At 67.2% G+C, this 97,548-nt stretch carries 82 protein-coding genes and 9 pseudogenes (1 of these 91 only partly in view); 51 read left to right on the top strand and 40 right to left on the bottom strand.

Annotated elements, in window-relative coordinates; all coding sequences use genetic code 11:
* Positions 1–864 carry the 3' portion of a chromate efflux transporter gene (gene chrA, locus ABZV93_RS18150; protein ID WP_354937129.1) on the top strand. The gene continues 495 nt to the left of window position 1, outside the view, so only the last 864 of its 1,359 coding nucleotides appear in the window; its start codon lies beyond the left edge, outside the window; its stop codon occupies positions 862–864.
* Between the two features lie 68 nt (positions 865–932).
* Complete coding sequence (locus ABZV93_RS18155) at positions 933–1,139, top strand: hypothetical protein (protein WP_354937132.1); 207 nt, start codon at positions 933–935, stop codon at positions 1,137–1,139.
* Between the two features lie 104 nt (positions 1,140–1,243).
* Here ABZV93_RS18155 and ABZV93_RS18160 read toward each other — a convergent pair whose 3' ends face one another.
* Positions 1,244–1,921: a hypothetical protein gene (locus tag ABZV93_RS18160; protein WP_354937135.1), complete on the bottom strand. Its 678-nt coding sequence runs from the start codon at positions 1,919–1,921 to the stop codon at positions 1,244–1,246.
* A gap of 348 nt (positions 1,922–2,269) precedes the next feature.
* Here ABZV93_RS18160 and ABZV93_RS18165 point away from each other — a divergent pair, with 348 nt between their 5' ends.
* Positions 2,270–3,511 carry a CapA family protein gene (locus ABZV93_RS18165; RefSeq protein WP_354937138.1) on the top strand — a complete coding sequence of 414 codons (1,242 nt, stop codon included), beginning with the start codon at positions 2,270–2,272 and terminating at the stop codon, positions 3,509–3,511.
* Positions 3,512–3,707: 196 nt separating this feature from the next.
* On the opposite strand, the gene ABZV93_RS18170 is transcribed toward ABZV93_RS18165, so the two are convergent.
* Positions 3,708–3,836, bottom strand: a complete 129-nt coding sequence (locus ABZV93_RS18170; RefSeq protein WP_354937140.1) for a hypothetical protein — start codon at positions 3,834–3,836, stop codon at positions 3,708–3,710.
* 477 nt (positions 3,837–4,313) lie between these two features.
* Between ABZV93_RS18170 and ABZV93_RS18175 the strand changes: the two genes are divergently transcribed.
* From ABZV93_RS18175 to ABZV93_RS18210, 8 genes are all read left to right on the top strand, one after another.
* On the top strand, positions 4,314–4,847 hold the full coding sequence (locus tag ABZV93_RS18175; RefSeq protein WP_354937143.1) for a hypothetical protein: 534 nt from the start codon (positions 4,314–4,316) through the stop codon (positions 4,845–4,847).
* Positions 4,848–5,279: 432 nt separating this feature from the next.
* Positions 5,280–5,651: an HAD hydrolase-like protein gene (locus tag ABZV93_RS18180; protein ID WP_354937146.1), complete on the top strand. Its 372-nt coding sequence runs from the start codon at positions 5,280–5,282 to the stop codon at positions 5,649–5,651.
* 374 nt (positions 5,652–6,025) lie between these two features.
* Positions 6,026–6,979 (top strand): nucleoside hydrolase, encoded by a 954-nt coding sequence (locus tag ABZV93_RS18185; RefSeq protein WP_354937149.1) that lies wholly within the window; start codon positions 6,026–6,028, stop codon positions 6,977–6,979.
* Complete coding sequence (locus tag ABZV93_RS18190) at positions 6,979–8,310, top strand: sugar ABC transporter substrate-binding protein (protein WP_354937152.1); 1,332 nt, start codon at positions 6,979–6,981, stop codon at positions 8,308–8,310. The genes ABZV93_RS18185 and ABZV93_RS18190 overlap by 1 nt, the downstream gene beginning before the upstream one ends.
* A gap of 30 nt (positions 8,311–8,340) precedes the next feature.
* Positions 8,341–9,237, top strand: a complete 897-nt coding sequence (locus ABZV93_RS18195; RefSeq protein ID WP_354937366.1) for a sugar ABC transporter permease — start codon at positions 8,341–8,343, stop codon at positions 9,235–9,237.
* Between the two features lie 98 nt (positions 9,238–9,335).
* The gene (locus tag ABZV93_RS18200; RefSeq protein ID WP_354937155.1) at positions 9,336–10,136 is read left to right on the top strand and encodes a carbohydrate ABC transporter permease; all 801 of its coding nucleotides are present in this window, start codon (positions 9,336–9,338) and stop codon (positions 10,134–10,136) included.
* A 1-nt stretch (position 10,137) separates the two neighbouring features.
* Entirely contained in the window at positions 10,138–11,007 is an 870-nt protein-coding gene (locus ABZV93_RS18205; protein WP_354937158.1) for a ribokinase, read from the top strand.
* 42 nt (positions 11,008–11,049) lie between these two features.
* Positions 11,050–12,045 carry a LacI family DNA-binding transcriptional regulator gene (locus tag ABZV93_RS18210; RefSeq protein WP_354937161.1) on the top strand — a complete coding sequence of 332 codons (996 nt, stop codon included), beginning with the start codon at positions 11,050–11,052 and terminating at the stop codon, positions 12,043–12,045.
* Positions 12,046–12,493: 448 nt separating this feature from the next.
* Here ABZV93_RS18210 and ABZV93_RS18215 read toward each other — a convergent pair whose 3' ends face one another.
* On the bottom strand, positions 12,494–13,087 hold the full coding sequence (locus tag ABZV93_RS18215; RefSeq protein ID WP_354937164.1) for a hypothetical protein: 594 nt from the start codon (positions 13,085–13,087) through the stop codon (positions 12,494–12,496).
* 238 nt (positions 13,088–13,325) lie between these two features.
* On the opposite strand from ABZV93_RS18215, the gene ABZV93_RS18220 reads away from it, so the two are divergent.
* A complete protein-coding gene (locus tag ABZV93_RS18220) occupies positions 13,326–13,691 on the top strand; it encodes a hypothetical protein (protein ID WP_354937369.1) in 366 nt (121 codons plus the stop codon).
* Here ABZV93_RS18220 and ABZV93_RS18225 read toward each other — a convergent pair.
* Positions 13,691–13,866 (bottom strand): annotated as a pseudogene (locus ABZV93_RS18225) (integrase core domain-containing protein); the annotation flags it as partial. The gene ABZV93_RS18220 and the pseudogene ABZV93_RS18225 overlap by 1 nt on opposite strands.
* Positions 13,867–14,367: 501 nt before the next feature.
* Here ABZV93_RS18225 and ABZV93_RS18230 point away from each other — a divergent pair.
* On the top strand, positions 14,368–15,288 hold the full coding sequence (locus ABZV93_RS18230) for an NADP-dependent oxidoreductase (protein WP_354937167.1): 921 nt from the start codon (positions 14,368–14,370) through the stop codon (positions 15,286–15,288).
* Between the two features lie 111 nt (positions 15,289–15,399).
* Here the strand turns inward: ABZV93_RS18230 and ABZV93_RS18235 are convergent, their stop codons facing one another.
* Positions 15,400–16,155 (bottom strand): SDR family oxidoreductase, encoded by a 756-nt coding sequence (locus tag ABZV93_RS18235; RefSeq protein ID WP_354937170.1) that lies wholly within the window; start codon positions 16,153–16,155, stop codon positions 15,400–15,402.
* A 415-nt stretch (positions 16,156–16,570) separates the two neighbouring features.
* On the opposite strand from ABZV93_RS18235, the gene ABZV93_RS18240 reads away from it, so the two are divergent.
* Positions 16,571–17,548 (top strand): DUF5996 family protein, encoded by a 978-nt coding sequence (locus ABZV93_RS18240; protein ID WP_354937173.1) that lies wholly within the window; start codon positions 16,571–16,573, stop codon positions 17,546–17,548.
* A gap of 185 nt (positions 17,549–17,733) precedes the next feature.
* Complete coding sequence (locus ABZV93_RS18245; RefSeq protein WP_354937176.1) at positions 17,734–18,372, top strand: HD domain-containing protein; 639 nt, start codon at positions 17,734–17,736, stop codon at positions 18,370–18,372.
* Positions 18,373–18,492: 120 nt separating this feature from the next.
* Here ABZV93_RS18245 and ABZV93_RS18250 read toward each other — a convergent pair whose 3' ends face one another.
* On the bottom strand, positions 18,493–18,723 hold the full coding sequence (locus tag ABZV93_RS18250; RefSeq protein WP_354937179.1) for an alpha/beta hydrolase: 231 nt from the start codon (positions 18,721–18,723) through the stop codon (positions 18,493–18,495).
* A gap of 498 nt (positions 18,724–19,221) precedes the next feature.
* On the opposite strand from ABZV93_RS18250, the gene ABZV93_RS18255 reads away from it, so the two are divergent.
* From ABZV93_RS18255 to ABZV93_RS18265, 3 genes are all read left to right on the top strand, one after another.
* Positions 19,222–20,433, top strand: a complete 1,212-nt coding sequence (locus tag ABZV93_RS18255) for a GAF domain-containing sensor histidine kinase (protein ID WP_354937182.1) — start codon at positions 19,222–19,224, stop codon at positions 20,431–20,433.
* 514 nt (positions 20,434–20,947) lie between these two features.
* Positions 20,948–21,406, top strand: a complete 459-nt coding sequence (locus tag ABZV93_RS18260; protein ID WP_354937185.1) for a cupin domain-containing protein — start codon at positions 20,948–20,950, stop codon at positions 21,404–21,406.
* A 14-nt stretch (positions 21,407–21,420) separates the two neighbouring features.
* Positions 21,421–22,761: an NAD(P)/FAD-dependent oxidoreductase gene (locus ABZV93_RS18265; RefSeq protein WP_354937187.1), complete on the top strand. Its 1,341-nt coding sequence runs from the start codon at positions 21,421–21,423 to the stop codon at positions 22,759–22,761.
* 700 nt (positions 22,762–23,461) lie between these two features.
* Here the strand turns inward: ABZV93_RS18265 and ABZV93_RS18270 are convergent.
* From ABZV93_RS18270 to ABZV93_RS18300, 7 genes and pseudogenes are all read right to left on the bottom strand, one after another.
* A complete protein-coding gene (locus ABZV93_RS18270) occupies positions 23,462–23,644 on the bottom strand; it encodes a hypothetical protein (protein WP_354937375.1) in 183 nt (60 codons plus the stop codon).
* Between the two features lie 71 nt (positions 23,645–23,715).
* A pseudogene (locus tag ABZV93_RS18275) lies at positions 23,716–23,856 on the bottom strand (ABC transporter ATP-binding protein); the annotation flags it as partial.
* On the bottom strand, positions 23,853–24,194 hold the full coding sequence (locus ABZV93_RS18280) for an oligopeptide/dipeptide ABC transporter ATP-binding protein (RefSeq protein WP_354937190.1): 342 nt from the start codon (positions 24,192–24,194) through the stop codon (positions 23,853–23,855). The pseudogene ABZV93_RS18275 and the gene ABZV93_RS18280, both read right to left, overlap by 4 nt.
* A 57-nt stretch (positions 24,195–24,251) precedes the next feature.
* The gene (locus ABZV93_RS18285; protein ID WP_354937193.1) at positions 24,252–25,460 is read right to left on the bottom strand and encodes an ABC transporter permease; all 1,209 of its coding nucleotides are present in this window, start codon (positions 25,458–25,460) and stop codon (positions 24,252–24,254) included.
* Positions 25,457–26,245: an ABC transporter ATP-binding protein gene (locus ABZV93_RS18290; protein ID WP_354937196.1), complete on the bottom strand. Its 789-nt coding sequence runs from the start codon at positions 26,243–26,245 to the stop codon at positions 25,457–25,459. The genes ABZV93_RS18285 and ABZV93_RS18290 overlap by 4 nt, the downstream gene beginning before the upstream one ends.
* The gene (locus ABZV93_RS18295; protein WP_354937199.1) at positions 26,242–27,462 is read right to left on the bottom strand and encodes a peptidoglycan-binding protein; all 1,221 of its coding nucleotides are present in this window, start codon (positions 27,460–27,462) and stop codon (positions 26,242–26,244) included. Before ABZV93_RS18295 ends, ABZV93_RS18290 begins: the two co-directional genes overlap by 4 nt.
* The gene (locus tag ABZV93_RS18300) at positions 27,459–27,854 is read right to left on the bottom strand and encodes a hypothetical protein (protein ID WP_354937201.1); all 396 of its coding nucleotides are present in this window, start codon (positions 27,852–27,854) and stop codon (positions 27,459–27,461) included. Before ABZV93_RS18300 ends, ABZV93_RS18295 begins: the two co-directional genes overlap by 4 nt.
* A gap of 656 nt (positions 27,855–28,510) precedes the next feature.
* Between ABZV93_RS18300 and ABZV93_RS18305 the strand changes: the two genes are divergently transcribed.
* Positions 28,511–29,164: a response regulator transcription factor gene (locus ABZV93_RS18305; RefSeq protein WP_354937202.1), complete on the top strand. Its 654-nt coding sequence runs from the start codon at positions 28,511–28,513 to the stop codon at positions 29,162–29,164.
* Positions 29,165–29,189: 25 nt separating this feature from the next.
* Positions 29,190–30,581 (top strand): ATP-binding protein, encoded by a 1,392-nt coding sequence (locus ABZV93_RS18310; RefSeq protein ID WP_354937204.1) that lies wholly within the window; start codon positions 29,190–29,192, stop codon positions 30,579–30,581.
* Between the two features lie 64 nt (positions 30,582–30,645).
* Here the strand turns inward: ABZV93_RS18310 and ABZV93_RS18315 are convergent, their stop codons facing one another.
* From ABZV93_RS18315 to ABZV93_RS18335, 5 genes are all read right to left on the bottom strand, one after another.
* On the bottom strand, positions 30,646–31,695 hold the full coding sequence (locus tag ABZV93_RS18315; RefSeq protein ID WP_354937206.1) for an AI-2E family transporter: 1,050 nt from the start codon (positions 31,693–31,695) through the stop codon (positions 30,646–30,648).
* A 380-nt stretch (positions 31,696–32,075) separates the two neighbouring features.
* Complete coding sequence (locus ABZV93_RS18320; protein WP_354937209.1) at positions 32,076–33,059, bottom strand: sulfate ABC transporter ATP-binding protein; 984 nt, start codon at positions 33,057–33,059, stop codon at positions 32,076–32,078.
* Positions 33,056–33,892, bottom strand: coding sequence for a sulfate ABC transporter permease subunit (locus tag ABZV93_RS18325; RefSeq protein ID WP_354937212.1), 837 nt, complete (start codon positions 33,890–33,892; stop codon positions 33,056–33,058). Before ABZV93_RS18325 ends, ABZV93_RS18320 begins: the two co-directional genes overlap by 4 nt.
* Entirely contained in the window at positions 33,885–34,778 is an 894-nt protein-coding gene (cysT, locus tag ABZV93_RS18330) for a sulfate ABC transporter permease subunit CysT (RefSeq protein WP_354937215.1), read from the bottom strand. The genes ABZV93_RS18325 and cysT overlap by 8 nt, the downstream gene beginning before the upstream one ends.
* A 4-nt stretch (positions 34,779–34,782) precedes the next feature.
* Entirely contained in the window at positions 34,783–35,817 is a 1,035-nt protein-coding gene (locus tag ABZV93_RS18335; protein ID WP_354937218.1) for a sulfate ABC transporter substrate-binding protein, read from the bottom strand.
* A gap of 269 nt (positions 35,818–36,086) precedes the next feature.
* Here ABZV93_RS18335 and ABZV93_RS18340 point away from each other — a divergent pair.
* Both ABZV93_RS18340 and ABZV93_RS18345 read left to right on the top strand, forming a co-directional pair.
* Positions 36,087–36,500 (top strand): annotated as a pseudogene (locus tag ABZV93_RS18340) (FAD/NAD(P)-binding protein); the annotation flags it as partial.
* Between the two features lie 366 nt (positions 36,501–36,866).
* Positions 36,867–37,436 carry a hypothetical protein gene (locus tag ABZV93_RS18345; RefSeq protein ID WP_354937378.1) on the top strand — a complete coding sequence of 190 codons (570 nt, stop codon included), beginning with the start codon at positions 36,867–36,869 and terminating at the stop codon, positions 37,434–37,436.
* A 77-nt stretch (positions 37,437–37,513) separates the two neighbouring features.
* On the opposite strand, the gene ABZV93_RS18350 is transcribed toward ABZV93_RS18345, so the two are convergent.
* Positions 37,514–38,026 (bottom strand): cysteine dioxygenase family protein, encoded by a 513-nt coding sequence (locus ABZV93_RS18350; protein ID WP_354937221.1) that lies wholly within the window; start codon positions 38,024–38,026, stop codon positions 37,514–37,516.
* A 265-nt stretch (positions 38,027–38,291) separates the two neighbouring features.
* Positions 38,292–39,404 (bottom strand): LLM class flavin-dependent oxidoreductase, encoded by a 1,113-nt coding sequence (locus ABZV93_RS18355; protein WP_354937224.1) that lies wholly within the window; start codon positions 39,402–39,404, stop codon positions 38,292–38,294.
* Between the two features lie 498 nt (positions 39,405–39,902).
* Here ABZV93_RS18355 and ABZV93_RS18360 point away from each other — a divergent pair, with 498 nt between their 5' ends.
* From ABZV93_RS18360 to ABZV93_RS18375, 4 genes are read left to right on the top strand one after another with little or no spacing between them, the layout of a single operon-like run.
* The gene (locus ABZV93_RS18360; RefSeq protein ID WP_354937227.1) at positions 39,903–41,585 is read left to right on the top strand and encodes an ABC transporter substrate-binding protein; all 1,683 of its coding nucleotides are present in this window, start codon (positions 39,903–39,905) and stop codon (positions 41,583–41,585) included.
* A gap of 30 nt (positions 41,586–41,615) precedes the next feature.
* Positions 41,616–42,566 carry an ABC transporter permease gene (locus tag ABZV93_RS18365; protein WP_354937230.1) on the top strand — a complete coding sequence of 317 codons (951 nt, stop codon included), beginning with the start codon at positions 41,616–41,618 and terminating at the stop codon, positions 42,564–42,566.
* 11 nt (positions 42,567–42,577) lie between these two features.
* The gene (locus ABZV93_RS18370) at positions 42,578–43,480 is read left to right on the top strand and encodes an ABC transporter permease (RefSeq protein WP_354937233.1); all 903 of its coding nucleotides are present in this window, start codon (positions 42,578–42,580) and stop codon (positions 43,478–43,480) included.
* Between the two features lie 17 nt (positions 43,481–43,497).
* Entirely contained in the window at positions 43,498–45,261 is a 1,764-nt protein-coding gene (locus tag ABZV93_RS18375) for an ABC transporter ATP-binding protein (protein ID WP_354937236.1), read from the top strand.
* Positions 45,262–45,360: 99 nt separating this feature from the next.
* Here ABZV93_RS18375 and ABZV93_RS18380 read toward each other — a convergent pair whose 3' ends face one another.
* Entirely contained in the window at positions 45,361–47,334 is a 1,974-nt protein-coding gene (locus tag ABZV93_RS18380) for an FAD/NAD(P)-binding protein (RefSeq protein WP_354937239.1), read from the bottom strand.
* A gap of 314 nt (positions 47,335–47,648) precedes the next feature.
* Between ABZV93_RS18380 and ABZV93_RS18385 the strand changes: the two genes are divergently transcribed.
* The 4 genes from ABZV93_RS18385 to ABZV93_RS18400 all read left to right on the top strand — a co-directional run bounded on the left by ABZV93_RS18385 (position 47,649) and on the right by ABZV93_RS18400 (position 52,955).
* A complete protein-coding gene (locus tag ABZV93_RS18385) occupies positions 47,649–48,866 on the top strand; it encodes an LLM class flavin-dependent oxidoreductase (protein WP_354937242.1) in 1,218 nt (405 codons plus the stop codon).
* Positions 48,863–50,260 carry an NtaA/DmoA family FMN-dependent monooxygenase gene (locus tag ABZV93_RS18390; protein WP_354937245.1) on the top strand — a complete coding sequence of 466 codons (1,398 nt, stop codon included), beginning with the start codon at positions 48,863–48,865 and terminating at the stop codon, positions 50,258–50,260. Before ABZV93_RS18385 ends, ABZV93_RS18390 begins: the two co-directional genes overlap by 4 nt.
* Before the next feature lie 199 nt (positions 50,261–50,459).
* Entirely contained in the window at positions 50,460–50,984 is a 525-nt protein-coding gene (locus tag ABZV93_RS18395) for a flavin reductase family protein (RefSeq protein WP_354937248.1), read from the top strand.
* Between the two features lie 354 nt (positions 50,985–51,338).
* Positions 51,339–52,955 carry an NAD(P)/FAD-dependent oxidoreductase gene (locus ABZV93_RS18400; protein WP_354937251.1) on the top strand — a complete coding sequence of 539 codons (1,617 nt, stop codon included), beginning with the start codon at positions 51,339–51,341 and terminating at the stop codon, positions 52,953–52,955.
* A gap of 235 nt (positions 52,956–53,190) precedes the next feature.
* Here ABZV93_RS18400 and ABZV93_RS18405 read toward each other — a convergent pair whose 3' ends face one another.
* Positions 53,191–54,420, bottom strand: a complete 1,230-nt coding sequence (locus ABZV93_RS18405) for a GAF domain-containing sensor histidine kinase (protein ID WP_354937254.1) — start codon at positions 54,418–54,420, stop codon at positions 53,191–53,193.
* A 641-nt stretch (positions 54,421–55,061) separates the two neighbouring features.
* Between ABZV93_RS18405 and nhaA the strand changes: the two genes are divergently transcribed.
* Positions 55,062–56,948 carry a Na+/H+ antiporter NhaA gene (gene nhaA, locus ABZV93_RS18410; RefSeq protein ID WP_354937257.1) on the top strand — a complete coding sequence of 629 codons (1,887 nt, stop codon included), beginning with the start codon at positions 55,062–55,064 and terminating at the stop codon, positions 56,946–56,948.
* Between the two features lie 493 nt (positions 56,949–57,441).
* Here nhaA and ABZV93_RS18415 read toward each other — a convergent pair whose 3' ends face one another.
* Positions 57,442–58,419: a GlxA family transcriptional regulator gene (locus tag ABZV93_RS18415; RefSeq protein WP_354937260.1), complete on the bottom strand. Its 978-nt coding sequence runs from the start codon at positions 58,417–58,419 to the stop codon at positions 57,442–57,444.
* 394 nt (positions 58,420–58,813) lie between these two features.
* Here ABZV93_RS18415 and ABZV93_RS18420 point away from each other — a divergent pair, with 394 nt between their 5' ends.
* Both ABZV93_RS18420 and ABZV93_RS18425 read left to right on the top strand, forming a co-directional pair.
* Positions 58,814–59,452: an HD domain-containing protein gene (locus tag ABZV93_RS18420; RefSeq protein ID WP_354937263.1), complete on the top strand. Its 639-nt coding sequence runs from the start codon at positions 58,814–58,816 to the stop codon at positions 59,450–59,452.
* 419 nt (positions 59,453–59,871) lie between these two features.
* Positions 59,872–60,330, top strand: coding sequence for a carboxymuconolactone decarboxylase family protein (locus tag ABZV93_RS18425; RefSeq protein ID WP_354937266.1), 459 nt, complete (start codon positions 59,872–59,874; stop codon positions 60,328–60,330).
* A 179-nt stretch (positions 60,331–60,509) separates the two neighbouring features.
* On the opposite strand, the pseudogene ABZV93_RS18430 reads toward ABZV93_RS18425, so the two are convergent.
* The 3 genes and pseudogenes from ABZV93_RS18430 to ABZV93_RS18440 form a co-directional block, all read right to left on the bottom strand.
* Positions 60,510–60,731, bottom strand: a pseudogene (locus ABZV93_RS18430) (YbaB/EbfC family nucleoid-associated protein); the annotation flags it as partial.
* Between the two features lie 28 nt (positions 60,732–60,759).
* A complete protein-coding gene (locus ABZV93_RS18435; protein ID WP_354937269.1) occupies positions 60,760–60,975 on the bottom strand; it encodes a hypothetical protein in 216 nt (71 codons plus the stop codon).
* Positions 60,976–61,172: 197 nt separating this feature from the next.
* Positions 61,173–61,517, bottom strand: coding sequence for a YciI family protein (locus tag ABZV93_RS18440; protein WP_354937272.1), 345 nt, complete (start codon positions 61,515–61,517; stop codon positions 61,173–61,175).
* A 98-nt stretch (positions 61,518–61,615) separates the two neighbouring features.
* Here ABZV93_RS18440 and ABZV93_RS18445 point away from each other — a divergent pair.
* A pseudogene (locus ABZV93_RS18445) lies at positions 61,616–61,842 on the top strand (IS1380 family transposase); the annotation flags it as partial.
* A gap of 160 nt (positions 61,843–62,002) precedes the next feature.
* Here ABZV93_RS18445 and ABZV93_RS18450 read toward each other — a convergent pair.
* Positions 62,003–62,668, bottom strand: a complete 666-nt coding sequence (locus ABZV93_RS18450) for a nitroreductase (protein ID WP_354937274.1) — start codon at positions 62,666–62,668, stop codon at positions 62,003–62,005.
* A 721-nt stretch (positions 62,669–63,389) separates the two neighbouring features.
* Between ABZV93_RS18450 and ABZV93_RS18455 the strand changes: the two genes are divergently transcribed.
* From ABZV93_RS18455 to ABZV93_RS18465, 3 genes are all read left to right on the top strand, one after another.
* Positions 63,390–65,198, top strand: coding sequence for a hypothetical protein (locus ABZV93_RS18455; protein ID WP_354937277.1), 1,809 nt, complete (start codon positions 63,390–63,392; stop codon positions 65,196–65,198).
* A gap of 141 nt (positions 65,199–65,339) precedes the next feature.
* Positions 65,340–65,681 (top strand): VOC family protein, encoded by a 342-nt coding sequence (locus tag ABZV93_RS18460; RefSeq protein ID WP_354937280.1) that lies wholly within the window; start codon positions 65,340–65,342, stop codon positions 65,679–65,681.
* Between the two features lie 24 nt (positions 65,682–65,705).
* Positions 65,706–66,392, top strand: a complete 687-nt coding sequence (locus ABZV93_RS18465; RefSeq protein ID WP_354937283.1) for a GNAT family protein — start codon at positions 65,706–65,708, stop codon at positions 66,390–66,392.
* A gap of 379 nt (positions 66,393–66,771) precedes the next feature.
* Here the strand turns inward: ABZV93_RS18465 and ABZV93_RS18470 are convergent, their stop codons facing one another.
* A complete protein-coding gene (locus ABZV93_RS18470) occupies positions 66,772–68,616 on the bottom strand; it encodes an ABC transporter substrate-binding protein (RefSeq protein WP_354937286.1) in 1,845 nt (614 codons plus the stop codon).
* 337 nt (positions 68,617–68,953) lie between these two features.
* On the opposite strand from ABZV93_RS18470, the pseudogene ABZV93_RS18475 reads away from it, so the two are divergent.
* Positions 68,954–69,094, top strand: a pseudogene (locus tag ABZV93_RS18475) (IS3 family transposase); the annotation flags it as partial.
* A 630-nt stretch (positions 69,095–69,724) separates the two neighbouring features.
* A complete protein-coding gene (locus tag ABZV93_RS18480) occupies positions 69,725–70,156 on the top strand; it encodes a hypothetical protein (protein ID WP_354937289.1) in 432 nt (143 codons plus the stop codon).
* 425 nt (positions 70,157–70,581) lie between these two features.
* On the opposite strand, the gene ABZV93_RS18485 is transcribed toward ABZV93_RS18480, so the two are convergent.
* From ABZV93_RS18485 to ABZV93_RS18500, 4 genes are all read right to left on the bottom strand, one after another.
* On the bottom strand, positions 70,582–71,529 hold the full coding sequence (locus ABZV93_RS18485) for a HAMP domain-containing sensor histidine kinase (RefSeq protein ID WP_354937292.1): 948 nt from the start codon (positions 71,527–71,529) through the stop codon (positions 70,582–70,584).
* A 557-nt stretch (positions 71,530–72,086) separates the two neighbouring features.
* Entirely contained in the window at positions 72,087–73,022 is a 936-nt protein-coding gene (prs, locus tag ABZV93_RS18490) for a ribose-phosphate diphosphokinase (protein ID WP_354937295.1), read from the bottom strand.
* Between the two features lie 144 nt (positions 73,023–73,166).
* On the bottom strand, positions 73,167–74,045 hold the full coding sequence (locus ABZV93_RS18495) for a universal stress protein (protein ID WP_354937298.1): 879 nt from the start codon (positions 74,043–74,045) through the stop codon (positions 73,167–73,169).
* 226 nt (positions 74,046–74,271) lie between these two features.
* Positions 74,272–74,556: a CBS domain-containing protein gene (locus ABZV93_RS18500; protein WP_354937301.1), complete on the bottom strand. Its 285-nt coding sequence runs from the start codon at positions 74,554–74,556 to the stop codon at positions 74,272–74,274.
* 202 nt (positions 74,557–74,758) lie between these two features.
* Between ABZV93_RS18500 and ABZV93_RS18505 the strand changes: the two genes are divergently transcribed.
* Both ABZV93_RS18505 and ABZV93_RS18510 read left to right on the top strand, forming a co-directional pair.
* A complete protein-coding gene (locus ABZV93_RS18505; protein ID WP_354937303.1) occupies positions 74,759–76,093 on the top strand; it encodes a nicotinate phosphoribosyltransferase in 1,335 nt (444 codons plus the stop codon).
* Positions 76,094–76,196: 103 nt separating this feature from the next.
* Positions 76,197–76,832, top strand: coding sequence for a protein-L-isoaspartate(D-aspartate) O-methyltransferase (locus ABZV93_RS18510; protein WP_354937306.1), 636 nt, complete (start codon positions 76,197–76,199; stop codon positions 76,830–76,832).
* A 220-nt stretch (positions 76,833–77,052) separates the two neighbouring features.
* Here the strand turns inward: ABZV93_RS18510 and ABZV93_RS18515 are convergent, their stop codons facing one another.
* Positions 77,053–78,195 carry a hypothetical protein gene (locus ABZV93_RS18515; RefSeq protein WP_354937309.1) on the bottom strand — a complete coding sequence of 381 codons (1,143 nt, stop codon included), beginning with the start codon at positions 78,193–78,195 and terminating at the stop codon, positions 77,053–77,055.
* Positions 78,196–78,349: 154 nt separating this feature from the next.
* The gene (locus ABZV93_RS18520) at positions 78,350–79,972 is read right to left on the bottom strand and encodes an MFS transporter (protein WP_354937312.1); all 1,623 of its coding nucleotides are present in this window, start codon (positions 79,970–79,972) and stop codon (positions 78,350–78,352) included.
* Positions 79,973–80,193: 221 nt separating this feature from the next.
* Between ABZV93_RS18520 and ABZV93_RS18525 the strand changes: the two genes are divergently transcribed.
* Positions 80,194–81,564, top strand: a complete 1,371-nt coding sequence (locus ABZV93_RS18525) for a hypothetical protein (protein ID WP_354937315.1) — start codon at positions 80,194–80,196, stop codon at positions 81,562–81,564.
* Positions 81,565–81,652: 88 nt separating this feature from the next.
* Here ABZV93_RS18525 and ABZV93_RS18530 read toward each other — a convergent pair whose 3' ends face one another.
* Positions 81,653–81,808, bottom strand: a complete 156-nt coding sequence (locus ABZV93_RS18530) for an SHOCT domain-containing protein (protein ID WP_354937317.1) — start codon at positions 81,806–81,808, stop codon at positions 81,653–81,655.
* A gap of 292 nt (positions 81,809–82,100) precedes the next feature.
* Positions 82,101–82,361 carry a hypothetical protein gene (locus ABZV93_RS18535; RefSeq protein ID WP_354937320.1) on the bottom strand — a complete coding sequence of 87 codons (261 nt, stop codon included), beginning with the start codon at positions 82,359–82,361 and terminating at the stop codon, positions 82,101–82,103.
* Between the two features lie 959 nt (positions 82,362–83,320).
* Here ABZV93_RS18535 and ABZV93_RS18540 point away from each other — a divergent pair.
* Positions 83,321–85,018: a GAF domain-containing protein gene (locus ABZV93_RS18540; protein WP_354937372.1), complete on the top strand. Its 1,698-nt coding sequence runs from the start codon at positions 83,321–83,323 to the stop codon at positions 85,016–85,018.
* A gap of 88 nt (positions 85,019–85,106) precedes the next feature.
* Positions 85,107–86,015 carry a hypothetical protein gene (locus ABZV93_RS18545; protein WP_354937323.1) on the top strand — a complete coding sequence of 303 codons (909 nt, stop codon included), beginning with the start codon at positions 85,107–85,109 and terminating at the stop codon, positions 86,013–86,015.
* Between the two features lie 4 nt (positions 86,016–86,019).
* Here the strand turns inward: ABZV93_RS18545 and ABZV93_RS18550 are convergent, their stop codons facing one another.
* Together ABZV93_RS18550 and ABZV93_RS18555 are read right to left on the bottom strand one after the other, a co-directional pair.
* A complete protein-coding gene (locus ABZV93_RS18550; protein WP_354937326.1) occupies positions 86,020–86,259 on the bottom strand; it encodes a hypothetical protein in 240 nt (79 codons plus the stop codon).
* A 285-nt stretch (positions 86,260–86,544) separates the two neighbouring features.
* A complete protein-coding gene (locus ABZV93_RS18555) occupies positions 86,545–88,122 on the bottom strand; it encodes an alpha/beta fold hydrolase (RefSeq protein ID WP_354937329.1) in 1,578 nt (525 codons plus the stop codon).
* 368 nt (positions 88,123–88,490) lie between these two features.
* On the opposite strand from ABZV93_RS18555, the gene ABZV93_RS18560 reads away from it, so the two are divergent.
* The 3 genes and pseudogenes from ABZV93_RS18560 to ABZV93_RS18570 form a co-directional block, all read left to right on the top strand.
* Positions 88,491–89,876 carry a sensor histidine kinase gene (locus tag ABZV93_RS18560; RefSeq protein WP_354937332.1) on the top strand — a complete coding sequence of 462 codons (1,386 nt, stop codon included), beginning with the start codon at positions 88,491–88,493 and terminating at the stop codon, positions 89,874–89,876.
* Complete coding sequence (locus tag ABZV93_RS18565; RefSeq protein ID WP_354937335.1) at positions 89,873–90,538, top strand: response regulator transcription factor; 666 nt, start codon at positions 89,873–89,875, stop codon at positions 90,536–90,538. Before ABZV93_RS18560 ends, ABZV93_RS18565 begins: the two co-directional genes overlap by 4 nt.
* Positions 90,539–90,679: 141 nt before the next feature.
* Positions 90,680–91,176 (top strand): annotated as a pseudogene (locus ABZV93_RS18570) (transposase); the annotation flags it as partial.
* An 86-nt stretch (positions 91,177–91,262) separates the two neighbouring features.
* Here the strand turns inward: ABZV93_RS18570 and ABZV93_RS18575 are convergent.
* Both ABZV93_RS18575 and ABZV93_RS18580 read right to left on the bottom strand, forming a co-directional pair.
* Positions 91,263–92,123, bottom strand: a complete 861-nt coding sequence (locus tag ABZV93_RS18575) for a glycosyl hydrolase family 98 C-terminal domain-containing protein (protein ID WP_354937338.1) — start codon at positions 92,121–92,123, stop codon at positions 91,263–91,265.
* Positions 92,092–92,385, bottom strand: a pseudogene (locus ABZV93_RS18580) (transposase); the annotation flags it as partial. The gene ABZV93_RS18575 and the pseudogene ABZV93_RS18580, both read right to left, overlap by 32 nt.
* A gap of 277 nt (positions 92,386–92,662) precedes the next feature.
* Between ABZV93_RS18580 and ABZV93_RS18585 the strand changes: the two are divergent.
* The 4 genes and pseudogenes from ABZV93_RS18585 (at position 92,663) to ABZV93_RS18600 (ending at position 97,489) form a co-directional block, all read left to right on the top strand.
* Positions 92,663–94,105 (top strand): protein kinase, encoded by a 1,443-nt coding sequence (locus ABZV93_RS18585; protein ID WP_354937341.1) that lies wholly within the window; start codon positions 92,663–92,665, stop codon positions 94,103–94,105.
* A 1,379-nt stretch (positions 94,106–95,484) separates the two neighbouring features.
* A pseudogene (locus ABZV93_RS18590) lies at positions 95,485–95,697 on the top strand (IS3 family transposase); the annotation flags it as partial.
* A 308-nt stretch (positions 95,698–96,005) separates the two neighbouring features.
* Positions 96,006–96,203 (top strand): hypothetical protein, encoded by a 198-nt coding sequence (locus tag ABZV93_RS18595; RefSeq protein ID WP_354937344.1) that lies wholly within the window; start codon positions 96,006–96,008, stop codon positions 96,201–96,203.
* 866 nt (positions 96,204–97,069) lie between these two features.
* Complete coding sequence (locus ABZV93_RS18600) at positions 97,070–97,489, top strand: hypothetical protein (RefSeq protein ID WP_354937347.1); 420 nt, start codon at positions 97,070–97,072, stop codon at positions 97,487–97,489.
* The last annotated feature ends 59 nt before the right edge of the window (positions 97,490–97,548 follow it).

The following is a 97,548-nucleotide window of genomic DNA, read 5'->3' on the forward strand; positions in this document are numbered from 1 at the left end:
CCCTTCCCGATCGTGGTGCTCGCCGCAGGCATCCTCGGCTGGGTGATCGGCCGTGTGCGCCCGCAGATCATGGCCAAGCCTGCACAAGCGAAGCAGGATGACCGGCCGGAGCCGCTGATCTCCGACGACGCCCTGCACCACGCCGCACCCACCTTGCGCCGCGCGGGCATCATCCTCGCTATCGGCATCCCCCTGTGGCTGGGCCCGGTCGCCCTCGCCTTCGCACTGACCGGCGCCGACTCGGTGTCCACCCAGCAAGGACTGTTCTTCTCCGGCACCGCCCTGGTCACCTTCGGCGGCGCCTACGCCGTACTTTCCTACGTCGCACAGAAGGCAGTCGAGACCTACCACTGGCTGGCACCGGGGGAGATGGTGCGTGGTCTTGCCCTGGCCGAGACCACACCCGGCCCACTGATCATGGTGGTGCAGTTCGTCGCGTTCCTCGGCGCCTTCCGCGACCCCGGCACCCTCAACCCTTGGGCCGCCGCCGTCGTCGCATCGTTGCTGACCACGTGGGTCACCTTTGTGCCGTGTTTCTTGTTCATCTTCGTCGGCGCGCCCTACGTCGAACGCCTGCGCGGCAACAGGTCCCTGTCCGCCGCACTCACCGGCATCACCGCCGCCGTCGTCGGCGTCATCGCCAACCTGGCCATCTACTTCGCCACCGCGACCCTGTTCGCCAGCTCACACCCCTACGACTGGGGACCGCTGCACCTGAACCTGCCTGTCGTCACAACCCTGAAGCCCGTCGCACTGGTCATCGGCGCCATCGCGATGGTCCTCACCTTCAAGCTCAGATGGCCGGTGTTACGCACCCTTGGCGTCTGCGCGCTGCTCGGACTCGCCGCCGGATTCGTCCTCTGAGTCACATCGGTTTCCAGCGGTCCGCTGCCCGTGTCGTTTGATGTCAGACACGAACGGCACGGTCAGTGGTGCGGCGCCCGGCACATCGCCCGCGCACCTACCCGAGCTGGGGCTACATGGTGGAGAAGGGCGCCACCACCACCTGGGAGACCGGTGGCGGGATCGGTGTCCTGCATGGCTTCCGCTCGCTGTTCCTCCAGAACGAGCATGGTCAGATCCGGAGGCGCACTCGATCGCCGCGGGCCTGGACTATCCAGGGGTGGGGCCGGAGCTGACCGGGGAACTTCACGTCGCACAGCCGGTGGCTGGAAGGATCAGCGACGGACCTCCGCCGCCTGGAGGGTCGGTTGGACGGCAGAGGTCCGCTCGGCTGTGGGGTTCAGGACGTCCAGTGGTTCGACAGTGCGGACCGGTTTCCGGCGGCGTCGACGGCGCGGATGAAGCCGCTCTCGTTGTAGACGCTTTGACCCATGGGCACGTCGTAGGAGCTCAGGCCGTTGTCGTAGACGATGTCGTATTGCAGGTCCGTCTGCGGGGTGACGTCGTCGGTGGACTTGTCCCAGTAGAGGTTGAACGAGATGATGTTGGGGTCGTACACGACGTGGGCGTTCGTCGGCGTGCTCGGCGGCGTCGTGTCCGCGGTTCGCGGAAGCGTGATCCGTATTGGCTGGCTCGGTGCCGAGGTCTGCGGGTTGGGGTCGATGGTGGGGATCTCCTTGTAGACCACTGTCAGCTCGTGGGTCATGCCGGACTTGAGTCGCTTCATGGTGACCCCGGTCCTGGCGCCGAAGCACTCGCCGGTGCCGTTGTCGGAAACGATGATGGCGTAGGAGTGCTGCTCGTAGTTGGGCGGCTCGTCCCAGGCCAGGGTGATGGTGTTGCCGGACTGGCTGGCGAGGCGGACCGTTAGCGGCGGCAGCGTCACGTCGCCGGCAGTGTTCACCGAGCTCGCCGTGCTGGCATGCGGCGCCCGCGCGGTACCGAGTATCCCGATTCCACCGACGAGGGCGGCACCGGTCGTGGCGAGGAATCCTCTGCGGTCGTACGTGGAACGCATGACTCTCCCATCGTGGATGAAATATGACTATTCATCCACGGCCCGTCCGCGGATCGGGTTCACCGAATGGCCGAAAGCTGGCAGGCACGTCGATCCTCACCGGAGAAGGGATTACGACGACGCGCGCGCGGTGTGTGGGTCCGGGGCACCTTCTGTTTCCGAAAGTTCAACGCCAGTTGGTTGATCCTGCGCGACCAGCTCCCACGCGGTGGCACGGGCAGGCGGCGCTGGTCAGGGCCCGTTCGGCCCGGCGGCGCCGTTCGCAGCCCGGGGTAGAAGGATTGCGGACGTTCGAGGTTGTCAGTGCTGCCTTGGGACCGATCGAACGAGTGCGGCTAGCGTGGACACATGAGTGCACCGAGTGTGCGATTGTCCCTGTGCGGTGACGTGATGCTCGGTCGTGGCGTTGATCAAATCCTTCCGCACCCTGGCGACGCGGCGCTGCGGGAGGCCTTCGTGCGAGATGCCCTGGCATACGTCGAATTGGCAGAAGCGGTGAACGGTCGGATTGCTCGCCCAGTTGACTTCTGCTGGCCGTGGGGAGACGTGCTGCACCTGCTTGACGGGTTCGAGCCGAGCGTGCGAGTCGTGAACGTAGAGACGAGCATCACGCGAAGCGCGGCTTTCGCTCCGCGCAAGGCGGTGCATTATCGGGTCAACCCGCTGAACGTTCCTTGCTTGAGCGCAGCCAGACCCGACGTCTGCACTTTGGCGAACAACCACGTGCTGGACTTCGGATACCCAGGGCTTGAGGAAACTCTTCGGACGCTGGCCGGCGCGGGGCTGCGGGCGGTGGGGGCGGGCAAGAATGCGCACGAGGCCCGCCAACCCGCGATCGTTCCGCTCAGTGGCGGGGGGCGAGCAGTGATCCTCTCGGTTGGTATGGCGTCCAGCGGCATTCCGGAGGCTTGGGTTGCATCTGAACAGCAGCCCGGCGTCGATTTTCTGGCCGAGCCGTCGCAGATGGCCGCGGCCGACGTTACCGACCGGGTTCACGTGGTGAAGCGCGCCGGCGACATCGCGGTCGTCTCGATTCACTGGGGATCCAACTGGGGCTACGACATAGCTGACGATCAGGTCAGCTTCGCGCATGCACTGATCGACGGAGGTGTCGACGTGGTGCACGGGCATTCCTCGCACCATCCCCGTCCCGTCGAAGTGTATGAGGGAAAACTGATCCTCTACGGTTGCGGGGACTTCGTCGACGACTACGAAGGCATCACCGGTTACGAGGAGTTCCGCGATGACCTGCGGCTGCTGTTCCTCGTTTCCTTGGACCCAAGGACCGGGGAGTTGGCCGACATGAGGATGGCGCCGCTGCAGGCCCGGCAGATGCGCCTCTGGCACGCGTCGGGGGAAGATTCCCGGTGGCTACGGTCCACGCTGGACCGGGTCAGTCGCCGCTTTGGTTCACGAATCGACCTCGAGCCGGACGGCATGCTCATTCTGCGGCGAAGGAGACCCCCGACAAGCAACTGTCGTACCACACCTCCCGCAACGACGATCCCAACTGCGAGTGCGAAGTACTGCCCAGCAGAACGCCTCCGGCCCAGGGCCCGACACGCATGCCGAGTCTCGCAGCGCCGCTAGCCCGTCTGGCGGATGCGGGAAGACGAAGTTCCGCAGGTCAGAGCGGGTACGAGTGGATGTGCAAGGTCGGGCGGTGTCCGGATCGGCTCGGGAATCGCGCGGAGTCGGAATCCGCTCGCGGATCACGCGCCGTTCCCCGCTGATCCTGTCAGTTGCCTCCCCGATGCCCGGCGGGACGAGTCGCCGGCCAAGACTGCTACGTCAGTGCCGTGGTCACCTCGAGCGCCAGGATGGTGACCACCTTCGAGGACAGTCCCTGACCCTCGAAGGGACCAGAGCCAACCGCCGCGCCGTACACCGCCATCAGCACACTTGGGGCGGACACCGAGCGCGACCAGCGCGATCAGGTCACGCTGCCTGCCCCAGACGAGCAGATTCAGCAGGTTTCCGGCATAGCCGAAAATACAGAAGCTGATTCCCAATCCCGCCAGGAGTAGTGTCTGTACGCTTCTTCGGAAAGGGAACCGTTCTCGGTATTGCGGGAGCATCAAACCGCCATACGGTGAACCGCGCCCTAAGCTTCGTAAGGACCCGCGAAACCTGCGTCTGTCCGCACGGCGAAGTTCGGGCAGAGTCCGTCCTGTGCCGAGAAATCCCCTACTTTCAGCAGTCGCGCCACTCCGATTAACGAGACTTCAGGTTGTACGGCGAAATCAACAGCACAGCCTAGGATTCCCGAGTGCTTGATTCCCATGGTTCACCGCCATTTGGATTTTCGATTGTCTGTCCATCGCCGGGGCAGTTTCCAGGCGTCAGCGGATGCTGAGAGAAAAACCCCACTCACAAAGGAGTGACGCAAGGCATGTCGAAAAAGCATCTCGGTAGGCTCGCCGCCGGCGCAGCGTTCGCGAGCGCGACACTGCTGGTAGCTGCTCCAGGAATCGCGTCCGCGAGCGTTGCGCCCACTGGCAACGTGGCGACCTGGGGCGGCCAGTGCATCAAGGGCGACCATGGCAAGAAGGACCAGTGGTTCATGGGCGAGCACGGTAAGAAGGACCAGTGGTCCAAGGGTGAGCACGGCAAGAAGGACGAGTGGTCCAAGGGTGAGCACGGCAAGAAGGACGAGTGGTCCAAGGGTGAGCACGGCAAGAAGGACCAGTGGTCCAAGGGTGAGCACGGCAAGAAGGACGAGTGGTCCAAGGGCGAGCACGGCAAGAAGGACCAGTGGATCAGAGGTGACCACTGCGCGACGCCGCGCGGTTGGGTCGACGGTGGTGACGGGGGTTCGTCGGGCGCCAACCCAGGACTCGCGGCCGGCGGCGCGGGTGCGCTGGCGGCGGCTGCCTTCGGCGGCATGTTCCTCGTGAGGCGACGTCGTACCGGCACGCTCGCCTGACACAGTGACGACTGAGATCGGCGGCCGCCGCGGACGACCGCGGCGGCCGCCGATCGACATTGCGGTCAGCCGGACCCTGAGCGGGGCGAGCTGCCTGGTCCCGCACCAACGCATGCCAGTCTCGAATCCGCCGGTGCCATCAACACCGACTGGATCCCCGCTATTGACGACCCCGCCTGGGCTCCGCATTTGGCTGACCTCGCCCATCCCGCAGACACCGCCACGCTCACATCGCCCGACGAGGCGGTCGAGGAGGCACCGCAGTGAGGTCGGGGACTGTCCATTTACGTCCGCCCGCCCCCGTCGACGGCAGGTCGGACCTCCCGAGGCATCCTGGGGCCACGACCAGAACAGCCATCTGGAGGGGACTGCCGCGGTGGGTGGGACGGCGCGGGCGACGACACGGCACCGACGGCGCCGACCAACCTGCACGTGGTGAGCAACACCGCTGACGGAATCGAACTGGCCTGGGACCCGTCCAAGGATCGGTCCGACGTGAACTATCTCGTTGACACTCGTGCCTCGGATCGATCCGAGGCACGAGTGTGCGCGGCGGGCAACTCACGTCCGCGCCGGTCTTCCACATGGCGGGGCTTCGACGTATTCGACACCCTTGCCACTGGCGAGGAGGTGGCGGCCCACAAGCCAGATCCGGAGGTCTACCTGCTCGCGCTCGACCGGTTCGGTGTGGACGGCGACTCGGCGATCGCCGTGGAGGACAAACTCGCGGCCGAGGTATCTCAGCCGATGAGGCTGATCCGACGAAGACGGCGACGATCTCGAGGATCACGGCTCCGAGAGTGAGCGCCCAGAATGCGCCGCCGAACGTCTTGCCGAAGCCGAGGGTGGAGCCGAGAAGGGACTGGCTCAGCGCTGAGGTCTGGCCGAAGCGTTGCACGGCGACCGACCACCAGGAGTAGCGGGCAGCCTCCGGAACGTGAGTGACGGCGAAGTCGTCAACACCGACGTGTCCACCAGAACAGCACTGATTGCGGCTTCCCTGCCCACAAGTCCCCAGTAGGCCGGCCAGCTAGCGGCGAGGACTCTCACCGACGCATCTCCGAGCGGATCGGCTGCCGTCAGTGGCCCCCTCCCGTATCCGAGGTAACAGGTTGACTGTGCATGGGGTGTGTGTGAACATGTCGCCCACTGCGTGTCAACTCGTGTTGAGGAGCAAGATGGAGCAAATCATCCTCGATGTGGACCTCGCGATGGGTGCTCCGGGGAGTGACATCGACGACGGCTTTGCGCTGGCGCTGGCGCTTGCGGATCCGTCGATCGACGTTCGCCTCGTGACGACGGTCAACGGCAATACGGACGTGGCGACCGCCACCGCCCTCACGCTGGAGCTGCTCCATCGGCTTGGCAGGAGCGACATCCCGGTTCACCGCGGAGCCCAGCGGCCGTTGATCCGGCCGCAGGCGCGGCAGGGGAGTGTGCCCGACGGTATCCCGGTGCGGGAGCCGCAGCCCACGCCTGCCGCCCAGGCCATGGTCGAACTCGTCCGTGCCAACCCCGGCCAGGTCACGGTCGTCGCCGTGGGTCCGCTCACCAACGTTGCGCTGGCGATGCGGCTGGACTCGTCCTTCGCGGCCAACCTCAAGCAGCTGGTGATCATGGGCGGCGTCTTCGACAACCACACTCACCGCGCGACGATGCCGGGCGAGTTCAACATCTGGAACGACCCAGAGGCCGCGCACATCGTGCTGACCTCGGAAGTCACCGCGAAGTGGGTGGGGCTGGACGTCACCCTCAAAGTTCGCGTCAGCATGGAGCAGGCCAAGGAGATGGAGGCCAGTGACCGGCCGTTCGTGTCTTTCGCCGGCAAGTACACCGCGGCCTGGATCGACCACATCAACACACGCGGGCGTGGTGAGGACGACTCCTGCGCGATGCACGACCCGCTCGCCGTCGCAGCGGTCACCCACCCGGAGTTCCTGACCTGGGCACCCGCGTACGTGCAGGTAGAGACGGGTGACCGCATGCGCGGCGCGATGGTCACCGACTACCTGGAAAGTGACTGGGCCCCGGACGAGCGTCACGCGCCACTGTCCGCGAACGCCCTGGTGGCGAGGGCTGTGGACGCCCAGGCCTTCAACGAGTTCTTCCTCACCCGAATCAAGGAGCTGTAATGAAGGGCACAGCGTTCCGGCTGACTGTCGTCGGAGCGGTGGCCGCTCTGGCGATCACCGCGTGTGGCGGCGGCGGTGGAGACACCAAGGCCAGCCCGACGTCGGGGGAGTGGACGCTCCCCGGCAAGGACCCCAAGGCGACCCTGAACGTCGTGGGCATCCTCGACCCGAAGGCCGACGGCATGAACAAGGTGGTCGCCGCATTCGAGAAGGACCACCCCAACATCAAGGTCACGTATCAGTACGTGCCCTTCGACAACCTGAACAGCGTCCTGGACTCGAGGATCACGTCGAAGACCGGCAACCCTGACGTCTTCTGGGTGGACCAGCCCAGAGTTCCGGCACTGGCCACACGCGGCTACCTCGAGGATTTGACGAAGCAGTTCAAGGGGCGGACGGGCAACCTCCAACCAGCAACCGTGAAGAACAGTTCGTTCAACGGGAAGCTGTGGTCGCTTCCGATCGCCAACTCGACCCAGGTCCTCTTCTACAACAAGGACCTGCTGACAAAAGCAGGTGTCAAGGCACCGTCGGTCGAACCCACGCAGCGGATCACCTGGCAACAGTTGAAGACCGACGCGCAGTCCGTCCAGAAGAAGGGCGGCGCACAGAACGGCCTACTCTTCGGCCAGCCCAACCGCTACTACCAGTTGGAGCCGCTGCCTGTGTCGGCCGGCGGCGGTATCGGCGCCAAGGGCAAGGGCAACCTGACGCCGGCAGTAACCAACGCCGGCTGGGTCAAGGCGATGACCTACTACCGGACGTTGTTCGCCGACAAGGTGACACCGCGCGGGATCGCTCCCGAGCAGATCGACTCCACGTTCCTCGCCGGCAAGTCCGCCTACCTGGTCGAGGGCAACTGGATGGTCGGCAAGCTCGCCGACTCAAAGCTGAACTGGGGAGCTGCGCTCAACCCGGTGTGGGAGGGCGGCAAGCCGGCCACGCCCAACGGCTCATGGTCAGTGGGGATGAACCCGTTCTCCAAGCACAAGGACGCCGCCGCGATCTTCATGAAGTGGCTGGCAGTCGACGGTGAGAGCGGATATGCAAAGTACCGCGCGTACGCCGAGCTCCCCGCCAACAAGGCTGGCCTGAAGTCTTACCTTGCGAGCGAGGGGTTCACCGGCACTGCGGGCGGGAAGCAGGCCGCCCAGGTGGTCGACTACGAGACGAAGCACACCTCTGTGGGACGGGTGTCGACGGTCGGCTACATCGAGTTCGAGGACATCATCGGCCGAGCCTTCTCCGACATCGCCAACGGCGCCGATCCGAAGAGCGCGCTGGAATCGGCACAGACACAGCTCACGAAGGCCTGGCAGCAATACAAGTAGCACCTGTGGAAGGGATGGGTCGCTGTGCAGATGTCCCGTACGGCCCGAACGTCGCCACGACGAAAGGATGCCGTCACCGCACTGGCGTTCCTGGCGCCGGCACTGGTGGCGATCGGTCTCCTGCGAATCGTCCCGTTCGTCGGCGCCGCGTGGTCGACGCTGTACGAACGGGTCGGCGTGGGGCTGCTCGCGGAGCAGAAGTTCGCCGGCCTGCACAACTACGCCACGCTGTTCAGCGACCCGCTCTTCCGCGGCACTCTGGTCCGGACGGTCGTCTTCAACCTGGTGATCAACCCGGTCCAGATCGCGCTGGCGATGTGCGTCGCACTGCTGATGACGCGCGCGGTTCCGCTGCGAGGCCTTTGGCGGACCGCGGTGTTCATCCCGTGCACCATCCCGTTGGTGGGGTCCTCGATCGCGTGGGGTGTCGCGCTGCGCGGTGATGGTCCCGTCAACGGGATCTTGCGCGCGATCGGTGTCGGTTCACAACCGTTCTTCACCTCGCCGCAACAGGCGCTCGCCAGCATCATGCTGGTCGCCTCCTGGGTCGGGATCGGCTACTGGATGCTCTTCCTCATTGGTGGGCTGAACGACGTGAGCGCTGAACTCTACGAGGCAGCAAGCATGGACGGGGCGAACGCCTGGCGGACCTTCTGGTCGATCACCCTTCCGTCGATGCGACGGCCGTTGTTGTTCGTCCTGGTCGCCGACACGGTCGCCAATTTCGTTCTCTTCGTCCCTGTCCAGCTGCTCACCAACGGTGGCCCGCAGGAGTCCACGACGCTGCTCATGTTCGACGCGTACCGCCGCACCTATACATACTCGCAACCGAACCTGGGGGCGACCTCCACGTTGGTACTCACCGTGATCATGCTGGCGATCGTGGCAGTGCAGTTCCGCCTGCTCAGGGACGAGGACGCACAATGACGGCGACCACAGTCGAACGCCGCTCGGCTGGCACCGAACCTGCACGTGAGCGGCCGCAGGCTCGGCCTCAACGGCTACTGCTGACCGCACTCCTCACGGTGCTCGCCGCGCTGACCGCACTGGCGTTCATCTTGCCCGCCCTGTGGATGCTGCTCGGCTCGCTGCGCCCCGGCAACCAGGTGATCGAAAGCGTCAGCCCACTCGGCTGGCACACACTCATCCCCACGAGCTGGACACTCGACAACTACGTGGCGCTGTTCGGCGAGCTGCGCTTCGGCCGGAGTATGGCCAACTCCCTGTTCGTCGCGTTCGCCTCGGTGCTATTGGGCCTGGTCATCTCGGTGCCGGCGGCGTACGCGCTGAGCGTGCTCCGGTTCCGAGGACGGGAAGTCGTCTTCGCGTTCCTCGTCGTGGGCTTCATGATTCCCTTCGAGGCCATCGCAATCCCGCTGGCGCAGCTGTTCACCAACTGGAACCTCGACAACAGCTATCTCGGTCTGATCCTGCCGGGCATCGGGAACGGTCTGGCCATCTTCAACCTGCGCCAGTCGTTTCGTGGGGTGCCGCCCTCGCTCCGTGAGGCGGCATTCATCGACGGCGCCTCCGACCTGCGCATCATGCTCCGGATCTATGTGCCACTGAACGTCACGACCTTGATCAACTCAGCGCTACTGATCTTCCTCGCACAGTGGTCGTCCTACCTGTGGCCCCTACTCCTGATCTCCAACGAGGACACCCAGGTCGCCTCGATTGCCATCGCCAGGACCTACACCGACACCCAGGTGAACTTCGGCCAGATGTTCGGCGGCGCACTGCTGATCAGCGTGGTCCCGGCGGTGTTGCTTCTCTTCCTGCAGCGCTTCTTCGCACGCTCGATCGCCACCTCGGGGGAGAAGTAGGTTGGGCGCCATCGCGGTGGTCGGATCTGTCAACCAGGACCTGCACCTGAGAGTGGAGTCCCTGCCGAGTCCCGGCGAGACGGTTCTCGCCGAGACGGTGGTCACCGGTACGGGCGGGAAGGGTGCCAACCAGGCGGTTGCCGTCGTAGCGTCCGGCGGTGCCGGCTACCTGGTCGGTGCCGTCGGTGACGACGCCGCCGGTGCCGCCGCACTGGAGGCTCTGCGTACCCACGCTGTGCATCTCGATGCGGTCCACCGCCTATCGGATACACCCACAGGCACCGCCGTGGTGACGGTGGACGCCTGCGGCCAGAACAACATAGTCGTCGCGGCGGGCGCGAACGCGTTGCTCACGCCGGAGCAGGTCACGTGCGCGCTGAACAACCTTCCCGACGTCACCACCGTGCTGGCTCAATGTGAGGTGAGCCCGGAGGCCGTCGCGGCGGCAGCCGCTCACGCCAGTTCCGCCGGCGCGCGGTTCGTTCTGAACCTCGCGCCGTACCGCACGATCGGCGCGTCGATCCTGAAACAGTGTGACCCCCTGGTAGTCAACGAGGTCGAGGCAACCGCACTCGGACGGGATCTGGGCCTTGCGGTCGACAATATGGAGGCGTTGTCACTTGAGCTTGCGAAGCGGTGCCCATCAGTCGTGATCACCCTCGGTCCGGGCGGTGCGCTGCTGGCTCAGGGCGCTACCAGAGTGTTGATCTCCGCACCTGCCGTCCACGTGGTGGACACGACCGGTGCAGGCGATGCGTTCGTGGGTGCGCTGGCGGCACAGTTGGCCGAATCAGGCGACCTCGAACACGCCTGTCGCGCCGGTGTTGCCGCCGGCTCCCGGGCGGTGCAGCATCATGGTGCACTGCCATGACCGACGGCAGTTGGACGCTCGGTACGAAGGAGACGGTGTGAGATGCCCGTCACCCGCGCGGATGTAGCCAGGCGGGCGGGGGTTTCTCCCGCTCTGGTGAGTTATGTACTCAACTCGGGGCCACGGCCGGTGTCCGCCGAGAATCGCCGGCGGGTGCTTCAGGCCATCGAGGAACTGGGCTACCGCCCCAACCGCATCGCACGAGCCCTGCGGGAGAACCGCACCCATTCGATCGCGATGCTCGTGCCCGATTACGTCAACCCGCACTTTGCTGAGCTTGCCCAGGCCGTCGAGGACGAAGCGTTCGCCAACGACTACGTTCTGTTGATCGGGACGGCCAACAACGAGGTCATGCGCGAACGAAGCTATCTCCGGTCGTTCGTGGACCGCCAGGTAGACGGGCTACTGCTGATCTCAGCGGCCTCATCGCCAGACATCGCACAGATCTCGGAGGCGAGGATCCCGGTAGTCCTCCTGGACCGGGCGCCGAAGGATTCAGGCTTCTCCACCGTTGTGATCGACAACAAACGCGCCTCCCGTGAAGCGGTCGAACACTTGCTGGGGCACGGCCGCCGCGCTCCCGCGTACATCGGTGGCCCCCGGGAGCTGACAGCAGTGGCCGAGCGGGACGCCGGTTGGCGGGAGGCGCTCGAAGCTGCGGAAGATACCGGCCTTCCGCCGCAGGTCCACACCGCCTTCTCGCCCAGGGGCGGCTATGAGGCAATGAAGACGCTCCTGCTCTCGCCAGAGGTCATCGACTCTGTGTTCGTTGCGAGCGATGCACAAGCAATCGGCGCCCTGCGGGCCTGTTCTGAACTGGGCTGTCGAGTACCAGACGACATCGCACTTGTGGCGTTCGACGGAACGCAGGCCGGCGTCTACACCAACCCCAGCCTGACCAGCGTCGTGCAAGGGATCGAGGACATCGCACGAGTAGCCATCGCTGAACTCCTGCAGCGGATCGGGCAACACGACAGCCCCGCTCGCCACCGGGTTGTGGAAGCGCGCCTCCGCATCGGTGGCACCTGCGGCTGCTGACGGGTTGCTGGGGCGGATGCCGAAGCTATCGGCAAGCTCTGCGCACCGCGGGTATCTGCAGGCACGCGGAGTGGGACGTCGAAGGCGGCTGGGGCGCATGTCCCGGACGACTTGTCCGTCGTGGCGATCCACGACATCTGGTTCGCCGCACGGATCTTCCCGCCGCCGACCGTCGTCCGGCTGCTGCTGGAGCAGATGGGGGAGCGCGTGCACGTTTTCCATGACGACGGTGAGCGATCGTCGTGTGAGCCTGGCGCGACGTGCCGCAGCAGTTCGACCAGGCGGAGGATTGAGTCGCTCGGTCCCAGCTGCCTGGCTCCGCCTGCGCCGAGTCTTGAGGCGAAAGGCCGGCGAGCAGTGACGTGGGGCGTGGCTCCGCGATCTTCGACCCTTGACCGCTCCACTCGGGCCTTCAGTCCGGCCGGTTGCGAGGCGGATGGAGCGAAGGTCAGGGTGATCCGTCGATGATGTGGTAGACCTCTTCGATCACGGGCTCCGTTCGTGCCACCTCGGTGAGCCCGAGATCGACCGCGATAAGAGCGAGTTGGTCGAAGTAGGCCCGGAGTGCTTCTTCGCCTTCCCAGACGGAGATGGTGCGGAGTTCGTCGTCCTCGCGGTAGCAGACGTGGTAGAGGCGCTCAGCCGGTGCGCCGAGCCCTGCTTCGTCGAGGGAGTTGGCGATCTCGTCGCACTGTCCGGCGGTCATCCCCGGTGGATCGAACTTGACCAAGAACCGTCTGGGTCCTTTAGCGGCTGTTCGTTTGGAGTGGATGATGGTGTGTACGTCGTGGACGTCGGGTTCCTGCAGCACGATCCCCACGTCCTTGAGGGCTGGGACGAGTGCTTCGGCGAATTCCTGGAATTGACCCGGGCCCATTGTGGGTGGTGAGTCCCAGACGTCGACAATCTTCATCCGGTCCTTGGGCCCGTAGGCGACGTGGTAAAGGCGTCCCGGGGGAGAGCCCGCGCCGGCCTCCTCCAGTATCAGGAGGAGGTGGTCGTAGCTGTCGACACTGTGGGTGGACAGTTCGAACTTGAACAAGAGTGCCATCCTGCAACTGCCCTCCCAAAGACCCCCGGGCGCTGAACTGGTCGTTTTGGGAGGTTCTGCCGACCAGCGGTACGCGAGACACGTCTTCTTCAATAGTCGCACCGTGACGCCGTCGAGGGGACAACGAGCCGGGCTTGCAGACAGTCCGTCTCATTCGTCCGTGTTCGCAGCCGCCGTTCACGCAGGAACGACCGGCCTCAGCCCGCGCCCGGAGGATGGGCGCACAGTCATGAACGGCTTGGGAACTGGGCCGTCCCCGAGTGCCGTCATCTGGCTGCGGGACGTGATCCGTTCCAACCCAGCGACGTTCCGGAAGGTCGGGCCGGGCGAGGCCGCGTCCAACCGGCTGTCGGCGGTGTTCGAGCGACCGACCGGGCCTGGGACGTCGCGATCGAGGTCTGGTGTCGTGGCTCGCGCACTCGATCGTGTCCGCCGTGAGCGGCTTCGGCGGCCGCTGTCAGGTCTGGGCTGGGGGTCGAGGACGAGCAGGCCGCCCTGGCGTACCAATGCATGGTTGTCGTCGAGCAGGGTGCGGGTCGGCGCGACGTCGGCAGTCTTCATTCGGGCCTGCGACGGCACAGCATCAGAAGTTTGAGGGGTCTGGTAGTCGAGGGGGGAGTGCAGCCGTCGCCGGTTGTAGAACGCTTCGATGTGGTCGGCGACGGCGAAGCGGGCACGGGAGCGCGGGTGGGGAACGTCTGCCGGTAGTACATCTCGTTCGTCAGGGCTGCGAAGAACGATTCCGCGGCTGCGTTGTCCCAGCATTATCCGGCTAATAGGTGCGACACCGACGTCGCGGCATCGCAGGACCAAAGGCCCATATTTAGGCCACCGGTCGTTATCCGTAGCCCGGCGGCCGTGGCACCGGTTTTCGGTGCAGGAGAGCGCGACCGTAACCAGGTGGCCTCATGTCCGTCGTCGACAGCGTGCGTACTGCGGCATGACCAGGACGACCGGGGAGATCGGAGCGAACACCAGCACCTGGGCGCGGATTCTCGGAGCGGTCGAGGTGGACCGTACATTCGGCCCCACCGCCGACTGCCATGATCCCCTCCTGGCTTCGTGACTGCAGGGCAACCGTGGTGATTGTTGAGGTGTCTCGGCGTCGGGGCTGCACCAGTCAGGTGCTCGGGAGACCATCGGTGGGTTTGGAGAGGCACCAACTGACCGGACGGCTGTACTGCGTTGTGGGTTCAGCCGACGACGAACCGCGATGAGTCGTATGTAAGAACGTATGCGCGCTCAAGCGTTCTTCTCCAGAAGGGACATTCATGCGAGCCATCACTATCCGAGACCGCGAAGCCGGTCCCGCCGGGCTGTCCCTGACGGAGATGCCTTACCCCCACGCAGCCGAGAATGACGTCATCGTGCGGGTGCACGCCGCGGGTTTCACCCCCGGAGAGCTGGACTGGCCGGCCACGTGGACCGATCGTGCGGGCCGGGATCGGACGCCAAGCGTGCCCGGACACGAGTTGTCGGGTGTCGTCGAGGAACTGGGGTTCGGCACGACCGGTCTGAGTGTCGGCCAGCGGGTGTTCGGCATGGCCGATTGGGCCCGCAACGGTTCGCTCGCCGAATACTCCGCTGTCGAAGCCCGCAACCTCGCGCCGCTGCCGGCGGACGTCGACCATACTCGCGCTGCCGCGCTGCCGATCTCCGGACTTACCGCCTGGCAGGGCCTGTTCGACCACGGCCGCCTGGCAACGGGCCAGACCGTCATGATCAACGGCGCAGGAGGCGGCGTCGGGTCGATTGCGGTACAGCTCGCCCGCGAGGCGGGCGCCCGGGTCATCGGCACCGGCCGGGCCGCCGACCGCGACCAGGTGCTTGCGCTGGGCGCCGAAACGTTCCTGGACCTGCAGGCGGAGAAGCTGGAGGACGTTGCCGATGTCGACGTTGTGTTCGATGTGATCGGCGGAGACATTCTCGACCGATCCGCCACCGTGGTACGGGCCGGGGGGACGCTTGTCAGCATCACCATGCCGCCCAGGAGTCAGCTCAAGGACGGGCGGGCGGTCTTCTTCGTGGTCGAGCCCGACCGGGTGCGGCTTTCCGAGCTCGTCACGCGGCTGAGGGAGGGTAGGCTCACACCGCTTGTCGGCTCGGTAAGGCCGCTCGAGGAAGCCGCCGCCGCGTTCGCCCCCGGCACGCGTACCCAGGGCAAGACGATCATCCGCGTCACGGAAGACTGAACAGGAGTCCACCCTCGCACCGAGACGCCATTTTCAGTGGTGAGCTCGATGTCGCTGGCCGGTGACTTGCTCGGCGAGTGGACTTCGCTGGGTTGGTGCGGGTCCACGGGGTCAGATGATGCCGCCGTTGACGTAGAACACCTGGCCGTTGACCCAGCGGCCCGGACCGGCAAGGTACGCGACCGCCTCGGCGATGTCCTCCGGAGTACCGAGGCGTTCCAGCGGAGGCGCCTTGGCCAGGTTCTCGATGGTGGCCTGGTCCTTGCCCTTCAGGAAGAGACCGGTCGCGGTCGGCCCGGGCGCGACAGCGTTCACAGTGATGTCCCGGCCGCGCAACTCGCGGGCGAGGATCAGGGTGATCGCGTCCACCGCACCCTTGGAAGCCGCGTACGGCGCGTACCCAGGCATGGCGAGCTTCTTCACACTGGTGGAGAAGTTGACGATCGCCCCGCCCGACCTGAGTCTGCGAGCGGCCTGCTGGTCGACCACGAACGTGCCGCGGATGTTCGTGCGGTGCATGCGGTCCAACGCTGCCAGGTCGAAGTCCGCGACCGGGCCGAGCAGCATGATCCCGGCGGTGTTGACGAGTACGTCGATGCCACCGAACGCCTCCTCCACCGCGCCGAACGCCGTCGCCATCGCCTCCTCGTCGGCCACGTCGCCGGGGACGGCCATCGCCTGACCGCGCTCCCGGGTGATGGCGTCAACGACCTCCTCCGCACGGGCGCGGTTGCCGACGTAGTGCACCGCGACGGCCATGCCGTCGGCGGCCAGCCGCTTCGAGACCGCCTGACCGATGCCGCCGGAGCCGCCGGTCACGAGGGCGACGCGAATTGGCTTCTCCGGCGGTGTTCCCGGCTCGGTCATGGAGTTCCCGTTCCCCCGCCGGCCGCGTTCATGCCGGGGAACGGAATCCTCGCGCGTCGGGCGGTCGTGGACCGAGCCGTCGGTGTGAGCGGGCCGCCGGCCGGAACCGCCCCCGGGCGGCAGGCGCCGATCTCCCGCCGTCACCGAGATCATCGGGTGTGCGGGTGTGCGCGTGTGCGGCCACCAGGTCGAACGCGATCGGTGCGAGGTGACAACACCGATCACCGTCCACAGAAGGCGAACGCCTTCTAGGGCTGACGTCGGCCGCAGGCGTTCGCTACCTGTGTGACTATGCCGAGCAGCCAGGCGTCGGCAAGGAGTAGCGGGCCACCTGTGAAGTACTGGCAACACGACCGGGCCAGGACGGGACCCCTGGTCGAGGGCGTGATGGATCGGCGCGGGTGACGCTTGACAGATGACAACACACGGGATTCGACCTACGCAGGAGTGGCCGCGGCTGTTGCTGTCGGGCTGGACCGCCACCCGGGACACACTGCACATGTGGACACAAGTCGTCGGCAAGATCCGCCTGGCGCACGCGCCGCTGGTCAACCACTGGTGGCAGGTGCCGCTGTATGTCAGTCCGCGAGGCCTGACCACCTCCGCGATCCCCTACCTTGATCGCTCGTTCGACATGGAGTTCGACTTCCTCGACCAGCGACTGCGCATACGGGACAGCGCCGGAGGGAGCCGCCAGGTCAGTTTGGAACCCAAGTCCGTAGCCGACTTCCACGCCCAGACCCTGAACGCCCTCGACGAACTGGGCATCCACACCACGATTCAGCCGCACCCAAACGAGGTGGAACCCGCGATCCCATTCGCCCAGGACACCCGCCACGCCTCCTACGACGGAGAGGCGGCCCGGTTGTTCTGGCGCCAGTTACTCCAGGTCGACCGAGTGCTGCACGAGTTCCGTTCGTACTTCACGGGGAAGGTGAGTCCGGTCCACTTCTTCTGGGGAAGCTTCGACCTTGCCTGTACCCGCTTTTCAGGGCGTCCGGCACCGACATACCATGGCAGCGCGCCGAACGTCGGCGACTGGGTGATGGCCGAGGCCTATTCACAGGAACTAAGCAGCTGTGGGTTCTGGCCCGGTGGAAGCGCCGAGGGGACCTTCTACTCATACGCCTATCCGGAGCCCGACGGCTTCACGCGGTCCCCGGTCTCGCCGTCCGAGGCCTTCTACGGCAAGGATCTCGGCGAGTTCCTCCTTCCGTACGAGGTCGTGCGCCTGGCCGACGATCCCGACGCCACGCTCATGGACTTCCTGCAGACCACCTACGCGGCCGCTGCAGACCGCGGCAGCTGGAGCCGAGCCGCGCTGGAGATCGATCCCTCGCGATGGGCCCGGTCGCGACTCCTGGCAGAGCAGACACCTCGAGCACGAGGTTGATCAGGCGCGGACGCCTCACGGCGCGCCAGGCACGACGGTCAAGTGGCACCATCCGCAGACGCCGCCAAGACAAGACCCTGCTCGTCGTCCGAGCTGACCGGTAGGTGATTCCGTGGACCACAGCCAGCACAGCCCTGACACGCAGGGAAGACGATCGTCCAGCGCGACATAGGGGGTAGACGACAATGACAAGTACGACCCTCGACGACCTCGTGGTGTCGCCGGAGTCCGCGGTATCAGCCGCCGCATTGGAAATGGCAACCGCCTACTTCTCGTCCACTATGCTCAACCACTCCCTACGCGTCTACGTGTGGGCAGCGGCCCACGGCACGTCGCAGAACATTCACTTCGACCCGGAACTGCTGTTCGTGGCGTCGCTGTTCCACGACATTGGCCTGGTGCCCGAGTTCGACAGCCACGCCGTCTCCTTCGAGGAGGCCGGCGGTCAGGTGGCGCGGGTGTTCGCGGCCGGCGCCGGATGGCCCGCGGAGCGCCGCGAACGCCTGCCGGAACTGATCAGCCGGCACGTACTAGGAGACCGCGTGGACCTGTCCATGGATCCCGAGGGGCACCTCCTGGCGCGAGCGGCCGGCGTGGAAATCACCGGCAGACACGCGGACGACTTCTCTCCCGGGTTCAAAGCCGAGGTGCTGCAACGGTATCCCCGGCTCAGCTTCATCGAGGAGTTCCTGGCCCTCTCCCACGAGCAGGCTCAGCGCAAACCGGACAGCCCGCCCGCAACCTGGATACGGACCAACCTCGATGCGAGGATGGCGGACAACCCGCTGGACGAGACCCCACTCCGGCTGCCGGCCGGAGACTGAGCCCGGACCGATCAGCAAATATCGAACGTCGTGGCGGCGTCTGCGGAACGTCGATCACGCAGGCTGTCCCCGCGCGCCGAGAGCGAAGGTGTGGCCCCCTGGGGTGGCATGCGAGGAGTATCACGCATCTAGCTCGACCTCGCAGATCGGATGGACACGCTGATGTTCAGCAGCTTCCCCGATCACCGGAGCTTGAGGATTGATCGAGTTGTCCCCTGTGGCCACGAGTCCCCGGGCCGGTAGGCAATGGGCCGCCACGTAGACGAGGCCCACGACGTTCTCGGCCATGCCGGCCACAGTGATCACCGCACCGCCGTAGGAGTGGCCGACCAGTACGACGGGGCCCCCCAAGCTGTCGGAAAATCGCTGGCGACACGGACGTCAGCGAAACCGTGCGACCGGATCTACCACGCGGGCTACCGGTAGCTTCCGGTGGGGCGGTGGACGTGGAGCGCTACCATGCCCGCGAAGATCCCAGCTAAGGCATTTAGGCCGTTTTCGACCCCGGGTAGACCAAATGCCCGCTGGCTGGGACTAAGAGACAGATAGGTATCGGTCCTGACCATCCATGGGCCGCCACCTGCGGACTTCCAACGCGGTTACCAGTCTGCAATCTTCGCGATTCGACGAAGTCTCCTACACGGTAAATGGGCGCCTAACAGCAGGCTGGACAGCGCTGGGCTGGAGATCCTCTCATCGAGAGAGTGCATTTCCTGCTGGGGAAGAAGTCGGTCGGCCGGCTTGTGACGACCGCGACGTTGGCGGGGGTTGCCCTGTGCATCAGAGGTGAGCAATGCTGAATTGCCGCATAGTAGTGATCAATGACGTTCGCCTGCGGAGGTTGATACGTTGACTAAGTTGCTGCACAGTTCAATAAAAATACCCACATCTGGCGACCAAGCGCTCCATCGTCGTGAGGCGTGGCTGCAGGCGACCGTGGAGATCACGTCGGCGATGCTGGCAGGCACCAGCACGGATGAATTGTGGCCCCTCATCGCGAGCAGGGCCCGCGCGGCCTCAAACTCTGACATCGCCCTGGTCATGTTGCCCACCGGCGATCCGAACTGGCTGATGATTGTTGCCGCGGCCGGCGAGGGCGCCGACACTTTACTGGGCCAGCGGCTGCCTCTGGATCGTTCGATCACTGGACTGACCTTTGCCACGGGCGAACCACAGCTCTGGAACGACTGGGCCGAACACCCCAGCATCTACCCTCCGGCGCGCCCATGGGTGGCCTCCTTCGGTCCGGGCATGGGCGTGCCGATGGGGGACCCCGAGGGAGCCCAGTTGGGCACGTTCAACGTCGGCAAGCGTCGGGGCCGGCCCAACTTCGACGACCTGGACGTGGCAATGCTCAGTTCGTTCGCCTCGCAGGCCGTGCTGGCCAAGCAGCAGGAAGAACACCGCACCCAGGCCGAAGGTCTGCGCCTGCTGGAAGAGCGCGACCGGATCGCCCGCGACATGCACGACCACGTCCTCCAGGAACTCTTCGTCACCGGAATCAGGCTGCAGAGCATGGCCGCTGCCGCAGACGCCGAACCCCGCGCGCGGCTGCGGCAGCGGCTGCTGGAGACGGTGGCCACGCTCGATGACGTCATCGGCCAGATCCGTATGACGATCTTCGGGCTTCGCCCCTCCCCGGTGCCGTACCAGCAGTCCGGTGATGGCGTGCGGCAACGAGTGTTGAACGTCGTTCACGACGCCACCCCTTCGCTCGGGTACGCGCCGTCGATCCACTTCACCGGCCCGATCGAACTGGTCGACGACGGCATCACCGGTGATCTCATTGCGGTCGTCCGCGAAGCACTGTCCAACGCCGCGCGGCACGCCCACGCCACCCAGGTCAGCGTCGACGTCACCGTCAACGGCAGCGGCCTGACCGTCCGTGTCTGCGACAACGGGCGCGGCATCGGCGACACGACCCGCCGCAGCGGCCTGCGCAACCTCCGTGTCCGCGCCGAACGCCACCACGGCACCTTCACCATCCACAGCCCCGGCGAGGGCGCCGCCCTTACCTGGAACGTCCCTCTTCCTTCCGAAGGGGCTGGGTACCCGGCTTGACGCCCCAAGCACCCGTCTTGGTTGGCCTCGGACGGGATGTGGCCTGATCTGGCGGCGGCGTAGGTAGACCAGGTTGGCCTTTCCTGCATCGGCGCCGACACCTGACCGACCGGCACTTCGTGCGCACCCGGCACCGTATGCGTGTGATCCCCTGCCCTGGCTGATGCGGACACGGAGTCGGCAACCTGAACGGTCTGCCAGACCCGCGGTCAGGATGGCCGAACACGACCGGTGTCAAGCATCAACTGCTCTGAGCCGGACCGGCCAGGGCACGTCGTGGGCGGCCGAGGCGGTGTCTTCGCAGGTCAGGTGGTGTGCCAGAGATGGCGTGTCCATTCCATGGATGGACGTTTGGCCCCACCACCGGCTGCCATGATCCCCTCCTGGCTTCGTGGCTCCGCAGCCAGCGTGGTGGGTAGTGCCGTGTCGGTGTCGGGCGCCGCACGTATGGCTGCGGGCGTGGGCTGCGGGCCGGGCCAGGAGCGCGGGGAGCAGGAGACCAGCCATGATCGGAATGAGGGTCGTCGCCGCCGGTGTGCTGGCCGTTGTCACGCTGACCGGAGTCGCGGCCTGCTCCACGTCGGACCAGACCGCCAACGCGAAGATGCCGACTGCCGCCGTGGCATCCAAGCGGCCAACGGAAACCCTCAAGCCTCTGCTCCAGCAGAACCTGCCGAATGTGAAGGGCAAGACATTCACCTCGGCGATCGTCGCCTTCCCGCCCAATGCACGTGCGAAGCCGCACCGGCATGGCGAGGCGTTCGTCTACGCCTACGTGCTCGAAGGCACCGTGCGCAGCGAACTCGCCGGCAAGCCCGTGAAGACCTACCGCGAAGGCGAGAACTGGGTAGAGCCGCCGGGCGCCCACCACGTCCTCACCGAGAACACCAGCCGGACCGAACCGGCCAAGCTCCTGGTTGTCTTCGTCTCCAACACCGGGGACAAGCTCAAGGTCGACGACCCGGGCTCGTAAGAGGGGGAGGCACGGTGAGTGAGCAGTTCGACGCGATCGTGGTCGGAATGGGGCCGGGCGGGGAGACCGTCGCGCAGACGTTGATGCACGCAGGCAGGCGTGTCGCGGTCGTGGAGAAGGAGCTCATCGGCGGCGAGTGCCCGTACTGGGCCTGCATGCCGTCCAAAACGCTGCTGCGGCCGGTGGAGGCCCGAGCGGAGACCTCCCGGGTGGCGGGTGCCTCCACACCTGCTCTCGACTGGACGATGATCCGGGACTATCGAGACGTCATCGTCGGCCATCTCGACGACAGCCCTCGAGTCGCGGCTTACCGCAACGACGGCGCCAGGGTCGTCAAGGGAGAGGGAAAGCTTGCCGGTCCGGGAGAGCTCAGCGTGAACGGCGACCGGCTGCAGGCGAGGGACATCATCCTCAGCACCGGGTCTCGGCAGGCCTGGCCACGGATCGACGGACTGGAAGAGGTCCCGGTCTGGACCAACCGGGAAGCCACGAACCTGACCGACATTCCCGCCCGGGTACTTCTCATCGGCGGTAGCGCGGTCGGGATCGAGCTCGCGACCTTCCTATCTCGGATGGGTAGCTCGGTCACCATGCTCGAGCGTGGGCCACGGCTGCTCATGCGGGAGGTTCCCGAACTGAGCGAGCGTGCACTGTCCGTGCTCGGTGGGGTGGATGTCCGCCTCGACTGCAGAGCCCAGGCGGTCCGCCGCGAGGGGACAGACACGGTGGCCGAGCTCGACGACGGCACGAGCGTGCGCGTCGATGTGGTCGTACTCGCCAGCGGACGAATCCCGAACTCCGATCTCGACCTGAAGACCGTGGACGTGAGCACCGGCCCGCATGGTGAGGTACCGACCGACGACCACTGCCGGGTCACCGACGGACTGTGGGCGGTCGGAGACCTGACCGGTGTCGCGATGTTCACACATACCGCGATGTACCAGGGTCGTGTCGTCGCCGACAACCTCCTTGGCAGACCGCGTACAGCGAACTACCTCGGCATTCCTCGAGTCGTCTTCTCCGAACCCGAGATCGCTGCTGTCGGTCTCACCGCGGACGCCGCTCGCAGGCAGGGCATCGACGTCGCGACCTCGCAGGTTGAACTGCCCGAGGTGATCCATCGACCCGAGACGTACGAGACGAAGCCACGTGGCACTCTCGGCCTCGTCGCCGACCGCCGGCGGAGGACTCTCGTCGGAGCGTGGGCGATCGCTCCCCAGGTCGGGGAGTGGATCCACACTGGCGCCCTGGCTATTCGTGCGCAACTTCCTGTTGACATCCTCGTTGACGACATAGCCCAGTTCCCGACCTTCAACGAGGCCTACTACGCAGCTGCGAGTGCCCTGCGCCTGTGACTGCCTGGAGCCACCGGAAGTACGTGCTGCCGGTGGAGACTCCACCTTTGGTTTCCGACACGACCGATCCCGTCGCCGTCTATGGTCAGCTGGCGACTGCTCGGCGGGCCGGTAGGGTTGTGAAGTACAGCTGAACGAGGTCCCTCGCGGGGGAGGGTTGCGGTGTCCAGTTTGGAATCGAAGAGTTTCAGCACACCGGATGAGACCCGGAGGTTCGCCGACAAGGGGGCCGCTGAGATGGTGGTGCTCGCCGGTGACACCGTCTTCAAGGACCGGTTCGAGCCGGGATGGCGTTGGTCTGAGCACGTCCGTCCGCTCGCTGGAACCGACACCTGTCAGTCTCCGCACCTGTTGTATGTCGTTTCGGGACGAATGCACTTCTTGATGGACGGTGGCACCGAAGGCGAGGTGGGCCCCAACGAGGTCGCACGGATCGAGCCAGGTCACGACGCCTGGGTGGTTGGGGACGACGCGTGCGTTCTCGTCGACTTCGGGGCCAGCGCTACGTATGCGCTGCCCGCTCAGAGAACGGCAGGCGCGAAAGCATAGACGTCGGTCTTACAGGCCCGCCTCTTCCAGTCGGGCAAGGAGTCCGTTCTTGCGCGCGTGTTGGGGGCGTAGTCGCCGGTCGACCGTACGGTAGTCCTCCCACTCCCGTCGATGACGGCGCCGCCGAGGAGGCGGTAGAAGTCCTCGGCGGCTAGCGGCGTACGGGATCCTCTTCGGCCGCCGACATGACATCACGTCGGCGGCTGCGTGCCCACCAAAGGTAACCGGCGCCGAGAGCGATGGTGCCCGCACTGGTGAGGCAGGCCAGGTCGTCAACGACCAAGCTGGCCGGTGACAGCTCGCCCAGGCGGGCCACCAGCGCAAGTCCCAGCATGACGTCGCGGCCTTCGAAGCGACCTGTCCGCGGGTGGGTGGCTCTTCGCCGATCGCCAGGCGGCCGAGGGTGGTCTTTCCACCCCCCGACTCACCGACCACCGCCAGCACGTCGTTGTGCTCCAGTGACAAGCTCACCTTGTCAAGGACGGGTCGGTCGCCGGCAGTGGTGGGGTACCAGTGGCTCACCGCGTCGACGTCGAGCAGGCTCATCGGGTAGTCCCCTCGAGGAGGTTCTCGTTGACCACATGGCAGGCGACGGCGTGACCCGAGCGGTCCGCCACGAGCGGAGGCTTGGCCTCTCGGCAGATCGGCATCGCGAGGGGGCACCGCGGCGCGAACCTACATCCGCGGGGGAGCTCGGCGGGGTTGGGAACCTGCCCGGCGATCGGGCGTACGTCCGGGCCTCGCGCGAGCACGCTTGGAATCGCCGAGATCAGCGCACTGACGTAGGGGTGCCGCCGAGGGTCGGTGAAGATTTCGTCGACGGTCCCGGCCTCGACCAGCCGACCGGCATACATCACCGCCACGCGGTCGGCGAGTTCAGCCACCACGGCCAGCGTCAAGGCGCCATTGCTTTCTGGCTGGGCGGTCACCATGCCTCCGTGTCAGAGTGTCCACAGTGCAGCAGTGGGTGACATCCGCGCGGCGCGCAGGGCGGGCAACAGTCCAGCGATGGCGCCGATGAGGATGGTCGCCGCCAGGCCGCCGGCCCAGGCGATGGTGGGAACGACGACCGCCCAGTCCTTCGTGGTGGCGTAGATGACGGTCGCGGCGGTCCCGATCCCCACACCAGCCGTACCACCGAGGAAGGACAGGAGCATCGCCTCGGCGAGGAACTGGACACGAATGTGGCCCCGGGTGGCGCCGAGGGCTCGGCGTAGTCCGATCTCAGGCCGCCGTTCGAGGACGGAGATGACCATGGTGTTGGCCACGCCGACCGCGCCGACCAGCAGAGCGACGGCGCCCAGCCCGAGGAACAGGGAGTTGAAGGCGCTCTGCGCGGCGGCGCGGGCGACGAGGGCGTCGGAGGGTTGGCTGACGCTGACCTCGCTGGGGTCCTTCGGGTTGGCGGTGGCGCCGAGGACAGCGTGGACGGCTTCGACCTGGCTGGTGTCGCTGCGGACGTAGACGGTGGAGGGGTGGCCGTCGAATTCGAAGTACCGCTCGGCGGCCGGGAAGCCGATGAGGACGGCGGTGTCGATCTCGGGTGCGAGGACGGCGGGGCGCAGGATCCCGGTGATGTAGACCCACCGGTCGGCGATCCAGATGCGCTGACCGGGGTGGATTCGGGCGATGCCGAGCCGTTCGGCGGCGGTGGCGCCGAGTACCGCGACGGGTTCGCGGGCTATGGCGGGGTTGAGGTAGCGGCCCTGGGCGAGGCTGGTGCCGATGATGTGCGGCAGGTCCAGGGTCGCCGCCCGGACCGACAGGGAGTTGGTGTTGATGTCGGGGATCAGAGGGCTGCGGTAGGCATGGACGTCGGTGAGGGTGCCGGTGGACTGCACCTGCAGGACCGGTCCGATCCGGCTGATCATGGCGGGTGCCTGTTTGGGGAGGACCGCGGTCTCGCCGAACATCGTCTGCCCGTTGGTGACGGTGAGCAGGTTGGTGCCCAACTGGTCGATCTGGGCTAGCAGCCCTGCCTGGGATGAGGAGGACAGGCCGAGTACGGCGACGATCGCGGCCACCCCGATCGCGATGCCGAGCGCCGACAGGCCGGCTCGCAGTTTCCGCGTACGCATGCCGACGCTGGCGACCCGGGCCAGGTCGGATGCACGTAGCCGCCCGGTGGTGGAGGCGAGGGTGCTGGTCATGCCGGCCGCCCTCCCGCCGTCGCGTGGCTCGGTGGGGCGGTGTCGGTGACGATCCGACCGTCGAGCATCTCGACGCGGCGTGGCATCCGCGCGGCGATGTCCCGGTCGTGGGTGATGACGAGGATGGTGGTGCCTTTCTCGTGCAGCGCGTCGAGGAGGGCGAGGATCGACTGACCGGTCGCGTGGTCGAGGTTGCCAGTGGGTTCGTCGGCCAGGACGATCGCGGGGCGGCCGATCAGGGCGCGGGCGATCGCGACGCGTTGCCGTTGGCCGCCTGAGAGTTGGGTGGGTCGAGCGTACAGGCGGGTGTCGAGGTCGACCGCGGCGAGCGCCTGCGCGGCGAGCTCGCGGCGTTGCCGGTGCGGCGTTCCCGCGTAGAGCAGTCCGTCGGCGACGTTGTCCAGGACGGTGGCGTGTTCGGCGAGGAAGAACTGCTGGAACACGAAGCCGATCCGGGTGGCACGGAGCTTGGACAGCTGCCGGTCGCTCATCGCCGAGGCGTCCAGGCCGGTGACGCGGACGGCGCCGCTGCTGGGACGGTCGAGGGTGCCCATCAGGTGGAGCAGGGTGGTCTTGCCCGAGCCGGAGGGGCCGACGATCCCGACGAGTTCACCTTGGCGGACGGTGAGGTTCACACTGCGCAGGGCGGTCACCGGTGGTTCGCTGGGGTAGATCTTCGTCACCGCCTGGAGTTCCAGGACGGGACGGTTGCCGTTCCCGCCCTGGCCGGGCGCGCCGGTGGCTCCGTCGTCGGTGAGCTCGACGGTGGTTGTGAACGTGCTCATGTCGCCGGCACCACCACGCGTTGTCCGGAGGCCAGGTCGGTGTCGGTGACCTCAACCACGCCGGCGTCGTCGTCGAACAGACCGGGCGTCACCCGGACCAGCCGGTGCGTTCCGTTCGGGGCGACGACCTCGACGGCGTAGCCGCCGCCGGCCAGGGCGAGGAGGGCCTCGACGGGGACGACGGTCGCGTCGGTGACCTGCCCGGTGGTGACAGCCACCTTCACCGGTGCCTGGTCCAGGGTGCCGGCGTCGCGGGGACGTGTAGGTGTGATCCTCACCTCGATGGTCGGGTCCTGGTCATCCTGCGGTTTGGTGGCGACCTTGCCCACCTCGGCGACCCGGCCCGGGGTGGTGCGGTCATCCGGCAGCGTGATGGACACCTGGTCGCCGACCTTGAGCTGGGACTGCTGCGCGGCGTTGAGGTTGACGGTCACCTGCCTGGCGGTGGAGGTGGCCTGTAGGACGCTGGCGCCGGGGCCGGCCGGTGTGCCCTGGGCTGCGGGGACGGTGATGACCCGCAGCGCGGTGGGCGCGAACACGACCTGGCCCAGGGTGAGCTTGCCGGTCTCCTCCATACCCAGGTCGTCCTGGAGTTCCTTCACGGCTCGCGTCGTACGCCAGCCGAACTCGTCGGTGTCCGGGTCGAGGTCGTCGGCGCCGGCGTATCCGAGGGCGACCAGGTTGGCGTTGAGCTGCTGGACGTCCTGGCCGGTCACGTCGGAGGCGTCCTCACCGGCGGCCAGGTCGCGGTAGACGGGGGTGTTCCCGTACATCAACACGACGGGTTTCCCGTCGACTCGGTAGAGGACCTGGCCACGTTCGATGGTCTGGCCGACCTCGGGTAGTGCGGTGAGGACGCCGCGGGCCTGGTTGATCACGTTGTAGCTGCCTGCGTAGCCGAGGGTGCCGTCCACGCTGGTGCGGGCCGACAGCGTTTGCCGGATCACCGTCGCCAGCGCCGTGTCGGTGGTGGCGACCTGAGTGGGGCCGGCGGCGGGCTGTCGGGCGCCGAGTGGGTGGGTGAGGTCGATGTCGTACGGGCGGTACCGGTCGAGGGCGACCACGCCGGCGGCCAGGACGACCACCACGGCCCCGGTGGCCAGCAGCCGCCGCCGCAGTCGACGCCTCGGCGGTGGCTGCAGCGGCATGCTGTGCCGGGCGCTGGTGGGCTCGTCCGGCATGGTTTCGCGGTCGGTGTCAGGACGTAGGGTACTCATGCCCCGGGCTTCCCGTCAGTGATCGGTCCTCCGACAGCGCCCTTGCCCTCGGGCCGCAGCGACTTGCAGGCCTCTTCGGCGGCCTGGAACTTCGGGTTCTGTGGGTCCATGTCCGAACCGGGTTTCATCTCGATCCGCATGCCGCCGTCAGGGTTGGGGTCGGGGAAGGCCTTGAGGCCGTGGTCGCGCATGCACTTGGAGTACTTAAGGCTCGCGACGCGGTTCCGCTCCCGCTCCGCTGGCCCGGGTTGGGGCATCAGCTTCCGGCACCCCTCCTGAGCGGCCTTGAACGTCGGACTGTTCGGGTCGAGACCGCTGCCCGGCCTGGCCCGGAGGGTGAGACGGCCCTCGCCGTCGGGGTCAGGGAACTCCTTAACCCCGTGCTCACGCATGCACTGGGAATAGGCGACCTGGCTGCTACGACCACCGCTCCCGCCGGTGCCGGCGTTCCCGGCGCTGTCGGGCGCGGCCGAAGGGCTGGCGGACGGTGAGGAATCAAGGTCCGCCACGGCCGTGCCGGCCGGCTGGTCCGCCGCGCAGGACATGCTCAGCAGTCCGACCGCGACCAGGGCCGCGGCCCAGGAGCCGGCCCGACGTAACGAGACCGCTCGTCTGCGGGTCCGGTCGGCGGTGGGCATGGTAGGAGGGTGATTCATGGGTGACGTCCTTCGCACTCAGCGGATGTGGCCTGCCTGCTGCGTCCTGTTCTAGGGATCGGGCGGTTTCGGGAACGTATCGGCGTGAGTCGCCACCGGCGGCCAAGCGGCGTCGGAGAGTTATGGCGGAGGCGCCCCACGCACCTGCACGCGAAGGAGCTGCTCCGGTACCTCGCGGCGAAGCTGCACGACCGCAACCCGTACGTCGACCTGTCGGCGTACTGCCGCCCTCAGTGCCGCGCCGGGTCTTTGCCAGCGCCGGCGCCAGCGAAACCGTGTCGAAACCCCTCGGTGAGGGACACTGGCGCTCAGGGCTTGAGCGGGCGCGCGGGTTCGGCGTTCGTCGGCGTCGTGACCGGCGGTGCCGTTCGACCGAGGGAAAGGGGGCGACGGTGCGGGTCCTCGTGATCGAAGACGACAAGGAGATGGCCGAGACCGTCGCCGTCGGGCTGAGGCGTGCGCAGATGGCCGTCGACGTGGCGCTGGACGGGGTGACCGGCCTCGACCGGGCGCTGCTGCACGACTACGACGTGATCGTGCTCGATCGGGACCTGCCCGGGATGCACGGCGACGAGGTGTGCGGAAAGCTCGTGGCCGCGCAGTGTCGAAGCCGGATGCTGATGCTCACCGCCGCCGCAGGCATGGACGACCTCGTGGACGGGCTCGGACTGGGGGCCGACGACTACCTGCCCAAACCGTTCGACTTCCCCGTCCTCCTCGCCCGGATCGGTGCGCTGTTCCGCCGGGCCCAGCCCGCCATCCCACCGATCCTGCGGCACGGTGACCTCGCTGTTGACACCGCTCAGCGTCGCGCGTGGCGGGCGGACCGGTTCCTCGACCTGGCGCCGAAGGAGTTCGGGGTTCTCGAGGTCCTGCTCGCCGCACAGGGACGCGCCGTGTCCGCGGAGGAGCTCCTGGACCGGGTCTGGGACGAGGCCGCCGACCCGTTCACGAACGCGGTCAAGATCACGGTCAGCCGGCTGCGGTCCAAGCTCGGTGACCCGCCCGTCATCCAGACCGTCGCACGGTCCGGCTACCGCATCTAGAACTCTCGCAGCCACAGGAGCCGTCATGTTTCGACACCGCAGGATCCAGGAACGGTTCGCCCGCCCGCCCGGAGCCGGGCTCGCGCGGCTGCCCCGACGTACGGTGCGCCTGCGGCTCACCCTGCTCTACGGCGGGCTCTTCCTGGTCTCGGGCGTCGCTCTGCTGGCCGTGACCTACGTGCTCGTCGTCAACGCCACCGCCGGGATCATCTTCGAGGGACAAAATGGCGGCCTGGCCGTCCGCGGCGTCTACAGCGGGAAGGGCTCGACGTCGCTGGACGGCGGAGAGCGCACGGAGCGCCGGGTCCAGGTTCAGGGCAGGAATCTGCAAGGCCTCACTCCGGCGCAGCTGGACGCGCAGGCCGAACAGCTCCGGCTGCAGGCGATCCGCCAGCACGACGCCGAACTCCGCCGGCTCCTCACCCAGTCGGGCGTCGCCCTGGCCGTCATGTCAGTGTTCTCCCTCGTGCTCGGCTGGTTCATCGCCGGCCGCGTACTCCGCAAGCTCCGCACCATCACCACCACCGTCCGGAACATCTCTGCCACCAACCTGCACGACCGGCTCGCGCTCGACGGACCTGACGACGAACTCAAGGAGCTCGGCGACACCTTCGACGGTCTCCTCGCCCGACTGGAGGCGGCGTTCCAGGCGCAACGCCGGTTCGTCGCGAACGCCTCCCACGAGCTCCGCACCCCGCTGGCCCGGCAGCGCGTCCTCGCCCAGATCGCGCTCACCGACCCCGACGCGACCCTCGACACACTCCGCGTCGCCCACGAACGTGTCCTCGCCTCCGGGCGCCAACAGGAACAACTGATCGAAGCGCTCCTCACCCTCGCCAAGGGCCAGGTCGGCCTCGAGCGGTACGAGCAGTTCGACATCGCTGACCTCACACGCGACATCCTCGCGGCCCGGCACGGCGCCGTCGACGACCTGCGGCTCGACGTTGACACCAGGCTCCGTCCCGCACTCGCGACCGGTGACCGACGCCTGGTCCGGCAACTCATCGCCAACCTCGTGGACAACGCCATCCGCCACAACACTTCACCGGGCTGGGTCGCGGTGGCCACGCGGGTTCGCATGGGACAGGCGGTCCTGGCGATCACGAACTGCGGTCCCTTCGTGCCCCCAGCCGAGGTGGATAGGCTCGTCGAACCCTTCCACCGACTCGGCACCGATCGCACAAGCCACACAGAGGGACACGGACTTGGTCTGTCCATCGTCCAAGCCATAGCGACTACCCACCACGCCGCGGTAAGTGCGCGGTCCAGACCCACTGGTGGCCTGGAGATCGAGGTCGTCTTCCCCCTGGTCGCCGGTGACGGTGCCGACCGCGAGTCACCGCACACCGGAACGCGACCTGAGCGAAGGGTCGCGGACGGGCTCGAGGACGTCAGGTACGCGACCGCAGCCCGCTGAGCCCTGATCCGTAAGTTCTTGGTAGCCGAGGGGGATGGAGTGCTCAGCATCCGCCCGTGTCGCTTCAGTCGCCCGGAGGCGCCTCCTCGCTGTCGGCGCGCTTCTTGGCGATCGTGGGTGTGATCACGACCTTCACCGCCGCCGCTGTCGGAATGGCCATGATGACGCCGACCAAGCCGAGCATGGCGCCTCCAAGCAGTGAGACCACCAATACCACCATCGAGGGCATGTCGAGGGTGCCTCGCATGACCCGCGGAACAATCAGGTAATTCTCCACCTGTTGGTAGGCGATGAAGAAGATCAGCACGATGATGCCTGCCGGCCACACGCCAACGGTGAGCACTGTGACGACCAGACATATCGCGGCGCCGAGCGTGGCACCGATCATAGGAATGAGGTCGGTGATCGCGACGACCACCGACAGTGGGAGGGCGAACGGAACCCCCACTAGTTCCAGGCACACGAAGCTGGCCAGGCCCGCGAGCAGTGACACGAGGATGTTCCCGATCATGTATCCGCCAACCTTGTGCACCACCACGTCGACGATCTCCGCGACCCGAGTGCGCCGGCGTGGCGGGAACAGGCCCACCAGCCCGTGCCGCAGTCGCCTCATGTCGGCCATGAAGTAGATCGCCAGGACGAGCACGGTGAGCGCAGATCCAAGGGCACCGAGGAACTTCAGCGCAAACCCGACGGCGCCACCCGCAAGCCTGCCTGGAAGGTCGGCTGCGAGGGAGGTCAGTCCCGCCGTCAGGTGGTACCGATTGGTGAACTCGCGGACCGTGTGCGACTGCCTCGACAGCCGCTGCAGGTGGCCAGGCAGGTCCCCGAACAGGGCACTACCTTGTTCGGCCACGGGCGGCACCACCGACCAGACGAACACGCCGAACACGGCGACCAGAGCGAAGACGACAATCGTGACGGCCCACGGCCGCGGTACGGCCCTCGCGACCAACCACCGGATGACGGGATCGAGGCTGACCGCAACGAAGATCGCCATAAGGACCAGCACCAGGATGCCGCGCGTGACGTAGAAGCAGTATGCGACGAGGAACGTGAGAAGCACGCCCGCCGTGCCGGCGACCGCCCACCGGAAGACCAGCGCCGGCGGCACCCGGTCGTCCCTGGAGGTCTTCGCGGTCGTCTCGTCGATGCGTGGGTTGCGGCCCGGCTCGCCGCCGGTCCCACCCTGAGCGTCAGCGCCGGCCATACTCCACCATGTGCGAGTTGTTCTCGGGTCGCTCTCGCTCCAAGCGTCACATAGGTGCGCTCCGCGTGGTGGTGGCACCACATGCATGTGCCTTCACAGGCACCGAACGCAACGATCGACCGGTCTCTGGCCCGTCCCGAAACGAACCAAGGACTCCCGAGACGAAGGCCTTGTACCCTCGCGCTGCCCCGCACGGCACGCGCACGGCTGCGGGCCGTGCGAACGTGTCGGCTGAGGCCATCTTCCTGCCCGGCTGTGTTTGAGGGGTCGAGCCCGGCGGATGGTCAGGCGGTGGCGGACGGCAACGTCTCGGGCTCCACCCGGAGGCGGGAGTCGTGGCTCGGCATGATGTGGATCGTGCCGCCTGGTTTGAGGTCGAGCCGTCCGGCAAGGCCGCGGGTCACCTGTGCCCACGCCTCCTGCTCGCCGATCTCCATCTCCACCCGGACCTCGAAGCCCAACCTCACCACGCGGGTGACTCTCGCCGGTGTGGAGCCGGCCCGTGGCTCAATCGAGAGGTCGATGTCGTGTGGTCGGTACAGCTGGCCGTCGATCTCTGTGACGGGGCCGAGGAACCGCATCACGAAAGGGTTCGCCGGGTTGTCGTAGATGTCGTGCGGGCTTCCGGCCTGTTCGACCACTCCGTTGGCGAGGACGACGATGGAGTCGGCGATCTCGATCGCTTCCTCCTGGTCGTGGGTGACGAACACTGTCGTCACGTGCACCTCGTCGTGCAGCCGTCGGAGCCACGCACGGAGTTCCTTGCGTACCTGAGCGTCCAGCGCGCCGAAGGGTTCGTCGAGGAGAAGCACCTCGGGCTCGACGGCGAGTGCCCGGGCGAGCGCCATCCGCTGCCGCTGCCCTCCGGACAGCTGCGCGGGGTATCGGTTGGCCATCTGCTCGAGGTGGACGAGTTCGAGGAGTTCGGTGACGCGCCGGCGGATCTCATCCTTGCCACGCTTGCGTACCTGCAGGCCGAAGGCGACATTGTTGAAGACCGTCATGTGCTTGAACGCGGCGTAGTGCTGGAAGACGAACCCCACGTTGCGCCGCTGCGGCGCCATGCGGGTCGCGTCCACGCCGGAGATCCGTACTGTGCCCGAATCGGGCTGCTCCAGCCCGGCGATCACGCGGAGCAGGGTCGACTTCCCGCCGCCGCTGGGCCCGAGGAGCGCGGTGAGTGACCCGGATTCGACCGTGGCGGAGACATCGCGCAGAACCGGCGTGTCACCGAAGGACTTGTTGATGTTGCGGACTTCGATAGTCATCGGTTGACGCCCTTCGGCCTGAGCAGTTTGGTCACCAGGAGGGTCACGATCGCGAGCAGCGCGAGAGCGGTGGCCGCGGCGAACGCGGCCGGCTGGTCGAAGTTCTGGAACCGCTCCTCGACGAAGAGCGTGAGCGTCTGGGTCTGACCGACGAGGCGGCCCGACACGACCGCGACCGCGCCGTACTCGCCCAGGGCCCGGGCGAGGCAGAGGACGACACCGTAGGCGAGTGCCCACCTGATGCCGGGGAGCGTGATGCGGCTGAAGGTCTGCCAGGATCCGGCGCCGAGGGTCCGGGCGGCCTGCTCCTGCTCGTCCCCGAGCTCCTCGAGCACGGGGACGACCGCGCTCACCACGAGAGGGAGGGAGACGAACACGGTCGCGAGCACCATGCCAGGGATCGAGAAGATCACCTGGATGCCGCGTGACTCCAGCCAGCCACCTATCGGTGTGAATCTGCCGTACACCTGGGTGAGGGCGAGGCCGACCACCACGGGCGACACGGCCATCGGCAGCTCGATGAGGGCTGCCAGCAGCCTTTTGCAGGGGAACTGGTGACGTACGAGTAGGAGCGAGGCCCCGACCCCGAAGGCGGTGTTGGCCCCGACCGCCCAGGCTGCGACGACGACGGTCACCCGGAATGCGTGCACGGCCTCAGGGGAGGTCAGGGCTGTGACGAACGGGCCGATCCCACCACCGAAGGTGCGCCAGGCGATCAGGCCGACCGGCAGAACCAGGAGAAAGAGCAGGTAGACCAACGCGAGCGTCCGCAGCCAGTACTTCGCAGCGGTCGGCTCGGACGTGCTGACTCCCGTCCCTCCACCGCTAGCCACGGCGAGCTCGCCAGCGTTGAACGAGGTCGAGGAGGAATAGTACGAGCAGGGCGACGACCAGCAGTACGGTCGACACTGCCGCGGCGCCGATGGGATCGTCACTCTCGATCTTGCCGAAGATGTTCACTGCCGCGACCTGGGTCTTGAACGGCAGGTTGCCCGAGATGAGCACCGTCGAGCCGAACTCCGCCATCGAACGCGTGAACGCGAGCGCCGTACCTGCAATCATCGCTGGTAGCAGGTTGGGCAGGATGATCCGACGGAAGGTCAGCCAGCGTCCGGCGCCCAACGACGCCGCGGCCTGCTCCATCTCCTGGTCGAGTTCGAGCAGGACCGGCTGCACGGTGCGTACGACGAATGGCAGCGTCACGAACAGCAGGGCGGCCACGACGCCGGCTCGCTTGTAGGCGAGGTTGATGCCCAAGGGGCTGTGCTGGCCGTAGAGCGCCAGCAGTACCAGCCCGGCAACGATCGTGGGCAGCGCGAACGGCAGATCGATCAACGTGTCGACGATGCTCTTACCCGCAAACTGGTCGCGAACGAGTACCCAGGCGATGACCGTCCCCATCACCAGGTTCACCACAGCGACGATCACCGAGGCGCCGACCGTGAGTTGTAGCGCTGCCCAGGAGTCAGGAGTGGTGACCGACCGCCAGAAGTAGCCGGGTCCGTGTCCGGCCGAACGCCACACGACAGCAGCGAGCGGAATGAGAACGATCAGGCTGAGATAGATCAGTGCCGTGCCCAGGCCGAGCGCGGTGCCAGCCCGGCCACGAAACGCGAGCCCAGCGTTCCGGCCGGTGCCGTCGGCCCGGGCCGACGGCACCGGCTCACCCGAGGTCGGGTCTCGGGGCTTGTTCGTGAGTTCCTGGATCGACTCCGGCACGGTTCTACTTCTTCACCGACACGCCCTTGTCGCGTTCGATAGCCGCGACCGCGCCGTTCTGGGTGTCGAAGAACTCCTTCATCACCGTTGGCCAGCCGCCCAGATCCTTGATCGTGAAGAGGCCTGACGGAGTTGGGAACTTGTCGGCACCGGGGACGCCGTGCTCGACCGGCCGGTAACCGTTCTCGACGAAGATTTGCTGAGCCTGCTTGGAGTGAAGGAAGGCGACGAACGCTTTGGCTTCCGTCGGGTGCTTGCTCTTGCTCGTCACAGCGACCGGGTTCTCGATGAGGATCGTCGAGTCGGGCAGGGTGTAGTCGATGGCCTGGCCGTTCTGCTGGGCGAAGATCGCCTCGTTCTCGTAGGCCAGCATGGCGTCACCTTTGCCGGAGGTGAACGTCTGCAAAGCCTTCCTGGCGGAGTCGTCCTGGACCGGCACGTTCTTGAACAACCCGTTGAGATAGGTGATCCCGGCCGCCTTGTTCGCGCCCTTGTCCGAGACGGCGCCATACCCTGCCATCACGTTCCACCGGGCCCCGCCAGAGGTGAACGGGTTGGGCGTGATCACCTCGACGCCGCGCTTGGTGAGGTCCCCCCAGGTCCGCAGGTGCTTGGGGTTGCCCTTCCGGGTGGCGATCACGACCACGGAGTCGGTCACCATACCCTTGGTCGCATCGGTGTTCCAGTCCTTCGTGACCAGGCCGGCGTCGACGAGCCGCGTCATGTCCGGCTCCAACGAGAAGGCCACGACGTCGGCGTTCAGGCCCGCCGCCACTGCGCGGCTCTGGTCGCCGGATGCCCCATAGGACTGGGTGAAGGTGACGTTCTTACCCTCGGGCGTGGCCTGGAAGGCCTTGATGATCTTCTCGTAGGCAGCCTGCGGAGTGGAGTACGCCACCAAGGACAGCGACACCTTCTTGCCTTGCGAGTCACCGCTTCCCGAGGAGGCGTTCCCGCCACCGCAGGCTGTCATCACCAAGGCGACGACGGCAGCCAGCGCAGCTGCGGCCACCTGAGTTCCGGTTTTCGATCGTGACATGTTCGCCCCTACTTAACCTACTTTGCCGATAGGAAAAGTTAGCTCAGAGGTAGCCGTCACTCAACGAAGAAACATCCAATGGACAGGTTCGTCACGGCGCGCGACCAGTCGATGCGTAGAACCAACCCAGGCCGCCAACGGTCAGCCCTGAGTTGTGCGGGATCGCACCATTGTTCGTAGATAACCCATCTAACCTAGTGAGTTAGTAGGATTACGCGGAGCTATATGGACACGGGGGTGGAGGGGTGAGGTCGCGAGTTGTCGTAGTGGTGGGAGGCGGGTGCACCGGGGTCATGGTCGCCGTGGAGGCGCTGCAACGTACGGACGATCGTGTGGTCGTGGTCGAACCGACGTCCCGGCTGGCGCGGGGTGTGGCCTATGAGGCTGCGTCCCCTTGGCACCTGCTGAACTCGCCGGCCAAGTCGATGAGTGCCGACCCGGCCGACATGGACGGGTTCCTCATGTGGTGCCGGTCGCGGGGGATGCCGGTCCAGGCTGGAGATTTCCTGTCTCGCTTGGTGTATGGGGACTACCTGGTGTCCGTGCTCGAGGCGGCGTCCGCGGCCGCGCCGGGAAGGCTGACAGTGCGCTCCGCGCAGGCTACCGCGACACGGCCGGGTGCGTCGGGGCAGCTCGTGGAGTTTGATCGCGGACCTGCCGTTCGTGCCGATCACGTTGTCCTCGCGCTTGGCAGTCCCCGGACGTTGTGTCCACGCACCGACGTTTGGTCGAAGGCGCCCGGCGGGCGGGTGGTTCACGTGTGCGACCCGTGGTCGCCGCAGGCGCTGGCAGCAGTGCCCAGGACCCGACCGGTCCTGCTGATGGGAACCGGCCTCACGGCGGTCGACGTGGCATTGACCTTGTTCAGGACGGGACAGAGCGCCCAGGTGACCGCGGTGTCGCGGCATGGACTCCTGCCGCGGACGCATCCCAAAGGCGAGACGAGGGCTCCGCTCATTTCCCTTCCACCCCGGCTGCCCTCGTCGCTGCCGGCCCTGATCCGGGTCGTACGCAGGTCTGCGGACCACTGCGGGGACTGGCGGGCCGTCATGGACGCCATGCGGCCGCGGCTGAACGAGGTGTGGGCCAGCCTGTCCGTCGCGGACCAGGAGCGGTTCCTCCGCCACCTGGCCCGGCACTGGGAGATACACCGGCACCGGATGGCCCCGACGGTGGCCGAGGAGCTCGCCGGCCTCCAGGCCGCCGGCGCGCTCCGGCTGCGTGCGGTAGGCCCGGACGGTCGCGATCCGCGCTCGGGGCAACGCTCGGGAGAGAGGATGACGCCGCCGGGGAAGGACGGCTTCGGTGCCACCGTCACCTGCACGGGTCCGGGTCGCCTTCCCGCCGCCGCGGACGGGCTGGTACGCACGCTGCTCGACGAGGGCCAGGCGCGGCTTGGCCCGCACGGGCTCGGCCTCGACGTGAGTCCGCACGGCAACGTCGTCGGGCGCGACGGGCATCCGAACCCGCGGATGTGGTTGGTAGGTCCACTGCGGCGCGGCCGGTTCTGGGAGACCACGGCGGTCCCCGAGATCCGCGCGCAGGCCCGTGATCTCGTGACGGCACTGGCCTGCGGGCCGTCCGGACGAGGGCGCATTCCTGAGCTTGTCCCGCAGTAGACAAACCAGGGATTGTCACCTGTTCAGGCTTAGGGCGTGTCCTAGCCGCCCGCTGGTCGTCCGTACGGTCATGGACGTCAGGGGAGCGGATCCTGTTCGGGCTCGTCGGTCACGTCGGTCCGTGCAACGCTCAGCCCGTTCGGGCCGTACCGGTAGTAGGTCATGCGGGTGAGGCGTGGCGCGTAGGCGTGGATGCTGATGGCGGGTGCAGCGTGGTTGTTGCGGACGTCGTGCACGTCGCCGACAGCGACCCGGCCGGTCTGCCCCGGCGTGAGGACCTGGGACGTGAGTGCTCCGCGCTCGTCGGGACGGATTTCGTCGAGCGCGCCGGCGACCACCGTGAATGCCCCCGCGGACTCTCCGTGGTCATGCAGTTCGGTTGCCTGGGTGCTCAGCCAGGTGAGCAGCCACACGTCAACCTGGTCGTCGGCGAACAGGCGTGCCCACCAGCGCTTCCCCGGCCGGAAGCGGACGAGCGGCCGCCATCGGGCGGTGTCGTCGGCCACCTCCTGGACGAGCTCGGCGAGCGAGGACAGGTCCTGCTGCGCGGTGCCGGAGACCATTCCGGTCGACGTCCTGGTGATCATCATCGGTTCCATTGCAGCTGCTTGTGACTGAACTGGCCGGGTGGCCTCAACGAGCCGGGTACCCTACCAGACCGATAGGGAAACTGTGATAGTCGGATGCTCCGACTCCAAACCCGGAAAGGTCTCTGATCGGCCGGCCGCTTCGGTCCGCATCGTCTTCACCGCTCCGGCGCTTGAGCTGAACAAGACCGGGTGGAGGGGAGAAGTGCGCGGGAGCAGCGGGTACGCGGGCATCCTCATGCATCGGTGACCCTGCCGGGTCGGCGTCCTACTTCGAGGCAGGTCCTGACTCGGCATCGCGCTTGGCGACCTCCTCGCGGACGATTGGAATGACGTACCGACCGAAGTCGATGGCGTCGCCGAGAAGGTCGTATCCGCGAGCGGAGAGGATGTCCACGCCCAGGTCGTAGTAGTCGAGCAGAGCCTGGGCGACCGTCTCCGGTGTCCCGACGAGGGCGTTGGAGTTGCCGGCGCCACCGGTGGCGGCCGCCGTCGGTGTCCACAGTGCTCGGTCGAAGCGCTCACCCTCGGCCGCGACCGCGAGCAGGCGCTGTGACCCGGTGTTCTCGGGGGAGCTGAGCCGGTGCCGGCGGGTGAGCGGCGTGGTGCCACCGTTCGTACGAGCCTTGATGGTGTCCACCGTCCGGTGGGCCTTCTCCCACGCGAGTTCCTCGGTTGGCGCGATGATCGGCCGGAAGGCCACCTGGATCTTCGGGGTGTCGGTGCGGCCTGCCGCCCGCGCGGCCTGCCGGACCAGCTCGATCTGCTCGGCCGTCTGGGCGAGCGGCTCGCCCCACAGGCAGTAGATGTCCGCCTCGGCACCACCGGCCGCGTAGGCCGCCGGTGACGAGCCACCGAAGGACACGCGAGGGCGGGGCTGCTGAACGGGGAAGACGTCGCTGACGAAGTCGGCGAAGCGGTAGTGCGGGCCCTCGTGGTCGAACGGCTCCCGGGTCGTCCAGGCCCGCTTGACGATCCGGATGTACTCCTCAGTCCGGGTGTAGCGCTCGTCCTTGGTGAGATAGTCGCCCTCGCGCTGCTGCTCGTGGTCGTTCCCACCGGTGATGAAGTGGACGGTCACCCGGCCGTCGCTGATGTGGTCCAGGGTCGCGAACGTCTTGGCGGCGAACGTCGGGATCGACAGGTTGGGCCGGTGGGCGATGAGCAACTGAATGCGCTCGGTCCGGGCGGCGATGTACGCCGCGGCCTGTGCCGGGTCCGGCGAACCTGACCCGTACGCCGTCAGGATCCGGTCCCAGCCGTGGTCCTCGTGCGCGCGGGCCAGGCGAAGCGTGTAGTCCTTGTCGAAGCTGGCGCCGGACCGGGGCGTCGTCTCCGAGCCGTCGTTGGTCGCTGCGATACCGAGGAACTCGACCGGCATTCTCGTACTCCCTCCCAGGCGGGCCGACGGCCCGCGACCGAATCCCTACTATTCAACTCGGAATTCGGTTCGGCCACCGCGATCCCATGGTGTGGACATGCCGGGACGCGGCAGCCGTCGAACCCGGACGGGATGTCCAGTTTCTGGGACGACGGTTGGCGTCCGGCAATTCCTACCTGGATAGTAGGGATCATGCATTGGCGGCTCTTCCTCACCTCGCGGCGTGCCATCGATCTGATGCGGGTCGCGAGTGGTCTGTGTCCCTGCCCTCGGTGTCACAGCGACCGGTAGTTCTCACTGTCGTCAGTCCTTACTGTCGTACGCCACGTCACTTCGTCGACGGGGTGCGGCTCACCACCGCTGTCGTGCGCGCACCACGCGACTCGCACCTGCTCCCTCTTCCGTCCGGGTTCGTTCGGCTCCCCCAGCCCTGCTCGCCGGCTGGAGGTACGAACGTCTCGTCACCGCATTCGCCACTGTCCTACCGGAGGAACCCGGATGTCCTTCCTTCCCTCACTCGCGCGCGGGGCACATACTCATGCCCCGCGCGGACACCGCCCCCTGGCAGCGCTTCTGGTTGCCCTGCTCCTGTGCGCGGTCGCGGGGTGCGGTACGTCCTCCGGTGGTTCCGGCTCGGCAGCCGGAGCGGACGCGAACGGATCTGACGCCGGCAAGCCACGCGCCGGGGGCAACGTCAACTTCGCGCTGTCGCTGGCACCGGCGTGCCCGGACCCGCAGCAGGCAACCCAGAACATGGCCATCTACATCGCCCGCCAGGTCACCGACTCCCTGACCGACCAGGACCCGAAGACCGGAAAGATCGTGCCGTGGCTGGCGAAGTCCTGGGAGATCGGCAAGGACGGCAGGGAGTTCACGTTCCACCTGCGTGACGGGGTGACCTTCAGCGACGGCACCGCGCTCACCGCCCAGTCCGTACGGAAGAACTTCGACTCGATCGTGCACGACCTCGGTGCGGCCGCTCCGCTGGCAAGCACCTACCTGTCCGGCTACCAGCAGACCCGGGTCTCGGACAAGCTGACGGCCACAGTGGTCTTCGCCCAGCCGAACGCGCAGTTCCTCCAGGCGACCGCGACCCATTCGCTCGCGATCGTCGCCGACAGGACGCTCGCCACGCCACCTGAGCAGCGCTGCCAGGGAAAGGTGATCGGCTCGGGTCCGTTCGTGGTGAAGCGGTTCGTCCAGGGTGGCGACGTCGTCCTGGCCAAGCGCAAGGGGTACGCCTGGGGCTCGAAGGTCTTCGGCCACACCGGGGACGCCTACCTCGACACCATCACCTACAAGATCGTGCCGGAGTCCGGCGTGCGTGCCGGAAGCCTGGCCACCAACCAGGTGGACGCGGTCAGTGACGTGCTCCGGCAGGACGAGCCACAGATCGAGGGCGCCGGCGGGAAGGTGCTCACGATCACCAATCCGGGCGTGGTGTTCCTCCTGCAGCCGAACGTGTCCCGCGAGCCGCTGAAGGACGAGCGCGTCCGGCAGGCCGTCCAACTGGCGGTGAACCGTCAAGAGGTGGTTGACACGGTGCTCGGCAAGCACTTCAAGGCCGCCAGCAGCGTGCTGGGCCGGCGTACGCCTGGCTGGACCGACCTGTCCAGCCTGCTGAACCACGATCCGAACCGGGCGAAGGCTCTGCTCGACGCCGCCGGCTGGCGTGCCGGCCCGGGCGGCATCCGGGTCAAGGGTGGCCGGAAACTGACCATCGACGTGGTCTACTCACCCAACTTCAACGGCAGCCAGCCCGCTCTGGAGCTCGTCCAGCAGCAGCTTCGCCAGGTGGGGATCGCGCTGGAACTGCGGCAGGTCACCAACGCCCAGTCCAGTGAGATCGACCAGAGTGGTGACTTCGACACCTTCTTCTACAACATCACCCGCGCCGACCCCGACATCCTGCGCACGCAGTTCTCGACAAAGCTCGCCAACCGCGGCCGGCGCGCCCCCGACCAAGCACTCGATCCGCTTCTGGACAAGGAGGTCCGGACCCTCGACGAGGCGGGCCGGGACAAGCTCGTCGGGAAGGCGCAGCGGCTGCTGGTCGAGCACGGGTACGTGATCCCGATCTTCGAGTTGTCCCAGGCGATCGGGGTCAGCAGTCGCGTGCACGGTCTGCGGTTCGAGGCGTCGTCGCGGCTGCAGTTCTACGACACCTGGATCTCCCAGTAGCCGTCGAAGCCGTCAAGGCCGGAGAGGTGCATGAGACGTTATCTGGCGGGGCGGGCGCTGCAGGCGGTCTTCGTGTTGTGGGCCGCCTTCACGCTCACCTTCGTGGTGTTGTACCTGCTGCCGAGCGACCCGGTGAGCATCATGCTCGATCCCGGCGGCCAGGGTTCCTACGTCGATCCGGCGCAGGTGGCGGCACTGCGCGCGCGCTACCACCTCGACCAGTCGATGCCCGTGCAGTACGCCGCGATGCTGGGCGATGCCGTCCGCGGTGACTTCGGCACCTCCATCACCACCGGAGCACCCGTGCTGCTGCTCATCTTCCAGGCCCTGCCGGAGACGCTGAAGCTCGCCGGCAGCGCGCTGCTGCTCGCCCTGGTCGCGGGCGTGGGGATTGCGTTCCTCGCGACGTACACGAGGGTGGCGTGGTTGCGGCAGTTCCTGCTCGGCCTGCCGCCGCTGGGGATCTCGGTGCCGACGTTCTGGGTGGGACTGCTGCTGGTGCAGGTGCTGTCGTTCCGGCTCCCGGTGTTTCCGGCGATGGGCAACCAGGGACTGCGAAGCCTGGTCCTGCCTGCCGTGACGCTCGCGGTGCCGACGACGGCGGTGATCGCCCAACTGCTCGCGAAGAGCCTGGACATGACCTGGGGGCAGCCGTACGTCGAGACCGCGTGGGCGAAGGGAGCGACCCGGCTGCATGTCCAGGCCCGGCATGTCTTTCGCAACGCGGTCATCCCGACCCTCACGATGGTCGGCCTCACGGTGGGGAACCTGGTGGCGGGGTCGGTCGTGGTGGAGACGGTGTTTTCCCGCAACGGCATCGGGCGGCTCACCCAGCAGGCCGTCGAAGCGCAGGACATCCCCGTCGTGCAGGGGCTGGTGGTCTTCGCCGCGGTGGTGTTCGTGGCCACCAACCTGCTGGTCGACCTGATCTATCCGCTGGTCGATCCGCGCATCGCCCACACCCCGTCCCCGAGCCGCTGACAGGAGCACAGGTGAGCGAAACCCAGGTCCGAGCGCTTGCTGTCGCGGACGGGCTCGCCGAACCCATCGGAAGCGTGCCCCAGGAAGAGGTCGGCCCACGCCGGTGGGGCCTACGGCGTCTGCTCGGGCAGCCCGGACTCGTCCTCGCCGTGCTGGCGATCCTGGTCGCGCTCGCCTGGGCGGCGGTTCCGGCCGTGTTCACGACGTACGACCCGATCACCGGCGTGCCGGCGCAGCGGCTGGTGCCACCGAGCGCACAGCACTGGTTCGGCACCGACCACCTGGGCCGCGACCTCTACACCAGAGTCGTCTACGGCGCCGGACTGTCGCTGCGGGCAACGGTGATCGCGGTGGCGATCGCGTTCGTCGTGGGCTCGGCCCTCGGTCTGCTGTCGGGGTTCTTCGGCGGGGTCGTGGACACCGTGCTGATGCGCCTGGTCGACGTGCTGCTGGCCGTTCCGGGGCTGCTGCTGTCGCTGGCGGTGGTCACCGCGCTCGGGTTCGGTACGACCAATGTCGCCATCGCCGTGGGGGTCGCGGCGGTGGCGAGCTTCGCCAGGGTGATGCGCGCGGAGGTGCTGCGGGTGCGCCGTGCCGCGTACGTCGAGGCAGCAGGTGCCTGCGGCGTCCGCCGGATCACGACCCTGTGGCGGCACGTCCTTCCGAACTCCACCGGCCCGGTCCTGGCGCTCGCCGCGCTGGAGTTCGGCTCGGCGATCCTCGCGGTGTCGGCGCTGAGCTTCCTCGGATTCGGTGCGAAACCGCCCACCCCCGAGTGGGGGTCCCTGGTGTCGGAAGGACGCAACTACCTGGCCACCTCCTGGTGGTACACCACGCTGCCCGGGCTGGTCGTGGTGGCGGTCGTGCTGGCGGCCAACCGGATCGGCCGAGCGCTCGACGCCGGACGGAGATGAGCAGGGGGATGAGTGGGATGGGGAACCTGGCTCCGAGGCCGGACGACGCTCGGCCGCGACCGCTGCTCGAGGTGGAGAACCTCAGCGTGTCCTACCACGTGCACGGGCGTGCAGTGGGCGCAGTCCGCGACCTCAGCCTGAGCGTGAACCCGGCCGAGATCGTCGCGGTCGTCGGCGAGTCCGGGTCGGGGAAGTCGACGACCGCGCACGCCGTGATCGGCCTTCTTCCGCGCGGAGGAACGATAGACGGCGGGCAGGTCCGCTTCGCCGGTGACGACATCGTGGGCTGGTCGGAGCGGCGCATGCGGTCGGTGCGCGGTGCCCGGATCGGTCTCGTTCCGCAGGACCCTGGTGTGTCGCTGAACCCGGTGAAGCGGATCGGTGACCAGGTGGCGGAGGTGCTCAGGCTGCACGGCCGCGCCGACCGGCGTGGAGCCGCGGTGCGAGCGGTGAAGATCCTCGCCGAAGCAGGCCTGGACAGTCCCGGCGTACGGGCGCGGCAGTACCCCCACGAATTGTCCGGGGGAATGCGGCAGCGGGTGCTGATCGGCATCGCGCTCGCGTGCCGGCCGCAGCTGGTGATCGCCGACGAGCCCACCAGCGCACTCGACGTCACCGTGCAGAAGAAGGTGCTGGACCACCTGGAAGGCCTGTGCGGGGAGTTCGGAACCGCGGTCCTGTTCATCACCCACGACCTCGGTGTGGCGGCCGACCGGGTGCACCGGATCGTCGTGATGCGGCAGGGTCAGGTCGTCGAGGAGGGGACGGCGGCCGCGATCCTGGACGACCCCCAGCATCCCTACACCCGGGAACTGATCGCCGCCGCGCCCAGCCTGGCGAGCAAGCGGCTGGTGCAGGCACGCTCGGCCCCGAGTGCCCAGACTCCTGCGTCCGCAGGTGGGTCCGCGCCCGCCGCCTCCCGCGACATCCTCCGGGTGCGGGGGCTGACCAAGGAGTTCGGCGTGCCGAGGTCGGGCAGCGATCCGGCCGGCACCTTCCGCGCGGTCGACGACGTGTCCTTCCGGATCCGCCGGGGCGAGACGTTCGGGCTGGTGGGGGAGTCCGGTTCAGGGAAGTCCACCACCGCACGGATGGTGCTACGGCTGGAGCGGCCCACCAGCGGGTCGGTGCAGTTGGACGGAGCCGACATCACGAACGTCGGGGGAACTGCGCTGCGCCGGCTGCGGCGGCGGATGCAGCTGATCTACCAGGACCCGTACTCCTCATTGGATCCCCGGATGAACGTCGGGCAGATCGTGGCCGAACCGCTGCGCGCGTTCGGTGTCGGGGACCGGACGGCCAGGCGCCGGCGTACGGCCGAACTCCTCGACCACGTGGCGCTGGACTCGTCGATGCTGGCCCGCCGACCGGCCGAACTGTCCGGCGGACAACGCCAGCGGGTGGCGATCGCCCGGGCCCTGGCGCTCGAGCCCGATCTCGTGGTGTGTGACGAACCGGTCTCCGCCCTCGACGTCTCCGTACAGACCCAGATCCTGCGGCTGCTGGTCAGATTGCAGGAGGAGCTGGGGTTGTCGTACCTGTTCATCTCCCACGACCTGGCCGTCGTCCGGCAGATCTCGGACCAGGTGGGGGTGATGCGTCGTGGCCGTCTCGTGGAGGTGGGACCCGTCGACGACATCTTCTCCGCGCCGAAGGACGGCTATACGCAAGAGCTGCTTGGCGCGATCCCCGGTGTCCGGGGTGCACGCGCAGGAGGACGGCCGCATGAGGTTTCTGGTGAACACCTCTATCAGCAAGGGTCCCAACCTGCTGACTGGTGACCAGCTCACCACTCAGGGCCGATTCCGCATGACCGTCGACTGGGCCGTGGCCGTGCTCAGTCTGCGGGATCGAAACCAGGAGAAGTACGAGCTGATCCGCTAAACCGATCTGTCCCGGGCCGTGGACATACACGGCGCACCCTGCCGCCCGGACGGTTTGTCGGTCGGTGACGGCGCCAAGTCCGGACCGTTGAAGTCGACCCGCAGGATTTCGCGGGCCAGCGCGTCGTTCTGGCGGAAGAACGGCGCGTTCATCCGGGGCCGGGGGAAGGCACCGCCGGCCGCGGTCCCGGCCACCCAGTAACCCGCCGCGAACAGGTCCGGTGACGGCGTCCCGTCGCCACGGACCACCCGCAGGTCGGCCGGCCTGGCCCGAAGCCGGCCGGTCGGCCGGGCGTCGCCGTTGGCGTCGATCGCGACGTGCTCGGCGGCCTCCCCGCGCGACAGCAGGCTCGCGACAAGCGGATCGGTGGTGCGGGCGACGTCCGGTCGGGGTAGCCGGGACTCCACCAGCCACCGGGCGGTGACCCGGTGGGACATGCTGGCGCTGGAGGCCACGAACGCACCACGCGCCGGGTCGGTCTCGACCACCATGTCCGCGCCGAGGAAGTCGACGATCCCGGCCCGGGACAGCGCGAGCAGCTCCTCCAGGCGCGGAGCCGGCGGCCCGCTGGCGAAGTAGCTGAAGAACCCGTGCCACCAGCCCTCGATGTCGGCCTGGGCCCGGGTCGACAGGCACCCGGTGGCCGTCGCGGTGGCGAGTGTGCCGTAGACCACGAGCAGGGCCAGGAACGCGGCCCCGTCCGCGCTGAAGTACGGGTCGGCCCGCCGGTCGAGGTCCGCACGGATGTAGTCGCGCAGCCAGGTCCGCAGATCCTGCTGATCCACGAAGGTCCTTCCGGCCAGCGGCCGGTCGAAAGACGCGAGGTCCAGCCTGTCCTCGCGCTTCGGGACGGCCTGGGCCACGAGCGCGGCGAGGCCGGAGTCGTCCCGGTCGGGGTCGGCGTAGCCGGCGGCGAAGTCGTCCCAGGACATCGTGACGCGGTCCGGGTGGGCGGTGAACAGCTCGCGGTAGTAGGCCCAGCAGATCTCCCTCCACATCAGGGGAAACAGGTCGTCCCAGAAGTCGAGCGGGCCCCGCTCGGCCCGCAGCTGCTGGCAGACGTTCGCGGTGAAGAACCTCGGCGTGGGTGGCCGTCCCAGCTCATAGGAAATCTTGGCGTGGTACGGAACACCCCGGCCGGAACCGACCACGAGCCGGGGTTCACGCCCCGACGGAACGTAGGCGAGCTCGCCGTCCCGGCGTTCGAACCGCCCGCCGCGCCCCTGGCCGAGCAACACCATCAGGTCGACGAACGCCAGACCGAACCCGCGCAGCAGCACGGTTTCACCGGCAGGAATGTGGTCCAGGTCGAGGTCGGCGGTGTAGGCGGCCGGCAGGTACCCCAGTCCGTGCCGCTCGGCGAACGAGCCGAGCCGCTGCTCCTCCAGGGTGGGCCTGGCGTCAAGGTGGCCTTGCGTGAGGACGATCCGGTCGACCGTGAGCTGGTCGCTCCCGCCGTGCAGGCTCACCAGGTGCCGCCCGGTGCCCGGCTCAGGCGTCACGTCGACGGCATGGGTCGGGTGCACGACGATGCCGACCCGCTCCGGCGCGCTCGCCCGGACCCGTTCGAAAACCCAACCCAGGTAGGCACTTTGCAACCTGCGGGTCGCGAACGAACCAGGGCCCAGACGCCGGGCCTCCGCACCCACGGGAGAGCCGGCCGGGAGCAGCCGGCCGACGTCTCGCACCCACTCCCACAGGGATGGCCCGGCCACCACGGGGCCCTCGCACCGCACGGAGTCGTCCGGGAACGTCGTCACGTCCGCGGTGGTGGAGTTCATCCACAGCAGCGGCGACTGGTCATGGCGCCAGACCCGGCCTCCACCCGGCGGGTGCGGGTCGACGAGATGGACCTCCAGCCGGCGGCCGGGTTCGAGCAGGTCGACGTTGGCCACCAGGCGTTCGAGTACGGACGTGCCGCGAGGACCGCCCCCGACTATGCACACCACGAGCGGGCGCTGAGCATGCATTGCCGCGCCTCCTTCCACGAAAGGTGCCTGCTGTCAGGTCCAGGTCTGCCGTCAGGCCCTGGTTCTTCGTCAGGTCCGCTGCCGGCCGGTGCGGAAGGTCAGCGACACAGGCCGCTGGCCACACGCATCAGGTCGACGACGCGGCGAATCGTGAGCAGGAGAAAGCGTGGCACAATCCCTACTATCGGACTAGGAGATCGATCCGGCCACCGTCGTCCCACGCATCGGACAGCGGGAAATCTCCACCGGTGAAGCCGGAATACCAGCGTGCACGAGTCTGTTGCAGACCACCAACCGAGTTCTGGAGGCAGTCGATGCCAGCTCCGCTCCCACTGCACCTCGCGGTGGCCCTCGAGGGTGCCGGGTGGCATCCGTCGGCCTGGCGCGATCCGCGGGCACGTGCCGACGAACTCCTCACCCCGGCGTACTGGACCGATCTGGTCCGCGAAGCGGAGACCGGCACGCTGGACTTTGTCACCATCGAGGACTCCCTCGGCATCCAGACGACCAGCCCCGACGGGCCGGACGAACGGCTCGACCAGGTGCGCGGACGGCTGGACGCGGTGCTGGTCGCCGCCCGGGTGGCCCCGCTCACCAGGGGAGTGGGGGTGGTGCCGGTGGCGACCGTCACCCACACCGAGCCGTTCCACGTCTCCAAGGCGATCGCGACGCTGGACTACGTGAGTGGTGGCCGGGCCGGCTGGCAGGTGCGGGTGTCCCCGCGCCAGTGGGAGGCCGAACTCTTCGGGCGCCGGACGGTTCCTGCGATCCAGGGAACCGACCTCGACGCGCCGGAAGCGGCAGCGGTTCTGGAGGACCTGTTCGACGAGGCCGCCGACCACGTGGAGGTCGTACGCCGGCTCTGGGACAGCTGGGAGGACGACGCGGAGATCCGGGACGTCGCCACCGGCCGGTTCGTGGACCGGGACAAGCTGCACTACATCGACTTCGAGGGCCGCTGGTTCAGCGTGCGGGGGCCCTCCATCGTCCCGCGCCCGCCGCAGGGGCAGCCGCTGGTCACCGCGCTGGCGCACCGCTCGGTCGCCTACCGGCTGGCCGCGAAGGCCGTCGACGTGGTGTTCGTGACCGCCCATGACGCGGAGGATGCCGGTCGGATCGTCGCCGAGGTACGCCGGGAGCAGGCCGCGGCCGGGCGGGAGGACGAACTCCTGCACGTGTTCGGTGACCTGGTGGTCTTCCTGGCCGACGACGAGCACTCGGCGGCCGAGCGCAAGGCGCACCTGGACGCCCTGTCGGACGCGGACTTCACCAGTGACGCGCCCGTCTTCGTCGGCACACCGGCTGCGCTCGCCGACCGGCTGGAGGACCTTCGGTGGGCGGGGCTGACCGGCTTCCGGCTGCGGCCGGGAACGCTTCCACACGACCTGGAGGCGATCACCCGCGGGCTGGTGCCCGAGCTGAGACGCCGGGGGATCTTCCGCGAGAGCTACGACGCGTCCACTCTCCGCGGGCGGTTGGGCCTCGAGCGTCCGGCCAACCGATACGCCGCCACGACCGGGGGAGCCCGATGAGCCAGCCGAGTCAGAAGAGTCAGACGAGCAAGCCCCGCAAGCAGATTCACCTGGCCGCGCACTTTCCGGGGGTGAACAACACCACGGTGTGGAGCGATCCGCGCTCGGGCAGCCACATCGAGTTCGACTCGTTCCTGCGGTTCGCACAGACCGCGGAGCGGGCGAAGTTCGACTTCCTCTTCCTGGCCGAGGGACTCCGGCTGCGCGAGCAGGGTGGGCAGATCTACGACCTCGACGTGGTGGGACGCCCGGACACGTTCACCATCCTGGCCGCGCTGGCTGCTGTCACCGAACGGCTGGGCCTGGCCGGCACGATCAACTCGACGTTCAACGAGCCGTACGAGGTGGCACGTCAGTTCGCCAGCCTGGACCACCTGTCCGGCGGTCGGGCGGCCTGGAACGTCGTCACTTCCTGGGACGCGTTCACCGGCGAGAACTTCCGTCGCGGTGGCTACCTCGCGCAGGAGGACCGCTACGAGCGGGCGAAGCTGTTCATGCGGACCGCGTGGGAGTTGTTCGACTCCTGGCGGGGCGACGAGATCGTCGCGGACAAGGAGAACGGCGTCTTCCTCGCCGACCCCGGCGCGGGGACGTTCGAACGCCACGACGCGCAGTTCGACATCCGTGGCCGGTTCGACGTCCCGCGCAGTCCGCAAGGTCGGCCGGTGATCTTCCAGGCGGGCGACTCCGACGAGGGCCGGGAGTTCGCCGCGGCGACCGCGGACGCCATCTTCAGCAGGCACGCCACTCTTGAGGCGGGCCAGGCGTTCTACACCGATGTCAAGGGACGGTTGACGAAGTACGGCCGTACGCCCGAGCAGTTGCTCATTCTCCCGGCGGCGACGTTCGTGCTCGCCGACACCGACGGGGAGGCGCGGGAGTACGCGCACGTTGTTCGCCGGCAGCAGGTCAGCGGCCAGACCGCGATCCGGTTCCTGGAACAGCTGTGGAATCGCGACCTGAGCGAGTACGACCCCGACGGGCCGCTTCCCGACGTCGATCCCGTAGTGGGCGAGAACACCATCGCCCGCGGCCGGGCGAGCGTGCGGATGTATCGCGACCCGCTGCAGACCGCACGGGAGTGGCGCGAACTCGCCGAGGCGAAGAAGCTGTCCATCCGCGAACTGATGATCGAGGTCACCGGACGCCAGTCGTTCGTCGGCTCACCCACGACCGTCGCGGACGAGATCGACGACCTCGTTCAGCGCGACGCCAGCGACGGTTTCATCCTCGTTCCGCACATCACTCCGGACGGCCTGGACGACTTCGCCGACAAGGTGGTGCCCATCCTGCAGGAGCGTGGGGTCTTCCGGACCGACTACGCCGGCACGACGTTGCGTGATCACCTCGGACTTGCCCCTTTGGAGGTCCCGTTGCCCGCACGCCGCCGATGACCATGGCGAAGCAGACGCCCCTGGACGACGCAGGGCTCGCCGGTCCGGGGCCACCGGCTGGACAGGAGACCTCGCCCGACTCGAACTCCCATTCGGTCAGCGCCGACCTCGCGTACCAGATCTCGTCGCCCCGGCCTGTTCAGGAGATCGCACGATGACCAGCTGTGCAGAGGTAGCGAACCCATGCAGATCCGAACCCTTGCCCGACCTGTTCAGGTCGGTGTTCCGGCGATACGCCGCGGGGGTGGTCGTGGTCACCGCGGACGCGGGGTTCGGCCCGGCCGGATTCACCGCCACCTCGCTGGCCTCGATCTCGCTGGACCCACCGCTGGTGTCGTTCGCCCTGTCCACGAACGCCTCCAGCTGGCGCACGATCAGCGTGGCCGAGTCGGTGGTGGTCAACTTCCTGGACGCCGAGCAGCACACGCTGGCCCGGACGTTCGCCACCAGTGGAATCGACCGGTTCGCGCCGCCGACGCGGTGGTCCCGACTGCCCGACGACGGCGAACCAGTGCTGGACGACGCGGCCGGGGTGCTGCGAGGCCGCGTCGAGCACCGTTTCCCGGTGGGTGACCACCACCTGGTGGTCGCACGGATCATCGACGGCACGAGCAGGGAGCACGCACCGCTCGTCTACCATGCCGGTGCGTACCGCACCGTCGACTCCTTACGTCCTGTCGGCCGGTCCGGACCGGCGGATTCTTCGTTGGTGGACACCCGATAACGGTCCGCATGGGTGGCAGCAGGCGCGAAACCAGGCGGCAGTTGCTGCCGCGGCATCGCGGCTATCCGAAACGTCGGCGGCGGGCCTCTGCGACATCGACAAGGGCACCTTGCATGTTGTCGCCGACAGGTATGCCAGGTCGGCGTTCGAGGTCACTGCATGAGCTTTGCTGCGTAATGGGCGCGGCACCGGTGCCATGCCGCAGCCGGGGCAGGGTGGCGTCGCGTGTCTACGTCCGCCCGGCGGGGACGAAGCCGACCCGGCATCGCCAGGCTTCGGGACGTCCGTCGGCTCTCGGGGAAGGTTCTAGGAGAGGACATGCGGAGGGGTGTGTCGTCGAGCAGGGGTAGGTCAATGTCCGACGATGCGGATGCGGTGGTTGTGGGTTCTGGCGTCAACGGGTTGGTCGCGGCGGCGGAGTTTGCCCTGGCTGGCTGGTCGGTCGTCTTGGTCGAACGGAACCGGGACATCGGAGGTTTTATCGCCACAGAGGAGCGCACGCTCCCCGGCTATCTGCACGACACCTATTCCTCGTGGCAGCCGTTGTTCGTCTCCGGTGCGGCATACGCAAGTCTCGGCGACCTGCTGCACAAGCATGGTCTCGAGTACCGCAACACCGACGGTTGGACGACCGGGAGTGTGGCCGCCGACGGGCGGACGACGCTTCTACACCGGGACCCCGAACGCACTGTTGCGGAGTTCGAGCACTGTGAGGACCGGGCGGCCTATCTGGCCTCGCTGGCCTTCCTGGCCGAGAACATGGGGTCGATCGGTGGGCTCATGAGCAGTGAGCTTCGCTCGCCCGCGCTGGTGCGGTATTCGGCCGGGTTGGTCAGGAGGAGCGGCCGTCACGGCATGGAACAGCTGTTGCGTTCGGTTGCGACGAGCGGGCGCGGGTACGCGCGCCGGGAGTACCGCGGGCCAGAGGTGGATCACCTCCTGGTGCCGTGGCTGCTCCATGCCGGGCTGTCGCCGGACCACGCGTCGGGCGGGCTGACGGCGCCGTTGCTGGCCGCGACGCTGCACGGGTTCGGCCTCCCGGTGGTCCTGGGTGGGGCCGGTCGGTTCGTGGCGGCGTTCCGGTTGCTGCTGGACTCCCTCGGCGTGCGCGTGGAGACGGGGACACGGGTGGAACGCATCCTCGTCCAGGAGGGCCGCGCGACCGGCGTCCTGGCCGGCGGCAGGGCGATCCGGGCACGCCGGGCCGTGGTCGCCTCCGTGACCCCTACCGCGCTCTACGACGACCTGCTTCCGGAGGGGACAGTGCCGCCCGCGATCGTCGAGGAGGCTCGAAGGTTTCGTTACGGCCGGGCGGCGATGCAGATCCATGTCGCCCTGTCCGGACCGATCGGCTGGCGCGACGAACGCCTCGGCACGATTCCGCTCGTCCATCTGTCCGACGGGTCAAGCAGCACCGGGATCGCCTGCGCGGAGGCGGAGGCGGGGCTGCTGCCGAGGAGGCCGACATTGGTGGTCGGGCAGCAGTACGTCCTGGACCCGAGCCGGGTACCTGCCGGAGCCGCCAGCCTCTGGCTGCAACTCCAGGAGGTGCCGCACCTCCCGCGCGGGGACGCCGCCGGTGAGCTCGACACGGCCTCCGGCTGGACCGCCGCGCTCGCACATGGCTACGCCAAGCGGGTGCTGAACCAGATCGCCGAGCACGCACCCGATCTGCACGATCGGACCCGCGCGGTCGACATAGTGACTCCAACCGACCTAGAAGCGCGCAATCCGAACGCCGTCGACGGCGACCCGTACGGCGGTTCGGCGGAACTGGACCAAAGCTATCTGTGGCGCCCGTTACCCTCCGCCGGTCGACACGCGACCCCGGTGGACGGGCTCTGGCAGATCGGTGCCTCGACTCATCCGGGAGCCGGACTCAACGGAGCATCCGGCCACGTCGTCGCGAAGGCCCTCACCGAGCCTGGCCGACTGACCCGACTTGGTGAGCGACTGGCCAGGCGTACATGACCCCGTGGCCCGCCGTGCCGGCCGACGATGAGCGCCCGGCCGACGAACTCGCGCGCCCGCAGCCGATGGTTCGGGACGACGAGGCAATGGGCAACTGCACCTCTGCCACCAAGATCACCGTCGGGTGGTTCTTGGTGAGCACTGGCGTACGTCGTTTCGCGTCCCGTCCCGCACTGCACACCCCCAACTGTCCGCGAGCTGATGTGCGACCTGGGGTGGGCGTTGGCGCTACCGTCTAGGCCCGTTCGGGAGGAAGAGGGACGTTCCAGGTCAGGGCGGCGCCCTCGCCAGGGCTGTGGATGGTGAAGGTGCCGTGGTGGCGTTCGGCGCGGACACGGAGGTTGCGCAGGCCGCTGCGGCGGGTCGTGTCGCCGATGCCGCGTCCGTTGTCGCAGACACGGACGGTCAGGCCGCTGCCGTTGACGGTGACGTCGACGCTGACCTGGGTGGCGTGGGCGTGCCGAGCGGTGTTGGACAGTGCTTCGCGGACGACCGCGAGGAGATCGCCGGTGATGGCGTCGTCGACCAGTTCGATCGGGCCGGTGAAGTGGATCGACGGCGCGTACCCGAGTGACGGGGTGGCGTCGTGAACGACGTTCAACACTCGTTGCCGCGCGCCATCACCGGACTGCTGGTACGGCACCGGGGAGGGGCGAAGCCCGAAGATCGTCATACGGATCTGGCCGATGACGTCATCGAGCGTGGCCACCGTCTCCAGCAGCCGCTGCCGCAGCCGCGCGCGGGGTTCGGCGTCTGCGGCAGCGGCCATGCTCTGCAGTCTCATTCCGGTGACGAAGAGTTCCTGGAGGACGTGGTCGTGCATGTCGCGGGCGATCCGGTCGCGCTCTTCCAGCAGGCGCAGACCTTCGGCCTGGGTGCGGTGTTCTTCCTGCTGCTTGGCCAGCACGGCCTGCGAGGCGAACGAACTGAGCATTGCCACGTCCAGGTCGTCGAAGTTGGGCCGGCCCCGACGCTTGCCGACGTTGAACGTGCCCAACTGGGCTCCCTCGGGGTCCACGATCGGGACGCTCATGCCCGGACCGAAGGGAGCCACCCATGAGCGCGCTGGAGGGTAGAGATTGGAGTGTTTGCCCCAGTCGTTCCAGAGCTGCGGCTCGCCGGTGGTCAACGCCAGTCCAGCGATTGAACCGTTCAGAGGAACCCGCTGACCCAGTAGCGTGTCGGCGCCCTCGCCGTCCACGGCAACGTTCATCAGCCAGTTCGGGTCGCCGGTAGGCAACACGACCAGGGCCACGTCCGCATTCGAGGCCACGCGGGCCCTGCTCGCGATGAGGGACCACAACGCATCCGTCCCGGTGCCCGCCAGCATCGCCGAGGTGATCTCCACAGTCGCCTGCAGCCACGCCTCACGACGATGGAGCGCTTGTTCGCTAGATGTGGGCATCTTTAATGAACTGTGCAGCAACTTAGTCAACGTATCAACCTCTGCGGGGGTGATTGTCACTGGTCACTACTATGCGGCGATTCAGCATTGCTCACCTCTGATGCACCTGGGCAACCCACGGCAATGTTGCGATAGTCGAACAAGTAAACCGACCGACTTCTTCCCGGGAGGGAACGGCATTCTCTCAATGAGAGGATCTGCGGCCCAGCACTGTCCAGCGTTCTATTAGGCGCCCATTTGCGGCGTAGGGACCCTTCGTCGAATCGCGAAGCTTGCAGAGCTGGTAACCGCGTTGGAAGTCTGCAGGTGGTGGCCCCTACATGTGTGCAGCAAGGGTCGGCTTCCACCTGATGGTCAGGGTGGATACCTATCTGCCTCTAATCCCAGCCAGTAGACATTCGGTCTAGGTCGGGCCATATGGCCTAAATGCCTTACCTGGGATCTTCGCGGCCGCGCGGGCACTCAACGCCATCACCGTTGTAGAACAGGCCGAAGGTGTTGGCGATGCCGCGATGATTCGGGGTGGATTCCGCCCCGGATCGGGTGGTGGACGGCGCGTTGGCGCGGCTGAGCACCAAAGACTGCCGAGGTTGCGCTGGCCGGTGTGACTCGGCGGTCATGGGACCGATGAAGGTGAAACACACTTTCGGCGTTGGCATCGGCGTCGGCGCGGTCGACGGATCTGACGGAGAATGCCTGGAGTGACGAGTCCTCAGCCAGACGTCCCGTTGTCAGCGCGCACGGTCTGGTCCCGCGCTGTGCCGACGCCGTTGCGCGAGTTCGTCCGAACGGAGACAGGTAGCGCTGTCGTTGTGCTGGTGGCGGCGGTTGCCGCGCTTGTGTGGGCCAACGCCGACGCGACGTCGTACGACATGGTGTGGCGAAGCCCGATGTCGATCGAGATCGGCGCGTTCGGTCTGACCCAAGACATTAGGGGCTGGGTCAACACCGGACTGATGACGTTCTTCTTCTTCGTCTTCGGCCTCGAGGCTCGACGCGAGTTCGACATGGGGGAGTTACGCGATCGGCGGCGGCTGGTGCTCCCGCTGGTTGCCGGATTGTGCGGCATGGCCGTCCCTGTCGGTATCTATCTCGTTCTCAATGCAGGGCATTCCTCAGCGTCCGGTTGGGGCACGGTGATGTCGACGGATACTGCGTTGGCGCTCGGCGTGCTCGCCGTCGTAGGTCCTCGCGTGCAGGTGCGAACGCGTGCGTTCCTGCTCACTGTCTTCGTTGTGGACGACATCGCCTCGTTCGTGGTCATCGCGGTCGCCTACTCCGAGCGGATTCGGGTGGCCGCCCTGCTGGTCGCACTGGGATTCTTCTGTATGGTCCTGCTTGTCCGCGCCGCCGGCGTCCACCACGGTGCCGTGTATCTGGTGCTCGGCGTCGGGATGTGGGTCGCGCTGTTCGAGTCCGGTATCGAGCCGGTACTCACCGGACTACTGATGGGCATGCTCGCCTACGCCTATCCGGCCAGCCGCAGTGAACTGGAGCGGGCGACCGACCTGGTCCGGCGCTTCCGGGAGCAGCCGACACCGGAGCTGGCGCGGTTGGCACGGCTGGGGGTGGGGTCGGCCATCTCACCAAACGAGCGGCTGCAGCTGCTGTATCACCCATGGACGAGCTACCTGATCGTTCCGGTCTTCGCGCTCGCCAACGCCGGAGTCGTCGTCACCGGCGACATCCTCGCCGACGCATTCACCTCTCCGATCACCCTCGGGATTTTGATCGGCTATGTCGTCGGCAAGCCCGTGGGAATCTTCGCTGCCACCTGGCTGACCACTCGGCTGAGCCGGGGTCGGATCCGTCCGCCGGTCGGGTGGGCGGCAGTGGCCGGCGGTGGCATGACCGCAGGGATCGGCTTCACGCTGTCTCTGCTGATCGCCACCCTCGCCTTCACCGGCCGCCAGCTCGAGGACGCGAAGATCGGCATCCTCTGTGCGGCGCTCTGCGCGGCGGTGCTGAGTGGGGTCGTCTTCCGCATCATCGCGTCGCTTCCGCCGCACCTTCGCAGCCGTGCTCTCCTGGGTGAGACCGACGCCATGATCGACCTTGGCGTACCGGTCGACCCAGCTCGTGATCACCTGCGCGGCCCCCACGACGCTCCTGTCACCGTCGTCGAGTACGGCGACTTCGAATGCCCCTTCTGCGGACGGGCGGAGCCAGTTCTGCGAGAGCTTCTCGCCGAGAGCGGCGACGTCCGCTACGTGTGGCGCCATCTTCCCCTCAACGACGTTCACCCGCGGGCCCAGCTTGCCGCGGAGGCGGCCGAGGCTGCCGACATGCAGGGCGCGTTCTGGCAGATGCACGACCTGTTGCTCGATCAGCAGGACGACCTCAAGCCAAGTGACCTGGTCCACTACGCCGATGCTCTTGGCCTCGACGTCCACCGGTTCCGTGAGGATCTCCGGAGCCATAGGGGCGCGGCCCGGGTCGCCGAGGACATCGACTCGGCCGACCTCAGCGAGGTATCCGGAACGCCGACGTTCTTCGTCAACGGCCAGCGACACCACGGCGCGTACGACATCGCCGCGCTGTCGACGGCGGTACGCCTGGCCCGGATACGGGCAGGAATAGCGTCGTAGACGAGCGTGCCGGGAGCGTGACCTCGGGGGAGGTAGGTTCCGTGACGTCGGTCGAAACTGACACTACGAACGGCATCCGCAACATGCAGCTGTCCCACAGGTTCGCGGCGACTTCTGCGGTGTTCGACGAGCCGAATCTGGTGTCGTCGGCTGGGCTGGTCCCGGTGATGGGTCTGGCGGAATCGGCCAGCCAGCCACCGTGCGGGTTACGAGGAACGAATGGCATCGCTGGCCCTTGAGCCGTCGGATGAGCTCAGCGTTCGGCGTCTTCGGGTCGTCGTGCGTGTTTGCTGCTGGCTTTGACTTCCGAGGAATCGCCACCCGCTATGAAAAGCTCGCCGCTCACTACCGCACCGCCGTCACCGTCGCCGGCCTCATCCTGTGGATCAACCAAGATCCACAAAACAGGCCTGGCAGACAGTGCCGGCGTGCTCATCCCTGCACTTGATGGCAAGTTGCTGAGGCTCCAAGAGAAATCGCATTTCTCGTCAACCTAACCCGCGTTGGCGCGGCGGGCCGTGCTGAACCGGCGTTGGTAGGCGGTGGGGCTGATCGACAGCTTCCTGGCGAAAACCCGTCGCATGCTCTCGTAACTGGGGAACCCGGCGAGGACCGCGGCCTGCGTCGCGGTATGTCCTTGGTCGAGCAGCGCCCTGGACATGTCGAATCGGATGTTTTCCACGTAGCGGGCCGGTGTCGTGGCCAGCTCGTCGTGGAAAAGCCGGGTGAGGTGCCGCGTGCTCACGTTGAGGTGTTTCGCGAGTTCACCGAGCGAGTGGTCCCCGCGGGGGTTCGCCGCCACCAAGTCGGTGATCTTACGGAGAGCCGGCGAGCGGGGCGGCGGTAATTGCAGCGGGGCCGAGAACTGGGACTGGCCGCCCGCACGCTGCATGTACACCACCAAGGCGCGGGCGACGTCGCGCGCCAGGCGGGGCCCGTGGTCCTCTTCGATGAGAGCGAGCGCCAGATCGATGCCGGCCGTCACCCCTGCCGACGTGTACGTGGTGCCGTCGCGAACGTAGATCGCGTCGGGCTCGACGCGGCACGTCGGACAACGGGCGGCGAGCTCGTGCGCGACCTTCCAGTGTGTGGTCGCGCGCTTGCCGTCGAGGAGGCCGGCGGCGGCGAGAACGAACGCCCCAGTGCAGATCGACGCGATCCGGCCGGCCACAGCCGCCGGTACCCGCGCGGCGTCCGCCAGGTCGCCGGGGACACGAGCGCGCGGATAGAGGTCGGACCCGGCCACTAGCAACGTGTCGAAAGCCGACTCCGACGAGACGGCGCCGTCGACCGCGAGCTGGACCCCGAGGCTCGACGTGACGCCCGCACCGGTCGGCGACAGCAGCACGGTCCGGTAGTCGGCGCCGAACCGGTTCGCCTCCTTGAACACCTCCGCGGGACCGGCGACGTCCAGCAACGTCACTCCGTCGTAGACGAGGATCGCGACGCGATGGGGGGCAGCGTTCACCACTCCGGTCCCTCCAGAGCCGGTGACCGGGCGGACCCCGGCGGCACCGACCGCGGTCGAGCCGGCGACGCAGAAGGCATGAACACCGTTCCTTGGTAGCACACCGTCATCCTGGGATGACGGGGGCCCTCGTGGGCGGAGTTGCTCAACCGGCAGCGGGCGCCGAAGCCACCCCCCTCCGGCCGCCTTGGGGTGGTTCCGCGGTGCCGCGGCGGGGTGCGGGTCGTCACGAGAGTCAGTGCAGCGGTCGTGGTGGAGCACCCGGCTGCGATTTCGCCCCGTCCGGATTTAAGTGCTTCCTGGCCGGACGAAGGCAGCGCCGCACGCCGCCCCGCCGGCAGCATGGACATCGGACACACGGTCCACAGCCAGCACAGTCCCCAGAAAGTCAGAGGTCATGGCAGAGGTCATCGCGGGGTTGGAGATTCCTGAGACAGCGGCCGTCGCCGAGGCGACCCGGCTCATCCAGGAGACGACCAGCCCCCTCATCTACCACCACTCCCGGCGGGTCTTCTTCTTCAGCCTGATTCACGCTCACAGGCTCGGTGTGAAACCGGATCCAGAGTTGCTCTACGTGGCGGCAATGTTTCACGATACCGGTCTGTTGACTCCCTTTTCCGACGTCGAGCAGCGTTTCGAAGTCGATGGCGCCGATCACGCGCGCAAGTTCCTCCTGGAGCGGGGTTTCTCGACCGCCGCCGCCGACGCCGTCTGGACGGCGATAGCGCTGCACACCACGCCGGGCATCCCCGACCGGATGGGCCCGGAGATCGCGACCACGTACCTCGGCGTCTTGACCGAGGTGATGGGCTTCGGCCTGGACGGATTGGACCGCGTCCAGCTGGACGCAATCCTCGCCGTCCACCCACGAGGGGACTTCAAGAACCAGTTCCTGCGAGCCTACGTCGAGGGGCTGAAAAACCGCCCCGAAACCACGAACGGCACCGTGAACTCCGACGTGCTCGAGCACTTCATCCCCGGCTTCCAGCGCACAACGACGGTCGAGCGCATGCTCGGCGCACCTTGGCCGAGCTGAGTGAGAACGGTGTCAGTCATGTCGGCAACGGGCGTCGTCTCGGAGGTCGTGCCTCGTTCGTCGTGCTCCTCGAGTGGATGCACAATGGCGCTCTGGCGATTCGTGCGCAACTTCCCAACGAGGCCTACTACGCAGCTGCGAGTGCCCTGCGCCTGTGACGCCTGGAGCACCGGAAGTACGTGCTGCCGGCGTCACCCGCTGCTCTCCGCACCGAGGATGACCGGCCGAAGTAAGCGGTGACTACTGGGGACAACGAAGGAGCGGACTCGATGGCCACGCCCTGAGGGCCCTGCCTCGTCTCCCTGATGAGAACCAACGGACAGACGAAGATGCCCTGCACGTGAAGGGGCTGTGCACTCGGGTTGCCTCCACGCACCCGAAGGACACGGCGAAGACCACACGAAGGAATCAAAGGAACCATGACCAACACCCAGCGCGTCAACATCGGCAAGCAGCACCCGGCCGCCTACAAGGCCCTTATCGCCATGTCGTCGGGGGTAGAAGAGGCCGCCGCCGAAGCAGGCCTCAACCCGCTCTTGGTCGAACTGCTGAAGATCCGCACCTCCCAGATCAACGGCTGCGCATTTTGCCTGCGTATGCACACCCGCGACGCCCTCGAGAAGGGCGAAGCCCCCGACCGGATCGCCGTGCTACCTGGCTGGGAAGAGACCGACTACTTCTCCGAGACCGACCGTGCCGCCCTCCGCCTGACCGAGGCGATCACGCGCGTGGCGGACGGACACGTCAGCGACGAGGACTTCAACTCCGCCGCGGCCGTACTCACGGCGGACCAGGTGTCGGCAGTCGCCTGGCTGGCAACCGTGATGAACGCCTTCAACCGCGTCGCGATCACCAGCCGGTACCCCGTCGGCAGCTGACCTCGCCGGTGACACCGGCGGTGAAGTGATGGTGGAATCAGTCGGACAGCTAGCGCGAGCTGGCGCAGGTCTGAGCGCGTCCGAGGCCACGATCTGCTGGGGATGTCCAACCTGAGCGCCGATTCGAAATCTGTCTGGGCGGGGTCCGGAAGTTCGACACCCAGGCGTTCCTGAAGGTCCGCCTTCATGGACGTACTCATGGTGCGCTGCGCTGCCTGGACCGATTCGATCACTGCCCGTCCGAGCTCCTCGGCGTCGAGGTCGCGCATACCCCGAGCCGTGATCTTCAGCGACGTGACTTCCCCGGTGCCGTGGACCGAAACCTCGACAGCACCGCGTTCGTCAACGCCGTCGTAGGTACCGTTGACCAATTCCTCGACGAAGGCGGACATCTCGTGCAACTGCTCGTGGAGGTCCGCCAGCTTGCCGTCAAGCGCTCGGGCGGGACACTCCCGGGCTTCTCGGCCGGATCGCTTGGGCGGACGCCTGCTCTCGGTCCAGAGCGCTGAGGAGAGCGGCGGCCTGGTCGTCCGGACCCTTGATGGTGTTGTCCTCCTCGGCCTTCTTGTACCAGGCGGCCACCTTGTGAACAGCGGAGCTAACCTCGCCGAGTGAGGTGCTAACCGCGTCGACGGCCTTGTCCATGAAGTGCTGCGCCTGGTCGTAGGTGGACTGCGCACCGAGCGCGACGAGCGGCCAGGTCAGGTCCGTAAGTGACTAACGCCCTGTCCTGTGGACAGCTGGCGTCGACGACGAGGCAAGTCCTGGCACCATCCAGCGCACGAACTCGCCTACTACAGATGCGGCCGCGTCGACGGTTGCCCGCACGGTCATCCGGACCTCTACTCCACGAATCCGCCGCCGGCGACGGGTCGGACCTCGACCCCTCCGCCTTCCTGGCAGGCCGGGTTGAGCTTGGCGATCGCCAGCGCCGCGTCCAGGTCGGGCGCCTCGAGGATGTAGAAGCCGGCGACGACCTCCTTCGCGTCCACGAACGGGCCGTCGATGATCGTGTCGCCGCGCACCGAGGTGGCGAGGTCTCGGGGAGTCAGCGCCCAGGCCGCAACCATGGCGCCGGTCCGCTCCAGTTCCTCGGCGTGCCGGTCGCACGTCTCGGTGTCTTCGGCGGTGTGATTCGGGCGGTGGGCGGAATCGGTCGCGTAGATCAGAACCGCGTATTGAGCCATGACGGGTGCCTTCCTGCTCCTGTGTTCTGGGTCGGTACACCTCTACGTCGAGCGGTCCACCCCAATTCGACAGGACTGTACGACGAGATTCGGAAGGGATTCCGTTCAACCTGACCCGCGCCGCAGCCACCCTCACCGGTCCCGCGCTGGCCAAGGCGACCACCGCCACCATCCGCGCCAACTGATCGCAGTCCCCGCACGCCTGGCAACCTCCGCCCGACGGATCGTCCTGTATCTGCCGGCCGCCTGGCCGTGGGAAAGCGCGTGGACCCGCATGTTCACGACCGTCCTCGGCTGCGGGCCACCCACCCCGGCAACGACCTGACCACCCAGCCTCAACGGCGCGATCCGGAACCCCGAACGTGGACACCCTGGCAACCAGGCCAGGCGAAAGCCCCTGCCCGACCACAACCCCAACTGCCAATCCCACACCGAAACGATCACCTATAAGCCATCGGTGGATTCGGGCTCAGTGACCCTCAGTGTCACATCCCGAGGAAGCTCACTGTTTCTGCGATGTCCGCCCGCATTGTGCGCAGCTGCGGCACGCCTTCCATCTCGAAACACACCGAGACACCGCAGAACAGCACGAGGCCGTCACCGGCCCCGACTATCTCGCTGACGGTCTTGCGATACATCGTCCACATCACCTGTGGACAGCTGTGCAACCCTTCCGCCCTCAGCAGCAGCATGATCGTCTGTAGGTACATCCCCGCGTCCCCCCACTGACCGGGCCCCATCGACCGGTCGAGGTAGCAGAACAGCACGACCGGTGCGCCGAACGCCTCTGAGTTCAAGGCGGCGATCTTCATGGGCCTGTCGGGATCGTCGCGGGCGATCCCCAGCGCTTTGTACCTCTGGGCGGCCGCAGAGGAAAAACGGTCCAGGTATGGCGAGGTCATTTCGGCCGGGTACATCGGATACTCTCGCTCATCGCCCGGGTCTCCCGCTAGTGCCCGAGCGGTCGCGCGCCTCTTCAGTTGGGCCAAGGGCTTGCCGGTCACGACATACACATGCCATGGCTGAAGGTTTCCACTCGAAGGCGCGCGCGATGCTGCGTCCAGTACTCGTTCGAGTACCTCCTTGCGTACCGGCTCATCGCTGAATGCCCGCACGGCCCGGCGACTGTTCACAGCTTCATACACATCCACGTTCTCGTCCTCTCACCAACGACAACCATGTCTTTACCGTCGTCGGTGCCGGCGACGTGCAACGGGGTCGCGTTCGTTGAGGTGCCGGGCGAACCGGCGTCGGTACGCGCGGGCGAGCGTACCGCTCGACATCGCGGACGGAACCGTGACGGGAGCGGGCCAGCACAAACAACGTGCCGATATGCCGGTTGACCTGCTCGTTGACCTGTCGCTGTTCCTCACCAGCAGGCTGGCGTAGCTGCCGAGCTGCGCCGGGGCTCAGTACGTCCCAGTGGTCGCCAGCAAGTTCGGGATGACCGGACGGCAGCGGCACGGTAGTGGGCGCCAATGGCGTTGGCGGGACCGACAAACGACGGCGAGACGTCTACCCCGCTTGGGAAAGTTGTTACTCAGGCGGCCCTGACGTCGGACTTCGTGTGTCCGCGTCCGGCCGCACGTCAGTCGTCGCTCCGGCAGCCGCGCAGGGAGTCGATGGGGAGGCAGTGCTCAACGTTCGATCGACTGGATGACCGTTGACGGCTTGCCGGTGAACGTTGCCGCGCCAGTCGGATAATTCATCGGTCGACGTGTTCCGCTCCCAGTATCCGGTCGCTACCGTTTCCTCGAATGCGCGAAGGACTTCGTTCGCGCCACACGTGGGAGGGAACGACACGTGGCAGACAGGGGCTTCTCGCGTCGAGGAATGTTGGGAATGGGACTCGGGCTGGGTGTCACTGCGGCCGTGGGTTCCACAACCACCCCGGCCGCGTTCGCCGACGAGGCGGTGACGGGGGTAACGAGCAACCGTGCGGTGAGCATGGTGCTGCACACGCACTCCTGTTTCAGCGAGGGCGGCAGCTGGGCCGCCGGTGGGGGCGGTGCGAGCATGATGGCCCAGCTCGAACAGGCCGTCCGAAACGACATCGATGTGGTCTGGTGGACCGACCACGACTGGCGGATGGAGGCGTACGGCTACTACGACGGCATCGCGTTCGACGGCACCGACGAGAACGGTGGCCTGCAGTGGTTCGTGCAGAACGACGGCGCAGTCACTGATGCCGAGCACGCCTTCGTCGACGACCCGCACAGCCCGAACGAGCCCGGCAAGGCGCTGCGCGTCAGCGCGTCCGGACCGCAGGCCGAGTGGGGGGCCTCGTTCCTGTGGGCGAAGGCTGGCAACAGCTTCTATTCGACCAACCTGTCCGACACCACCTTCACCGTCGACGTACTCGGCGAACGGATCGGGCCCGACGCCGAACTCGTCGTTCAGCTGGAGACGTCCTACCGTCCTGCAACGGCCGGCCGGCCCGCGGGTGTCTACGTGCTGGAGTACCGGCTCGCGGCCACGGCCGGCCGCAGCCTGGCCGACCCACTGATCGGGGTCGTGGCGGTCAAGTCCGACGGAGGCTGGCAGCGGCTGACCATGCACCCCGTCGACGACATCCGGGCGTTCTGGCCGGACCTCGTGGCCGAGGACTCCGGGCTCGCACGGAGTCGGTTCGGCGTACGGGCGCGCAACGGCGCCACCGCGTCCGGCGTGTTCGACCGCCTGCGCATCGACCGTACGCGTGACCCGCTGCACTGGCCAATTCGCACCCAGCGCGACCTGATGCGGCAACTGCGCAGCACGTACCCGGGCGTGACCCAGCTTCTGTCCGCCGAGGTGTCGATGGTGCGTCACATGAACGTGTTCATGGAGGACTTCGAGCTCTACCCGTACCCGACGAGGGGAAAGGCGCCCGTCCTCGACAACTCGGTCGAGGCAGCCGAGGCGATGGTGGCCTGGTACCACGAGCGGGGAGCGCTCGTGCAGTACAACCACCCGCCCATCAACCCCGCCGAGTTGGTCGCCAGCCGCGCCCTGGGAGCCGACCTCATCGAGGTCGCCAACGCCGACGGCGATTTCACGGTGATCCGAGACCGGATCGACCAGTACGACGTGGCCGCCCGGAACGCGATCTTCCTGACCGCGACCAGTCAGGTCGACGACCACGGAGGCCGCGACTGGCAGGAAAAGCCCCACCTCTACACCACCGCGGTGTGGGCGGGGTCGCGTCAGGCACGGGAGCTCCTCACCGCGCTGCCGGCGGCCAGGCATGGTGGTACCACCAGCGACTGTGGCCGACCGGGCAGCTCGACCTGGCGGTGGGTGGTCGGCGGGCGATGGGTCGGGTCGTACGGACCCCGGCGACTCGCGTCCCGGTCGACATCGTGGCGAACAACCTGCCGGAGAACGCGACAGTGCAGGTCGTGGTGGGGGAGTGTGATCGCACCGCCCCGCGACGCCCGCGGTCACCCGGCACACCTACCCTGTCTCGGCGTTCGCTTCAGGTCGGCTGAGGTTCCAGTTGGACCGGGAGAACGGGCGTTACCTACGTGTGGAGGTCCGCGACGCCGAGGACGTGCTTCTGGGCTTCGGCAATCCGGTCTGGCTGCTCTCACCACGCGACGACGTGGAAGTGCCGCGCGCCCGCCGACTCTCCTACGCCGGCCGCTGACCCTGAAGCTGACCCACACCGGCGGTATCTGCTCGCCGGGCACCCCGCCATGAACCAGAACGGTGGAGTCGACGGTCAACGCGCTGACGAGCTTCACCTGCCCATCCACCCGAGGTATCTTCACCGGCAAGGGTGCCTGCTCTGATTGACGGAAGGAGCGATACCCGTGACGAACCGTTGGAGCGGCGTCACCCGTGGACTGCATTGACCCGCGCCGAGTGGCGCGGTTCTGGAGTGAACTGCTCGGCCGCGAGGAAGGTTCGTCCGAGCCTGGATGGGTCTACCTCGGAGGCCGCGACGACCTATTGCCGAGGCTGGTGTTCCAGCCGGTGTCCGAGCCCAAAGTGGGCAAGACCAGGATCCACCTGGATATCGTGGTCGACGACATCGCAGTGGGCATCGAGGAGGTCATCTCTCTCGGTGGTTCTTTCACACGCGAGCGCCACGACTACGACGAAGGTGTCGCCGTGGTCCTGACTGGCCCGGACGGCAACGAGTTCTGCCTGTGCCAGTACTACTCGAGCCAGAGCGCATGAGACGTATTCGAACGGAGGACACTGATGCACGTCTCCTCACCCGGGACCACATTCACCTGTCCGGTGCTGGAAGGACGTCTCGTACGTCTGGAACCGCTCGGACATCATCACGCCGGCGACCTTGCCCGGGCAGGTGAGGAGGACCGGCGTCCGTACGCATTCACCTGGGTGCCCACCGCCGGCGAGGTCAAGGCATACATCGACGCCCAGCTTGCCCGGGCGGCCGCCGGGAAGCTTGCGCCGTACGCCGTGATGGAGCAGACCTCCGGACGCGCGGTCGGCGCCACGGCGTACTGGGATCCACGGCCATGGCCCGACGGGGGAGGACTGTGCGCGGTCGAGGTGGGGTTCACCTGGCTGGCCGCGTCGGCGCAGGGCCGCGGCATCAACACCGAGGCGAAGCTGCTGCTGTTCGACCACGCGTTCACCGAATTCGGTGTCGCCCGGGTCGACCTGAAGACCGACGCACGCAACATCCGCTCCCGCGCGGCGATCGAGAGCGTCGGCGCAAGCTTCGAGGGCGTACTGCGCCGGTGGTCGCGGTCGTGGGCTCCTGGTGAGGAAGGGCTGCTGCGGGACTCAGCGATGTACTCCATCGTGGCCGACGAATGGCCAGAAGCGCGTGCTCGGCTGCTCGAACGTCTGGCCAGGCACCTGCCGCCGGGCAGCCGTTCCTTCCGGCTGGGGGCGGGAGCCTCACCGGACAGGTGAGGTGACTCCGCTGGGCGGTGCGCTGCCCACGCGTGCGGTCGGGGGTTTCTGCATCGTCGGCGGCCGGCGGCCGGCGGATCAGGCCAGGCATCCTGTACCGCAGCTCGGCGTTGTCGTACCTGTCCGACCAGGATCGCGACCACGCTGGAGCGCCTGCAGATCCGTACGGTCATCGACCTTCGCGGGCCCGGATGGGCGCCAAGATCTCCCTGCTGGACGCCTGGCGTGGTGCACGGCACGGCGCCTCTCCGGCTGCGGTGGAGGCCGGCGCGTAGCGCCGACCCACCCCTGCTGTCCACAGACAAAGTAGGGGCCCCGCGACTGTCGCGGGGCCCCCATTCACTCACTGTCCGGCTCTCCGGACCGGGCGACTCCGCCCTCACGAGTTCTTCGGGCGGATCTTCCCCTGGAACATCAGCATGGTCACGAAGTTGTCCGCGTACGGCGAGTTCTTGAGGATCGGGTCGTCGTCGGCCGGGAAGCCTTCGATGTGGTCCTCGAGCGCCGCGTTGTTGCCGTAGCGCTCGTACAAAGGCACGATCGGCAACAGCTCGTTGAACGCCACGGCGGCAGTCGCCACGTTCTTTTTCTGAGCTTCCTGGTCGAGACCTTCACCGGCGTTCGTGACGGCCTTCTCCAGGTCGACCTTCCCGAGCGTGTCGGTGTCCTGCTTGAGCGGGAAGTCCATCCCCTTGCCGCCCTGGTTCGCCGCGACCGGGATGTTGTGGGTGAACAGGTCCGCGACGAAGGCGAAGTGGGGGTGCGGACTGCTCGAGGATCCCCAGCCCTGGATCGCCAGCTGGAAGTTCCCCTTGTCGACGTCGATCGGCTGCTGGGTGAACGTCACCCCTCTGCCGGTCACGCCGAGCCCGAAGTCCGACAACTGCTGGGCCACGTTGGCGCCTGTGGCGGACCAGTCGGCGTACTCCGAGGGGAAGGTGAGGTCGTACTTGGCCGGAGTCCCGTCGGGCTTCATCCACGACTTGCCCTGCTTCTTCCAGCCGGCCTGGGTGAGCAGGTCGGTGGCCTTCTTCTCGTCGTATTCGTAGTGGTTGAGCTTGCCCTGGTCCTCCGAGCTCAGCCAGTCCGGTACCTGGATGTCGGAGAAGCCCGCCATGAACTTCACCGCGACGCCGGAGTCGGAGAGGGAAACCTTGCCCACCTCGTCCCGCTTGATCGCGTGGGCGAACGCCCGGCGGACCCGGACGTCCTTGAACTCGGGCTGCTTGCCCATGTTGAAGAAGATCGCCGGACCGGAATAGACCGGGGGCCGCAGGATCCGGATGCCCTTCGCGATGAACTGCTTCTCGGTGGCGACCGGGAAGCCGTGCGTGGCGTACTCGACCTTCTTGGCCAGGACCAGGGGTGTGATGGTCGGAGTCTCGCCGTTGTAGAGGGTGATCTTGTCGAACTTGACCTTGTCCGCCGCCCAGCCCTTCTTGTTCTTGACCAGGGTGAGCTGCGCGTTGGTGATGCTGTTGTAGTCGTAGGTGAACGGACCGTTGGTGACGACCTCGTTCTGCGGGTTCTTGGGCCGCCAGGCCTGGAGGTCCTCGTTGAGCTTCTTGCCTTCGGGGCTGTCCAGGTCCTTGTCGGACGAGAACAGCTGCTCGGCCCGCTTGCTGAAGTCGCCGTAGGTCGCGGCGCTCAGGATGTTCGCGCGGACGATGTAACGCTCGACTACACTCGAGGGATTGTTCATCGTGAAGACGACCGTCTGGTCGTCCTTCGCCTCGACCTTGGAGAGGAACTGCCACTCGGTCTGGCGCATCACCCGCCGACACATGAACGTACTGATCACGTCCTGGCTGGTGACATCCTTGCCGTCGCTCCACTTGACGCCCTTGCGCAGGGTGTAGGTGAAGGTCTTGGCCACCTCGTCGAAGCCCCACTTCTCGGCGAGCATCGGCTCCCACTTCTTCGCATCCCAGTAGTACATGCCACCGGGCAGGAAGATGAGGTCGAAGTAGGCGCCGGGGTTGATCGCGTCCGTGACGCCCGCCATCAGGTTGAAGTGGCCCTTCGGCGGCACCTGGTAGGGCCAGGCACCGTTGAAGACGGCCTCTCCGCCGCCACCGCCCCCTCCGCCGCCACCGCCACCGCCGTTGCCGCTGTGCTCGCCACAGGCTGCCAGCACGGCGGCCCCCGCGGCACCGAGGCCGAAGATCTCGAGCACCCGTCGCCGGGAGAGCTCGGGGCCGAACGGGCCTGGTGTTGCGTTCATCAGTTCCTCCCATCAATCAAGTGATCAATGCCGCGCTAGGAGGGTTCTGCCTAGCGACTCTTCAGACGTACTAGAACGAGGACCCGACGACACACGCGCACACTGCGCAGCAGAGCCGTCACTTATCCATACAGAGATGCGGGTTCACCGATGTGCTCCCCGTACGGATTCGCACCGGGAACGTTTGATGACCGGGAACGTATACCTTCACCGGGGTCGAGCGGAACCGTATGGCGACAACTTGTAACCTGAATTGTTGCGAAATCTGCGCAGTCCCGGCCATGTCCACCCGGATTCGCGCAGCGGCTCGCGGCTTATGTGGCCCCCCCAGGCACCGGACCTGGTCAACCGGCAGTTCGGCGCCCAGGCTCCGAACACGTTGTTCGTGGCGGGTTTCACCTACGTCCTCCTGATCGGCGGCTTCGTCTACACGGCTTTCGTCGTCGATGCGTTCGCCGGGGTGATCGGCGGTTGGAAATCTCGACGTCCAAGCGGTCCGCGGTCATCGAACGGTCCATCGCCACGGCCCGCGCGCTACGGCGAAGGCAGAGTAATCCCCCTGAAAAATATGGCGATCCACCACTCGGACGCCGGACGCCGGACGCCGGACGCCGGATGCCGGACGTCCGGACTTTCCGCGTCTGAGTCGGCGGCGGTGTCCTTCGGATTCGGCGAACGCTTTGGTGGTCGGGAGGGTCATCGCCGGATGTGCAGGCACGGGTGCGGGCCATGCGACGGTAGGAGACTGCCGGGAGCCGGCGCTGGTCCGTCAGCTCTGGGATGAGGACGGCGAGGACGGGGCCGGTTCACAACCAGATCGGGGACGTGGCAACCCCGTGACCCGACCGAATACGCCTGGGTGGAGGAGCAGAAGGCGACGGCAGCATGAGTGTGGAGAAGCGCGGCGACCGGTGGCGGGCCAGCTACCGCGGTCCGGACGGGCGGGAGCGTACCAAGAGCTTCCGCCGCAAGGTCCACGCCCGGCGCTGGTTCGCTGATCAGCAGGTCGGGATGTCACGCGGCGAGTGGATCGACCCGGCGGCGCTGCGCGTGGACTTCGGGACCGTCGCGACGGAGTGGCTGGACACGACGCTGCACCTGGATGTACATGTTCTCGGCGGTGTGCCAGTACGCGGTTCGCGGTCGGCGGCTACTGGTCGGTCCCGTGACGGGCCTCAAGTTGCCGAAGCCTGTGCCGGCGGGGGAGCGGATGTTCCTGACGCACGAGGAGGTGGGGAAGCTCGCCGCGGCCGCCGGCTCGTACGCGTTGTTCATCCAGACGTTGGCTTACACCGGCCTTCGCTGGGGTGAGGCAACAGCGCTGCGGGTCCGCGACGTCGATCTGGAGCGCCAGCGCCTGGAGGTGCGGCGGGCTTTCGTCGACATCGCGGGCAAGCTCGACAGCCGGCAGGTTGCTCCGGCCATAACTCACCGCCGGTACCCCCTCGGCATCGGCCGAATGCGTCAAGCATCCGGCTTCCGGCGCAGGAGGCGTTCATCTCGGGGACTCCACGGCGCCGTGAACATACCCCGCATGTAGGCGTCAGCCAACTCAGTCTGTCCGGACAGCACGCGGCTGGCCGTGGTGCGGGGTGCCTGGGGCCCGCGCTAGCGGCCCGCCTCGGCTTCGTTCGTCATGGGAGTGCCGCCCTGGTGGCGATCGTCCCTGTCGCAACAGTCGATCCGACGTCGCCGACATCCCTCGCTCGGGGTGCTGCGCCGACGCACCGTCTACAACACCCTCACCAGCAGCTTTACCACCAAGATCACCCTCACCAGCCCCTTGGCGAGCACTGACAGACGGCGTTTCGCACCCCCGTCCCGCACCCCGATCAGGGCTTGACATCGGGGCGCGGGTGCGATGTAGAAGCCGGAGAGACGAGAGCCGGCAGCCTGGCATACCAATGCATGGTGCTCGTCGAGCAGGGTGCGGGTCTGGGCGACGCCCGCCATCGAGCCGTTCACCTACTTCGAGCGATCGGGCACGTTCAATTGAACCTCCGTACCGCCATGGGGGCCCGGGCCGACGGCGAGATCGGCGGCGATCAGGAGGGCGCGTTCGCGCATGCCGGCAAGGCCGGTGCCGACAAGTGCGCTGCCGATGCCGCACCCATCGTCACGAATCCGCAACTCAATACCATCGGCGTGCCGGCCTAGCACGATGTCTGCATTCTTCGCCCGGGCATGACGCGCGACATTTGTGAGCCCTTCTTGGGCTACCCGATATATGACCAGTTCGGTCTCGTGATCGAGCTGAGGGAGTTCAGTGTCGAGTTGGCAGTGCACAGTCACCCCACCGTCGGTGGAGAACTCGTCGGCGAGCGACCTGAGAGCCCTGACCAGGCCGAGGGTCTCCAGATCGCCAGGGCGGAGCCGGCGGGCGATCCTGCGGACCTCATCGTGACTGCCGCGGGTCATTTCCTGGATGTGCGCCATGTCCGTGTGCATGCACTGGGGCGCCTTGTTGGAGACACGTTCGAGTTGGAGGAGAACTGCGGTGAGGGTCTGTCCTACTTCGTCGTGAAGCTCCAGTGCGATGCGTCTCCGCTCGCCCTCCTGGGCCGAGAGGGCTTGTGCCGCGCTGTTTCTCCGCTCGGCTTCCAACCGGTCGAGCATGGTGTTGAAGTTTCTGATCAGATCGGCCACGATGCCGTTCCCACTGATGGTCAGACGGGTGCCGGGGCGTGTCAGGTCGATCGTCATCATTAGACGGGTAAGGCGTCGCAGCGGAGCGAGGCCGAGCCGCAGCAGGGCGGCATTCGCGACGAGCATGGCAGCGAGGCCTGCGGCGAGGATCAACGCCTCGGTAAGTATCAACGGCGTGGAAACGGTCAAAGGCGTAAGCAGGAGTACAGTCGTCGCCGCGGCCAACACTGCGGCGTTGAGCAGGAAAATCCTCCAGAACAGCGACACGTGCCGGCCTCCTCCGACTGCTGGACTCTCCGGCCCTCCTGACGCCGGTACTCCTTCCGTTCTCCAGGTCCAGGCGGCCTGCTTCAGCGCGCTCAGCGCCCTGCGCGGCGCTTTCACGGGTTGTCGCACCGTACGCTGACCACCACGTCCCTGCTGACCATCTCGGCCCTCCGGTGCTTCGTCGATGACAACGCTAGACACGAGAGCCTGTCCAACCCGGTGCTGGACTACCCCCGTGAAGTGGTGCGACAAGCCCCCGGACAACAGGCCATGGGCTCAACAACGGGGCCGCCGTTCACGCTAGTCCGCGCGTCGGCTTAGGGGGATCTGGCGCGGAACATCCAGCTAGGCCCGCAGCCGCACAGGGGACAGGCCTGCTCGGATAGGCGGCGTGCACCCCCCGCGAAGATCACGGGCCCTGAGGAATGGCCGGGTGCGAATTGGATTTTCAGAGCGAGTTTGGCACGCAGGTGTCGAAGCGAGCGGTCCGGGCCACCGGCCCGGTCGGCCACGAGGTCTGCGGTGAAGACATGCGCCAACAGCGCTGGGTGGCATGGTCACGTGTGGACGAGCAACTCGTCGAGCGGTTCCCCACGGTGCAGCCGCCCAATGGCGTCGGCGAGCAGCGGCGCGATGGAGTGCACCTCAAGGATGGGCATCGTGTTCTGTTGCTGGCCAGTGCTGTTTGTGACGACGACACGCTGTATCGGAAGTGCGCTGAGTCGGTCTGTTGCGGGTCCGATCAACAGGCCGTGGGTGGCGGCGACCGCCACATCTGGTGCCGAGCCGTGGTCCAGCAGAATCTCTACCGCGGCACTGACGGTTCCTCCTGTGCTGATCATGTCGTCGACCACGACGGCGGGAGCGCCGGCGACCGCGCCGACCAACTCCTCGGCACGCACGCGTGCTCCGCTTTCTCTGCTCTTGCGTACAAGTGCCACTCGGGTATGGAGCAGCGAGGCGTAGTGTTCGGCGAGTTTCGCCGCGCCGAGGTCGGGTGCGACGATGATGGCGTCGCTTGGCACAGACGTCGAGAGTGCCTGTGCCAGGAGTGGTACTGCGGTCAGCATTTCCACCGGCATGGGGCACATCGCTTCCAGCGCCAGGGTGTGTGGATCGACACCGACCAGTCGATGGACTTGGGTCGACGCGATCGCATCTGCAAGAACGCGGGCCCCGACAGGCTGACCAGCTCGGCTCCGGCGGTCCTGCCGGGCGTAGCCGAAGTACGGCACAACCGCTGTCACCCGGGCGGCACCGGCTCGGCGGCACGCGTCAAGGAGGAGAAGTAGTTCGACCACATGCTCGGCGACCGGCGGGCCGGTGGGCTGGACCACATAGACGTCAGCGCCGGCTATGCCAGCCACCGCGGGTCGTAACTCTCCATCGGGAAACCGGTCCACGACGCATGCGCCCGCCTCGATTCCCAACGCAGTCGTGATGCCATCCGCGAGCCGTTGACCAGCTGTCCCCGCCACGATCTGCAGTGTCATCGCGCATCCTGCTCGGTATTGATTGCCCGTCACGAACCTGCACGGTTCGCTGCCCTGGTAGCCCGCCACCCATATGCGCCGGCCGTGCGAGTTCCTGCATGCCGACTGCCCCCTCCAGCGCCTGGCTTCTCCAGGTTGTTTGTGTTACACGCGTCGGCGGGACGTCGGCGGGACTGACATGAGCGGGCAGTGCGCGTGGTGCAGCAGCGCCTGACTGACCGATCCAATAAGCATGCCGGTGAACCCGCCGAGGCCTCGCGCGCCGACCACTATGAGGCCTGCCCGGTTGGAGAGGCGGACAAGGACCCCGGCCGGGTGTCCAGCCATGACCTGGTCCTCGATCTGGAGTTCGGGAAACTTGTGGCGCCAGCCGCGCAGAGCATCGGTGAGCAGTGCGTTTCCGTCCGAGGTGTCACTCGCCGCCGGCTGCGTGCCCCGGCCCCGGTAATGGTGGACGACATGCACAGCAAGCAGCCGCCCGTGTCGAAGCATGGTCTCTTGGATGCCGACCTGTAGGGCTGCGTCTGCCAGTGGCGAGCCGTCGACTCCGACGATAACGAGACGGTCGTCGCGTTCTGGATCAACGAGGCTGCGCACGACGGCGACTGGCGCATGTGCTCGGGCGACGAGGGCGAGCGTGGTGGAGCCGGCCACCATGTCGGCAACTGCGCTCCGGCCGGCGGCGCCCACAACGACGTACAACGCATCGTGGCTTTCACCGACCAAGAGCGGTAGCGGAAGCTCGCGTACCACAGCAGTACTCACGTCGACATCAGGCGCGGCCGCGTGGGCGGTCGCCGCCGCCTCCCGGACAAGCTGATCCGCGTGTATGCGCAACCTGTCTTCGGTCCCCGTCCCCCACAGTCCGGTCGGCACTCGCAGGACAGACTCGGCGAACCCGTAGACGATCCGCAGCGGTACGTCGTGCAGGGCGGCTTCGCTAGCCGCCCATGCCGTGGCGTTGAGCGCGCTCTCAGACCCATTGACGCCCACGACGATCGACCGAGCGTCACGTGTCGCCATCCGATCGCTGCCTTTCGCCAGATACTCACCATGGACGCGAACCGGTGTCCCTCAAGGCCCAGTTCTCACGATCCCGCAGGCTGGCGGGAGGACAGACTGGCAACGGTCCTCCGCCAGTCCCAGCGAAGGTCCCAGCCGCGAGGCGAGGGCGGCATTCGTCGCATCTGACCAGAATGCGATCGAGCATCCCGACGCCTGGTGGCTCGACAGTCGGCCCTTCATCACGCTAGGCGTCGAGCATCTTCCTGGCGATGTCGGTGGTGTCCTCGGCGAGTTTTGTGGTCTCGACATCCAGGGTCGCGTGTGATCCGGCGCCGGCGCGGAGAAGGTCGGCACCTTCGGCGACCGCATGCACGACATCGCGTTCGGACAGGATGCCGACGAGGCTGTTACCGTCGACCACAGCAAGCGCACCGACGTGCCGGCTGGTCATCTTGCTCGCCGCCTCCGACGGCGAGTCGGTTGCCTCACGGGCGAACGCTTCGGGCCGATAGACCTCTTCGACGCGCATCAGTGGATCCCTTCCATATAGAGCAATTGATCTTCTGTCTCGCTCCGGTTGACGCCGTTCCAGCAGGGCCGAACGTCATCAGGGCGCCCCGACGGATCGGTTCACTGGACCACCGTCGCAAGGGGACCGTCGAAGGAGATCCCGCTGTGGGGACGCACCGAACGCACGCTGGCGAGAACGTGAGGGGCGGAGGGAACGAACGATGGTGGCGGGACTCGTAACGGATCTCTACGAGTTGAAGATGGCCGCGAGCTACCTTCGGCGTGGCATGTCCGGACCGGCCGCCTTCAGCCTCTTCGTCCGTGCCCTGCCACCCGACCGCGGCTTCCTCGTCGCCGCCGGTCTGGAGGACTGCCTGACCGCTCTGGAATCCTTCGCTTTCGAGGCGGAGGACCTCGACTGGCTGCGCGACGCCGGCTTCGACGACGCGACCGTTCAGGCGTTCGCCGGGCTGCGCTTCACCGGGGACGTCCGCGCTGTCCCCGAGGGCCGCGTGGTTCTCGCCGACGAACCCCTCCTGGAGGTCACAGCGCCAGCGGCGGAGGCGCAACTCGTCGAGACCGTGCTGCTCAACCACATCACCTACCAGACAGCGATCGCCACCAAGGCGGCCAGATGTCGTCTCGCGGCGGGCGACATGGAGCTTGTCGACTTCGCGTTCCGGCGTACTCACGGGATCGAGGCCGGCATGGCCGTCGCCCGCCTGTCGTCAATCGCGGGTTTCGCCGCCACCAGCAACGTCGAGGCGGCGCGGCGCTACGGGCTGCCGGCGGCCGGCACGATGGCTCACTCCTACGTCGAGGCGTTCCCACGTGAGATAGACGCGTTCCGGGCGTTCGCCGAGGACCTGCCCGGGCCGGTCACGTTCCTGGTCGACACGTACGACACGCTCGCCGGGGTGCGCACCGCGGTGCGGGTGATCAAGGACATGACCCTCGACAGGCCGCTCGCCGTACGGCTGGACAGCGGTGACCTCGTGGCGCTCGCCCGCGAGGCACGGCAGATTCTCGACGAGGCGGGTCTGCGCAAGGTCCGCATCTTCGTCAGCGGAGGGCTGGACGAGTACGACCTGGAACGGTTCGTCCTGGAACGAGCACCGATAGACGCCGCCGGTGTCGGCACCCGCATGGGCGTGTCCGCCGACGCGCCCTCTCTGGACAGCGCGTGCAAGCTGGTCGCGTTCGGCGGCCGCCCCGTCTGCAAGCTCTCGCCCGGCAAGGCCACCCTCCCCGGAGCGAAGCAGGTGTGGCGACACTTCCCGATCGAGCAGGACGTCCTAGCCCTTCGCGAGGAGGCCGGACCCGACGGCTTCGAACCCGTGCTCGTCGAGGTCATGCGGAACGGTCGACGTCTCGGGAGCGAGGGCACCATCGACGCGGCGCGTGAACGTTGTGTGCGAGACGTGACCGCGCTGCCGCCCGACGTCCGCCGCATCCGTGGGCCGTCGTCACCCCGGATGCGCGTCTCCGAAGGGCTCGCCGCATTGGCGACGCGGACCGCGCGGTCCGCCGCCAGGACGCAGGACCTCACATGGTGAGCGCGGCGACCTGCGCGCCCGGCTGACCGACCTGTCAGGTCAGTCACCCGGCCGGCGTGGCGGTGGAACGGGACAGTGACGGGACAGTACGGAGGCCGGGCAGATGGCGCGGTGGTCGTCGGAGCACCTCGTGGCGGCTGCGCGCCGTACGGGTGTCAGCGATCCCGCACTGCTGGAGGCGCTGCGGGTGGTTCACCGGTCGGCGTTCGTTCCGCCGGAGTACGCCGACGCGGCGAACGAGGATCGTCCGGTCCCGATCCCGCACGGGCAGGTGACTACACAGCCTTCCCTGTCGGCCGGCATGATCGAGGCGCTCCGCCTGACCGGCACGGAGCGGGTGCTCGAGATCGGGACCGGCTACGGCTACCAGACGGCGCTGTTGTCCCGGCTGGCGTACTTGGTGACGAGTGTGGAGCGCTGGCCGGACCTCGCCGCACGAGCACGCGAGAACCTCGCGGCCGAGGACGTCACGAACGTCGAGGTCGTGGTGGGCGACGGTACCGAGGGTGCGGCGGACTCCGCGCCGTACGAGGCGGTACTGGTCTCCGCCGCGTACCCCGAGGTTCCTCCGCCGCTGGTCGAGCAGATGCGGCCCGGTGGGCGGCTCGTCCAGCCGATCGGGCCCGGCGGCGCGGAGGAGGTGACGGTCTTCCGGCGTACACCTGAAGGCCTGGACGCGGGAAGGCCAGTAATTCCGGCCCGCTTCGTCCGCCTGCGCGGCCACTTCGGTTACAGGTGAGTGGTGTCGTCGTCGGCGCGTCGCTCCTGGCCGCACCAGCCGGCGTTTCGTCGGGGTGACAATGGACGGCGGAGATTCCACCTGTGAGCGGCTAGCGTGGTGACATGAGCGCATCGGGTGTGCTGCGGGAGGCCTTCGTTCGAGATGCCCTGGCATACGTCGAATTGGCAGAAGCGGTATCCGTAGGAGATAGCTCAATTCACTGTCCAACATGCCATCCTCAGCTGCGCTGCTTGATCCGGTGGTAGGGGCGAACGACGTCGTTCCACAGGGAGCGCAGGTAGATGAATCCGAAGTCGGGGTCGTCGCTGCACAGGATGCCGGAGAACCGGGCGTGGGAGTAGTTGCGGTACCCGTGGTCGAGCTTGTACCAGAGATCTGTCACACCGACGCGCATCAGGCTGACGATGTGGTCGGCAGTCGGGCCGGACTTCCACATGCCGTTGGCGATCAGGACGGCCTGGGTGATCAGGTTCGGCTTGTAGCCGCCGTAGGCGTAGTCGGCCGAGCTGCGTTGCCCTTCGGCGTCGACGGAGGTGAACTCCAGCAGCATGCCGGGGCGGCCGAGGTTGGGGAGTCCTTCGCAGCCGCTGTCGATCACGCCCGCGTGTGTGCCGTCGGGCATCAGGATGCCGGTCCCGTTCAGGCCGCACTCGACGGTGCCGCCGTAGGTGTTCTCGCTCAGCTGCGCCTCAAGGTCCATCACCCGGTCCAGGGTGATCCCGTGCAACGACCAGCTGTGGACCGCGGACTCGATCTGCGCACCGGTGGGCGCGGCGGATTCCGGATGCGCCGCCTTCCAGGTGAACGTGCCGTACGCGTTGGTCAGCCCGTCGGCGGCGAGCCGGGCGACGAAGGCGTCGTGATCGTAGGTGCGCAGGATCTCCTTCGCCCGGTCGACCCCGAAGTACGCCGTCGCGACCAGGACCGAGCCGCCCATCCCCTCGCGGTAGTTGGGGTTCCAGTCCCGGTTCACGTTACGGTCCCCGTCCAGCGTGTACTGCTGGCCGCCGGACAGGACGAACGGGTTGTGGTCACTGGTGGTGAAAGCGGAGGCCACCAGGGACGCCTCCATCAGCGTGTCGACCCGGGTCCGTTCGGCGGGCCGTAGTCGATGCCAGACCGGCGGCACCAGCTTGGCCGTCGCGAACATACCCGTCACCTGGAGCTCGTGCTGGGCTGGATAGCCCCCGTTCGCGGCGATGTCGTTCCCGCCGGTGAGGGTGTAGCGGGCCTGTTGCAGCAGCCGCGCGTCGGCGGAGTGGTCGCCCGCGAGTGCGGCGAACGCCAACGTGATCGCTGCGCCCCCGGAGTTGCCCGCATTGGTGTAAGCCCCTCCAGGCAGGTCACGGGCATAACGCACGAACGGGGCTTGGCGGGCCGTGGCGACCACGTCGGCGGCCGGTCTGCCCAGGCGATGCTCGCGTCGGCCAGGGCATCGCGATCGACCGACGGCAACTGAGCCCACGCATTGCTTGATGGGGGACGGCGACGACGTATGCGGGTGGCCTTTGTGCTCATGGGTCCGCACCCGTGTGTGTGCCCGGCTGGTGGGTGGGAATGCCGCGGTTGACGAACGTGGCCGCGAGCACGATCAGAGCCAGGACTGCCAGTGCGGCGCGGAGACCGACAAGGCGGGCTTCGGTGTTCTCGTCGACGATGGCGTCTGCAGTCGGCCCAGGCACACCTGCGGCGCCGAGGGCCCGCTTAAGATCCGAGTCGGGAATGAATGGCACTCCGCTCGTCAGTTCGATCGCTGCTTTCGAGGACAGCTCCCTGGGGATCGCGGGATTGTCCTGGATCCCGGTGATGAACGACGTGGTGAGCGCGGCGATCAACACTGTGCCGGCGAGCGCCGTTCCGATGGATGCGCCCAGGTTGGTGACGGTGTTCTGCAGGCCGCCAACCTCCGGCGCCAGGGCGTCGGGTACCGCCGACACCGTGACACTGCCAAGTTGCGAGGCGAGTCCACCCACACCGAGCCCGGCCAGGAGCATGGGCCACGTGACGACCTCCGGTCCGACCCCGAGGTCGAGTGCGGCGACCAGCATGAGAATTCCGAGGAACAGCGAGAAGAAGCCGAGCCGGACGACGCGGCGAGGTGACGCGTTCGGAAAGAATTTCGGCACGCCAACCGCTCCGAGCAGGAGGGTTACGGACAGCGGGAGGAGGCGCAGGCCGGTTTCTATCGCGGACAGTCCGAGTGCGACCGACAGGAAGAGCGGTACGGTGAAGAACAGTCCTGCCTGAAGCAGGTACTGGAAGAAGAACGAGGCAAGGCCGCCGCGAAGGTTCCGGTAGCGCAGAATTGCGGGGTCGATCAGCACTGCCCTACCCCGGTCACGCCTGTGTCGCTCCCAGGCCAGGAAGCCTGCGAGTACCCCGCATCCAGTGAAGATAAGCCAGATTGCCGGCGACAGCCCAAGCCACTGCGGCGCGCCGGGCTTGGCGATGACGAACCCCCACGTCCCCGAGCGCAGGACGCCGTACACGACCAGGCCAAGGCCCAGAGCCGACAGCAGGGTGCCGGCGAGGTCGAGCCCGCCGTCGCGCTCGGGCGGCGTGTCGGACATTCTCCTGGCCGACGCCAGGATGACCAGTACGAGCAGCACCTCGCCCGCGAAGACCCATCGCCAGGACGCATAGGTGGTGAAGAGCCCGCCGATGAGCGGGCCGGCGGCGACGGCGATCGCGCCCGCGGCGGCCACCAGACCGTAGGCGCGCGGCCGCTCGGGCCGGCCGAAGTTCGATGCCACGAGTGCGACAACCGCCGGCATGATGAGCGCCGCACCAACGCCTTCAAGGCAAGACCACCCCAGGATGAGAACCGGCAGGTTCGGAGCGAGCGATGTCGTGAACGATCCACAGCCGTAGATCACACAGCCGATCGCGAACGCACGCTTCCTGCCCAGGATCCGCCCGACCTTGCCACCTGTGATCATCAATGACGCCATCACCAAGGCGTACATCGTGAGCGCGGTCTGGACCCCGGTGACCGTCGTCCCGATGTCCTTCGCCACCGTAGCGATCGACACGTTCATCACCGACGTGTCCAACGTCATCAGGAACTGCGCCGACGCCAGGGTCAGCAGGATCGCTCCCGCGCTCGAGGCGGAGCGCCCGGACGAGGAAGTCAGCACGGCACCCTGCGGCTCACGGCAGGCACTGCAGAGAGCTCGTCCTCAGCCACACAAAGCATCCTGCGCGCATCGCGCCGCCGGATCAGTCGGATTGCAGGCGCTCCGTCAGGTGGACGGCCCGTTCACGAGTTTCACCCGCGCAGGGTGAGCCTCGCCGTCTACCGGTGAGCCAGCATTGCTCGCAGGCGTCCGCAGGGCGCTGGGGGAGGGCTCTGTGCGTCATGAGTGGCCCACTTGACGAGGACGAACGTGCGGAGCTCGAGCGGCTTCGCGCAGAGGTGGGCAAGGCGCGGGCCGAAACCGAACGGTTGACAGCCCAACTGCACGCTGCCGCCCCTGCGGCACCGCAGGAAGCAGCTGGCGGCGCCGTGGAGAGGCCACGCAGGCTCTGGCGTACGCCTGTAGCGGTGCTGGTCCTCGTGCTCGGGTGCCTGCTGGCTCCGATCTCCGTGGTCGCGATCTGGAGCAACACGACCATCTCCGACACGAACCGCTACGTGGAAACCGTGGCCCCGCTGGCCAAGGATCCTGCGGTCCAGAACGCGGTAGCCTCCCGTACGACCGAGGAGATCTTCAAGAGGTTGGACCTGAGGGGCCTGCTGAGCCAGGGCGTCAACGGACTCCTCGCGTCGACCCACCTGCCGCCCCTGGTGCAGGAACGGCTACGCAGTCTGGTCGGGACGATCTCGAACGGGATCGAGGAGTTCGTCCGGTCCAAGATCGGCGACCTGGTGAAGAGCGACCAGTTCGCGGCCGCCTGGGTACAGGGAAACCGGGTCGCTCACCAGACGATGATCAAGGTCCTGTCGGGCGAAAGTCGTGGGATCACCGTCCAGGGCAACACCGCCTATCTGCAGTTGGGGCCCTTCATCGATGTCGCGAAGCAAAGGCTTGTGAAGGCGGGCTTCGGGCCGGCGGCGAGCATTCCACAGATCAACCCGAGCGTCGCGCTCTTCCCCGCGAAGGACCTGGTGAAGCTGCAGACCGCATACACCTGGCTCAACCGGCTCGCGATCATCCTGCCCGTTCTGACGCTCGCCCTCCTCGGCGCGGCGGTCGTCCTCGCTCGCCGGCATCGCCGGATGCTCCTCGCCGGAGGCCTCGGCCTGGCGGCCTCCATGGTGGTGCTCGGCCTGGGGCTGGTGGCCGCTCGGGCGATCTACCTCAGCTCCCTTCCATCGGACGGCATGCCCCCGGACGCTGCCGCGGCGATCTTCGACACGCTTGTGCGGCTTCTGCAGGCGCAGCTGCGCACGTTGGCGGTCGTCGGGGTCGTGGTTGCGGTGGGTGCGGCCGCGACCGGGCCGTCGACCGCGGCCGTGCGCACCCGGTCTGTGTTGTCGACCGGTATCGGCAGACTCCGGGACAGTGGTGAGTCGATCGGCCTGCGGACCGGCCGCGTCGGCAGCTGGACCTACGACCACCGAACCCTCCTGCGGGTCGCAGTCATCACGATCGCTGGGATCGGATTCATCGCGTGGAACGATCCCAGCATCGCGGTGGTGCTACTGCTGGCCCTGCTGGTGCTGGTCGCACTGGCGCTGATCGAATTCATCGCCCGCCCACCCCGGGAACCACGCGCAGCAACCTGAGCACCCGGCCGGACACGGAACCGAGCGGTGTGCGAGCCACGGACACGGCCGGAGGACTCACTCGGTCGCCCTCCCTCGGCCCGGTCGTTCAGGTGAGGATGTTCGACTTGGCGTTCTGGAACTCGGCTTCGGAGAGGTCGCCGTCGTCCCTGAGCTGGGCGAGCTTGATCAGTTCGGCCGCCTGACTCTGGATCCGTGTGGTCTGCCGTACGCAGTCCTGGTAGTCGGCCTCCTGCTTCGTCACCTGTGCCAGCGCACGTGGTCGATCATGGAGCGACTACCTGCGAGCACGTAGGGCCAGGTCGGCAGCGGATGGGCGGACAGCGCCGCCAGCGGCCCGGAGTGCTCGAGCAGCGGGCCGAGCGCTTCGGCCACCCCAGTCGGACGGGACCATGACCTCGTCTGACGGTCTCGTACCGCGACGGTTCGCGCCCTTCGCTAGCAAGGGAGATCGGTTCACCCAAGTGTGGTCCGTCAGCGAGAGCGGCAGGCGTCCCGCGAGTAGGAAGCAGGGTTCCCGAGGTATCGACTGGACCTCAGCGGTCGGGGTTGGTGTCCCCGTCAGACCCCGGGGTGGTCGGGTGGTGGCCGTCGGCTGGCCGACACCGCGCACCAGCGCCCTGGTTGCGGTGGCCGTCGGGGTGATCGGGGCCGAGGTATCCCATCTCCTCGAGGCGGCGGTCTGCCGTCTCCGGCTGCCGCTGGAGCGGATGGGGGAGCGCGCCGCGCACGTTTGCCTTGACGACGGTGAGCGATCGTCGGGTGAGCATGCCGTCGGCGCGGCTGTGGTCCTGCATCGACCTAAAGTCAACCCTCTGCGCGCACCGATCCAGGTCTCCGACCGGGCCGGTGTCGTGACGCGAAATCATCCTCGGCGGCGCGGGTAGCGGGCATTTCGCACCCCGCGGTCCACGCCAGCACCGCCGACCGCTGCATACTCGCAGGTCAGAGTGCGCCCGGGAGTGCGCCCGGGAGGATTCGAACCTCCGACAACCCGGATTGGAAGAATCACACGCAACGTCTACAAGGCCCGCCCTCACCAGCAGCTTTACCACCACGATTACCCTCGCTAGCTAGCCGCTTGGCGAGCACTGACAGACGGCATTTCGCACCCCGTCCCGCACCCCGAGCGGTCGCCTCCGGCGGATGGCATGGTGAGCGGTTCCGGACACCGAGGTCGACGCGACCAGGGCGCCCGTCGGTGAGTTCATGGCTTTCGCCACCAGCCTTGGCGCTCTCCGGGGCTTGCCTAGTCCTGCGACCGGCGGGCGAACTGCTTCCTGAAGGGGCCGTCTGATCCGCCCTGTGCTCGGTCGAGGCCGATGCGGGGTCAGGGCGGTCCGGTCTGCGGCCGGGTACACAGGCTCCTTACGGGGGCATGGTGAGAACAAGAAAGGGAGAGTGCGGATCGGGTGCATGCCCGTGCCCCGATGTTCGGTTAGTTCGTACACGCAAATACTCGGATTTGTCATGGCCGGAGGCAACTCGGCCGATTGCCTCTCTGCGACGATCGCCCGGCGACAGAGCCGCCGAGAATGTGCGGCTGCATCGGACGCTCTGCGACGGCGCGGCGCTCGGCCGGGTCGCTCCGGGGTTCGTGTGGTGGCCCGGGTTGAGCGTCGGCTCGTCGGCAGGCATGGAAGAGGAGTTCTGAACTCGGCGGTCTACGATGAGTTCATGAGCAGCACGGCGGCCCATCGGGCAGTGCCTGCCCCTCCATCGCCGAGGTAGGAATCTGGTTGGTCACGTGGCGGATGTGGAGCTGAGGCGGGAGCTGGGGGAGCTGCTCCGGTCCGCTTGTCGTATGGCCGGAGCCAGCCACGCAGCGTTGGCGGTGGCCGAATCCAACTGGAATGTCGCCGAATTCCTCACCTGCGACCTTGACGAACAATGCGGACCTGACGTCGCCTGGCCTTCGGTGAAGGAATGTCTTGACTTGACGTCGAACTCGCAGCGGACCGTGCGAGTTCCTGCACCCGAAGGCGACGGACTTCCAGAATGTCCACCACATCCCCAGATCACGAGTCTGCTGGCTGTGCCAGTTCGTCTGCGGTCGGAGTCATACGGGTGCCTGTGCTTGTTGAACAAGGCTGGTGACGCCGACTTCACCGACCAGGATGAGGAAATGGCCGCCGAGATCGCCACCTCCGCGGCCAGAGCCGTCGAGATTTCTCGACTTCACCGGCAACGGCGCCGGCGAGAACGATGGCTGAAAGGGGCGTCTGAGCTGACGACCATGCTGCTGGGTGAGGTCGACCTGTACGAAGCGATGCGGCTCGTCACCCGGCGCGTACGCGAAATCTCCGGTGCGGAGTTCAGTTCAGTCGTCTTATGCACTCCTGACGATCATTCTGAGTTCGCGTATAACGCTGTTGACGGCCTCGGCTTGGGGGGCTCCGTCGTTCGAATTCACCGGCCGGGCATCGCAGCTTCGGTGATTGACTCCGGGCGCCCCGTCGTCACCAATGATCTCACGCAGGACGAGCGCTACAATCCGCCCGTGGAGTGGCGGGAACGCCTGGGCGTCCTCGGCCGTGCCATGTTCATGCCGCTAACCGCATCAGAACAGGTGCTGGGCACTCTCGTCGTCGGTTGGCGGAAGGGTTCGCCGGAGGAAAGCATGGCCGCCCGCGAGGCCCAGAATGTTCAGATCTTCGCCGGCCACGCGGCGCTTGCGCTGCAGCAGGTACGGGTGCGACATGAGCGGACTCGTCACGGGTTGTGGGTCGAGGCCACCTCAAGACTTGCCAGTCTGTTGCTTCGCGAGGTCGACCGCGACGAGGCGATGCGCTTGGTGGTCGATCAACTGCGCGGGATCTCCGGCGCTGACTTCAGTGGCATTCTCCTCGTCGATCCGTCTGACACCGACAGCGTCTCTACGGTCGTGTTCGAGGGGGTTGGCCTGCCGAGTGTGCCGTCCGACGTGAACATCCCGAGACAAGGCCTCGTGGCTTCAGTCATCGAATCGGGCCGGCGTGTCGTCAGTGCCGACTACGCCCGTCTGGAGGGTCACCTGCCGCCTTCCGCCTGGCGGGTCGCACTGTCTGTGGTCGGGTTGGGCATGCTCGTTCCGCTGGTTGCCGACGGGCAGGTGCTGGGCGTTCTGTTCGCCGCTTGGCGGCGCGGGTCGCCCCACGAGAACATTGCTGCGGGCGAGGTGGAGCAGGTGCAGACTTTCGCCGACCTGGCCTCGCTGGCTCTGCAACGGGTCCGAACACAGAACGACCATGAGGAACTGCTCCTCCTGCAAGACCGTCAGCGGATCAGCCACGACCTGCACGATCACGTGCTCCAACACATGTTCGGTATCAGTCTCCGCCTCAAAAGCGCCCTCGATCTACAGGCCGATCTGGAGGCGCGGCAACGGGTGGGCGAAGCGATCGAGGATCTGGACGAGACCAGCCGGCAGGTTCGTGCCGTGGTATTCGGGCCTTCGCATGATGACGTCGGTTGATGGCTTTCGGGCCTCCGAACCGCCGGCGGGTGACGGTGTTCGATCACACCGGCTACCTGATGCACTTCACCGGAGGAACATCAACAACATGAAGAAGACGCCGTACACCAACGGGATCGATTGGCTGGAGTTCGACGACCCGGAAGAGGAACACGTCACCTGGCGGGTGCAGTTGAACTTCCTCATGTCCAACTGGAAGTGCCTGTTCGGCAATGGGTGTCCCGGACTCTTCGCGGTCAACGACTCAACCGTCAACCCGGACACTGCCTGCTGTGTGCACGGTGCCTGGTTCCACGATCGTGACGACTACCAGCAGGTTGCCAAGCGAGTCGAGCAGTTGACTTCCGAGGACTGGGACGACGAGCTTCGGAAGGTGGTCGACAAGAAGGGGTGGGCGTTCATCACCAAGGACAATCCACCGTACGACGAGGCAGACGACACCGAGGATGACTTCGAGGGTCGTACCCGAGTCCACGACAAGGGTTGTGTGTTCTCCAACCGTGCCAACGGCAGCGTGGGAAGTACGGGCAAGACGGGATGCGCCTTCCTTCACCTCGGCAACCGTCTGAACGCGAACAAGCACGACATCGAGGACAACAGCCAGGAACACGAACAGTTCATGCCGCGGGTTTGCTGGCAGGTACCGCTTCAGATGACCTACCACGAGGACGAGACGCGGCAGGTTGAAGTTCGTTCCGTTTTCGCGTTCGACATCGATGTGTGGGGCGTGCGGGACGAGGATGGTACCCACGACAGCACCATCGCGTGGTGGTGCACGGAGACACCTGATGCCTACATTGGCACGCGCATGGTCTACCAGAGCATGGAGCGGGAACTTCGGCGCATGATGGGCGACAAGCCCTACGACCGTATGGTGCAGTTGATCCAGGAGCGCAAGCCGACCCCGGCGCCGATGCCGGGAGCGGTCATCAACGAGGGACGTCCGCTGATCCCGTTGATTGTCGGCAACCGCAAGCCACGACGAGTCGCACCGTAGCTTCCTATTCGGGGCCGGCCAGCCGCATCCGGGCGTCGGCGCGCAGGGAGCAGAACTCATCCAGTAAGGCCTGGGGCCTGTTCGACGGTGAGGTCATCGCGCAGTGGCCCGGACCGGGGTCGGGGACGGCCTGCTCCGGACGGGCGAACCGGGCCGGGACGAACCCGATCCCGTCGTCGCGCACGTCCAGCGACACGACGTCCTCCACGTAGGACAGCGTCAGCCCGACCCGCGTGGTCCGCACCCCTTGAGTCCTGCGGAGGTGTCGGTGCACGGCTTGTACGAGGCGCACTGGCAGACTGCGATTAGTCGTGGCGGGCCTGCTGTTCGCGGCTCTGAGCCACGGCGCCGACCGGCAGGGCGTCGTGGGTCACGAGTCGATCGCGGTCGAGGAGAACTAACTACTTCGACCCGGAAAAGTCGGCGCGTGTCGGCCCGGGTGTCGAGGGCTGTTGGTCGAGACGATGGCCTCGATCCCTTGGGCCAGAAGGGATCGAGGTCATCGTGTTTCGTACGGCAGGCGACGTGACTAGCGGCGCGCCGACGTCGCCGCGAACTGCGGCTGGGTGCCCGCGAGCTCGGATCCGACCTTCGGCAGATCGTCCGGTCCGGTCGGCACCGGTACGCCCTGACATCCGGTGGCGCCGGGGTCGCCGGTGTCGAGGTAGGCGACGATGTGGGTGGCGCAGCCGGGCTCCATCAATGCTGAGCCGTGCATGTCGTCCTCGACGGTGAAGATCTTCCCGCCGACCGCATCCTGCATGTCACCGGTCCATTCGTACGCCGAAACGGACTCGTAGCGGTGCCCCGACAGCTGCAACGAACCTCCGGTGTGCAGGAGTCGGATGTGTTCGACGGGCAGTGGCCAGCCGGCGCACGACGGAATGGGGAAGCGCAACACACCCGTGACGGGGTAACGCGTCAGGCCGTCCTGGTAGGCCGCCCACGCAGAGTCGAAGTCGCGTGCACCACCGTCTCCGTTGCAGAAGATCGCCTGGTTCGCCGTGCTGTTGTCCATCTCGGGCACCCCGACCGGCGGTGGGGTGCGCTCGCCGCCGCCGAGCACCTCCTTGACCGTGGGCGGCGCGGTCGGGCCGGTCGCATCTCGCAACTCCGCGAGAACCTTGGCTGCGAGCGGCCAGGCGACGGACGGCTGGGCGGCCGAGATCGCGATCACGAACCCGTCGACAGGCCTCTCGAGGTCGGTGAACGTCCTGGGACGGGCGTCGAAGTCCCGCCGCAGTTCGGCCAGTGCGGCCTCGACCTGCTCAGATGTCGTGCCAAAGCCGTACGTGTCGTCGAACCTCGCCATCCACGCCGCCATCCGGGAGAAGTCCATCGCGGTGGCCTTCGCCCGTCCGGCTTCGAACGCGTCCATCCGCGGGTCGGGCGGCGCGACGCTGTCGACCCACATCCGGCCCACCTTGCCGGGGAACAGGCTGCGATACACCGGCCCCAGCCAACTCCCCCAGGACACCCCGAGGTAGCTCAGCTTGTCCTCGCCCAGCCCGATCCGGATCCGGTCCAGGTCGCGAGCCACGTTGCCGGTGGTCAGTTGTCCGATGAACGCCGGATCAGTCTGGGCGCAGTCTTGGTTCGCCTGCGCCTGCTTGTCGTACGTTCGCCTGGCGTCGTCCTCGGTGATCTGGCTGGGCGACGCATCCTGCGCCTGCAAGCCCTGGAGACCAGCCAAGCCATGGAGACCAGCCAAGCCCTGTGCCTGTACGCCCGCGGGGCCGTAGGCCTCGCAGTCGACCTTCGTGCTGTAGCCGACACCGCGCGGATCGAAGCCGATCAGGTCGTACCGTTCGTTCAGCTTCGCGGTCGGCGCCCCGGGCTGGCTCAGCTCGATCGGCATCAGGTAACCGCTGCCGCCCGGACCGCCGGGGTTGACGGCGAGACTGCCCAACCGGTGTGCCTGGTCGGTTGCCGGCAGTCTGGTCACCGCGACGCCGATCGACCGGCCGGAGGAATCGGCGTAGTTCAGGGGAACCTCGACCGTTCCGCAGCCCATCCGGGCCATCGTCGCCCGGAACCACGCCTTGCCGCGGATCCCCATCCAGTCCAGAACCTCGTCGGAATACTCGGGGCAGGCCTTCCACTTCATGGTTGACAGAGAGCCTGGCTGCGGGCTGGTCGAAAGGGAGGCTGGCTGCACGCTGGCCTGGGCCGGCAGGCCCCCTGCCACGGTCGTCGTGCCGAGGACGGCCAACGGGGCCGTCACAGCGGCGAGAAATCTTCGTAGATTCATGCGGACAAGCCTGTGAACCGGCCCGCCCGCCGCACATCTGCCGCCAGCCATGAACCCTCTCCTGTCTTCCGACACGCACTGGGCATAGAGCTGCCTGCCGATCTGGAGCCGCAACGGGCCACCTGGTCGGTGCACCGGAGGAGGCATCTGGCTGCGGTCATGCTCCAGACCCTGTCTTCAGGGAGAGTTCACCCGACGTGGGCAAGACGTAGGCTCGCGCTGGAATGTACGAACGCGCAGCGGCCCTCTGGGCCTGGGCACGCAGGCCGGGGATCCAGGACGCCGGCCTGGCTGCCGTGCTCTTCGTCAGTTCAGTCGCGATGAGCGATGCCCGTCTGGGAATCGTCAAGATCTACGGCGCGGACGACGACCCTCGGCCGATCCAGCTCTGGATCTGGTGGGTGGCGACCGGGATCTGCGTGGCCGCCGTGGTTGTCCGCCGCCGGTGGCCGGTTCCAGCGCTGGCCGCCGCCACGGTCGCCGCGATAACCCACATGGCCCTGATCGCCGGACCGGTGCCCGCCGACCTGGCCGCCCCACTCGTCCTCTACACCATCGCCACCCGATTCCGCCGCAGAACGTCACTCGCGCTCCTGGGCTTGACGCTGCTCGCGGCGGTGGGCTGGTCCGTCCTCGTCGGACTCGACGGTATGAGCGACGGCTGGACCTACCTGAATCCCCGCGATGACGGCGCGCCGAGGCCCGTCGAGCTGGCCAAGCCGAGCATGCCTGGGGACGTTCCCCTGGGTGACGTACTCCCCGCGGATCCTCCATTTCGCCCACCGCTCTCCGGGAAAGTGCCGGATGGGAAGGTGATGGATGCGCCGGTAGGACCTACCGGCTGGGGAGGCATTCCCATCCTCGGCCCGATTCTCGTGGCCGGCTGGGCCATCGGGTCGAGCGTCCAGAGCCGCCGGGCGTACCTCGACGAGCTCACCGCGAGGGCGCGCGACCTCGAACGCGAACGGGACCAACGGGCCGCCCTCGCCTCGGCCTCCGAGCGCAGCCGGATCACCCGCGAGCTGCACGACGTGGTGGCACACGGCCTCTCCGTGATCGTCATGCAGGCACAGGGCGGTGCAGCGGCATTCGAGAAGCGGCCCGCGGACACCCTCGCCGCGCTGGGCACCATCGTCGAAACCGGGCGGGCCTCGCTTGCGGACATGCGCCAGGTGCTGGCCGCCGTCGGGCCGGTGGACGGCTCTCCCCATCCCGTACCAGGGCTCGACTGGCTGCCCCACCTCATCGACCAGGTACGCCAGGCCGGAACCCAGGTGCAGCTGCACATCGACGGAGCACCGGGAACTCTTCCCACGACCGTCGACCTGTCGGCGTACCGGATCATCCAGGAGGCGCTGACCAATACCATGAAGCACGCCGGCCCGCGCGCCTGCGCCCAGGTGAGTCTCACGTACGGAAAGTACGAATTCGGAGTGGAGATCAGCGACAACGGTGCCGTGGCGCCTGCCCCCGATGGCGTCGGCAACGGGCTTCGCGGCATGCGCGAGCGGGCGGAACTGCTGGGTGGAGAGCTGTTCGCCGGTCCAGGGCGGCACGGTGGTTTCGTCGTACGAGCCCGACTCCCCTTCGCGAGAAGGCTGGTCACATGATCCGCGTACTCCTGGTCGACGATCAGGCGCTGCTCCGTGCCGGTGTCCGAATGATCCTCGAGAACGCCGACGACGTTGACGTCGTTGGCGAGGCCGAGGACGGTGCTCGGGCCGCGGCGATGGCGGCCGAGACCGCGCCCGACGTCGTGCTGATGGACATCCGGATGCCCGACGTCGATGGCGTCGAGGCCACCCGCCGCATCCGTGCCGAGCTCCCCGACGGACCGAGGATCCTGATCCTCACCACGTTCGACCTCGACGAATACGTCTACACAGCCCTGCGCGCCGGCGCCAGCGGATTCATCCTGAAAGACACCCTCGCCCCTGACCTGCTGTCGGCGATTCGCGCCGTCGCCCGCGGCGACGCCATCGTCGCCCCGACCGTGACCAGACGGCTGATCGAACGCCACATCGGGACCAACACCGATCCACTGCCCCTTTCCGAGGTCGAGCTTCGCGCCCTCACCGAACGAGAGCGCGAGGTACTCGAGCTCATCGCCCGCGGACTGTCCAACGCCGAGATCGCTGCCCGTCTCTGCCTCACCGGAGGAACCGTGAAGGGCCATGTCAGCCGGATCCTGAGCAAACTCGGCCTGCGCGATCGCGTCCAAGCCGTCGTTCTCGCCTACGAATGTGGCCTGGTCCGCGCTGGCAGCAACTAGGGTGTGCTAGCTACTTCGACCTGAAGAAGTCGGCGCGTGTCGGTCCGGCTGTTGGGGTCTGTTGCTCGCGAGGATGGCCTCGACCCTTGGGCTAGAAGGGATCGAGGCCATCGTGTTTCGTACGTAGGCGATCAGCCGTCTTTGTTCGCGTCGGTGCTGCTTGAGGAGTTGTTGAGGCTCCCGCTGGAGCTGGCTCGGGGCGACGCGATGTGGATGATCCGGAGTTCTTCGCGCCGTTCGTGCCGTTCTTCGACCCGCGCATCGGGCGCCCCTCCACGCCGGTGGAGGTCTACCTGCGGTTGATGTTCTTGAAGTTCCGGTACCGGCTGGGCTATGAGTCGCTGTGCTGTGTGCTGTGAGGTCACCGATTCGATCACCTGGCGACGGTTGTGCCGGATTCCGCTGGACGGTTCGGTGCCTCATCCAACAACGTTGATGAAGTTGACCACCGACCCGGCGGGTCAGCCCTGCACGACCCCGGTGCCCGGCCGATCGCCAAGGGCCGGCTCGGCAAGCCGGTGGAGTTCGGGCACAAGGCCCAGCTCGTCGAAGGTGACGACGGGGTGATCGTCGACCACACGGTCGAACGCGGCAACCCGGCCGACGCGCCCCAACTCGCGCCGCCCGTGGAACGGATCCGCATGGACGAGTTCGCCCTCGAAGCCGAGATGAAGTGGGATGAGGGCAAGTAGGGGCCGGCCGTGCAGAGAGCGCACTGATGGGGTCAGCCAGATGCCTCTTTCGCAAGCCTCCTAGAACACGATGCTGAGGTCGATCGGTCCGTTGTGCGTGATCCGCAGGATGAGGGTCTGCGTGGCGGCGTCCCAGGTTTCGCTGTGGCCGTAGGGGCGTGAGTGATTCGGGTCCTGTTTGCGTACTGGACGGTCGGTCTGGCGCCGGTCACCGTTATGGTCGTCGTACGAACGTCTCGCGGGCTCTGGTCGTTGAGCACGCGTCCACCGGCGGTGAGTACGCCTCCGTCGGCGTTGGTGATGACGTTGCCGGAGGTCTCGCGTCGGACGGTCATCCGGTCGTAGATGTACTCCGTGGGATTGGTGAGGTCCTCGTCGGGGACGAGGTCGGCGTACACGTCGGTGAGGTCGAGTCGGTAGTTGTTGAGGTGCACGTGGGCCACCCCGTCGTCCTCACGGAAGGTCCCGAACGTGTGGTTGGTGGCGACGACGCCGATGGTGATGTCCGGAGCCTGGTGTAGGGAGAACGTCGACGAGGCGAGGAAGTGGTCGTTCTCATGTGAGTTCATCCAGAACCACGTGTCCTGGAACCGCAGGGTGAAGTCGTTGGCGGAGACGGTCTGACTGGGGTAGAAGCTGTTGAAGTACCTGTCGTCCTTTGCCGTTGTGAGCACATGTCCGAGGCGGGCGGCGTCCCCTGTCGGGACGTTGCGGGGAAGGAGCGAGACGATCCCGTACCGACCGGAGGACGGGATGATGTTGGACGTGTCGTGGTCGGTCCAGTACGGCACCTCGAAGGCGTCAGTCTGGGTGATGCGCCCCGGGTTTCTCGAGCAGCACCTATCGTGGCATTGACGCGAAGAAAGCCGTTGCCCGCTTGAGGATCTCCACATCCTCCTTCAGCCGCCGGTTGTCCCTGCGCAGCTGAGACAGCTCCTCCCGCTCTGCGCTGGTCAGCCCGCCGTCGAGGCGGTCTCCGGCGTCGCGTTCGGCCTGCTTGACCCACTCCCGCACCGCGGTCTCGGTCAGATCGAAGTCCTTCGCGACCTGACCGACGGTCCGGTCACCACGTTGGCACAGTTCGACGATCTCGGCCTTGAACTCCGGCGTGAACGAGCGGCGCGGGCGCGGCTGCTTCTTGCCCATGCTCTCCATGGTCCGACATCCTTCCCCAGGACCGAAGCCCTGATCTTGGATGTCCGTCAAACCGGGTCAGCTCCAGACTCGCTGCACTGAGTGGTAGCCCCACAGGGTGCATACATGAAGGCCGCGCTACTTCTTGTGAACGAACGGGTCCGCTGCGTTCCTATGGCCTGCTTGGTGGGAGTTTCCCAGACCGATTACGGCCGCATAGTCGCCAGAACGTGGGGTAGGGCCCCGATCAGGGCGGCCAATGCACTACTGGAGCGGGCCGGAGGGAAGGACAGCGCAGATGACGCGGCATGACCTCCTCGACGGCAGGTATGCGCTCCATCGGATCGTCGGGCACGGCGGTATGGCGAAGGTGTGGAAAGGCGAGGACGTCCAATTCGGACGTCCGGTCGCCGTGAAGGTGTTGCGCAGCGACCTTTGTCGCGACCCGGTGTTCCGTGCCCGGTTCGCATGGGAGTCCCAGGCCCTGGCCAGTCTCAGCCACCCGGGCATCGTCTCGTTCTACGGCAGCGGCGTCGACGTGACCGACGACAACCCCGTCCCGTACATGGTCATGGAGTACGTCGAGGGCAGCACGTTCCGCGAGGTGCTGGGAGAAACAGACCGGGTCGCCCCGGACCGAGCGCTTGAGTTGACGGCGCAGGTCCTCGCCGCGCTCGCGTACAGCCATCGGCTGGGGATCGTCCACCGGGACGTGAAGCCCGCCAATGTCATGATGACGTCGTCGGGAACGGTCAAGGTCCTAGACTTCGGCATCTCACGTGCCATCGCCGAAATGTCGTCGCACCTGACGGAGCCGGCGACAGCGGTAGGCACGGCGCAGTACCTCTCGCCGGAGCAGGCGCGCGGGAAGCCGGTCGACGGGCGCAGCGACATCTACGCGGTCGGCTGCATGCTGTACGAACTGCTCACCGGTCGCGCTCCGTTCCTGGGCGACTCCCCGCTCGCTGTCGCCCTTCAGCAGGTGGAGCAGGATCCGCCTGCTCCCTCGGACATCGCGGACGTGCCGCAGCCCCACGCGGCCATCGCCATGCGGGCACTGCAGAAGAGCCCCGGCCGGCGGTACCAGAACGCCGACGAGATGGTCCACGCGATCAACGCCGTACTGGCCGGAAGTGTGGCGGACACCGAGGTGGCATCGGCCCCCGAACCCGTACGGCGCGCGTCCGTGATCGCGGGTCCGGTGGGTCTGGAGGCCCGGCACACCAGGCCGGTCAGCTCCTCGATGCGGGGGAAACGGGCGTACGCGTTCTCGGCGGTCGCAGTCCTGGCCGTCGTCGCCGCCATTGCGGGAGTCGTCCAGTTGGTCGGCCCCGGCCAGCTGCGTATCTCCGTCGTGCCTCCGCTGCACGAACCCGCCCCTCTTGCGCTAGCGCCCGCGAAGAAACCCGTGCCCGTCGACCGGCCCGCGGACTCCCTCGCACCAGGAACCACCGGCCGCCCGGCCGGCGATGTGGGTGCGGGACAGGCCGCGGTGGTCAACAACGCCCTCCTCGCCCGGACGAAGCCTGCGGCCAAGCACAACCACAGGGCCGCCAAGTCACGGGGCGGCGCACGAGGGGTATCTCACAAGAAGGCCGGCTCCGCCCCGGTGCGAGCGCGCTGGGCGGGCCGTGCTCACCCGCTTGCGAAGAAGGACGGATCCCACGTGAGCGGTGCGAAGAGGCAAAGCGGTCCGAGCACTCGGGGAGGAGCCGGGGGCCGAGGTAGGCACGGGCACTAACCGTACCGCGGCCACCGGCTTCTCTGTCGCGAGCCAGGGTGCACGTCACCGGAGGGAATCACGACGGAACTGCTCCGGTCGGTCGGTGGCGGTGGCCACGGCGTGGCGGCAGTCGGCGACCTGTTTCAGGGACCGATCACGCAGTGTCCGGTACCGCCAGGCCGTCGCAACGAGCTGCTGCAGGTGGGCGAGACCCCCGAACTCGCCGTCGTCGGAGTCTCTTCGAGCCCGCTGCAGGTCCAAGAAGACCAGTTCATCCGGCGCGGCGGAGAAGCGCAGACATCGGGCAGCGGGCACCTGGAACATTCGCATGGACCGTCTTGAAGACGTCGGTGTCCCAGTAGCGCCGTAGCAGAACTTCGCCGCGATGCAGGGATAGCCGGCTGCCACCACCTGGAACGACGACGACCCGACGAAAGCAGGGGACGGTGGGGCACATCCCGCCACTGTTGCCTTGACTGCGTCCGCTGGCTTATTGGCACTTTCCAGCGGATGAGGCCCACGTCGGCGTCAACGCCGAACGCAGCTTCGACGCCGATTACCTGCTGCTCGAATGGCTGCCTGTTCACGAGCAGGTGGCTGACCTTCAGCCCGAGCTGAACCGCTGCCTGGCGAATGTCGTCCCCCTTCCCCATGGACTCGTCGCGGTTCATGCCGAGTCACAGTCAGTGTCGTGTGTCGGTCTGGCCAGCGGGCGAAGGCTGGCGAGCTCGGTCATGGCGGGTTGTCCATCAAACTGACCAGGTGCATAGCCTGCCCAGGCCGAAGTAGTGGCCTGATCGGTTCTCACCAGCCGTCGACGATCTGGGCGTCGAACATGCGTCGGTGCGTCTCCGCAGGTCACCGGCGGTCACAAGCGAGAGCCAGTGGGGGCCGTGCACGACCTGCGACAAGCCTTACGTGTTAAGTCTGCTGTCGGGGGTAGACGGGCACGATATGCGTCCAGGGCCGGGGGAAGTGGCGCGCAGAGCATCGGCGGTGGGGGGCTGCGAATCCGCTAGGTCACTTCTGCTTCGCAGGCAGCCTGCAACTTCATGAGAGCGGAAAGTATGAATCTAAGGCGGGAAACGGTCGGCTCGCTGCGCACCCGGCTCGCTGCGGCGGCCAAGGCGCTCAGCCCGGCCTCCCGGGACGTCGCAGACGCCTTGGAGCATGGCCGTCGTGTTGGACTGTCAGAGGATGAGGCTCGCGAAACTCTCTCTACTTGGCGTGCCTTCTACGCCAACCAACCCTTCCCACTCCAATGGGAGACTGTGTGGGAAGCGATGACGCTCCGGGCTCTCGGGGACGAGTGGCGACCGGAGCGTCTACCCCGTGACTGGCGCGCGGAGTTCCGCTTGTAAGGGATTGATTCGTCGCCGGCCAGCGCACGCGTCAGTATGGCCGGTTCGTTGTGCCTGGCGCAGCCGGGCCGAGACCCCACCCAGGGCCGCCGGCGCGAGCTCGCGGCCCACATACGCCGGGTGTTTGAGGAATCCCGGCAGACCTCGGGGTGTCGCCGGGTGGCCGCGGCGTTGAACCGTAAGGGCCATGAGTGCTCCGTCGGCTTGGTCGCTGACTTGATGCGTGAGCTCGGGCTGCGGGCGGTCCAGCCGCGGGCGTACAAGGGCACCACGGTGCCTGGTGAGCACGCCGAACCGGTCCCGGACCTGATCGGGCGGGATTTCACCGCGGCAGCGCCCGGGCAGCGGCTGGTCGGTGACATCGTCCGCGCGGGCCGGTCTGGCCGGCCGATGGCGACAACCAGTTCGTCGTCATACATTCGGCACGTCGGGGGCCGCCCTGGCCGTGCACCAGTCAGTCCCCAGCCCTGTGGCCATGCTGGGGCGGTCCCCGATCCCGAACGTCGCGCGCGAGGGGAGGGTCCCAGACCATGGCCGGCCGGACCGATGGTGTGACGGTGTTGGCAACGTTCGAGCGCACCGCGGAGGGGCGACGGCGGGCCGTCATAGCCCGCGAGAAGGCAGTCCGCCGGCTGCGGAGCCTCAAACTCACCCGCCGCTACGGCGCCAGCCTGCTTGACCGCCAGGGCGTGGTGTGGTTGGTCCTGTTCGACCGGGACGACGGCGCGAGCCGAGGTGGCAGTGCCGCCGGATAACTCGTCGGCAGCCTTCGGGTCCGACGTCGTCAGCGTATGGAGACGGCGGCCGGCTGCCGGGCGACGTTGACGCCCTGGCCCTCAGGTCGGGCCTGTACGACCGGATCGCCGCCAGGCGGTCGGGGCATGACGGTGGGCTGGCCACGGGTGAGGTGTCCCGCGCCGGAGTAGCGCTCCCTGCGGGTTGTCGACGAGACGAGACGCTGATCTTCGCTGACGATCATGGCTTTCGCGTCAGGATGCCAGCGCGCTTTGGGTGAGCGCGATGCGGTTCTGGGTCATGGTGAGGGCGGATCGGTGTGGCTTGGTCTGTCCGGACGGACCTCGGTGTTTGTGGGCCTTGCGCGGCCCTCGCGTGGGTCAGATTCGGCGGCGCAGCGCACACAGGAGGTAATTCACGGGAAGATCGCCAGCAGCAGTCTGGGCTCCGCTACAGGTTGGGAGTCCGACCCGTTGGTTCGCACTTCTGAGCTCCGGTGTTTCCTCCGTCGCCGTAGGCCAGTCCCCCTGGTGAATCAGCGGGTCGGATGCGAGCTTGGTGCGGGGTTCACCTCCCGGGAACCCCGCCCCGGCCATCGCCCTGCGTCGATGGGGGTCACGGTGGCCGTTGGCGTCCGCGGCACGCGCTGTCGGCAATGCCTGTGCGCTTCGTCAGCGGCTAACTTCGAACTCCACTAGCTTCATTGATGATCGCCCCGGCCGGTCCTCGGATGGCTCCGGCAAGGGGAGGGTTAGGGCCCGTGTCGATGACTGTGAGGGGGGCCGGGGCGGTCACTCTCCGGTTCGCCGGCCGCTGATGAACCGGCCGTCGTTGGCTCGCCGTCGGCAGCGTGGCTGTGCTAGGCGGGCTTCTTCTGCTCTTGTTGGTGCAGCCGCTGTTCGCACTGGTCCAGCAGGCGTTCACGCAGGTCGAGGAGGCGTTCGCGTTCATCGAAGAGACGCTCGCGATCCTGGGCCCGGACCTCACGTGCGTCGGCGATCCGATCACGTTCGGCGGCTATCTGGTCGCGTCGGTCGGCGTCGGCTTCGCGTTGGTCGGCGATCCAGTATCGGTAGTCGGCCGCGACGTCTCGTTCCGCAGCAGCCCGTTCATGCTCGTCCGGGCCGAGGGTGCCCGTCTGGTCGACGAGTCCCCGGCGGGTGTGCGCCGCCAGCTGGCGCAGGAGGGCTGCAAATGCCCGATTGGCCACCGCCCGGACACGTTCGGCCGCGGCGAGTTGACGGGGCGGTGGCGGGTGGCTCGGACCTGGCTTAGCCCGGATCCGCCGATGGGCTGGGTGTGGTGAGCGGGTCGTGACGCGAGAATGCCCTTGCGTGTTGGAGGATCGGTCTTGTCGAAGGAACG

This window comes from Actinopolymorpha sp. NPDC004070, assembly GCF_040610475.1.
In the GTDB taxonomy this organism is placed as follows: domain Bacteria; phylum Actinomycetota; class Actinomycetes; order Propionibacteriales; family Actinopolymorphaceae; genus Actinopolymorpha.

Bases quoted from the DNA above. Each gene is read 5' to 3' on its own strand.
- ABZV93_RS18435 (WP_354937269.1), bottom strand. From the start codon at position 60,975: ATGGACAAGGCCGTCGACGCGGTTAGCACCTCACTCGGCGAGGTTAGC.
- ABZV93_RS18165 (WP_354937138.1), top strand. From the start codon at position 2,270: ATGAGTGCACCGAGTGTGCGATTGTCCCTGTGCGGTGACGTGATGCTC.
- ABZV93_RS18300 (WP_354937201.1), bottom strand. From the start codon at position 27,854: ATGCGTGAGCACGGGGTTAAGGAGTTCCCTGACCCCGACGGCGAGGGC.
- ABZV93_RS18510 (WP_354937306.1), top strand. From the start codon at position 76,197: ATGGCGCGGTGGTCGTCGGAGCACCTCGTGGCGGCTGCGCGCCGTACG.
- ABZV93_RS18220 (WP_354937369.1), top strand. From the start codon at position 13,326: ATGAACGGCTTGGGAACTGGGCCGTCCCCGAGTGCCGTCATCTGGCTG.
- ABZV93_RS18560 (WP_354937332.1), top strand. From the start codon at position 88,491: ATGTACGAACGCGCAGCGGCCCTCTGGGCCTGGGCACGCAGGCCGGGG.
- prs (WP_354937295.1), bottom strand. From the start codon at position 73,022: ATGACACTGCAGATCGTGGCGGGGACAGCTGGTCAACGGCTCGCGGAT.
- ABZV93_RS18545 (WP_354937323.1), top strand. From the start codon at position 85,107: ATGAAGAAGACGCCGTACACCAACGGGATCGATTGGCTGGAGTTCGAC.
- ABZV93_RS18285 (WP_354937193.1), bottom strand. From the start codon at position 25,460: ATGACCAGCACCCTCGCCTCCACCACCGGGCGGCTACGTGCATCCGAC.
- ABZV93_RS18420 (WP_354937263.1), top strand. From the start codon at position 58,814: ATGGCAGAGGTCATCGCGGGGTTGGAGATTCCTGAGACAGCGGCCGTC.
- ABZV93_RS18195 (WP_354937366.1), top strand. From the start codon at position 8,341: ATGTCCCGTACGGCCCGAACGTCGCCACGACGAAAGGATGCCGTCACC.
- ABZV93_RS18500 (WP_354937301.1), bottom strand. From the start codon at position 74,556: ATGCGCGTCGAAGAGGTCTATCGGCCCGAAGCGTTCGCCCGTGAGGCA.
- ABZV93_RS18480 (WP_354937289.1), top strand. From the start codon at position 69,725: ATGTTCTCGGCGGTGTGCCAGTACGCGGTTCGCGGTCGGCGGCTACTG.
- ABZV93_RS18440 (WP_354937272.1), bottom strand. From the start codon at position 61,517: ATGGCTCAATACGCGGTTCTGATCTACGCGACCGATTCCGCCCACCGC.
- ABZV93_RS18345 (WP_354937378.1), top strand. From the start codon at position 36,867: ATGGACGCCATGCGGCCGCGGCTGAACGAGGTGTGGGCCAGCCTGTCC.
- ABZV93_RS18525 (WP_354937315.1), top strand. From the start codon at position 80,194: ATGAGTGGCCCACTTGACGAGGACGAACGTGCGGAGCTCGAGCGGCTT.
- ABZV93_RS18235 (WP_354937170.1), bottom strand. From the start codon at position 16,155: ATGACCGAGCCGGGAACACCGCCGGAGAAGCCAATTCGCGTCGCCCTC.
- ABZV93_RS18505 (WP_354937303.1), top strand. From the start codon at position 74,759: ATGGTGGCGGGACTCGTAACGGATCTCTACGAGTTGAAGATGGCCGCG.
- ABZV93_RS18260 (WP_354937185.1), top strand. From the start codon at position 20,948: ATGAGGGTCGTCGCCGCCGGTGTGCTGGCCGTTGTCACGCTGACCGGA.
- ABZV93_RS18565 (WP_354937335.1), top strand. From the start codon at position 89,873: ATGATCCGCGTACTCCTGGTCGACGATCAGGCGCTGCTCCGTGCCGGT.
- ABZV93_RS18535 (WP_354937320.1), bottom strand. From the start codon at position 82,361: ATGCAGGACCACAGCCGCGCCGACGGCATGCTCACCCGACGATCGCTC.
- ABZV93_RS18555 (WP_354937329.1), bottom strand. From the start codon at position 88,122: ATGAAGTGGAAGGCCTGCCCCGAGTATTCCGACGAGGTTCTGGACTGG.
- ABZV93_RS18290 (WP_354937196.1), bottom strand. From the start codon at position 26,245: ATGAGCACGTTCACAACCACCGTCGAGCTCACCGACGACGGAGCCACC.
- ABZV93_RS18230 (WP_354937167.1), top strand. From the start codon at position 14,368: ATGCGAGCCATCACTATCCGAGACCGCGAAGCCGGTCCCGCCGGGCTG.
- ABZV93_RS18385 (WP_354937242.1), top strand. From the start codon at position 47,649: ATGCCAGCTCCGCTCCCACTGCACCTCGCGGTGGCCCTCGAGGGTGCC.
- ABZV93_RS18470 (WP_354937286.1), bottom strand. From the start codon at position 68,616: ATGAACGCAACACCAGGCCCGTTCGGCCCCGAGCTCTCCCGGCGACGG.
- ABZV93_RS18270 (WP_354937375.1), bottom strand. From the start codon at position 23,644: ATGCTGGGACTTGCGCTGGTGGCCCGCCTGGGCGAGCTGTCACCGGCC.
- ABZV93_RS18310 (WP_354937204.1), top strand. From the start codon at position 29,190: ATGTTTCGACACCGCAGGATCCAGGAACGGTTCGCCCGCCCGCCCGGA.
- ABZV93_RS18495 (WP_354937298.1), bottom strand. From the start codon at position 74,045: ATGGCGACACGTGACGCTCGGTCGATCGTCGTGGGCGTCAATGGGTCT.
- ABZV93_RS18160 (WP_354937135.1), bottom strand. From the start codon at position 1,921: ATGCGTTCCACGTACGACCGCAGAGGATTCCTCGCCACGACCGGTGCC.
- ABZV93_RS18240 (WP_354937173.1), top strand. From the start codon at position 16,571: ATGACAACACACGGGATTCGACCTACGCAGGAGTGGCCGCGGCTGTTG.
- ABZV93_RS18425 (WP_354937266.1), top strand. From the start codon at position 59,872: ATGACCAACACCCAGCGCGTCAACATCGGCAAGCAGCACCCGGCCGCC.
- ABZV93_RS18210 (WP_354937161.1), top strand. From the start codon at position 11,050: ATGCCCGTCACCCGCGCGGATGTAGCCAGGCGGGCGGGGGTTTCTCCC.
- ABZV93_RS18295 (WP_354937199.1), bottom strand. From the start codon at position 27,462: ATGAGTACCCTACGTCCTGACACCGACCGCGAAACCATGCCGGACGAG.
- ABZV93_RS18320 (WP_354937209.1), bottom strand. From the start codon at position 33,059: ATGACTATCGAAGTCCGCAACATCAACAAGTCCTTCGGTGACACGCCG.
- ABZV93_RS18355 (WP_354937224.1), bottom strand. From the start codon at position 39,404: ATGCCGGTCGAGTTCCTCGGTATCGCAGCGACCAACGACGGCTCGGAG.
- ABZV93_RS18190 (WP_354937152.1), top strand. From the start codon at position 6,979: ATGAAGGGCACAGCGTTCCGGCTGACTGTCGTCGGAGCGGTGGCCGCT.
- ABZV93_RS18380 (WP_354937239.1), bottom strand. From the start codon at position 47,334: ATGCATGCTCAGCGCCCGCTCGTGGTGTGCATAGTCGGGGGCGGTCCT.
- ABZV93_RS18360 (WP_354937227.1), top strand. From the start codon at position 39,903: ATGTCCTTCCTTCCCTCACTCGCGCGCGGGGCACATACTCATGCCCCG.
- ABZV93_RS18585 (WP_354937341.1), top strand. From the start codon at position 92,663: ATGACGCGGCATGACCTCCTCGACGGCAGGTATGCGCTCCATCGGATC.
- ABZV93_RS18465 (WP_354937283.1), top strand. From the start codon at position 65,706: ATGCACGTCTCCTCACCCGGGACCACATTCACCTGTCCGGTGCTGGAA.
- ABZV93_RS18390 (WP_354937245.1), top strand. From the start codon at position 48,863: ATGAGCCAGCCGAGTCAGAAGAGTCAGACGAGCAAGCCCCGCAAGCAG.
- ABZV93_RS18365 (WP_354937230.1), top strand. From the start codon at position 41,616: ATGAGACGTTATCTGGCGGGGCGGGCGCTGCAGGCGGTCTTCGTGTTG.
- ABZV93_RS18375 (WP_354937236.1), top strand. From the start codon at position 43,498: ATGGGGAACCTGGCTCCGAGGCCGGACGACGCTCGGCCGCGACCGCTG.
- ABZV93_RS18575 (WP_354937338.1), bottom strand. From the start codon at position 92,123: ATGTGGAGATCCTCAAGCGGGCAACGGCTTTCTTCGCGTCAATGCCAC.
- ABZV93_RS18245 (WP_354937176.1), top strand. From the start codon at position 17,734: ATGACAAGTACGACCCTCGACGACCTCGTGGTGTCGCCGGAGTCCGCG.
- ABZV93_RS18335 (WP_354937218.1), bottom strand. From the start codon at position 35,817: ATGTCACGATCGAAAACCGGAACTCAGGTGGCCGCAGCTGCGCTGGCT.
- ABZV93_RS18350 (WP_354937221.1), bottom strand. From the start codon at position 38,026: ATGATGATCACCAGGACGTCGACCGGAATGGTCTCCGGCACCGCGCAG.
- ABZV93_RS18400 (WP_354937251.1), top strand. From the start codon at position 51,339: ATGTCCGACGATGCGGATGCGGTGGTTGTGGGTTCTGGCGTCAACGGG.
- ABZV93_RS18185 (WP_354937149.1), top strand. From the start codon at position 6,026: ATGGAGCAAATCATCCTCGATGTGGACCTCGCGATGGGTGCTCCGGGG.
- ABZV93_RS18175 (WP_354937143.1), top strand. From the start codon at position 4,314: ATGTCGAAAAAGCATCTCGGTAGGCTCGCCGCCGGCGCAGCGTTCGCG.